The 112,279-nt window shown below is 60.0% G+C and carries 95 protein-coding genes, 2 tRNA genes and 1 pseudogene (1 of these 98 only partly in view); 40 read left to right on the top strand and 58 right to left on the bottom strand.

The window, feature by feature from the left end; translation table 11 throughout:
• Positions 1 to 185: 185 nt before the first annotated feature.
• Positions 186 to 1,679 (bottom strand): CoA-acylating methylmalonate-semialdehyde dehydrogenase, encoded by a 1,494-nt coding sequence (locus N5D61_RS17270; RefSeq protein ID WP_279893645.1) that lies wholly within the window; start codon positions 1,677 to 1,679, stop codon positions 186 to 188.
• Between the two features lie 68 nt (positions 1,680 to 1,747).
• Entirely contained in the window at positions 1,748 to 3,094 is a 1,347-nt protein-coding gene (locus tag N5D61_RS17265; protein ID WP_108240271.1) for an aspartate aminotransferase family protein, read from the bottom strand.
• Positions 3,095 to 3,234: 140 nt separating this feature from the next.
• Here N5D61_RS17265 and N5D61_RS17260 point away from each other — a divergent pair, with 140 nt between their 5' ends.
• The 9 genes from N5D61_RS17260 (at position 3,235) to N5D61_RS17220 (ending at position 13,629) form a co-directional block, all read left to right on the top strand.
• Complete coding sequence (locus N5D61_RS17260; protein ID WP_279893644.1) at positions 3,235 to 4,155, top strand: LysR family transcriptional regulator; 921 nt, start codon at positions 3,235 to 3,237, stop codon at positions 4,153 to 4,155.
• Positions 4,156 to 4,425: 270 nt separating this feature from the next.
• Complete coding sequence (locus N5D61_RS17255) at positions 4,426 to 5,811, top strand: nucleobase:cation symporter-2 family protein (RefSeq protein ID WP_279893643.1); 1,386 nt, start codon at positions 4,426 to 4,428, stop codon at positions 5,809 to 5,811.
• 83 nt (positions 5,812 to 5,894) lie between these two features.
• Positions 5,895 to 6,554, top strand: coding sequence for a TetR/AcrR family transcriptional regulator (locus N5D61_RS17250; protein WP_108240274.1), 660 nt, complete (start codon positions 5,895 to 5,897; stop codon positions 6,552 to 6,554).
• A 35-nt stretch (positions 6,555 to 6,589) separates the two neighbouring features.
• Positions 6,590 to 7,183, top strand: coding sequence for a YigZ family protein (locus tag N5D61_RS17245; protein ID WP_108240275.1), 594 nt, complete (start codon positions 6,590 to 6,592; stop codon positions 7,181 to 7,183).
• Between the two features lie 560 nt (positions 7,184 to 7,743).
• The gene (locus N5D61_RS17240) at positions 7,744 to 9,282 is read left to right on the top strand and encodes an ABC transporter ATP-binding protein (protein WP_279893642.1); all 1,539 of its coding nucleotides are present in this window, start codon (positions 7,744 to 7,746) and stop codon (positions 9,280 to 9,282) included.
• A gap of 11 nt (positions 9,283 to 9,293) precedes the next feature.
• Entirely contained in the window at positions 9,294 to 10,394 is a 1,101-nt protein-coding gene (locus N5D61_RS17235) for an ABC transporter permease (RefSeq protein ID WP_279893641.1), read from the top strand.
• Positions 10,394 to 11,320, top strand: a complete 927-nt coding sequence (locus N5D61_RS17230; RefSeq protein WP_108240278.1) for an ABC transporter permease — start codon at positions 10,394 to 10,396, stop codon at positions 11,318 to 11,320. Before N5D61_RS17235 ends, N5D61_RS17230 begins: the two co-directional genes overlap by 1 nt.
• Positions 11,321 to 11,424: 104 nt before the next feature.
• Positions 11,425 to 12,111, top strand: coding sequence for an SDR family oxidoreductase (locus N5D61_RS17225; RefSeq protein ID WP_108240279.1), 687 nt, complete (start codon positions 11,425 to 11,427; stop codon positions 12,109 to 12,111).
• Between the two features lie 162 nt (positions 12,112 to 12,273).
• Positions 12,274 to 13,629: an 8-oxoguanine deaminase gene (locus N5D61_RS17220; protein WP_279893640.1), complete on the top strand. Its 1,356-nt coding sequence runs from the start codon at positions 12,274 to 12,276 to the stop codon at positions 13,627 to 13,629.
• 86 nt (positions 13,630 to 13,715) lie between these two features.
• On the opposite strand, the gene N5D61_RS17215 is transcribed toward N5D61_RS17220, so the two are convergent.
• Complete coding sequence (locus N5D61_RS17215; RefSeq protein WP_108240281.1) at positions 13,716 to 14,807, bottom strand: calcium:proton antiporter; 1,092 nt, start codon at positions 14,805 to 14,807, stop codon at positions 13,716 to 13,718.
• A gap of 381 nt (positions 14,808 to 15,188) precedes the next feature.
• Here N5D61_RS17215 and N5D61_RS17210 point away from each other — a divergent pair, with 381 nt between their 5' ends.
• The 3 genes from N5D61_RS17210 (at position 15,189) to N5D61_RS17200 (ending at position 18,365) form a co-directional block, all read left to right on the top strand.
• Entirely contained in the window at positions 15,189 to 16,286 is a 1,098-nt protein-coding gene (locus N5D61_RS17210) for a BMP family ABC transporter substrate-binding protein (protein ID WP_279893639.1), read from the top strand.
• Positions 16,287 to 16,363: 77 nt separating this feature from the next.
• Positions 16,364 to 17,332: a 2-oxoglutarate and iron-dependent oxygenase domain-containing protein gene (locus N5D61_RS17205; protein ID WP_279893638.1), complete on the top strand. Its 969-nt coding sequence runs from the start codon at positions 16,364 to 16,366 to the stop codon at positions 17,330 to 17,332.
• A 79-nt stretch (positions 17,333 to 17,411) separates the two neighbouring features.
• Positions 17,412 to 18,365: an adenosine deaminase gene (locus N5D61_RS17200; protein ID WP_108240284.1), complete on the top strand. Its 954-nt coding sequence runs from the start codon at positions 17,412 to 17,414 to the stop codon at positions 18,363 to 18,365.
• Positions 18,366 to 18,462: 97 nt separating this feature from the next.
• Here the strand turns inward: N5D61_RS17200 and N5D61_RS17195 are convergent, their stop codons facing one another.
• Together N5D61_RS17195 and N5D61_RS17190 are read right to left on the bottom strand one after the other, a co-directional pair.
• Positions 18,463 to 19,155 carry a helix-turn-helix transcriptional regulator gene (locus N5D61_RS17195; protein WP_108240285.1) on the bottom strand — a complete coding sequence of 231 codons (693 nt, stop codon included), beginning with the start codon at positions 19,153 to 19,155 and terminating at the stop codon, positions 18,463 to 18,465.
• Between the two features lie 642 nt (positions 19,156 to 19,797).
• On the bottom strand, positions 19,798 to 21,006 hold the full coding sequence (locus N5D61_RS17190; RefSeq protein ID WP_108240286.1) for a multidrug effflux MFS transporter: 1,209 nt from the start codon (positions 21,004 to 21,006) through the stop codon (positions 19,798 to 19,800).
• A gap of 228 nt (positions 21,007 to 21,234) precedes the next feature.
• Between N5D61_RS17190 and N5D61_RS17185 the strand changes: the two genes are divergently transcribed.
• Positions 21,235 to 21,594 (top strand): hypothetical protein, encoded by a 360-nt coding sequence (locus N5D61_RS17185; RefSeq protein WP_279893637.1) that lies wholly within the window; start codon positions 21,235 to 21,237, stop codon positions 21,592 to 21,594.
• An 81-nt stretch (positions 21,595 to 21,675) separates the two neighbouring features.
• The gene (locus N5D61_RS17180; protein ID WP_279893636.1) at positions 21,676 to 22,173 is read left to right on the top strand and encodes a GreA/GreB family elongation factor; all 498 of its coding nucleotides are present in this window, start codon (positions 21,676 to 21,678) and stop codon (positions 22,171 to 22,173) included.
• An 80-nt stretch (positions 22,174 to 22,253) separates the two neighbouring features.
• On the opposite strand, the gene ettA is transcribed toward N5D61_RS17180, so the two are convergent.
• Positions 22,254 to 23,918 (bottom strand): energy-dependent translational throttle protein EttA, encoded by a 1,665-nt coding sequence (ettA, locus tag N5D61_RS17175; RefSeq protein ID WP_108240289.1) that lies wholly within the window; start codon positions 23,916 to 23,918, stop codon positions 22,254 to 22,256.
• 498 nt (positions 23,919 to 24,416) lie between these two features.
• On the opposite strand from ettA, the gene N5D61_RS17170 reads away from it, so the two are divergent.
• Both N5D61_RS17170 and glyA read left to right on the top strand, forming a co-directional pair.
• Positions 24,417 to 28,151: an EAL domain-containing protein gene (locus N5D61_RS17170; protein WP_279893652.1), complete on the top strand. Its 3,735-nt coding sequence runs from the start codon at positions 24,417 to 24,419 to the stop codon at positions 28,149 to 28,151.
• Positions 28,152 to 28,513: 362 nt separating this feature from the next.
• Entirely contained in the window at positions 28,514 to 29,767 is a 1,254-nt protein-coding gene (gene glyA / locus N5D61_RS17165) for a serine hydroxymethyltransferase (protein ID WP_279893635.1), read from the top strand.
• Between the two features lie 164 nt (positions 29,768 to 29,931).
• Here glyA and yjiA read toward each other — a convergent pair whose 3' ends face one another.
• The 3 genes from yjiA to N5D61_RS17150 all read right to left on the bottom strand — a co-directional run bounded on the left by yjiA (position 29,932) and on the right by N5D61_RS17150 (position 33,334).
• A complete protein-coding gene (yjiA, locus tag N5D61_RS17160) occupies positions 29,932 to 30,924 on the bottom strand; it encodes a GTPase (RefSeq protein ID WP_279893634.1) in 993 nt (330 codons plus the stop codon).
• Between the two features lie 116 nt (positions 30,925 to 31,040).
• Positions 31,041 to 31,238, bottom strand: a complete 198-nt coding sequence (locus N5D61_RS17155) for a YbdD/YjiX family protein (RefSeq protein ID WP_274135730.1) — start codon at positions 31,236 to 31,238, stop codon at positions 31,041 to 31,043.
• A gap of 26 nt (positions 31,239 to 31,264) precedes the next feature.
• Entirely contained in the window at positions 31,265 to 33,334 is a 2,070-nt protein-coding gene (locus N5D61_RS17150) for a carbon starvation CstA family protein (protein ID WP_279893633.1), read from the bottom strand.
• 149 nt (positions 33,335 to 33,483) lie between these two features.
• Here N5D61_RS17150 and N5D61_RS17145 point away from each other — a divergent pair, with 149 nt between their 5' ends.
• Positions 33,484 to 33,852 (top strand): PilZ domain-containing protein, encoded by a 369-nt coding sequence (locus tag N5D61_RS17145; protein WP_279893632.1) that lies wholly within the window; start codon positions 33,484 to 33,486, stop codon positions 33,850 to 33,852.
• 80 nt (positions 33,853 to 33,932) lie between these two features.
• Here N5D61_RS17145 and radA read toward each other — a convergent pair whose 3' ends face one another.
• Positions 33,933 to 35,303: a DNA repair protein RadA gene (gene radA, locus N5D61_RS17140; protein ID WP_108240312.1), complete on the bottom strand. Its 1,371-nt coding sequence runs from the start codon at positions 35,301 to 35,303 to the stop codon at positions 33,933 to 33,935.
• A gap of 196 nt (positions 35,304 to 35,499) precedes the next feature.
• On the opposite strand from radA, the gene mscL reads away from it, so the two are divergent.
• On the top strand, positions 35,500 to 35,949 hold the full coding sequence (gene mscL, locus N5D61_RS17135; RefSeq protein ID WP_108240297.1) for a large-conductance mechanosensitive channel protein MscL: 450 nt from the start codon (positions 35,500 to 35,502) through the stop codon (positions 35,947 to 35,949).
• A gap of 130 nt (positions 35,950 to 36,079) precedes the next feature.
• Here the strand turns inward: mscL and N5D61_RS17130 are convergent, their stop codons facing one another.
• Entirely contained in the window at positions 36,080 to 36,856 is a 777-nt protein-coding gene (locus N5D61_RS17130; protein WP_108240298.1) for a ferredoxin--NADP reductase, read from the bottom strand.
• A 365-nt stretch (positions 36,857 to 37,221) separates the two neighbouring features.
• On the opposite strand from N5D61_RS17130, the pseudogene N5D61_RS17125 reads away from it, so the two are divergent.
• Positions 37,222 to 37,434: pseudogene (locus N5D61_RS17125) on the top strand (helix-turn-helix transcriptional regulator); the annotation flags it as partial.
• Positions 37,435 to 37,602: 168 nt separating this feature from the next.
• The gene (locus tag N5D61_RS17120; protein ID WP_279893631.1) at positions 37,603 to 38,727 is read left to right on the top strand and encodes a class I SAM-dependent methyltransferase; all 1,125 of its coding nucleotides are present in this window, start codon (positions 37,603 to 37,605) and stop codon (positions 38,725 to 38,727) included.
• A 49-nt stretch (positions 38,728 to 38,776) separates the two neighbouring features.
• Here the strand turns inward: N5D61_RS17120 and N5D61_RS17115 are convergent, their stop codons facing one another.
• The 6 genes from N5D61_RS17115 to N5D61_RS17090 form a co-directional block, all read right to left on the bottom strand.
• A complete protein-coding gene (locus N5D61_RS17115) occupies positions 38,777 to 38,944 on the bottom strand; it encodes a DUF2474 domain-containing protein (protein WP_108240300.1) in 168 nt (55 codons plus the stop codon).
• 12 nt (positions 38,945 to 38,956) lie between these two features.
• Positions 38,957 to 39,964 (bottom strand): cytochrome d ubiquinol oxidase subunit II, encoded by a 1,008-nt coding sequence (gene cydB / locus N5D61_RS17110; RefSeq protein WP_108240301.1) that lies wholly within the window; start codon positions 39,962 to 39,964, stop codon positions 38,957 to 38,959.
• A 3-nt stretch (positions 39,965 to 39,967) separates the two neighbouring features.
• Positions 39,968 to 41,407, bottom strand: a complete 1,440-nt coding sequence (locus N5D61_RS17105; protein WP_279893630.1) for a cytochrome ubiquinol oxidase subunit I — start codon at positions 41,405 to 41,407, stop codon at positions 39,968 to 39,970.
• 348 nt (positions 41,408 to 41,755) lie between these two features.
• On the bottom strand, positions 41,756 to 42,685 hold the full coding sequence (locus N5D61_RS17100) for an alpha/beta hydrolase (RefSeq protein ID WP_279893629.1): 930 nt from the start codon (positions 42,683 to 42,685) through the stop codon (positions 41,756 to 41,758).
• A gap of 116 nt (positions 42,686 to 42,801) precedes the next feature.
• A complete protein-coding gene (gene choX / locus N5D61_RS17095) occupies positions 42,802 to 43,743 on the bottom strand; it encodes a choline ABC transporter substrate-binding protein (RefSeq protein WP_108240303.1) in 942 nt (313 codons plus the stop codon).
• A 102-nt stretch (positions 43,744 to 43,845) separates the two neighbouring features.
• A complete protein-coding gene (locus tag N5D61_RS17090; RefSeq protein WP_279893628.1) occupies positions 43,846 to 44,034 on the bottom strand; it encodes a hypothetical protein in 189 nt (62 codons plus the stop codon).
• 32 nt (positions 44,035 to 44,066) lie between these two features.
• Between N5D61_RS17090 and N5D61_RS17085 the strand changes: the two genes are divergently transcribed.
• The 6 genes from N5D61_RS17085 (at position 44,067) to N5D61_RS17060 (ending at position 51,491) form a co-directional block, all read left to right on the top strand.
• Positions 44,067 to 45,359: an NCS2 family permease gene (locus N5D61_RS17085; protein ID WP_279893627.1), complete on the top strand. Its 1,293-nt coding sequence runs from the start codon at positions 44,067 to 44,069 to the stop codon at positions 45,357 to 45,359.
• Positions 45,356 to 46,441, top strand: coding sequence for a tRNA (uridine(54)-C5)-methyltransferase TrmA (gene trmA, locus N5D61_RS17080; protein ID WP_279893626.1), 1,086 nt, complete (start codon positions 45,356 to 45,358; stop codon positions 46,439 to 46,441). Before N5D61_RS17085 ends, trmA begins: the two co-directional genes overlap by 4 nt.
• A gap of 258 nt (positions 46,442 to 46,699) precedes the next feature.
• Complete coding sequence (locus N5D61_RS17075) at positions 46,700 to 47,884, top strand: MFS transporter (protein WP_279893651.1); 1,185 nt, start codon at positions 46,700 to 46,702, stop codon at positions 47,882 to 47,884.
• 150 nt (positions 47,885 to 48,034) lie between these two features.
• The gene (locus tag N5D61_RS17070; protein ID WP_279893625.1) at positions 48,035 to 49,384 is read left to right on the top strand and encodes a chloride channel protein; all 1,350 of its coding nucleotides are present in this window, start codon (positions 48,035 to 48,037) and stop codon (positions 49,382 to 49,384) included.
• A gap of 224 nt (positions 49,385 to 49,608) precedes the next feature.
• Entirely contained in the window at positions 49,609 to 50,496 is an 888-nt protein-coding gene (locus N5D61_RS17065) for a neutral zinc metallopeptidase (protein ID WP_279893624.1), read from the top strand.
• Between the two features lie 5 nt (positions 50,497 to 50,501).
• Positions 50,502 to 51,491 (top strand): alpha/beta hydrolase, encoded by a 990-nt coding sequence (locus tag N5D61_RS17060; protein ID WP_279893623.1) that lies wholly within the window; start codon positions 50,502 to 50,504, stop codon positions 51,489 to 51,491.
• An 81-nt stretch (positions 51,492 to 51,572) separates the two neighbouring features.
• On the opposite strand, the gene N5D61_RS17055 is transcribed toward N5D61_RS17060, so the two are convergent.
• The 3 genes from N5D61_RS17055 to N5D61_RS17045 all read right to left on the bottom strand — a co-directional run bounded on the left by N5D61_RS17055 (position 51,573) and on the right by N5D61_RS17045 (position 53,707).
• Positions 51,573 to 52,163 carry an HAD family hydrolase gene (locus tag N5D61_RS17055; protein ID WP_279893622.1) on the bottom strand — a complete coding sequence of 197 codons (591 nt, stop codon included), beginning with the start codon at positions 52,161 to 52,163 and terminating at the stop codon, positions 51,573 to 51,575.
• Positions 52,160 to 53,029: an acyl-CoA thioesterase II gene (tesB, locus tag N5D61_RS17050; protein WP_108240646.1), complete on the bottom strand. Its 870-nt coding sequence runs from the start codon at positions 53,027 to 53,029 to the stop codon at positions 52,160 to 52,162. Before tesB ends, N5D61_RS17055 begins: the two co-directional genes overlap by 4 nt.
• Before the next feature lie 114 nt (positions 53,030 to 53,143).
• Positions 53,144 to 53,707, bottom strand: coding sequence for a GNAT family N-acetyltransferase (locus N5D61_RS17045; protein WP_279893621.1), 564 nt, complete (start codon positions 53,705 to 53,707; stop codon positions 53,144 to 53,146).
• 125 nt (positions 53,708 to 53,832) lie between these two features.
• On the opposite strand from N5D61_RS17045, the gene N5D61_RS17040 reads away from it, so the two are divergent.
• Both N5D61_RS17040 and N5D61_RS17035 read left to right on the top strand, forming a co-directional pair.
• A complete protein-coding gene (locus tag N5D61_RS17040; protein WP_279893620.1) occupies positions 53,833 to 54,750 on the top strand; it encodes a histone deacetylase in 918 nt (305 codons plus the stop codon).
• 218 nt (positions 54,751 to 54,968) lie between these two features.
• Positions 54,969 to 56,210: a TIGR03862 family flavoprotein gene (locus tag N5D61_RS17035; RefSeq protein WP_279893619.1), complete on the top strand. Its 1,242-nt coding sequence runs from the start codon at positions 54,969 to 54,971 to the stop codon at positions 56,208 to 56,210.
• 23 nt (positions 56,211 to 56,233) lie between these two features.
• On the opposite strand, the gene N5D61_RS17030 is transcribed toward N5D61_RS17035, so the two are convergent.
• Positions 56,234 to 57,415 (bottom strand): acyltransferase, encoded by a 1,182-nt coding sequence (locus tag N5D61_RS17030; protein ID WP_108240642.1) that lies wholly within the window; start codon positions 57,413 to 57,415, stop codon positions 56,234 to 56,236.
• Positions 57,416 to 57,797: 382 nt separating this feature from the next.
• On the opposite strand from N5D61_RS17030, the gene N5D61_RS17025 reads away from it, so the two are divergent.
• Positions 57,798 to 58,052 carry a hypothetical protein gene (locus tag N5D61_RS17025; protein ID WP_279893618.1) on the top strand — a complete coding sequence of 85 codons (255 nt, stop codon included), beginning with the start codon at positions 57,798 to 57,800 and terminating at the stop codon, positions 58,050 to 58,052.
• 262 nt (positions 58,053 to 58,314) lie between these two features.
• Positions 58,315 to 60,237 carry a methyl-accepting chemotaxis protein gene (locus tag N5D61_RS17020; protein ID WP_279893617.1) on the top strand — a complete coding sequence of 641 codons (1,923 nt, stop codon included), beginning with the start codon at positions 58,315 to 58,317 and terminating at the stop codon, positions 60,235 to 60,237.
• A gap of 149 nt (positions 60,238 to 60,386) precedes the next feature.
• On the opposite strand, the gene N5D61_RS17015 is transcribed toward N5D61_RS17020, so the two are convergent.
• Positions 60,387 to 61,703, bottom strand: a complete 1,317-nt coding sequence (locus N5D61_RS17015) for a PAS domain-containing methyl-accepting chemotaxis protein (protein WP_279893616.1) — start codon at positions 61,701 to 61,703, stop codon at positions 60,387 to 60,389.
• Between the two features lie 250 nt (positions 61,704 to 61,953).
• Between N5D61_RS17015 and N5D61_RS17010 the strand changes: the two genes are divergently transcribed.
• Positions 61,954 to 62,745, top strand: a complete 792-nt coding sequence (locus N5D61_RS17010) for a substrate-binding domain-containing protein (protein ID WP_279893615.1) — start codon at positions 61,954 to 61,956, stop codon at positions 62,743 to 62,745.
• 51 nt (positions 62,746 to 62,796) lie between these two features.
• Here the strand turns inward: N5D61_RS17010 and N5D61_RS17005 are convergent, their stop codons facing one another.
• Positions 62,797 to 63,258, bottom strand: a complete 462-nt coding sequence (locus N5D61_RS17005; protein WP_279893650.1) for a metallophosphoesterase family protein — start codon at positions 63,256 to 63,258, stop codon at positions 62,797 to 62,799.
• A 9-nt stretch (positions 63,259 to 63,267) separates the two neighbouring features.
• The gene (locus N5D61_RS17000) at positions 63,268 to 64,473 is read right to left on the bottom strand and encodes an MFS transporter (RefSeq protein ID WP_279893614.1); all 1,206 of its coding nucleotides are present in this window, start codon (positions 64,471 to 64,473) and stop codon (positions 63,268 to 63,270) included.
• A gap of 271 nt (positions 64,474 to 64,744) precedes the next feature.
• Here N5D61_RS17000 and N5D61_RS16995 point away from each other — a divergent pair, with 271 nt between their 5' ends.
• Entirely contained in the window at positions 64,745 to 65,761 is a 1,017-nt protein-coding gene (locus N5D61_RS16995) for a LacI family DNA-binding transcriptional regulator (protein ID WP_108237970.1), read from the top strand.
• A gap of 99 nt (positions 65,762 to 65,860) precedes the next feature.
• Here N5D61_RS16995 and N5D61_RS16990 read toward each other — a convergent pair whose 3' ends face one another.
• The 6 genes from N5D61_RS16990 to N5D61_RS16965 form a co-directional block, all read right to left on the bottom strand.
• On the bottom strand, positions 65,861 to 66,598 hold the full coding sequence (locus tag N5D61_RS16990) for an SDR family oxidoreductase (RefSeq protein ID WP_279893613.1): 738 nt from the start codon (positions 66,596 to 66,598) through the stop codon (positions 65,861 to 65,863).
• Between the two features lie 2 nt (positions 66,599 to 66,600).
• On the bottom strand, positions 66,601 to 68,133 hold the full coding sequence (locus N5D61_RS16985) for an FGGY-family carbohydrate kinase (protein ID WP_279893649.1): 1,533 nt from the start codon (positions 68,131 to 68,133) through the stop codon (positions 66,601 to 66,603).
• A 50-nt stretch (positions 68,134 to 68,183) separates the two neighbouring features.
• The gene (locus tag N5D61_RS16980) at positions 68,184 to 69,275 is read right to left on the bottom strand and encodes an alcohol dehydrogenase catalytic domain-containing protein (protein WP_108237967.1); all 1,092 of its coding nucleotides are present in this window, start codon (positions 69,273 to 69,275) and stop codon (positions 68,184 to 68,186) included.
• A gap of 136 nt (positions 69,276 to 69,411) precedes the next feature.
• Positions 69,412 to 70,383: a ribose ABC transporter permease gene (locus N5D61_RS16975; RefSeq protein WP_108237966.1), complete on the bottom strand. Its 972-nt coding sequence runs from the start codon at positions 70,381 to 70,383 to the stop codon at positions 69,412 to 69,414.
• 4 nt (positions 70,384 to 70,387) lie between these two features.
• The gene (locus N5D61_RS16970; RefSeq protein WP_108237965.1) at positions 70,388 to 71,899 is read right to left on the bottom strand and encodes a sugar ABC transporter ATP-binding protein; all 1,512 of its coding nucleotides are present in this window, start codon (positions 71,897 to 71,899) and stop codon (positions 70,388 to 70,390) included.
• A gap of 72 nt (positions 71,900 to 71,971) precedes the next feature.
• On the bottom strand, positions 71,972 to 72,916 hold the full coding sequence (locus N5D61_RS16965; protein ID WP_108237964.1) for a substrate-binding domain-containing protein: 945 nt from the start codon (positions 72,914 to 72,916) through the stop codon (positions 71,972 to 71,974).
• A gap of 280 nt (positions 72,917 to 73,196) precedes the next feature.
• On the opposite strand from N5D61_RS16965, the gene N5D61_RS16960 reads away from it, so the two are divergent.
• The 7 genes from N5D61_RS16960 (at position 73,197) to N5D61_RS16930 (ending at position 79,826) form a co-directional block, all read left to right on the top strand.
• The gene (locus tag N5D61_RS16960; protein WP_108237963.1) at positions 73,197 to 74,021 is read left to right on the top strand and encodes an NAD(P)-dependent oxidoreductase; all 825 of its coding nucleotides are present in this window, start codon (positions 73,197 to 73,199) and stop codon (positions 74,019 to 74,021) included.
• 43 nt (positions 74,022 to 74,064) lie between these two features.
• Positions 74,065 to 74,952: an SMP-30/gluconolactonase/LRE family protein gene (locus tag N5D61_RS16955; protein WP_279893612.1), complete on the top strand. Its 888-nt coding sequence runs from the start codon at positions 74,065 to 74,067 to the stop codon at positions 74,950 to 74,952.
• Between the two features lie 291 nt (positions 74,953 to 75,243).
• A complete protein-coding gene (locus N5D61_RS16950) occupies positions 75,244 to 76,155 on the top strand; it encodes a TauD/TfdA family dioxygenase (RefSeq protein ID WP_279893611.1) in 912 nt (303 codons plus the stop codon).
• Positions 76,156 to 76,188: 33 nt separating this feature from the next.
• Positions 76,189 to 77,307 (top strand): ABC transporter substrate-binding protein, encoded by a 1,119-nt coding sequence (locus N5D61_RS16945; protein ID WP_279893610.1) that lies wholly within the window; start codon positions 76,189 to 76,191, stop codon positions 77,305 to 77,307.
• 154 nt (positions 77,308 to 77,461) lie between these two features.
• On the top strand, positions 77,462 to 78,223 hold the full coding sequence (locus N5D61_RS16940; RefSeq protein WP_279893609.1) for an ABC transporter permease: 762 nt from the start codon (positions 77,462 to 77,464) through the stop codon (positions 78,221 to 78,223).
• Positions 78,220 to 79,008, top strand: coding sequence for an ABC transporter permease (locus N5D61_RS16935; protein WP_279893608.1), 789 nt, complete (start codon positions 78,220 to 78,222; stop codon positions 79,006 to 79,008). The genes N5D61_RS16940 and N5D61_RS16935 overlap by 4 nt, the downstream gene beginning before the upstream one ends.
• Positions 79,009 to 79,031: 23 nt before the next feature.
• A complete protein-coding gene (locus N5D61_RS16930; RefSeq protein WP_279893607.1) occupies positions 79,032 to 79,826 on the top strand; it encodes an ABC transporter ATP-binding protein in 795 nt (264 codons plus the stop codon).
• A gap of 26 nt (positions 79,827 to 79,852) precedes the next feature.
• Here N5D61_RS16930 and N5D61_RS16925 read toward each other — a convergent pair whose 3' ends face one another.
• The 22 genes from N5D61_RS16925 to rlmE form a co-directional block, all read right to left on the bottom strand.
• Entirely contained in the window at positions 79,853 to 80,812 is a 960-nt protein-coding gene (locus N5D61_RS16925; protein ID WP_108237956.1) for a sensor domain-containing diguanylate cyclase, read from the bottom strand.
• Between the two features lie 3 nt (positions 80,813 to 80,815).
• Positions 80,816 to 81,814, bottom strand: a complete 999-nt coding sequence (locus N5D61_RS16920; protein WP_279893606.1) for a response regulator — start codon at positions 81,812 to 81,814, stop codon at positions 80,816 to 80,818.
• Between the two features lie 497 nt (positions 81,815 to 82,311).
• Positions 82,312 to 82,677: a response regulator gene (locus N5D61_RS16915; protein WP_108237954.1), complete on the bottom strand. Its 366-nt coding sequence runs from the start codon at positions 82,675 to 82,677 to the stop codon at positions 82,312 to 82,314.
• Between the two features lie 155 nt (positions 82,678 to 82,832).
• A complete protein-coding gene (locus N5D61_RS16910; RefSeq protein WP_279893605.1) occupies positions 82,833 to 84,842 on the bottom strand; it encodes an EAL domain-containing protein in 2,010 nt (669 codons plus the stop codon).
• Positions 84,843 to 84,971: 129 nt separating this feature from the next.
• Positions 84,972 to 85,592 (bottom strand): response regulator, encoded by a 621-nt coding sequence (locus tag N5D61_RS16905; protein WP_108237952.1) that lies wholly within the window; start codon positions 85,590 to 85,592, stop codon positions 84,972 to 84,974.
• On the bottom strand, positions 85,589 to 87,082 hold the full coding sequence (locus N5D61_RS16900; protein WP_279893604.1) for an ATP-binding protein: 1,494 nt from the start codon (positions 87,080 to 87,082) through the stop codon (positions 85,589 to 85,591). Before N5D61_RS16900 ends, N5D61_RS16905 begins: the two co-directional genes overlap by 4 nt.
• A gap of 421 nt (positions 87,083 to 87,503) precedes the next feature.
• Positions 87,504 to 87,854, bottom strand: coding sequence for a BON domain-containing protein (locus tag N5D61_RS16895; RefSeq protein WP_279893603.1), 351 nt, complete (start codon positions 87,852 to 87,854; stop codon positions 87,504 to 87,506).
• A 296-nt stretch (positions 87,855 to 88,150) separates the two neighbouring features.
• Positions 88,151 to 90,256, bottom strand: coding sequence for a polyribonucleotide nucleotidyltransferase (gene pnp / locus N5D61_RS16890; protein ID WP_108237950.1), 2,106 nt, complete (start codon positions 90,254 to 90,256; stop codon positions 88,151 to 88,153).
• A 177-nt stretch (positions 90,257 to 90,433) separates the two neighbouring features.
• Positions 90,434 to 90,703 carry a 30S ribosomal protein S15 gene (rpsO, locus tag N5D61_RS16885; RefSeq protein WP_027900329.1) on the bottom strand — a complete coding sequence of 90 codons (270 nt, stop codon included), beginning with the start codon at positions 90,701 to 90,703 and terminating at the stop codon, positions 90,434 to 90,436.
• Positions 90,704 to 90,852: 149 nt separating this feature from the next.
• A complete protein-coding gene (truB, locus tag N5D61_RS16880) occupies positions 90,853 to 91,770 on the bottom strand; it encodes a tRNA pseudouridine(55) synthase TruB (RefSeq protein WP_108237949.1) in 918 nt (305 codons plus the stop codon).
• 4 nt (positions 91,771 to 91,774) lie between these two features.
• On the bottom strand, positions 91,775 to 92,176 hold the full coding sequence (gene rbfA / locus N5D61_RS16875; protein WP_108237948.1) for a 30S ribosome-binding factor RbfA: 402 nt from the start codon (positions 92,174 to 92,176) through the stop codon (positions 91,775 to 91,777).
• A 157-nt stretch (positions 92,177 to 92,333) separates the two neighbouring features.
• Positions 92,334 to 94,865, bottom strand: a complete 2,532-nt coding sequence (gene infB / locus N5D61_RS16870) for a translation initiation factor IF-2 (RefSeq protein WP_108237947.1) — start codon at positions 94,863 to 94,865, stop codon at positions 92,334 to 92,336.
• A 27-nt stretch (positions 94,866 to 94,892) separates the two neighbouring features.
• A complete protein-coding gene (nusA, locus tag N5D61_RS16865) occupies positions 94,893 to 96,374 on the bottom strand; it encodes a transcription termination factor NusA (protein WP_108237946.1) in 1,482 nt (493 codons plus the stop codon).
• 59 nt (positions 96,375 to 96,433) lie between these two features.
• A complete protein-coding gene (gene rimP, locus N5D61_RS16860) occupies positions 96,434 to 96,892 on the bottom strand; it encodes a ribosome maturation factor RimP (RefSeq protein WP_158541429.1) in 459 nt (152 codons plus the stop codon).
• Positions 96,893 to 97,021: 129 nt separating this feature from the next.
• Positions 97,022 to 97,098 (bottom strand) — tRNA-Met (locus N5D61_RS16855).
• A 97-nt stretch (positions 97,099 to 97,195) separates the two neighbouring features.
• Positions 97,196 to 97,281, bottom strand: a tRNA-Leu gene (locus N5D61_RS16850).
• Positions 97,282 to 97,326: 45 nt separating this feature from the next.
• Complete coding sequence (secG, locus tag N5D61_RS16845) at positions 97,327 to 97,710, bottom strand: preprotein translocase subunit SecG (protein WP_108237945.1); 384 nt, start codon at positions 97,708 to 97,710, stop codon at positions 97,327 to 97,329.
• 4 nt (positions 97,711 to 97,714) lie between these two features.
• Entirely contained in the window at positions 97,715 to 98,470 is a 756-nt protein-coding gene (gene tpiA / locus N5D61_RS16840; RefSeq protein WP_279893602.1) for a triose-phosphate isomerase, read from the bottom strand.
• Between the two features lie 66 nt (positions 98,471 to 98,536).
• The gene (gene glmM, locus N5D61_RS16835; RefSeq protein WP_108237943.1) at positions 98,537 to 99,880 is read right to left on the bottom strand and encodes a phosphoglucosamine mutase; all 1,344 of its coding nucleotides are present in this window, start codon (positions 99,878 to 99,880) and stop codon (positions 98,537 to 98,539) included.
• 16 nt (positions 99,881 to 99,896) lie between these two features.
• On the bottom strand, positions 99,897 to 100,748 hold the full coding sequence (gene folP / locus N5D61_RS16830; RefSeq protein ID WP_108237942.1) for a dihydropteroate synthase: 852 nt from the start codon (positions 100,746 to 100,748) through the stop codon (positions 99,897 to 99,899).
• An 8-nt stretch (positions 100,749 to 100,756) separates the two neighbouring features.
• Complete coding sequence (gene ftsH, locus N5D61_RS16825; RefSeq protein WP_108237941.1) at positions 100,757 to 102,667, bottom strand: ATP-dependent zinc metalloprotease FtsH; 1,911 nt, start codon at positions 102,665 to 102,667, stop codon at positions 100,757 to 100,759.
• Between the two features lie 187 nt (positions 102,668 to 102,854).
• Positions 102,855 to 103,505 carry a 23S rRNA (uridine(2552)-2'-O)-methyltransferase RlmE gene (gene rlmE, locus N5D61_RS16820; RefSeq protein WP_279893601.1) on the bottom strand — a complete coding sequence of 217 codons (651 nt, stop codon included), beginning with the start codon at positions 103,503 to 103,505 and terminating at the stop codon, positions 102,855 to 102,857.
• Between the two features lie 102 nt (positions 103,506 to 103,607).
• Between rlmE and N5D61_RS16815 the strand changes: the two genes are divergently transcribed.
• Positions 103,608 to 103,916 carry a YhbY family RNA-binding protein gene (locus N5D61_RS16815; RefSeq protein WP_108237939.1) on the top strand — a complete coding sequence of 103 codons (309 nt, stop codon included), beginning with the start codon at positions 103,608 to 103,610 and terminating at the stop codon, positions 103,914 to 103,916.
• Positions 103,917 to 104,006: 90 nt separating this feature from the next.
• Here N5D61_RS16815 and greA read toward each other — a convergent pair whose 3' ends face one another.
• The 6 genes from greA to dnaK form a co-directional block, all read right to left on the bottom strand.
• Positions 104,007 to 104,483 carry a transcription elongation factor GreA gene (gene greA / locus N5D61_RS16810; protein WP_108237980.1) on the bottom strand — a complete coding sequence of 159 codons (477 nt, stop codon included), beginning with the start codon at positions 104,481 to 104,483 and terminating at the stop codon, positions 104,007 to 104,009.
• A 2-nt stretch (positions 104,484 to 104,485) separates the two neighbouring features.
• Positions 104,486 to 107,707 carry a carbamoyl-phosphate synthase large subunit gene (carB, locus tag N5D61_RS16805; protein WP_108237938.1) on the bottom strand — a complete coding sequence of 1,074 codons (3,222 nt, stop codon included), beginning with the start codon at positions 107,705 to 107,707 and terminating at the stop codon, positions 104,486 to 104,488.
• Positions 107,708 to 107,834: 127 nt separating this feature from the next.
• The gene (gene carA / locus N5D61_RS16800; protein WP_279893600.1) at positions 107,835 to 108,971 is read right to left on the bottom strand and encodes a glutamine-hydrolyzing carbamoyl-phosphate synthase small subunit; all 1,137 of its coding nucleotides are present in this window, start codon (positions 108,969 to 108,971) and stop codon (positions 107,835 to 107,837) included.
• 293 nt (positions 108,972 to 109,264) lie between these two features.
• Positions 109,265 to 110,071 (bottom strand): 4-hydroxy-tetrahydrodipicolinate reductase, encoded by an 807-nt coding sequence (gene dapB, locus N5D61_RS16795; protein ID WP_279893599.1) that lies wholly within the window; start codon positions 110,069 to 110,071, stop codon positions 109,265 to 109,267.
• A gap of 10 nt (positions 110,072 to 110,081) precedes the next feature.
• Entirely contained in the window at positions 110,082 to 111,209 is a 1,128-nt protein-coding gene (gene dnaJ / locus N5D61_RS16790; RefSeq protein ID WP_108237935.1) for a molecular chaperone DnaJ, read from the bottom strand.
• Positions 111,210 to 111,557: 348 nt separating this feature from the next.
• Positions 111,558 to 112,279, bottom strand: partial view of a molecular chaperone DnaK gene (dnaK, locus tag N5D61_RS16785; protein WP_108237934.1) — the final stretch only. Its footprint extends 1,195 nt past the window's final position; only the last 722 of its 1,917 coding nucleotides appear in the window; the start codon falls outside the window, past its right edge — the gene reads right to left on this strand; the stop codon is at positions 111,558 to 111,560.

Raw genomic sequence — 112,279 nt, 5'->3', positions numbered from 1 at the left:
TTAACTCATTGATCTTCAAGGAGTTTTAGGTTCGGACTGCGCCGGAAGTGGGGCGAATTATAGAGACATCTGAAGGCCCGTCAAGCACTTATTTCGGAAAAGAAGAAAGTTTCTAATTTAAAGCTGCAGGAGCGCGAGGTGGAAACTCGCGCTTGCAGCTTATAGCTTCAGGCTGATGGCGACACTTAAAGGCTAGGGAAGGCGAACTGGGACGCCTCGTGACTCGCACGCTGTGGCCAGCGCTGAGTAATCGCCTTGCGGCGGGTATAAAAGCGCACGCCATCGGGGCCATAAGCATGGAGGTCGCCAAACAACGAGCGCTTCCAGCCACCGAAGCTGTGATAAGCCACAGGAACCGGCAGCGGTACGTTGACACCCACCATCCCCACTTCGATCTCATCACAAAACAGCCGCGCCGCTTCACCGTCACGGGTGAAAATGCAAGTACCGTTACCGTACTCGTGGTCATTGATCAATTGCATCGCCTGCTCAAGGCTGTTCACCCGCACGATGCATAAGACCGGCCCAAAGATCTCTTCTTTATAGATGCGCATGTCCGGGGTGACCTGATCGAATAGACAGCCTCCCAGGAAGAAACCTTCTTCGTGCCCCGAAACGGTCAGTCCGCGTCCGTCGACCACCAATCTGGCACCTGCCGCCACGCCGTCCTCTATATAACCGCTGACTTTGTCGCGATGCTGACCGGTGACCAACGGCCCCATGTCCAACCCACACGTGGTGCCCGCCCCGATCTTCAACGCTTGAATTTGAGGCACCAACTTGGCCACGAGTGCATCGGCCACCTGATCGCCCACGCAAACGGCCACCGAGATTGCCATACAGCGTTCGCCGCACGAACCATAGGCCGCTCCCATCAATGCACTGACGGCATTGTCGAGATCGGCGTCGGGCATCAGCACGGCGTGGTTCTTGGCGCCACCTAACGCCTGAACGCGCTTGCCTCGTGCGGTCGCTTCCTTATAGATGTACTCAGCGATAGGGGTGGATCCGACGAAACTCAAAGCCTTGACCTCCGGCGCCTCGATCAACGCGTCGACGGCGACCTTGTCACCGTGGACCACGTTCAGTACGCCCTTCGGCAAACCGGCTTCGTGCAGCAATTGTGCGATCAGCAGCGTCGAACTCGGGTCGCGCTCGGAGGGTTTGAGGATGAAGCAGTTACCGCAGGCGATGGCCAGGGGGTACATCCATAGGGGAACCATGGCCGGGAAGTTGAAGGGTGTGATGCCAGCCACCACGCCCAGTGGCTGGAAGTCAGACCAGGCATCGATATTCGGCCCAACGTTGCGACTGTATTCACCCTTGAGGATTTCCGGCGCGGCACTGGCGTACTCGACGTTCTCAATGCCACGTTTCAGTTCGCCCGCTGCATCTTCCAGTGTTTTGCCGTGTTCTTCGCTGATGAGCTGGGCGATGCGCGCCTCGTTCTGCTCCAGCAGTTGTTTGAAGCGAAACATGACTTGCGCGCGTTTGGCAGGCGGCGTATTGCGCCACCCTGGAAACGCCGCCTTTGCCGAATCGATTGCCTTCTGAACGGTTTCACGACTGCCCAGCGCCACTTTGTGAACTGGCTGGCCGGTCGAAGGATTGAACACATCAGCGGTGCGGCCATTTTCATTGACCAATTCACCATGAATCAGGTGTTGAATGATGCTCATGTTTGACTCCAAAGGACTGTCCCGCTGGCGCAACCGAAGCTGCGCGCGGACTGGAAATAGGGGATGGATCAGTCGATCTGATTGAGTGCGTCGCCCACCGCGTCGAACATGCGGTCCAGGTCTTGGGGCAGGCTGTTGAACGTCGGGCCGAATTGCAGGGTGTCGCCACCAAAGCGGACGTAGAACCCAGCCTTCCACAGTTTCATCGCAGCTTCGAACGGGCGCACGATGGCATCGCCGTCACGGGCTGCAACCTGAATGGCGCCCGCCAGGCCGAAGTTGCGAATATCGATCACGTTTTTGCTGCCTTTGAGGCCGTGCAACGAGCGTTCGAAATGAGGTGCGGTTTCTGCCACCTGCTGAACCAGGTTTTCGCGCTTGAGAATGTCCAGTGCTGCCAGCCCCGCTGCACAGGCCACCGGATGCGCGGAATAGGTATAGCCGTGCGGGAATTCCACGGCGTACTCCGGCGTAGGCTGATTCATGAAGGTCTGGTAGATCTCGGAACTCGCGATGACTGCGCCCATCGGGATTGCGCCGTTGGTGACCTGTTTGGCGATGCACATCAGGTCAGGCGTCACGCCGAAGCTATCCGCGCCGAACATGGCACCCGTACGCCCGAAGCCGGTGATGACCTCATCGAAGATCAGCAGGATATTGTGCTGATCACAGATTTCGCGCAGGCGTTTGAGATAGCCCTGCGGCGGCACGATCACCCCCGCAGAACCCGCCATCGGCTCGACGATGACGGCCGCGATGTTCGAGGCGTCGTGCAGCTCGATCAACTTGAGCAGCTCGTCCGCCAGTGCAATACCGCCCTGTTCCGGCATGCCGCGGGAAAATGCGTTGCTTGCCAGCAGGGTATGGGGCAAATGGTCGACGTCCATCAACTGACCGAACATTTTGCGGTTGCCGTTCACGCCGCCGAGACTGGTGCCAGCGATATTCACACCGTGATAGCCACGGGCACGACCAATGAGTTTGGTCTTGGTCGCCTGCCCTTTCAGGCGCCAGTAGGCACGGACCATTTTTACCGCGGTGTCTGCGCACTCGGAACCCGAGTCGGTGTAGAACACATGATTCAGTTTGCCGGGCGTCAACTCGGTAATCTTTTCAGCCAGTTGAAACGACAGCGGATGACCGAATTGGAAACCAGGCGAGTAGTCCAACGTGCTCAATTGCTTAGCGACGGCTTCCTGGATTTCTTTGCGAGTATGCCCTGCCCCGCACGTCCACAACCCTGAAAGGCCATCGTAGATCTTGCGACCCTTGTCGTCTGTCAGATAACTACCCTGAGCTGCCACGATCAACCGAGGATCTCGCTGGAAATTGCGGTTCGCGGTATAGGGCATCCAGTGAGCGTCGAGCTTGAGCTGACTGGCCAGGGACATATCGGACGTTTCGGGCATGTTCATTGGAATGACCTCACAAGGGCGTGGGTGGCCTGGCTACCGACTGCAAGGACGGAAACGGGGCCGGTTGCGGCTACGTTGCCATGGGCATAAAGTCACTAAAATCCTGCTTTTTCGATCTTCAGTTGACGGAATACTAAACAATGAGCACTCGCCGTTCTGAAGCGCTGGCCCAGGTCAGCGACTTCGACATTCGTTTGCTGCGCATCTTTCGAAGCGTAGTCGAGTCGGGAGGATTTTCTGCGGCCGAAAGTGCGCTGGGGATTGGCCGTTCGGCGATCAGTCAGCAGATGGGCGACCTCGAGCAACGTCTCGGCTTGCGCCTGTGCCAGCGCGGGAGGGCAGGCTTTTCGCTGACTGAAGAAGGTCGGGAGGTCTATCAGTCATCGCTTCAGCTATTAAGCGCGCTCGAGAGTTTTCGTACGGAAGTGAACGGCCTGCACCAGCATTTACGCGGAGAACTCAACATTGGCCTGACCGATAATCTGGTGACCCTGCCCCACATGCGCATCACTCACGCACTGTCGCAACTGAAAGAACGCGGCCCAGACGTGCACATCAATATCCGCATGATTGCGCCCAATGAAGTAGAGCAGGGCGTGCTGGACGGCAGCCTCCATGTGGGCGTCGTGCCACAAGCCAACGCCTTGTCAGGCCTTGAATACCAGTCGCTCTACAGCGAGCGCTCGCTGCTGTACTGCGCCGTAGGCCATCCGCTGTTCTATGCCGAGGATGCGCAACTGAGCGACGAACGTCTCGCTGGCCAAGAAGCGATCGCCCCTACGTTCCGCCTGCCTGCGGACATTCAGGCTCATTACCAGGCCCTCAACTGCACCGCCAGCGCATCCGACCGGGAAGGCATGGCGTTCCTCATTCTGACGGGCCGATATATCGGCTACCTGCCGGACCATTACGCCACCTTCTGGGTGCAGCAAGGTCGGCTGCGGGCTTTGAAACCTCAGGCACGCTTTTACGATTTGAGCTTGGTCACGGTCACCCGCAAAGGACGCCGCCCTCATTTGGTGCTGGAAAGCTTCCTTGAGAGCCTCGCTGCGACGCGATGATGCTCGCAGAGGTAAAACCGCGTACCTCTGGTTGTTGAAGGAAAATCGCCAACTCATTGTTTCAAAAGAAAATAAAAAAATATCAACATCAACGACCTGATCACTTGGACAGGTTTTTGCAGACGTTCTCGGCAAACACGCTGTCTCAGCAGCGCCCCGCACGCGGCGGGAGGCCTGAACACCCGGACCGCGAGCAAACTCCGCATGAACTGCGGGGATCTCGCAGGGCGGTCACCCCTGCCACGCCGCACATAATACCGAGAGTCCAGCATGCAGCCCCAAATGCCAGATACCCAAGACCTGATCTACGGCCTCAATGACCGGCCTCGCCCTGCCCCAGCTCTCCTGGCGGCTGTGCAGCACGTACTCGCCGCCTTCGTGGGCATCATCACACCACCGCTCATCATCGGCTCAGCCCTGGGACTGGGAGCCTACCTGCCCTACCTCATCAGCATGGCTTTGATGGTCTCCGGCGTAGGAACCTTCATTCAAGCGCGTCGCCCCTTGGGTATCGGCGCGGGAATGATCTGCTTGCAAGGCACCAGTTTTGCGTTTCTCGGTGCCGTTCTTTCCGCCGGTTTTATGGTGAAACAGCGTGGTGGGACGCCCGAGGACATCATGGCCATGGTGTTCGGTGTGTGCTTTTTCGGCGCGCTGGTGCAGATCATATTGAGCCGTTTCATCGGTCAGTTACGTCGCGTCATTACGCCACTGGTAACAGGCATCGTCATCACGCTGATCGGCGTCAGTTTGATCAAGGTCGGGGTGACCGATCTGGGCGGCGGCTTCAACGCCCCCGACTTCGGCGAGCCGACAAATCTGGCGCTCGGCGCCTTCGTGTTACTGGTCATTATTCTGCTCAACCGCTCAAGGACTCCATGGCTGCGACTGTCGGCGATCATCATCGGCTTGGCCGTAGGGAGCATTGCGGCCTGGTTCAGTGGCAAGCTCACGCCTCATTCGATTCATGATGTGGCATTGATCAGCGCGCCTATGCCTTTCCGGTTCGGCTTTCAATTCGATTGGGCGGCTTTCCTGCCTGTCGCGCTGATTTATCTGATCAGCAGCATTGAAACTGTTGGCGATCTGACCGCTAATTGCATGCTCTCCCGCGAGCCCATTCAGGGGCCGAGCTACATCGCTCGCCTTAAAGGCGGCGTACTGGGCGATGGCGTGAGCTGCATGATTGCCGCCACCTTTAGCGCCTTCCCGAACACTACGTTCGCACAGAACAATGGCGTGATTCAGCTAACCGGCGTGGCCAGCCGCTACGTCGGCCTGTATATCGGGGCGCTGCTGTTTCTGCTCGGACTTTTCCCTGTGATTGGTGCGATTCTTCAACAGATTCCCAAGCCAGTACTGGGCGGCGCGACGTTGGTGATGTTTGGCAGCGTCGCGGCAGCGGGCGTGAGGATCCTCGCGCAGTCAACCCTGGACCGTCGCAGCATGCTGATCATCGCGACTTCATTTGGCGTCGGCCTCGGCATCGCCGCGCAACCCACATTGCTGCACCATTTGCCGCAATGGGTGCAGAACCTGTTCGACTCCGCCATCACCAGCGGCGGCCTGACGGCCATCCTGATGTGCCTGTTGCTGCCCGAGAGCACGGTAAGTGCTGCCGAAAAAAAGCCTGAAATCGAAGCCCTCGACCACTGATTTCACTGTCAACGCTTGTCGGATCGTCCTGGGTGCGTTATCTGTTCACACCGTCGCACCCAATGATCCGTCTGGAACCGCTCATGACCCTCGAAGTCCCTGCTCACAGCGTCAGCGCCACCAAACCGGCGAGCCGCATTCGCCAGAAAAACGAAGAAGCGATCATGAAGGCTGCCGAAGACGAGTTCGCGCGTCATGGCTTCAAAGGCACCAGCATGAACACCATCGCTCAAAAAGCTGGGCTGCCCAAGGCCAACTTGCATTACTACTTCACCAACAAGCTGGGGCTTTACATCGCGGTATTGAGCAACATCATTCAGTTGTGGGACAGCACTTTCAACCACTTGAAGGCCGAGGACGATCCCGCCCAGGCACTGACTCAATACATCCGCGCAAAAATGGAATTTTCGCGCCGCCAGCCACAAGCCTCACGCATTTTCGCAATGGAGATCATCAGCGGCGGGGAATGCTTGAACGAATATTTCAGCCAGGACTACCGAACCTGGTTCCAGGGACGGGCATCGGTGTTCCAGGCCTGGATCGATGCCGGAAAAATGGACCCCGTCGATCCGGTGCATCTGATTTTCCTGTTATGGGGCAGCACGCAGCATTACGCCGATTTCGCGACGCAAATCTGCCAGGTCACCGGGCGTGCGCGCTTGACCAAGCAGGATATGGAAGAGGCAGGCAATAACCTGATTCGCATCATCTTGAAGGGTTGTGGGCTGACGCCTCCGCTCTGAACGTGCGACATTTCTGATTTTCGGCTGGAACCGTTATGCCCTTCACCCTCGTCGGCCCTTGCGAATTCCGCGAAGAGATTCGCAAGAGCCGGTTCATCACCCTCGCGGCCCCCATCGTCAAACCGAGTGACGCCCAGTCGTTCATCGAACGGAACAGCGACCCCAACGCCACCCACAATTGCTGGGCCTGGAAACTGGGGCCTCAGTACCGAAGCACCGATGACGGCGAGCCGGGTGGCACGGCAGGACGCCCGATTCTCGCCGCCATCGAAGCGCAGGACTTCGATCAAGTCGTGGTGCTGGTCATTCGCTGGTATGGCGGCATTCAGCTGGGTACGGGCGGACTGGCGAGGGCCTACGGTGGCGGAGCCAACAAGTGTCTGCAACAGGCCGCTCGCTCGCCGCTCGTGAACCGGGTGCCGCTCAGCTTCGAGTGCACGTTCAGCGAGCTGGCTCTAGTCAAGTTGCGGCTGAGTGAGTTGAATGGATTGGTAGAAGAAGAACACTTCACCGCTGTGGGCGTTGAGCTGTCGATCGCGATCGGGCCTGAGCAGATCACGACTTATCAACGTCAGCTTTCAGACATCAGCCGTGGGCGCATTGTTATGCACACTCCAGGGGATGCCTGACATCTGGTTTCACAAATATTGTCCAGCGAAGGTTTCCCACATCTACTGTGCACCTGCCTGTGGACAAGCTGCGCACACAGCGCCGCACACCTTGAATTACAAGGCCTACAGCCATCTGATCGTTTTTTGATCAGCTTATCGGAAAACGAGGCAAACCACCTAAAAAACAGGCGGTTAGCGGCGCTTATCACCCTCCGCTCCTAAGCTCGGCTGCTTTATGCCCCTCGTTTACGCTTGCGCACAATTACTGTGGAGCAACCTGTGGATAAGAGGTGCACGCCTTGACGCAACGCCGAGGCTACCTTGCCCGTCGTCATTTGGTCATTTTTTAAACAAAATATTTGAACCATTTTGACTCCGTAACACACGTTGGCGCCCCGCGATGGTGCCGACAGTTCGGGCTCCGAGCATTCCGACCACGTAGCCGCTCGCCGGCCCACTCGACATTCAATTGCCAAAGCCGCGCTGCAAGCGGGATCGGGCGTGAGCAAACAAAAAAGCTGACCGGCTGGCCAAGAAATTGCTAAGTGCAGGAGCGATCCACTTTCACCGAGTCCGATATGTCCCATTCAGCGAGCCCTGCGCGGTTGCAATTGCGCCACATCACTAAGCGGTATCCCGGCTGCCTTGCCAATGACGCCATTGATCTGAGCATTGAGCCGGGTGAGATACATGCGTTGCTCGGAGAAAACGGCGCAGGCAAAAGCACCTTGATGAAAATCATCTATGGCGTGGTCCAGCCTGATACCGGCGACATTCTTTGGGAGGGGCAGCCGCTGACCATGCGCAATCCTGCGCAGGCCCGCGAACTGGGCATCGGCATGGTGTTCCAGCATTTCTCCCTGTTCGAAACCCTGACCGTGGCGCAGAACATTGCGTTGGCGATGGGACCGGCGGCGGGCACGCCCAGGCAACTGGAACCGAAGATCCGGGAAGTCTCGCAACGCTATGGCATGGCGCTGGAACCTCAACGGCTGGTGCATAGTTTATCGATCGGAGAACGGCAGAAGGTCGAGATCATCCGCTGCCTGATGCAGGACATCCGCCTGCTGATTCTCGACGAACCGACCTCGGTGCTGACGCCTCAGGAGGCGGAAGATCTGTTCGTCACGCTGCGTCGCCTCGCCAGCGAGGGCTGCAGCATTTTGTTCATCAGCCACAAACTGGGGGAAGTCCGCGCGCTGTGCCACAACGCAACCGTGCTGCGAGCAGGCAGGGTGTCCGGGCACTGCGTGCCAAGGACGTGCAGTGACCTGGAGCTCGCGCGGCTGATGGTGGGGGACGCCGATGGGCTGGTGGCACAGTACCCGAAAACGATCGGCACGGCCCCCTTCCTCCGTGTGGATAAGTTGTCATGGCACAACCCGGACCCGTTCGGCTGCTCGCTGGTCGACGTCGACCTGGAGGTGCGCAGTGGCGAGATCGTCGGTATCGCCGGCGTCGCCGGTAATGGCCAGGACGAGTTGCTCGCCCTTCTCAGCGGTGAGCAAACGCTGAGCAAGCATCGAACCCAGCCCATCCGCTTCGTCGACCGGCCCGTCGCTCATCTGCGCCCGGATGCGCGACGCAAACTCGGGCTGGCCTTCGTACCCGCCGAACGTCTCGGTCATGGTGCGGTGCCGGACATGAGCCTGGCTGACAACGCCCTGCTCACGGCTTTTCAACAGGGGCTGGTCAGCAATGGGTTGGTACAGCGACAGAAGGTTCAGGCACTGGCCGAACGCATCATCCAGCAGTTTGCCGTAAAAACCCCTGATGCCGAGACACGGGCTCGCAGCCTGTCCGGCGGCAACCTTCAGAAATTCATTCTGGGCCGCGAGATCCTACAGAACCCAAAACTGCTGGTGGCGGCTCACCCCACATGGGGGGTGGACGTCGGCGCCGCCGCCGCAATCCATCGCGCCTTGATCGCCCTGCGCGATGCGGGCGCCGCCATTCTGGTGATTTCCGAAGACCTCGACGAACTGTTCCAGATCAGCGATCGCGTGGCCGCGCTGTCAGCAGGTCGCCTTTCCACCCTTGCGCCCACCGCGCACACCAGCCCCGTGCAAGTCGGCGGCTGGATGGCGGGTCAATTCGACGCTGCCCCGCTCATTTAACGGAGACACTCATGCTGCTTTCACTGGAACCGCGCGGCCAGGAATCCCGCGCCATGTTGTGGTTTTCCCCTTTACTCGCAGCGGTGCTGACGCTGGTATCAGGGGCATTACTGTTTTTGGCACTCGGCCTTGACCCGTTGCTGACGCTGCACACGTTGCTGATCGCACCGGTCAGCGATCTGTACGGTGTGTCTGAATTGATGGTCAAGGCACTGCCGATTCTGCTGTGCGCACTGGGCTTGGCCGTGGCTTATCAAGCACGGATCTGGAACATCGGCGCCGAGGGCCAATTGTTGATGGGCGCGCTCGCAGGCAGTGCCGTCGCGGTCAACGTGATCGAGGTCGACAGCCGCTGGGTATTGATGCTCATCCTGAGCGCTGGCGTGCTGGCGGGCGCCGCCTGGGCGGGGCTGACCGCCTGGTTGCGCACGCATTTCAATGCCAATGAAATCCTGACCAGCATCATGCTCAATTACATTGCGCTGAACCTGCTGCTGTTTTTCGTGCACGGCCCGTTGAAGGATCCAGCCGGCATGAACTTCCCGGAGTCCGCGATGTTCGGCGACGCCAGCCGATTGCCTCTGCTGAGCGAAGAGGGGCGCGTCCACGCTGGGGTGTATTTCGCGCTGCTGGCGCTGGTGGCCGTGTGGGTCCTGCTGCAGCGCAGCTTCACAGGCTTTCAGGTCAAGGTGCTGGGCCTGGATAAACGAGCCGCTGGTTTCGTCGGTTTCCGGGAGAAACGCCTGATATGGCTGTCGCTTCTGATCAGCGGCGGTTTGGCGGGGCTGGCTGGCGTGTGCGAAGTCACCGGGCCCATTGGCCAACTCGTGCCTCAGGTGTCGCCAGGTTATGGCTACGCGGCGATCACCGTGGCGTTTCTGGGCCGCCTCAATCCGCTGGGCATTCTGTTTTCCAGCCTGCTGATGGCGTTGTTGTATCTGGGCGGCGAGAGCGCGCAGATGACGCTGAACCTGCCTCAAGCCATCACGCAGTTGTTTCAGGGGATGATGCTGTTCTTCCTGCTGGCGTGCGATGTGTTGATTCTCTACCGCCCGCGCTTGAAATGGCGCTGGGCCCGACGCCAGATGGCCGTTGTGCCGGGAGCCGTGTGATGGATATCGATCTGTTGAGTAATATCTTGTTCGCGACTGTACGCTGCGGCACGCCCCTGCTGCTGGTGGCACTGGGTGAATTGGTCTGCGAAAAAACCGGCGTCCTGAACCTGGGCCAGGAGGGCATGATGCTTTTCGGGGCCGTGATCGGCTTCATCGTCGCCCTCAGCACCGGCAGCCTCTGGCTGGGTGTGCTGCTGGCCATTCTGGCGGGAATGTTGCTGTCGTCCCTCTTCGCGCTAGTGGCCTTGGTGTTCAACGCGAATCAGGTCGCGACAGGCCTGGCGTTGACCATCTTCGGGGTCGGCCTGTCGAGCTTCGTGGGAGCAGCCTGGGTAGGCAAGCCGCTGATCGGCTTCGAGCCCACGGTGATCCCAGGGCTCAGCGATATTCCACTGATCGGCCGCATGCTGTTTGCCCAAGACGTGCTGGTCTACCTTTCCTTCGGCCTGTTCGCCATCGTGGCGTGGACGCTTCTGAAAAGTCGCGTCGGCCTGGTCATCCAGGCCGTAGGCGAAAACCCCAATGCGGCCAGTGCGATGGGCTTGCCGGTCCTGCGGGTTCGAACGTTGGCGGTGTTGTTCGGTGGTGCCATGGCGGGGCTTGCCGGGGCGTACCTGTCGTTGGCGTATACCCCGATGTGGGCTGAGAACATGAGCGCGGGCCGCGGCTGGATCGCCTTGGCCCTGGTGGTATTTGCCAGTTGGCGCGTTTGGCGCCTGCTGTTGGGTGCGTACCTCTTCGGCTTCGCCAGCATTCTGTATCTGGTGGCTCAGGGTGTGGGGTTGGCGATCCCTTCCAATCTCCTGGCCATGCTGCCTTACGTGGCAACCATCCTGGTGCTGGTGTTACTGTCGCGCAACGCTTTGCGTACCCGACTGTATGCGCCGGTGTCGCTAGGGCAACCCTGGCAATCGGGACACTGAAGTGCCAGGCGGCATGACCGTTGCGCGAAAAGATCAAATTCCTCGCAAGACGCGCGGTCAACCCACCTGCACTGCATCGTTTCGTTCTTCAAGGAGTGACCTTCATGTCTGCCAACAAAACTGCGTTGATCATTGGCGCCTCTCGCGGCCTGGGGCTAGGGCTGGTCAAACACCTGACCGAACAAGGTTGGGAGGTCACGGCAACCGTCCGTGACATGCACAAGGCCGATGCCTTGAAAGCCGTCCCCGGTGTGCATATCCAAACCCTGGACATGGATGAACAATCGTCGCTGGAAGTCCTCACCCATAACCTGAAGGGCCAGGTCTATGACCTGCTTTTCGTCAATGCAGGCGTTGCCGGTCCGCAGCATCCCAATCCCACCGACGCCACGGCAGGGGAGCTGGGTCAGTTATTTCTGACCAACGCTGTTGCGCCGGTTCGCCTGGCAAAACGGTTCGTCGAGCAGATCCGGCCAAACACCGGGATCATCGCGTTCATGAGCTCCGTGCTCGGCAGTGTGACCATGCCCGACGCCCCCGAAATGGCGTTGTACAAGGCCAGCAAAGCGGCCCTTAACTCGATGACTCACACCTTCTTCACGCAATTGGGCGAGAACCGGCCGACCGTCATTTCGATGCATCCCGGCTGGGTGCGCACCGACATGGGCGGCGAAGGCGCGGACATCGACGTTGAAACCAGCGTACGCGGCATGGTGGAACAGCTTGAACGGTTCGCCGGCGAAGGCGGGCATCATTTCGTGAACTACAAAGGCGAAACCATTCCCTGGTGACCCTTCCCGCTCCTCGGCACGCCCTGCCCGTCAGGGCGCTGTGCCTTGCACCCCGTCCTGGGATCCCCCTACACTTGCGCCTTCGCCCGAGGGCGACCCTGGATCAGCAGACAGGGCAACACTGAGCTGGCGACCTGAACCCATCTTCAGAGGAGCCGGCTCATGCCTGCGATCCGTATCTGGTTGAAAAACCCCCTTGCCGTATTCACTGCCAACGACTGCGACGCCCGTGGCGGGCTGGTGGTGGAAAACGGGGTCATTGTCGAAATGCTCGCCGCCGGTCACAGTCCGGCGACGCCTTGCGACGAAACGTTCGATGCCCGAGACCATGTGCTTCTCCCCGGGCTGATCAACACCCATCACCATTTCTATCAAACCCTGACCCGCGCCTGGGCGCCGGTGGTAAACCAGCCGCTGTTTCCGTGGCTGAAAACCCTTTATCCCGTGTGGGCGCGGCTGACACCTGCGCAATTGGCTCTGGCCAGCAAAGTCGCGCTGACTGAACTGTTGCTTTCCGGCTGCACGACCGCCGCCGACCACCATTACCTGTTCCCCAACGGGCTCGAAAACGCAATCGATGTCCAAGTCGAGAGCGTTCGCGAGTTGGGCATGCGGGCGATGTTGACCCGCGGCTCGATGAGCCTGGGCGAAGCCGATGGCGGCCTGCCGCCGCAGCAGACCGTACAACAGGGGCAGGTGATTCTGGACGACAGCCAGCGCCTGATCGAGCGCTATCACGAGCGGGGCGCGGGTGCGCAGATCCAGATTGCCCTCGCTCCCTGCTCGCCGTTTTCAGTGACCACCGAGATCATGTCCGAGAGCGCGGCGCTGGCCCGTCAGCTCGACGTCCGGCTACACACTCACCTGGCGGAAACCTTGGATGAAGAGGCGTTCTGCCTGCAGCGTTTCGGCCTGCGCACGGTGGATTATCTGGACAGCGTTGGCTGGCTGGGACCTCGTACCTGGCTGGCCCACGGCATCCACTTCAATGCCGAGGAGATCGCCCGACTGGGCGCTGCGGGCACCGGCATCTGCCACTGCCCGAGCTCCAATATGCGGCTGGCGTCGGGCATCTGTCCGACGCTTGATCTGATGGAAGCTGGCGCGCCGGTCGGGTTGGGTGTCGACGGCTCGGCCTCCAATGATGGATCGAACATGATCCTCGAGGCCCGGCAGGCCCTTTACCTGCAACGGCTGCGCTACGGCGCAGAGAGAATCACCCCGCAGGTCGCACTCGGCTGGGCGACCAAGGGGTCGGCGAAGCTGCTGGGCCGCACCGACATCGGCGAACTGGCCATCGGCAAACAAGCCGATCTGGCACTGTTCAAACTCGACGAACTGCGCTTTTCCGGCAGCCACGACCCCTTGTCAGCATTGCTGCTGTGTGGGGCGGATCGCGCCGATCGGGTAATGATTGGGGGCCAATGGCGGGTGGTCGACGGCCAGGTCCAAGGGCTGGATCTGAAAGGGCTGATCGCCGATCACCGGCAGGCGGCCGCGGCACTGATCCGCGGTTGACCGACCGCTCACCCGACCAGGCCGGTGGGTCAGCTGCAGGACACTCGTTCTCGCCGCGGCCTGCCGGACCGCCTTCGCAGAACGCTTCAAAGTCCCAGCAACGACAGCATGATGAACGTTGCGAACAGCACAAAGTGAGTCATGCCCTCGATGGCGTTCGTCTCGCCATCATTGAGGTTGATGGCGCAGACCAGCAAGGTCACGAAAATCATCACGGTCTGCACGGGCGTCATCGCCATCTGAAAGGGCTGGCCGGTATAAAGCGCCATCGCTTCCATCACCGGAACCGTCAAGATGACGGTCGACAGAGAAGCACCCAATGCGATGTTGACCACTGACTGCATGCGGTTGGCCAGTGCAGCACGCAAGGCCGTGAGGATCTCGGGCGCAGCCGAAATGGCCGCCACCAGAATCGCCGTGATGACCGGGGGCGCACCACTGCCTTCCAGACCCAGGTCCATGGCTTTGGACATGACCTCGGCCAACGCGCCGATGATCACCACCCCGAACACCAGAACGCCGATGGAGAACGCCAGGCTGACTTCCTCAGTGGCATGCTCGGGCTGCTCCTTGCGGCGCTTCTTGTCCGGATAGCTGTAGCTGAAGAAATAGCTGTGCGGGCCGACTTGCATGCGTAGAAACAAGCCATACAGAAGGATCATCGCGCCTATGGTGAACGCTGAGTACATTTTCCAGTTGGATTCCGGGATGAACTCGGGCACCACCATCGACACAGCCATAGCCGTCAGGATCATCACGCTGTAGGAGCGAGCGGAGTCGTCGTTGTAGGGCTGTTCGCCGTGCTTGAGCCCGCCCATCAACGCTGCCAGGCCGAGAATTCCGTTGATGTCGAGCATCACTGCGGAATAGATGGTGTCCCGCACCAGCGTCGGAGAAGGCTCGTTGCTCATCATGATCGCCAGAATGACCACCTCTACCAAGACCGCGGAGAGGGTCAAAATCATGGTGCCGTAGGGGTCTCCGACCTTTTCCGCGAGCAACTCGGCGTGATGAGCCACTCGCATGGAGGCGCAGACGATGAACGCCACCAGCGCCAGGCCTGCGAGCAATGCGACCACGTTGCCGTGGCTCAGCAGCTGATGTTCGAAGGGGTAAGCGAAGCACGTTGCAATCACCGCCAACAGGAGAAACTTTTCTTGCTTGAGAATCGTGCCCATCGTTGCCTTTATCCCTGCGACCAACGCCGCACGTCCATAAAATTTCACTGCTTAGGGGGTTGAGAGTGCTGGTTGTAAACAAAGGTTTCAAGGCATCCTCGCACGGACGAACTTAGCGCTCCATGGCCGTCCCCGCTCCGATAGGCTGGGGATCGAGAACGGGCGTGTGCCCCATCTCAGGACGGCGCCGATAAAGCGAACGGCTGCACCAGTACGCGGCGCGCGTGATCATTTCGGCACCGTCTGTGACCAATGTTTGCCTGGTACCCCTGTTGAACAGCGGGTAAACCGGAAGACCTGTCTTATTGGTCAGCTTTTTGCATCGAGTGGAGCGCCCAGCCCTGACGGCCCGGCCTATAAGACCAAAGGAGCTAGATCTGCATGTTTTCCACCCTTCACTCACGTCGTCCGCTGAAAAAACTGATGTGCGCCATGGCCGCTGTCGTAGGGCTGAGCTCGAGTCTGATGGCTGCAGCGGCCGATCCGCTGAAAGTCGGTTTCGTCTACATCGGCCCGATCGGTGACCACGGCTGGACCTATCAGCACGAACAGGGCCGCCTGGCGATGGCCAAGGCGCTGGGCGACAAGGTCACCACCAGTTACGTCGAAAACGTGCCCGAGGGAGCGGACGCCGAGCGGGTGATCCGCAACATGGCCAAGAGCGGCTATGACTTGGTGTTCACCACCTCGTTCGGCTACATGAACCCGACCTTGAAGGTCGCCAAGCAATTTCCGAAGGTCATCTTCGAACATGCGACCGGCTATAAGCAGGACAAAAACCTGGGCACCTACCTGGCCCGCACTTACGAAGGACGCTACGTCGGCGGTTTCCTTGCGGCGAAGATGACCAAGACCAAGAAAGTCGGCTACGTGGCGTCGTTCCCGATTCCTGAAGTCTTGCGTGACATCAACGCCATTCAACTGGCACTGAACAAATACAACCCTGGCACTGAGATCAAGGTGGTGTGGGTCAACTCCTGGTTCGATCCAGGCAAGGAAGCCGACGCCGCCAACGCGCTGATCGATCAAGGCGTGGATGTAATCTTCCAGCACACCGACAGCCCGGCGCCGATCCAGGCTGCCGAGCGCCGAGGCGTCTATGCCGTTGGCTATGCGTCGGACATGGCGCACTTCGGGCCTAAGGCAGTGCTGACCTCTATCGTCAACAACTGGGGGCCGCATTACATCCAGGCCACGGAGGCGGTCATCAACGGCAGCTGGAAATCCCAGGATTATTGGGGCGGTTTGAAAGAAGGCACTGTTGAGTTGCCGATGAGCGACCTCGTACCTGCCGACGTGAAGGCCGAAGCGCAGAAGATCATTGCAGACATTGAAAGCGGCGCGTTCCATCCGTTCACCGGACCGATCAAAGACCAAACCGGCGCGGTGAAAATTCCTGAAGGCAGCATCGCCACCAATGCCGAATTGGCGTCGATGAACTACTACGTAGAAGGTGTGAAAGCCGAGTTGCCAAAGTAGGTTGAGCGCCTGAACAGCGGTAGCAGCGCGGCGCAGTCGGGCTGCTACGTTTTCTTATACGTGCATCAGGAATCAGTATGAACCGGCTTCCCCTCATCGACATTGCCCCGCTCTATGCCAGCGACGAACAGGCCTGGCACGAGGTTGCCCGTCAGATCGACTCAGCATGCCGCGAATGGGGCTTCTTCTATATCAAGGGCCATCCCATCAGCGCCGAGCGCATCGAGCAGGTCATGGGCCACGCCCATCGCTTCTTCGCTCGGCCACTGGAAGAAAAGCTCAAGATCGACATCACCCAAAGCCTGCATCATCGCGGTTACGGCGCCATCGCCACCGAGCAACTGGACCCCAGCCTGCCGAGCGACTTGAAGGAAACCTTCGACATGGGGCTGCACTTGCCTGCCGATCACCCCGACGTGATCGCTGGAAAGCCACTGCGCGGTCCCAATCGCCACCCTGACCTTCCCGGCTGGCAAGCGTTGATGGAGCAACATTACCAAGACATGCAGGCGCTGGCCCAAACACTGCTGCGCGCGATGACACCCGCGCTGGGCATCGAGCGCGACTTTTTCGACCAGCGCTTCGCGCAGCCGGTCAGCGTCCTGCGGATGATCCACTACCCGCCTCGCCACACCGCCAGCAGCGAAGAGCAACAGGGCGCAGGGGCGCATACCGATTATGGCTGCGTGACCCTGCTCTATCAGGATGTCGCCGGGGGGCTGCAGGTGCGCGATGTGCGGGGTCAGTGGATCGACGCGCCGCCCATCGACGGCACGTTCGTGGTGAATCTGGGCGACATGATGGCGCGCTGGAGCAACGACCGTTATGTCTCCACACCGCACCGGGTGATCAGCCCGTTGGGCGTGGACCGTTATTCGATGCCCTTCTTCGCCGAGCCGCATCCGGACACCCGCGTCGAATGCCTGCCCGGGTGCACGGACGCCGAGCACCCGCCATTGTACCCACCGACCACGTGTGCGGAGTTCCTGCTGTCACGCTTCGCTGATACCTATGCCTACAGACGGGAACCCGAAACCGAGGTCTGAACCTTTCGGTCAGGTTTTTAACCAGCCGATGCGCTCGACTCTGTAGAATGACCGCCATTGCACCTGATGAGAAAAGCACATGTACGATTGGTTGAACGCCCTGCCCAAGGCTGAATTACACCTGCACCTGGAGGGTTCCCTGGAGCCTGAGCTGCTGTTCGCCTTGGCCGAGCGCAACAAGATTGCCCTGCCGTGGGCGGACGTCGAGACCTTGCGCAAGGCCTATGCCTTCAACAACCTGCAGGAGTTCCTCGATCTCTATTACCAAGGCGCGGACGTGCTGCGTACCGAACAGGACTTCTACGACCTGACCTGGGCTTACCTGCAACGCTGCAAGGCGCAGAACGTCGTCCACACCGAACCGTTCTTCGACCCCCAGACCCATACCGATCGAGGCGTTCCGTTCGAGGTCGTCCTCAATGGCATTTCCCGGGCGCTCGATGATGGCAAACGTCAACTGGGCATCGGCAGCGGTTTGATCCTGAGCTTCCTGCGGCACTTGAGTGAAGAGCAAGCACACCAGACACTGGACATGGCCTTGCCCTACCGCGACACCTTTGTAGCGGTAGGGCTGGACAGCTCGGAAATGGGCCATCCGCCCAGCAAGTTCCAGCGAGTGTTCGATCGTGCCCGCAGCGAAGGCTTCGCCACGGTCGCTCACGCCGGGGAGGAAGGGCCGCCCGAATACATCTGGGAAGCATTGGACCTGTTGAAGATCACCCGCATCGACCATGGCGTGCGCGCCATCGAGGACGAGCGTTTGATGCAACGCATCATCGATGAGCAGATTCCATTGACCGTCTGCCCGCTGTCCAACACCAAATTGTGTGTGTTCGACCACATGAGCCAGCACAACATCCTCGACATGCTCGAGCGTGGCGTGAAGGTGACGGTGAACTCCGATGACCCGGCATACTTTGGCGGCTATGTGACCGAAAACTTCCACGCGTTGCACGAACACCTGGGAATGACCCAGGATCAGGCCAGGCGTCTGGCTCAGAACAGCCTCGATGCACGACTGGTAAAATCCTGAACCTTGCGCATGGCTGGCTGACCTGCTGACCGTGGCGAACATGCGTCGCCGCTGTCAGCCAGCTGGAAGCGCCGAACCCTGAGCAACGCGCCTGTTGTCAGGCTGCGGCGGCGATCTTGTTGATCTCTCTCTGCCCATTGGAAGAAACCTGCAAGGTGCTGGCCTCCTCCGTAGTGCGCAGCCATCCCAACTGCATGAACAATTGCAACAGCCCCGCGCCCAGCGCCCCGCCCAAGTGGGGTGCGGCTCCCTTGCACTCGGTACAAACGCAAACGGTTTCCCGTTGCCGATGCGCCAGCGCCGGAACGAAGATGCCCCGCTCGGCGAAACGCGATATGCCCACACTGGTCACTTCTAGCCGCTGATCGGACTGCTCGATCCACCCGGCGCCGAGCATCCGCTGATAGAGCGCCGTCCCCAACTCCCCGCCGAGGTGATCCGAGCAGATGCTGGCCCTGAGCAGCGGCAACGGCGGAAGCGGCTGTGCAACGCTCCGGCTGACCAATTCGGCGCTGACCATCGAAGCACTGGCCAGCGCCTGGACCGCCATCCCGACTTCCGGCGCCGCTATCCGGAAAAAGCGCTTCTTGCCGCGCGCTTCCTGCCTGAGTAATCCACCCGCGGCCAGACGCCCCAAGTGTGCGCCCGCCGATGAAGTCGACAGCCCCACCAACAATCCAAGCTCATCTGCCGCTCGGGACGCCCCATCCATCATCGCCCACATCATCGCGCTGCGTTTGGGATCAGCCAGCAGTGCCGCAATCTGACTGATGCACGGTGCCTGTTCCATGTCCTCACTCCCTGTTGAAACTTTTCCAATACGGTAGCCAAGTCGCTTGAACGACTACATTGTTGTCTTGAACGAATGATGGCCTTGATCCATATCACTTCATGGAAATTCCAGGTAACCAAAATTGCGGAAGTTACAGATCTGGCGATTCACCCACGACAGTTTGAAGACCGGAACGTTGTCCGGACTTAACGTGGCGACAATAGTATAAGCGCTGCACCTGGTAACCAAGACAACTCCCAGGCTAGGCGAGTAAGCACCACTCTATCGGGAAGGCAGAACATTCCGCAGGATGTGCCACATACACCTTGGAACAAGGTGATGCGATATGTAGCGGGCAGGCTTGATGCAGCGGGGCCGCTTTTGGAGTTTCGGCCATTTGTACGGATCTACATGAGGCAATTGCCTACACGAAAAACTCCAGAAACTCTCAAGAAAAAAATCTACATTCCCTTTGGAGCGCCAGCCGCTCAAAGCCCCCCCGTCAACACTAACGGCACCCGCCGAGGAAAATTCTTATGTGGAAGTGTCCGTGCCAGAGATAACAACCGCCGCGGCTCAATCCGGTAGTCAGGTGATTGCTTCAGTGTGTGTACGGCAACTCGTAACAGCCGCCGTACAGGGGATAAACGCTGAGCGACGTCAGATACGAACGTCCGCGTGTAAGGCCGAGGCTTCACGCTTTTTCTGAGCATGCCGGGTGATGGTCGCCAGCCCTGCGGTCAACACGCCGCACAGGGTAATGACAGTTGCCATCGGCACCGCCGTGCCGTCATGCAGGACACCCACCAACGCCGCTGCACCCGCCGCGACGCTAAATTGCAGGCACCCCAACAACGCTGACGCGCTGCCTGCACGTTTGCCCTGGCCAGCCATGGCGCACGCCGAGGCGTTGGGGATGATGCAGCCCAGGCTGGCGATGTAAATGAACAGCGGCACCAACAACGGCCAAAGCTGACGGGTGTGCAGCGAAGCAATGCCCAACAGCACCAAGGCGCCGCTCAGATACAGCCAGACCGCCCGTGACAGCAACCCGCCCGGCCCGAAGCGCCCGACCAGTCGAGCGTTGATTTGCGCCACCAGAATGAAGCCCGCTGCGTTGGTCCCGAACAACCAACCGTAGTGCTCGGCGGGTACGCCATACAGTTTGATGAATACGAAGGGCGACCCTGCAATGTAGGAAAACATTCCAGCCATGGCGATGCCACCGGTAAGCGCATGACCCAGAAAGATCCTGTCCCTGAACAAACGCAAGTAGGCACCCAGCGCACCGGACAAGGGGGGTCGAGGATGCCCCGCCGGCATGCTCTCCGGCAGACCGATCGCTACCGCAGCGGCAGTGAAGGCGCTGAACAGCGTCAGTGTCATGAAAATGGTCTGCCACCCGTAAACGTTAACCAACACGCCTCCGAGCATGGGGGCGAGAATCGGCGCCAAGCCCATGACCAGCATCAATTGAGAAAACACTTTCGCCGACTCGACCGGGGAGCATTTGTCGCTGACGATGGCCCGCGACAGCACCATGCCGGCGCAACCGCCGAGGGCCTGAACGAAGCGCGCAGCAATCAACCACTCCAGGCTTGGAGCGAACGCGCAGGCCAAGGACGCAAGCGTGAACAGCCCTACGCCAAACAGCAAGGGCACCCGACGTCCGAAGCGATCCGCGATCGGGCCATAAACAAGTTGGCCAATACTCAAGCCGAGAAAATACGATGCCAGCGTCAACTGGACATGCTTTTCATCGGTGCCGAATGCCGCAGCGATGGCAGGAAATCCCGGCAGGTAGAAATCAATGGCCAAGGGCCCGAAGGCGCTAAGAGCGCCCAATATTAGGATCGTTCGCAAATTCATTTATTTTTCCAGGCAAGTGCGCGCAACGGTGCAGTTTAACAACCCTGCACCTTGAGCGGCGGTTGAGCAGCCATTGATTCATCGATTTTTTCCGTCGCGTGCCGCTCGGCGCAACAGGGGAACTAATGGAACATGACCGGGCATCGGTTAATGGATTTCTCACAGCGCTTTTACAAATAACTCACGGATCCGCTTCTAGACTTTTTACATAAGTCGAGGAAAACGAAGATGAACACGCGTTGGGTTGTGCTGTGGTGCTGCTTGGTAGTTGCCGGTTGTCAGTCTACCCACGACCAATTGTTGGCCGAAGGTTATCCACCGGCGTTCGCAGACGGGTTTCAGGATGGCTGTGGCAGTGGCCGGCAATCCATCGACCCCATGAAAGGTCAGTACAAGAAGGATGTTCCGCGTTACTTGCGCGACACGATTTACGCGCAAGGTTGGGGCGATGGCTTCCAGCAATGCCAAGCGCAATTGGTCAACCGCAATGCGCAGGACCAAGGCCGTGACAGTATCTGGAACGACCGGGACCGCGCGTGGGAGCAGCAGAAAACCCAGGATGCCGCCAAAGCGTATCGTTCTCGCTGAACCTAAAGCCGTTTGGGGACGTCTTCTCTGTCATCTCAGCCAAGATGCCTGCCCCTTCAGGCTTCAACAAAGGAGCACACAATGAGTCGGGCCTTCGTCAACGAAGACCATGCTGCAGCGCAGACCAGCCAACCGGTCGAACGCCAGATCAGCGAACAGCCCAATTACGTCACCGCCCAAGGTCTGGCCCAACTGCAGGCCCACGTCGCGTCGCTGCAGGCCCAGCACAGCGACCAGGCAGGGCGTGGCGAAATGGCCGACCAGCAGCGGCTGGCCGATATCGAACGGGATTTGCGGTATTTCACGCAACGGGTCAATAGCGCGCAGGTGGTGGTGCCAGCGACCTCGGTCGATAAGGTGCAAATCGGCAGTTGGGTCACCTTCGCTGATGAAGAGAATCGCGAGCAGCGTGTCCAACTCGTGGGCGAGGATCAAGCGGATGCCGCCAGTCAGTTGATCAACTGGGCCTCTCCCTTGGGGGTCGCTTTGTTGGGCGCTCGCGTGGGCGATGAGGCGATCTGGAAACGTCCCGCGGGGGATCAAGTGATCGAAGTGGTACGGATCGAGGGCGAGGCCTGAGGATCCCGAACTCGAGTCAACCCTCATCTGCCCATAAAAAACGGAGCCCGAAGGCTCCGTTCTTGTGACGCCATCCAGTATCAGGCGAGCTTCTTGTGACGCACGCGGTGGGGCTGAGCCGCGGCTTCACCCAGGCGTTTCTTGCGATCGGCCTCATACTCGGTGTAGTTGCCTTCGAAGAAGACGGCTTGCGAGTCGTCCTCATAGGCCAGGATGTGAGTTGCCACGCGGTCCAGGAACCAGCGATCGTGGGAAATCACGATGGCTGCGCCGGGGAAGTCCAGCAACGCTTCTTCCAGAGAGCGAAGGGTTTCAACGTCCAGGTCGTTAGACGGTTCGTCGAGCAGCAGGACGTTTCCGCCCTCCTTCAAGGTCAATGCCAGGTGCAGGCGTCCGCGCTCACCGCCGGACAGGTCCTTGACGAACTTCTGCTGATCGCCGCCCTTGAAGTTGAAGCGTCCGACGTAGGTGCGCGAGGGGATTTCGTAGTTGCCAATCTTGATCAGGTCGGAGCCGTCGGAAATCTGCGCGAAAACGGTCTTACTGCCGTCCAGGTCTTCGCGGCTTTGGTCGACGCAGGCCAGTTGAACGGTTTCACCGATTTCGATCGTGCCCGAATCCGGTTGCTCCTTGCCCATCAGCATCCGGAACAAGGTCGACTTACCGGCACCGTTACCGCCGATCACGCCAACGATGGCGCCTTTTGGCATCGAGAACGACAGGTTGTCGATCAACACGCGATCGCCATAACCCTTGGTGACATTCTTGAACTCGATGACCTTGTCGCCCAGGCGCGGACCGGCCGGGATATAGATCTCGTTGGTTTCGCTGCGCTTCTGGAATTCCTGAGACTGCATCTCTTCGAAGCGTTGCAGACGGGCCTTGGATTTGGACTGGCGGGCCTTGGCGCCTTTGCGCACCCACTCCAGCTCCTCTTTCATGGCCTTCTCATGAGCCGATTGCTGCTTGGACTCCTGGGCCAGACGGTCGGACTTGGCTTCCAGCCAGCCCGAATAGTTGCCCTCATAGGGAATACCCGCGCCGCGGTCGAGTTCCAGGATCCAGCCCGCAACGTTGTCGAGGAAATAACGGTCGTGGGTAATCGCGACCACGGTACCTGGGAAGTCGTGCAGGAAATGCTCGAGCCAGGCAACGGAGTCGGCATCCAGGTGGTTGGTCGGCTCGTCGAGCAGCAGCATGTCAGGCGCCGACAGCAACAGGCGGCACAGGGCGACACGGCGCTTTTCACCACCGGACAGGTGTTCCACCTTGGCGTCCCATGGCGGCAGACGCAACGCATCGGCGGCGACTTCCAGTTGGCGCTCCAGGTTGTGACCGTCGCTCGCCTGAAGAATGGCCTCCAGCTTGGCCTGCTCGGCGGCCAGCTTGTCGAAATCGGCATCCGGCTCGGCGTAAGCGGCATAGACTTCATCCAGACGCGCCTGAGCGTCCTTGATCACGCTCACCGCTTCCTCGACCACTTCGCGCACGGTTTTGCTCGGGTCCAACTGAGGTTCTTGCGGCAGGTAGCCGACATTCAGCTCCGGCATCGGACGCGCCTCACCATCGAACTCAGTGTCGACGCCCGCCATGATTTTCAGCAAGGTGGATTTGCCCGAGCCGTTGAGGCCGAGAACACCGATCTTGGCGCCCGGGAAAAACGACAGGGAGATGTTTTTCAGGATTTCCCGCTTCGGCGGAACAACTTTGCTCAGCCGATGCATGGTGAAGACGTATTGGGCCATGGAATGAAAACCTGGAATGTGACAGTGAATGTTCAAAGACGCGAGCTTACTGCCCCGCTGCAAAAATCGCTGTTATTTATCGTCGAAACTTGCCGCCAGCCGATTCAGCGCCTTGAATGGATTGAGACTTGAACCGTAAAACCGCGACGCCGGGAGCTTCCGAGCATCGGTCATGAAGCTGGAGCAATGTTTGCAAGCCATGCGCACGTCTTGCAGAAAACGGGCACCTCGCGCGTGGCGCCAAACTACCCGAATGCAGTCGACAGGGCAAACCGTCCGGCCCAATAAGGCTGGCACTTAGCCACAAGTCAAGGCATGCTAGCCGCCCTTTGGGCGTCGAGCTTATAGTGCGCTTCGCACACGCTGATTCAGTCCAGCAGTCAGGATCACAGTTTGTCCACACCAGGCCCCCTTTCTCCTTTGCGCTCAACTCACAGCGCGACGTCTGTGCCTTCCCGAGGCTCGCTCAAGGGCGCGCTGGCGGTGCTGGTGCTGCTGATGCTCGTGTTGCTGTTATGGCAACTGTTCGAACAGTTCCAGCAGACGCAGGAGCGGCAACATCAGCGCAGTGTCGATTACAGCATTCAACTGGCCGACCGGTTGAGTTTGAACATGGCGCTCAATGCCCAAGTGGCCCTCAACGTGCTGGATGACGCAAAAAACCGCGTACAGGGCTCGGTCCTGACCCCCTCCACACTCGACCGCCTGCGCCAGGCGATGCCAGGCTTGCTCAGCGTAGCGTGGCTGGACGAAAACGCTCAGGTGTTGGCCGACAGCGCGTCCGGCAGTCCGGATGCCGGCTTTTTGGCTCAACAGCATGAGCGGATCGGTGGGCGTACCTACTATTACGCCGACGCGCCTGACGGTTCGCTGTTCTATCTCTTCGTCCGCCAGTCCGGCAGCGACGCCGAGCGCTACTGGGCCATCCGCTTGAGCCCTCAGGCGCTGAAGTCCCTGACGCGGGAAAGCGATCAGGACTATAAAGCCGTCTGGCAGTTGGAAAACCGCACGACTCAGCAGGTGGTGTACCGGGGCAATGCCGATGACGAAGCGTCGGCCAGCGGCGACATTCAGACCCTGTTGCTCGAACCGCTGACCAACAGTGAATGGCAACTGCGCGGGCTGTTCGACAGTACGAAGGTGCGCCAGGCGCTGATCGCCCCGTTGATCGGCAAATGCCTGATCGCGCTGGTGTGCTCCATTCTGCCTTTGCTCGCATTGCGCAGCCTGCACCGTCGGCAGTTGCAATTGCATGAAAGCCGTCGGCGCTACAAGGACATTTTCGAAGGCACCGGCGTGGCGCTGTGTGTGCTCGACCTGTCCGGCCTGACGGCCTACCTCAGGCACCTGCAACTGAACAGCAGCGCAGACCTGCACCGGCGCTTGCTCAATCACCCGGACCAGCTCAAACCGCTGCTGCATCAATTGCGCATCACGGAGGTGAACCAGGTGGCCGCCGGCCTGCTGCGGGCCGAATCCGCCGAGCAGGTCTGGCAACAGCTGATCGAGGGCTGCCCGCGTGCTCGCCAGGGCATCGGCGTGCAGTTGATCGGCGCGGTGCTCGATGGCCTGCCGCAACTCGAGCTGGAAATCGTGCTACCCGACGCTCAGGGCAATGATCAGCATCTCTGGCTGGTGGTACGTCTGCCCGAGCAACCGGAAGACTTCAATGCCGTCATTCTCAACATCAATGATGTGACCAACCGCAAGCAGACCGAACTGGCATTACAAGAGCGCGAGAGCTTCTGGTCGGAAGTGGTACAAACGGTACCCGACCACTTGTACGTTCAGGACGTCGCCACGCGGCGCATGCTTTACAGCAACCATCATCTGGGTCATTCGCTGGGCTACAGCAAGCAAGACGTCGAGCAGATGGGCGAATACTTCTGGGAGATCCTGCTGCACCCGGATGACGCCGAAGCGTACGAACGCCTGCGCCTGATGCGCAGCGAAGACAACCGCAGCGACCTGATCGAGCAACAATTGCGGTTTCGTGATCGCGGTGGTCGCTGGCGGCGTCTGGACATCCGCGAGCAAGCGTTGGCCCGCGATGAAGATGGCCGGATCACCCGGATTGTGGGTGTGGCCAAGGACATAACCGAACAAGTGGAGGCAAGCCAGTCCCTGCGTGACAGCGAACAGCGCTACCGCATGCTGGCAGAAAGCATCAGCGACGTGATTTTTTCCACCGATGCCCGGCTGCGCCCCAACTACGTCAGCCCGTCGGTCAACACCGTATTGGGTTACAGCGCCGAGTGGATTCTGGAGAACGGCTGGAACTCGATCATCGCCAACCCGCACCAGTTGGGAAACCTGCAAACCCTGCTGCATCGGGTCGGCAAAGCGCTGAACAAGCCCGAAACGCTGGCGCAATTGCGCAGCGAGGTGCCCACTCAACTCTTCCTCTTCGACTGCCTGCGCGCGGATGGGCGCAAGATCCCCGTCGAGCTACGGCTGGTGCTGGTGTGGGACGACTCGGGCGCCTTCGAGGGCATTCTGGGCGTGGGTCGTGACATCAGTCAGCAACGCCGTGCAGAAAAAGACCTGCGCATGGCGGCCACGGTCTTCGAGCACTCGACGTCGGCCATTCTGATCACAGACCCCGCCGGCTACATCGTGCAGGCCAACGACGCCTTCAGCCGGGTCAGCGGCTATGCGGTTTCCCAAGTCCTCGATCAGTTGCCGATGATGTTGACGGTCGAGAACCAGCAGGAAGCCCACATGGGTTACATCCTCAAGCAACTGCATCAGCGCGGCAGTTGGGAGGGCGAACTGTGGTTGAAGCGCCGGGACGGCGAGCATTACCCAGCGTGGGTCGGTATTACTGCCGTATTCGACGATGAGGGCGACCTGGCCAGTTACGTGTGTTTCTTCAGTGACATCAGCGAACGCAAAGCCAGCGAGCAGCGCATTCATCGCCTCGCCTATTACGACGCCTTGACGCATCTGCCCAACCGCACCTTGTTCCAGGACCGTCTGCACACCGCCCTGCAACACGCCGAGCGGCAGAACGCTTGGGTTGTGCTGATGTTTCTCGATCTGGACCGTTTCAAACCGATCAACGACTCGCTGGGCCACGCCGCCGGCGACCGCATGCTCAAGGAAATGGCCTCGCGGCTGCTGGAGTGCGTCACCGAAGACGATACCGTGGCGCGCATGGGCGGCGATGAGTTCACCCTCCTCCTGCAACCCGGCGCCACGCAGCAAGCGGCGCTGACCCGTGCCATCCATGTCGCCGAGCAGATCCTGGCCAGCCTGGTGAAGCCGTTCGTACTCGAAGGTCGGGAATTCTTCGTCACTGCCAGCATTGGCATCGCACTCAGTCCTCAGGATGGCCATGAACTGAGTCAGTTGATGAAGAACGCCGACACCGCCATGTACCACGCCAAAGAGCGCGGCAAGAACAACTTCCAGTTCTACCAGGCGGACATGAACGCCAGCGCCCTGGAGCGCCTGGAACTGGAGAGCGATTTGCGTCATGCACTTGAGCAAAAAGAATTCACCCTGTTCTACCAGCCGCAGTTCAGCGGCGACGGCAAGCGGCTGACCGGCACCGAGGCCCTGTTGCGCTGGCGTCATCCTCGCCGCGGGCTGGTCCCCCCTGGGGATTTCATTCCCGTCCTGGAAGAGCTGGGCCTGGTGGTGGAAGTCGGCGAATGGGTGCTCAAGGAAGCGTGCCGTCAGTTGCGCGAATGGCATCAGGCCAAGGTGCGGGTGCCGAAAGTGTCGGTCAACATTTCCGCTCGGCAGTTCTCCGATGGGCAGTTGGGTACGCGCATTGCCAATATCCTCCAGGAGACTGGCCTGCCCCCTGCCTGCCTGGAGCTGGAATTGACCGAAAGTATTCTGATGCGCGAGGTCAGCGAAGCGATGCAGATCCTCGATGGCCTCAAACGCCTGGGGTTGAGCATTGCCGTAGACGACTTCGGCACCGGCTATTCGTCGCTCAACTACCTCAAGCAATTCCCTATCGATGTCTTGAAGATCGACCGCACCTTCGTCGACGGCCTGCCGTCCGGCGAGCAGGATGCCCAGATCGCCCGAGCCATTATCGCAATGGCCCATAGCCTTAACCTGGCCGTGATCGCCGAAGGGGTGGAAACCCACGAGCAACTGGACTTCCTGCGCGAACACGGATGCGACGAAGTGCAGGGCTACCTGTTCGGCCGCCCGATGCCCGCGACACGGTTCGAAGCGCAGTTCAGCAATGACACGCTCTTCATGATTGATTGATACGGCAGGGGCGCCGCCAAACCCGCTGACTCACCGCATTGCGTCGTAGGAGCGCGCTTGCCCGCGAAGACTTTTGTACAACCGACACGGGTGCCGGGTGCAAAAACGTATCGCGGGCAAGCGCGCTCCTACAGGTGTCGGGTCAGGCTGGATGAAGACAGCTCGTCTGCGGCATGACCGCCTTTCAACTGATTGATGCGGCAGGGGCGCCGCCAAACCCGCTGACTCACCGCATTGCGTTGTAGGAGCGTCAGGCTGGATGAAGACAGCTCGTCTGCGGCATGACCGCCTTTCATATGCCATCTAAAAGCCGATGAGTTAGAATGCCCCCCTTTTCAACTGCCCGATCCCCGAGGACCGCCATGTTCAGCCGTCATTTGACTATCGCCAAGTACGACTCCGACCTGTTTGCCGCTATGGAGCAAGAAGCCAAGCGCCAGGAAGAGCACATCGAGCTGATCGCCTCGGAAAACTACACCAGCCCGGCCGTGATGGAAGCGCAGGGCTCGGTCTTGACCAACAAGTACGCCGAAGGCTACCCAGGCAAGCGTTACTACGGTGGTTGCGAATACGTCGACATCGTCGAACAACTGGCCATCGACCGCGCCAAGGAGCTGTTCGGCGCCGATTACGCCAACGTACAGCCGCACGCAGGTTCCCAGGCCAACAGCGCCGTCTATCTGGCGCTGCTGAACGCAGGTGACACCATTCTGGGCATGAGCCTGGCCCACGGTGGCCACCTGACCCACGGCGCCAGCGTTTCCTCGTCCGGCAAGCTGTACAACGCGGTGCAGTATGGTATCGATGGCAATGGCCTGATCGACTACGACGAAGTCGAGCGCCTGGCCGTCGAGCACAAGCCCAAGATGATCGTGGCCGGTTTCTCGGCGTATTCGCAGGTTCTGGATTTCGCCCGCTTCCGCGCCATCGCTGACAAAGTCGGCGCTTACCTGTTCGTCGACATGGCTCACGTTGCCGGCCTGGTTGCTGCGGGTGTCTACCCCAACCCGGTGCCGTTCGCCGACGTCGTCACCACCACCACTCACAAGACCCTGCGTGGTCCACGTGGCGGCTTGATCCTGGCGCGCGCCAACGCCGACATCGAGAAAAAACTGAACTCTGCCGTCTTCCCTGGCGGTCAAGGCGGCCCGCTGGAGCACGTCATCGCTGCCAAGGCGATCTGCTTCAAGGAAGCGCTGCAGCCTGAGTTCAAGGCTTACCAGCAACAAGTGGTTAAGAACGCCAAGGCCATGGCTGCCGTCTTCATCGAGCGTGGCTTCGACGTCGTCTCGGGCGGCACCGAAAACCACTTGTTCCTGCTGTCCCTGATCAAACAGGACATCTCCGGTAAAGACGCCGACGCCGCGCTGGGTCGCGCTTTCATCACCGTGAACAAGAACTCCGTGCCAAACGACCCACGCTCCCCGTTCGTCACCTCCGGCCTGCGCTTCGGCACCCCGGCTGTGACCACTCGCGGCTTCAAGGAAGCAGAGTGCAAGGAACTGGCGGGCTGGATCTGCGACATCCTGGCTGACCTGAACAACGAAGCGGTGATCGACGCCGTCCGTGAGAAGGTCAAGGCCATCTGCGCCAAGCTGCCGGTTTACGGCACCTGATAGCGGTTCATCGATGTCAGAAAGCCCGGCTCTTGAGCCGGGCTTTTTTGTCTGGAAACTCCGCACCGCAGGAGCGCGCTTGCCCGCGCGACGTTTTGGTCCCCGGCCCTTCGTATCGGATGTACGAAAGTCTTCGCGGGCAAGCGCGCTCCTACAGTTAGTAGTTACTCTGCTGAAACGCCGGCAAAGCCTTCCCGGATCTTTTGCTCCGGCAATTCGTCGGCGATGAACACGATGACGCTCTCGCGCTTCTCGGCCGGCCCCCACTCCACATCGAAATCGAAGCCGTATAACTTCAGCACGCCCTGAAACACCAACTTGCGGTCCTCGCCAGCAATGTTCAGCACGCCTTTATAACGCAGCAACTGCTTGCCATGGGCTTCCAGCAGCTCGTTCATGAATTCGCTGAGTTTGTCGATATCAAGCGCCTTGTCGCTGCGCAGGACCACGCTGCTGATGCGGTCGATGGAACGCCCTGCCGGGGCTGCTGGGCGCAGCACCATACCGCCCACGTCTGCATTCAAGTTGAAGCCACGGACATCGAGCAACTCGGCGAGGTCAATGCGGCCGTGCTCGACCAGGCGGATCGGTGCTCGGCGGTTGATTCGGGTCAGGCGCTCGCTCAGGGCGTCGAAGGCAGAACGATCCACCAGATCGGTCTTGCTCACCAGCAGCCGGTCAGCGAAACCGATCTGGGCCTGGGCAATGGTCTGCTCCAAGTGGGTTTGCGCGTGAGCCGCATCCACCAGGGTGATGATCCCGTCGAGGATGTAACGCTCGCGCAACTCTTCGTCGATGAAGAATGTCTGGGCCACTGGCGCAGGGTCAGCCAGCCCGGTGCACTCGATCACCAGCCGATCGAAGGCGATTTCACCACTGTCCAGCCGTTCCAGCAGCAGGTACAGCGCGCGGGTCAGGTCGGTGTGGATGGTGCAGCACACGCAGCCGTTGGACAGCGTCATGACCTGCACGGGTTCGCCACCCAACAACTGGGTATCGATCCCGGCATCGCTGAATTCGTTTTCGATCACGGCGATTTTCAGGCCGTGCTCCTCCTTGAGCAGGTGACGCAGCAACGTGGTCTTGCCCGCGCCGAGAAAGCCACTCAGGACGGTGACGGGGATGGGATTGAGCAAACAGAAATCTCCAGCACACATGAATACCTGCAGGAACGCGCTTGCCCGCGCCCTACGATGCGTCACCGACATTCGTCGTTTGACACTACGCAAATCGCGGGCAAGCGCGCTCCTACAAACGAAAACGCATCAGCCGATCAACAACACTTAGGCCCGCCCTTGCCGCCGTAACGCGCATCCTGGCGTTCCCGAAAGAACGCCTCGTACGACATCACCGGCTTGTCCGGGTGCTTGGTCTGCATATGTTCGACGTAGGTGTCGTAATCCGGCATGCCGACCATCAGGCGCGCTGCCTGCCCCAGATACTTACCCAGACGGCTCAGGTCATTGAACATACACAGCTCCTCGCTTCAGGGCGAACTCAATGGGTTTTCGGGAACGCTTGGAAAGGCGCTTCCTTGTCGCTGCGTTCTTTCTTGACCCAGGCGGCACGACCGACCTTGATCGCGTAGAACAGGATGCTCAATACCACGAACAAGAACAGGACGGTCAGCGCCGCGTTGGTGTACGCGTTGAAAATCACGTGCTGCATCTGCTCCATGGATTTGGCCGGAGCCAATACCTGCCCCGCTTCGGCCGCCGTGCTGTATTTCTTGGCCAGGGCGAGGAAGCCAACGGCGGGGCTTGGATCGAACAGTTTGATCAAGCCTGCGGTCACGGTGCAGATCAACAGCCAGGAAGCAGGCAGGATGGTGACCCACGCGTACTGCTGACGCTTCATCTTGATCAGCACGACCGTCGCCAGCATCAACGCGATCCCGGCCAGCATCTGGTTGGAGATTCCGAACAGCGGCCAGAGGGTGTTGATGCCGCCCAGTGGATCGATCACGCCTTGATACAGCAGGTAACCCCACAGCGCCACGCACCCACCCGTGCCGATGGCGTTGGCAGCCCAGGACTCGGTCCGTTTAAGCGCGGGCACGAAGCTGCCCAGCAAGTCTTGCAGCATGAAACGACCGGCGCGAGTACCGGCGTCGACCGCCGTCAGGATGAACAAGGCTTCAAACAGGATCGCGAAGTGGTACCAGAACGCCATGGTGTTCTGGCCAGGGAATGCCTGATGAAGGATCTGTGCGATGCCGACAGCGAGGGTCGGCGCACCACCGGCACGCGCCAGGATGGTGTTTTCACCGATGTCTTTGGCAGTCGCCACCAGTTGATCCGGCGTGATGACGAAGCCCCAACTGCTGACCATCTGCGCGACTGCATTGACATCGGTGCCGACGATCGCTGCGGGGCTGTTCATGGCGAAGTACACGCCAGGTTCGATGACCGACGCGGCGACCATGGCCATGATGGCCACGAAGGATTCCATCAGCATGCCGCCGTAACCGATGTAACGGGCGTTGACTTCGTTATCCAGCAGCTTGGGCGTGGTGCCCGAAGAGATCAGCGCATGGAAGCCCGAAACGGCGCCGCAGGCGATGGTGATGAACAGGAACGGAAACAGGGTGCCTTTCCAGACAGGGCCGGAACCGTCAGTGAACTGGGTCAGCGCTGGCATTTTCAGTTCGGGCGCCAGGATCAGGATACCGATGGCCAGCGCGACGATGGTGCCGATTTTGAGGAAGGTCGACAGGTAATCCCGCGGGGCGAGTACCAGCCAGACCGGCAACATGGCCGCGACGAAGCCATAGCCCACCAGCATCCAGGTGATCTGCACGCCCGTGAAGGTAAACAGCGGCGCCCATTCCGGACTGGCTGCCACCTGGCCGCCGATCCAGATGGACACGAGCAACAGCACCACACCGATGATGGAAATTTCACCAATGCGGCCCGGGCGAACGAAGCGCATGTAAATGCCCATGAACATCGCGATCGGGATCGTCGCCATGACCGTGAACATGCCCCATGGGCTTTCGGCCAGGGCCTTGACCACGATCAGCGCCAGCACCGCGAGGATGATGATCATGATCAGGAAACAGCCGAACAGGGCAATGGTGCCGGGAATGCGGCCCATTTCCTCGCGCACCATGTCGCCCAGCGACCGGCCATTACGACGGGTGGAAAGGAACAGGATCATGAAGTCCTGCACGGCCCCAGCGAGCACCACCCCGGCGATCAACCAGAGCGTGCCGGGCAGATAGCCCATCTGCGCCGCCAGCACCGGACCGACCAGCGGGCCTGCCCCAGCGATCGCTGCGAAATGGTGGCCGAAGAGAATGTGTTTGTTGGTCGGCACATAGTCCAGACCGTCATTGTTCAGCACCGCCGGGGTAGCCCGAGTCGGGTCGAGTTGCATGACACGATTGGCGATGAACAGGCTGTAGTAGCGATAAGCGACCAGATAAATGGCAACCGCGGCGACCACGATCCAGAGTGCGTTGATTGCTTCTCCCCGACGCAATGCAACTACCCCCAGGGCGCAGGCCCCAAGAATCGCAACAATCAGCCAGGGCACATGGCGCAGCAGACTATTATTGTTTTTCATTTTTTATTTCCAGCTGAGTGGACTTGTTATTGAGCAGCGTATGGAGTTTAGCGCTGCTGAAGCGAAAGGCCACCCCCGACCATGGTCTCGCGCGGGATTTGACCTATAGTCAAAGCAGTTGCCGTACACGGCTCAGGAGAAGTCGAGTCATGACAGATTCCCGCGAAGACCGCCGCCGTTTCAAACGCATTTCCTTTGATGCCAGGACCGAATTGAGCCAGGACGGTAAAAGCTGGCCGGTTCACCTGATTGACCTGTCACTCAAAGGCTTGCTGATCGAACGCCCCTCGCCTTGGCTGGGCGACCCGGACAAACCTTTTCTCGTCGACATCCACTTGAATGTCGATATCGACGTGCAAATGGAAGTCAGGTTGACCCACGACGACCACAACCACCTTGGGTTTGTCTGCGAGCACATCGGGCTGGAGTCCGTGACCCACCTGCGCCGACTGGTGGAGTGGAACCTGGGCGATCCCGAGGAACTGGAGCGCGAGCTGGCCGCATTGATCGAGGTGTGAGGCGTACCGCCGAATCGGTAGCGGCGAATGCTGGGGTTCTGTCTGACTGCACGAGCCGACGACATACCGCCCAGGCAGTCTCATTCTTCAAACAACGCATCCAATGCTTGGTCAAGTCGGGTCACGGCCACCACCGTAAGCCCCGGCGGCGCTTCCTTCGGGGCGTTGCCCTTGGGCACGATGGCGCGTTTGAAACCGTGTTTGGCCGCTTCTTTCAAACGTTCTTGACCACTGGGCACCGGACGCACTTCCCCTGACAACCCCACTTCGCCGAACACCAGCAAATCGCCCGGCAGGGCGCGATTGCGCAGGCTCGACATGACCGCCGCCATCAATGCCAAGTCAGATGCCGTTTCCAGCACCTTGACCCCACCCACCACGTTAAGGAAAACGTCTTGGTCGTGAGTGGGAATTCCGCCATGGCGGTGCAGGACGGCGAGTAACATGGATAACCGGTTCTGATCCAGCCCAAGCGTGACGCGCCGCGGGTTGGAGAGGTGGCTGTCATCGACCAATGCCTGAACCTCGACCAGCATGGGCCGCGTGCCCTCCCACGTCGCCATGACCACGCTGCCAGCAACCGCTTCCTGCGCACGGGTCAGAAAAATCGCCGAGGGATTGGAGACTTCTTTCAGGCCTTTGTCGGTCATGCCGAACACGCCCAGTTCATTGACTGCACCAAAGCGGTTCTTCACCGCCCGCAACAAACGCAGGCGGCCATCGGACTCCCCTTCGAAATACAAAACGGTGTCGACCATGTGTTCGAGAACGCGAGGCCCAGCCAGCGCGCCCTCCTTGGTCACATGGCCGACCAGAAAAATGGCCGTGCCGCTTTGCTTGGCGTAACGGACCAACAGCGCTGCACTCTCTCGCACCTGGGCTACGCCACCAGGAGCCGATTGCAGTTGTTCGGTGAAGATGGTCTGGATTGAGTCGATCACCATGACCTTGGGCTGCTCGACCCTGGCCGTGGCGATGATGGTCTCGATGCTGGTTTCGGTCATGACCCGCAGTTTTTGCTGGGGCAGGCTCAGGCGGCGGGCGCGCATGGCCACTTGTTGTTGCGACTCTTCGCCAGTGACGTAGAGCGCAGGCATGTGCTCGGCGATCGCACAGAGGGTCTGCAACAGGATCGTCGACTTGCCGATGCCCGGGTCGCCCCCTATCAGCACCACCGACCCATCGACCAGGCCGCCACCAAGCACGCGGTCCAACTCGGCGGAGTGGGTGGAAAAACGCGGGATCTCCTCGACGCTCACCTCAGCCAGCGTCTTGATCTGGGCTTGCTGCCCAGCCCAACCGCCGCGGCCCGCCGGCGCCGACGCGCCGCCGCTTTCGATCATGGTTTCTGTAAGCGTGTTCCAGGCGCCACATTCACCGCACTGGCCGGCCCACTTGGGAAAGGTCGCGCCGCATTCGGTGCAGCCATACATGCGTTTGGCCTTGGCCATGAAACCCCCGCCGAAAAAAAGACCCATGATACCCCAAGGCCCACATTCGGGCGCGAGTCGGCGGTCAGCGGCGGTGGGGCTGGTCATTCGATAAAACTATCGCGCCCCAGTCCGGTCGATTGAATGGATTACGCGGGATGCACGTAGCTGACTTACACTGCATTCACCACCCTCATCTGTAACAAAGGAATACACCATGAGCGTACTGAGCGAATTCAAAGCCTTTGCCGTTAAAGGAAACGTCGTCGACATGGCCGTCGGGATCATCATTGGCGCGGCATTCGGCAAAATCGTTTCGTCGTTCGTCGGCGATGTAATCATGCCGCCCTTGGGGCTGCTGATTGGCGGCGTGGACTTCAGTGATCTGGCCATCACCCTGAGAGCCGCAGAGGGCAATGCCCCGGCGGTGGTATTGGCCTACGGAAAATTCATTCAAACGGTCGTCGATTTCGTGATCGTGGCGTTCGCCATTTTCATGGGTGTCAAAGCGATCAACCGCCTGAAACGCGAAGAAGCCAAAGCGCCCTCCGTTCCACCGGCGCCTTCGCCGCAGGAAACCCTGCTGACCGAAATCCGCGATTTGCTCAAGGAGCAGAACAGTAAGCCGGCCGCGCCGCTGCCAGTGAATCCTGATCGGTTGGTCTGAGCCTCGTCTTGCAAAGCCAAGGGGGCGAGCCAGCGGTCTCACTCGCTCCCATTTCACCATTTCCAAAGCGTGTCGCGAAAATCGTCCCCATGGATGGGTGAGCCGGCCTCACTTCGCTGTCGCAGCGTCACTACCAGTAGTTTTCCACTGCCACCTGGCCAGGCTTGCGGGTCAGCGCCAAGCGCATGTCCCGGGTTTTGAGCAGCGCCCGGGTGTCCTCGATCATTTGCGGGTTACCACAGATCATCACCCGCGAATGCTCAGGGGACAGCGCCACGCCAGCGGCGTTCTCCAGCGAACCATCCTCGATCAACGTCGTAATGCGCCCGCGCAGGGCTCCCGGGTGCGCTTCGCGAGTGACGGTCGCGATGAATTGAAACTTGTGGGCATGCTCGGCCAGATATTCGCGCTGTGTCAGCTCGTTGATCAACGTCTGGTAGGCCAACTCCTTCGCCTCGCGCACGCTGTACACCAGAATGATGCGCTCGAATTTTTCCCAGACTTCGAAATCCTGCAGGATCGACAGAAACGGTGCGACGCCGGTGCCGGTTGACAGCATCCACAGATCTCGCCCGTCGGTGAACCGATCGAGCGTCAGAAACCCCGTGGCCTGCTTTTCCACCATCAAGGTGTCGCCAATGCGCAGACGGCTGAGCTCACTGGTGAACTCGCCGCCCGGCACCACGATGGAGAAGAACTCGAGAAACTCGTCGAACGGCGACGACACCACCGAATAGGCCCGCCAGACAGTGCTACCGTCGGCTTTGGTGACCCCCAGACGCACGAACTGCCCCGCCGTGAAGCGAAACCCAGGATCGCGGGTCGTGCGCAGGGTGAAAAGGCTGGGCGTCAACGAAGTGACCTCCAGCAGGGTCTGGCGGGTGAATTTCTCTGCGCTGGCGGTCATGGGCGTGTAGGGCTCTCGCACGTGATGGTGTAACGCACAGTTTCCCGCAATCGGCCGCCGATAAACACCGCAGGTTTGTAATGGTATCGACGGTCCTATGGTTGAAATCGGCCTTTTTTAGAGCATTTCGCAATTGCGCTTATTGCGACACGGAAAAAAGGATTTCCCGACGGCTGCCAATCCACTGAAACTCCTGCACTTTTTCGCCCGCTCTCCACGGAACTGGTCTTTCCGTCTGTCAGCCGTCAACCGGTGCGATGCGCCCGCCTGCGTATTCCTTTCCTAGACTTCAATCAACGGAGTCGTTCAGCGAGCGATGAACTTGGAGATATGTAATGGATTACATGAGATTGGATCTGCTGCGCATGGCCACCGCCGGCCCATTGATCCACAGCGGTCTGACACTGCGGGAGATTGAAGTCCTCAAATGGTCCGCCGAAGGGAAAACGGCGGCCGAGGTGGCGCTGATTCTGGATGTGAAGATCAGAACGGTTAATTTTCACGTCAGCAGCGCGATTCGAAAAATGGGCGTGACCAACAAGATGTCGGCGGTGGTGCAGGCAGCGCTGCATGGCATGCTGCCCCTCGCCGATGCTGCCGACACGAGCGTGAGCGGCCCTACGAAGACGGAGATGCGCGAGCGCGAAAAACACGTAAAATCGCTGGTTTCGTGAGCCGGTTGCCGTGGTGCTTCGTTCGCCATCGGTCGCCCGACCACGTCGTCAACGAACGGACTTTTCCCGCACATGCCCCTGCTTACCACGCCTTTCGCCGAGCTCGATCTGCTTCGCCAACCGGAGCAATCGGATGACCCCCTGCAGGCGTTCGACGCCGCCGACGAGTACTTGCTCCAGCATGTCGCCGAACAGGGTCTGACCCTGCAGACACGCGTGCTGGTTCTCAACGACAGCTTTGGCGCGCTGGCGGCAAGCCTCTCACCCCACGCCACCGTGTTCAGCAGCACCGACTCGTTCCTGGCGGCACAGGCTCTGGAAAAGAACCTCGCGCGCAACGGCCAGGCCTGGAACGCGGTGCCTGTCATCCCGGCCAGCGAACCGCTGACCGGCCCCTTCGACTGGGTGCTCATTCGCGTACCCAAGACACTGGCGCTGCTGGAGGAACAACTCATTCGGCTACAGGGCCAGTTGGCACCGGGCGCGAAGGTCGTGGCAGCCGGCATGATCAAGCATCTGCCACGCTCGGCAGGCGAACTGATGGAAGAATACCTCGGCCCCGTTCAAGCCTCGCTGGCAGTCAAGAAGGCCAGGCTGCTGTTCTGCACGCCTGAACCGAAAGACTTCCAGCCGTCGCCGTTCCCGACCCGCTACAGGCTGGATGACCCGAACATCGAGTTGGTCAACCACGCCAACGTCTTCTGTCGTGACGGGTTGGATATCGGTACCCGAGCGTTTCTACCGCACTTGCCGATGCACCTGGGCTCAGCCCGGGTCGCAGACCTGGGTTGCGGCAACGGGGTGCTGGGCATCGCCAGCGCACTGGCCAACCCCCAGGCGCACTACACCCTGGTGGACGAGTCCTTCATGGCGGTGCAATCCGCACGGGAGAACTGGCAACTGGCATTGGGTGGTCGCGAGGCGGCGATTCACGCTGCCGACGGGCTGGCTGGGCAAGCACCGGATTCGCTGGATGTGGTGCTGTGCAATCCGCCGTTCCATCAACAGCAGGTGGTCGGGGACTTCCTGGCATGGCGCATGTTTCAGCAGGCGCGCTCGGCGCTGGTGACAGGCGGCGCGCTGTACATCGTCGGCAACCGCCATCTGGGCTATCACGCCAAGCTGGCGAGGCTGTTTCGTGGCGTGGAGCAAGTGGCGGCGACGCCGAAGTTCGTGATCCTCAAGGCCCGTAAGTAAACCCACGGCAAACATGCAGAACCCGGCCTTCGCCGGGTTCCAGTCACTCTCAGTGGGTCTTCATCCCCGCTGCCGTCATGAACATCCTCAGCAGGCTGGCCACCACGAACAGCGCCAGCACGCTGCCCGACCAGATGACCACCAGCCAGCCAAGGCGCTGCCAGAGCGGCTTTTTGGCCGAGCCATCGTCTTCCCTCACCACGTGTTTGCCCGTCATCGCCCTGCCCTCTTAGTGGTAGCCATGCTCGTGGGTGACCTTGCCGCGGAATACGTAATAGCTCCAGAAGGTGTATCCCAGGATGAACGGGATGATGAACAGCGTCCCCACCAGCATGAAGCCTTGGCTCTGCGGAGGCGAAGCGGCATCCCAGATCGACACCGATGGCGGAATGATGTTCGGCCACAGACTGATCCCCAGGCCGCTGTATCCCAGGAAGATCAGCACCAGCGTCAGCAGGAACGGTGTGTAGTGCGCATTGCGCTCTACCGCCTTGAACAAGCCGTACATCGTCACCAGCACCAAGGCCGGTACGGGCATGAACCAGAACAGGTTCGGCACGCTGAACCAGCGATCGGCAATGTCCTGATGCGCCAGTGGCGTCCACAGGCTGACGATTCCCATGACCACCAGCGTGGCAATGGCGAGCGGACGGGCCAGATCGTGCATCGCCTTCTGCAAGCCGCCTTCGGTCTTCATGATCAGCCATGTGCAGCCGAGCAACGCGTACGCAACGATCAGCGCCAGACCGCAAAACAGCGAGAACGGTGTCAGCCAATCCAGGCCGCCCCCGGCGTAGGCACGGTTGACCACGGGAATCCCGTCGATGAACGCACCGAGCGCCACGCCTTGAAAGAACGTCGCTACCAATGAACCGCCGATGAAGGCTTTGTCCCACAAGTGGCGCTTGGCATCGGTGGCCTTGAAACGGAACTCGAATGCCACGCCACGAAAGATCAAGCCGAACAGCATGAAAATCAGCGGCAGGTACAAGGCTTCCAGCACCACCGAATAGGCGAGGGGAAAGGCGCCGAACAGCCCTGCCCCGCCCAATACCAGCCAGGTCTCATTGCCATCCCACACCGGTGCGACAGTGTTCATCATCACGTCGCGGTCGGTCTTGCCCTTGATGAACGGGAAAAGGATGCCAATCCCAAGGTCGAAGCCGTCCATGACGACGTACATCATGATGCCGAAGATAATTATCACGGCCCAGATCAGCGGAAGATCGATGCCCATGATTCAGTTCCCCTCGCGCAGGCTGTCTTTGAGGCCTTCTTCGGTGCCTTCGTCGGCAGCGGAGAGAGGACGTGCTGGTGTGCGTTTCTGACCCGGCCCACCGTGCGGCAGGTCGTCACCCTCGTGGGTTTTCGGCCCTTTGCGCACTAACCGCATCATGTAGCCGAAGCCCGCGCCGAACAGCGCAAAGTAAACGATGACGAACAACACCAACGTCAGGGTCATTTGCTCCACGCTGTGGTTGGAGGAGGCGTCGGCCGTGCGCAGCAGCCCGTAGACCACCCACGGCTGACGGCCGATTTCCGTGGTGAACCAACCAGCCAGCAGCGCGATCAGGCCCGACGGCCCCATGACCATGACCAGCCTGAGGAACCAGCGATTGCTGTACAGCCCGCCGCGCCAGCGCAGCCAGGCGCTCCAGAGCCCGACGGCAATCATCAGCATGCCCAGGCCGACCATGATGCGGAATGACCAGAACACCACGGTGGCATTCGGGCGATCCTCGGGTGGGAAGGACTTGAGGGCCGGAATCTGTTTATCGAGGCTGTGGGTGAGAATAAGGCTGCCCAGGTACGGCACTTCGAGCGCGTATTTGGTCCTCTCTTCCTTCATGTCGGGCCAGCCGAACAGGATCAGCGGCGTGGGCTCATCGCCAACGTTTTCCCAGTGCCCCTCGATGGCCGCGATCTTCGCCGGTTGGTGCTCCAGGGTGTTCAAGCCGTGGGCGTCGCCCACCATGGCCTGAATCGGAGCCACCACCAGCGCCATCCACATGGCCATCGAGAGCATGCGGCGGATGGCCGGGTTGTCGCGTCCGCGCAGCAGGTGCCATGCCGCCGACGCGCCGACGAAGAATGCCGTAGCGACAAACGCGGCAATGGCCATGTGCGTCAGACGGAAGGGGAATGAGGGGTTGAAGATCACTGCCAGCCAATCGACGGGAATCACGCGGCCCTCGACGATCTCATAGCCCTGTGGCGTGTGCATCCAGCTATTGGACGCCAGGATCCAGAAGGTGGAGATCAATGTGCCGATGGCGACCATGACCGTCGAAAAGAAATGCAGACCTCGACCGACCCGGTCCCAGCCGAACAGCATGACGCCCAGGAAACCGGCCTCGAGGAAAAATGCGGTCAACACCTCATAGGTCAGCAAGGGCCCAGTAATGGCACCGGCAAAGTCGGAGAAACGGCTCCAGTTAGTGCCGAACTCGTAGGCCATCACCAGGCCCGACACGACACCCATACCGAAGTTGACGGCGAATATCTTCGACCAGAAGTGGTAAAGGTCGCGGTAGGTGTTGTCGTGGGTCTTGAGCCAGAGGCCTTCGAGCACCGCGAGGAAACTCGCCATGCCGATGGTGATGGCAGGGAACAGAATGTGAAATGAAACGGTGAACGCGAACTGCATTCGGGCGAGATCGAGCGCCTCTAAACCGAACATGGGTTTTCCTCTATCAGGTGATACCGGCTAAAGAGCGACTGCCCCACACGAAGTATTGAGCGCTCCGTGGTGTGTTTGTTCTTTTGAATTGCGTGACCGGATTCGGCTCGCAGGGGCCGTGTCAAGCCAACCCGTCAAGCAAAGGGCTTCGCGCCCTTGATGCAAGTCAACCGACAATAAAAGAGTAGTCCGATTTCGGCACATGGCCCGCGTGGTGTTTTGTCGCGTGACGAGTTGCCTCACCTTTTGCAGCGGAGCAGGGAGCGAAAAACGAATCAGATGAAGGCAACGAAGAGGCGCCGAGCCGCTCGGCCGTGCGGCTGAATCGACTGGCGCGTCAGACGAGGGTCAATTCGAGGGGCGCAAAAAAACCAGCAAGGCAGCGATCAGTCGCTGGTACATCGCATCGACTTCCGGTACCTGTCCCTTTCCGCGCAGGCAGCCGTGCACCAGGCCCAGCCCTGGATCAAACACGGTCGTCACGCCCGCCTCACGCAGCGCCCGCTCGTAGCAGACGCCGTCGTCGCGCAGCGGATCGAACTGCGCAACACCGATGAATGCCGGTGCCACACCGCGAAAGTCGGCAGCACTGAGTGGCGCGGCATAGGGCGAGCGTTCGCCGTCCTTGAGGTACAACTGCTGATAGAACCCGATGTCTGCAGTGCTGAGCAGCGGCGCATCGAAGCATTCCCTGCGCGAAGGCAAGTCCTCAGCCCCGCCGAGCCCAGGGTATATCAACGCCTGGACCACGGGCTGACGTTCGCCGGCGTCACGCAGGGCAAGGCAAACTGCCGCCGCAAGGTTGCCGCCTGCGCTGTCGCCGGCGATGGCGATCCTGTGTGGGTCGATATCCAAACGAGGGCCCTGAATCTGCAAGGCGTGCCAGACCGCCAGGCAATCGCCAAAGCCCGCCGGGAACGGATGCTCGGGCGCCAGCCGGTAGTCCACCGCGATGACCACGGCATTCAGGTCGACCGCCAGGGCGCCGGTGAGAAAGTCATGGGAATCCAGATCCCCCTCCACCCAGCCACCGCCGTGCAGATACAGCACACAGGGCGCAGGTTGTTCGGGGGGCAACGCGTGCGGTCGATAGTGACGCACCGGCACGCCTGCCAGCTTCAGATCATTGACATCCAGCGCGCCGGGACGCGGAGGATTCAACGCTTGGCACATGCGCGAGTAGGCGCAACGCTGGGCACTGATCTCCAGTGAATCGACGCTGAAGCTCAAACTGTCGCTGATGAAATCGGCCATTTCTGGCGACACCGGATAACCCATGACATTCTCACCCCATCAGTGCGCCAGAAGCTGTAGCGGCCTGCGGGGGAAGTGGCAGCGAGATCACTGCCACTTGAGCCAGCCCACTGCAGCATGGACAGCCATCGGCTTTCCGATTACTTGTTAACCGCCACCTGCACCGCTGAGGCCGCATCCTTGCCATCGAACGTCGTCACGCCGTCCAACCAACGCTTCATGTCTTCCGGATGCTCTTTGAGCCACTGCTTGGCGACATCGGTCGGCGCCTTGCGGTCCATGATCGGCACCATCATTTCGCTTTCCTGAGCCGCCGTGAATTTCAGGTTGCTCATCAGCTTGTTGACATTGGGGCAACGGGTCGCATAGTCCGGGGCGGTGACCACCGAGACGGTTGCTGCACCCTCGTTAGGACCGAATACGTCTTCGCTGCCGTTCAGGTAAGCGATCTTCATGTTGATGTTCATCGGGTGCGGAGTCCAGCCAACGAACACCACCCATTCGTTGCGCTTGGTCGCACGTTGCACGGCGGCCAGCATGCCCGCTTCGCCCGACTCGACCAATTGGAAGCCGCCGAGACCGAACTGGTTCTTCTCGATCATGCCCTTGATGTTGGCGTTAGCACCCGTACCCGGCTCGATGCCGTAGATCTTGCCGCCGAGTTTGTCCTTGAATTTGGCGATGTCGGCGAAGGTTTTCAGCCCGCCGTCATACACGTACTGCGGCACCGCCAGAGTCGCCTGGGCATCGTTCATGCTCGGCGTGTCGAATACCTTGACCTGCTTGGCTTCGACGAACGGGGCAATGTTCTTGTCCATCGCAGGCTTCCAGTAGCCCAGGAACACATCCAGACGGTCGTCGCGCAGGCCGCCGAACACGATCTGCTGAGCGGCACTGGTCTGCTTGACCTCATAACCCATGTTTTGCAGCAGCACTTCAGCCACTGCACTGGTGGCGATCACGTCGGTCCAGTTGACCACACCCATCCGCACGTTCTGGCATTTGGCCGGTTCGGCCGCCATCAAGGCGGTACTGCTCAGCATCAACACACCGCAACTGATCTGACGAATAAATCTCTTCATGCGTGCTCCTCGGGTCGGCTCGTTATTCTTAATCAGCTCTTTTCGGCAGTTTTCTAAGGCTTCAAGACCCACGACAATGCATTGCTGCCGCGTTGATGCAAATTACGCAGCCGCCTTGCCGACAAAACGCACCAGCGCGACCTGTGTTTGCACTGGAGCGACATTGACAAATGACTTGATCGCAACCCCCATCGCCCAATGCTGCTGGTATGATGCGCGGCTTTTTGCGACTGGCAGAATTTGTGCAGGTTGTTTCAGACTGCTGTGCTTTGCTGTTTTAGTCGAATTCATTCATGGCGCGATGCGTCACCGGGGAGCCACTCATGCTGGAACGGCTGTTTCAACTCAGAGCACATAACACCACTGTGCGCACCGAAATCCTGGCCGGGGTCACGACATTCCTCGCCATGGCCTACATCCTGTTCGTCAACCCGAGCATTCTGGGTGCGACCGGCATGGACAAGGGCGCCATCTTCGTCGCGACCTGCCTGGCAGCCGCCATTGGCTCCACGGTCATGGGCCTGATCGCCAACTACCCGATTGCGCTGGCGCCGGGCATGGGCCTCAACGCTTTCTTCACTTACACCGTGGTGTTGCACATGGGCCACACCTGGCAGGTGGCGCTGGGCGCGGTGTTCATTTCCGCGGTGATGTTCTTCCTGCTATCGATCTTTCGCATTCGCGAATGGATCATCAACAGCATTCCGCTGCCGCTGCGCTCGGCCATCGCCGCGGGTATCGGCCTGTTCCTGGCGCTGATCGCCCTGCACAACGCCGAGATCGTGGTCAGTAATCCGGCCACCATGGTCGGGCTGGGCGATCTGGCCAAACCTGCACCCATCCTTGCGACACTGGGCTTTGCACTGATCGTCGGCCTGGAAGCGCTGAAAGTACGCGGCGCAGTGCTGATCGGTATTCTCGCCGTGACGATCGTGTCGATCCTGCTGGGCTTCTCGCCCTTCGGTGGCGTGGTTTCGATGCCGCCGTCGCTGGCCCCGACCTTCCTGCAACTGGACATCCCAGGGGCGTTGAACATTGGCCTGGTGAGCGTGATTTTCTCGTTTCTCTTCGTTGACCTCTTCGACAACTCAGGCACGCTGATCGGGGTCGCCAAGCGCGCTGGCCTGATGTGTAAGGACGGCCACATGCCGAAAATGGGCCGTGCGCTGATCGCCGACAGCACCGCAGCCATGGCCGGTTCGCTGCTCGGGACCTCGACCACCACCAGTTACATCGAGTCGGCCGCCGGCGTGAGCGCCGGTGGTCGCACCGGTCTGACGGCCATCGTCGTCGCTGTGCTATTCCTGCTGGCCCTGTTTTTCGCCCCGCTGGCGGGCAGTGTCCCGGCCTTCGCCACCGCGCCCGCGTTGCTGTTCGTGGCCGTTCTGATGACCTCGGGATTGGCGGAAATCAATTGGGAAGACATCACCGAGGCCGCGCCTGTGGTGCTGACCGCACTGGCCATGCCTTTCACGTACTCCATCGCCAATGGCATCGCCTTCGGCTTCATCTCCTGGACGGTGATCAAGCTGCTGTCGGGCCGCGGCCGTGAGCTGAATTCGGCGCTGGTGGTGTTGTCGATCCTGTTCGTGATCAAGCTGGGCTTCTATCCATGAGTGCACCGTTCGACCCCGCCAACTACACCCGGCAGCTCGACGAAAAGGCCCAACGCCTTCGCGAGTTGCTTGCGCCTTTCGATGCCCCCGAACCGCAGGTCTTCGATTCGCCCCGCGACCACTATCGCCTGCGCGCCGAATTCCGCCTGTGGCGCGAAGACGGCAAGCGGCACTACGCGATGTTCGCACCGGGCGATAAGCACACGCCCATCCTGATCAATGAATTCCCCATCGCCAGTCGGCAGATCAATGCCTTGATGCCGGTGCTGCGCGATTGCTGGGAAGCTAGTCAGGTACTCAACCACAAGCTGTTTCAGGTGGACTTTCTGACCACGCTGACGGGTGACGGGATGGTCACACTGTGCTATCACCGGCCACTGGACGACGCCTGGAAACTGGAGGCCGAGCGCCTGGCGGCCGACCTCAACGTCAGCATCATCGGGCGCTCCAAGGGTCAGCGTCTCGTAATCGGTCGCGACTATGTCACCGAGACCCTGGACGTAGCGGGGCGCAGCTTCCGTTATCGCCAGCCGGAAGGCGCATTCACCCAGCCCAACGGTACCGTGAACCAGAAAATGCTGAGCTGGGCCTATGAAGCACTCGGCGACCGCCAGGATGACCTGTTGGAGCTCTATTGCGGCAACGGCAACTTCACGCTGCCCCTGGCGACCCGGGTGCGCAAGGTGTTGGCCACCGAAATCAGCAAGACCTCGGTCAATGCGGCCTTGAGCAACCTGGCGGACAACGCGGTGGACAACGTCTCGCTGGTGCGACTTTCAGCGGAGGAGCTGACCGAGGCGCTGAACGATGTGCGCCCGTTTCGCCGACTGGCCGGTGTCGACCTCAAAAGCTACGACTTCGGCTGCGTGTTCGTCGACCCACCCCGCGCGGGCATGGACCCGGACACGTGCGAACTGACTCGCCGCTTCGATCGCATTCTGTACATTTCCTGCAACCCGGAGACCCTGGCGGCCAACATCGCCCAGTTGCACGACACCCATCGGATCGAGCGCTGCGCGCTGTTCGACCAATTTCCGTATACCCATCATATGGAGTCGGGCGTACTGCTCGTCCGCCGCTGACCGGCATCGAGCAGACCCGCGGTCGACGCGGGTCTGCTCGGGCGTCATCTCCTCGAACACACCGCACCACCCATCATTAATTTTCGGACAGTCAGCGGCATATGCCTGCTTATCGGTGTATAACAGTCGGCCGTCTTTCGCTTCGATGGATGCCCTGCCTTGAGTTCCGAATCATCTGCTGCCCCTTCTTCTGAAAGCGCTCTCAAACTGCCTGGCTTTTTCGCTTTCCTGACCGCCCGCCTCGCCGCCGTCTTCGCCATGCAGATTCAGGCCGTTGTGGTGGCCTGGCAAGTCTACGACCTGACCCGCGATCCGATTTCCCTGGCCTATGTGGGGCTGGCACAGTTCATTCCCATGCTGTTGCTGTTGATGCCGGCGGGTGACCTGATCGACCGTTACGACCGCAAGCTGATCCTGACCATCAGTTGGACGGTACAGGCCGTATGCAGCCTGATGTTGATGCTGTTTTCCGTCACCCATCATCAGGATACGCGGCTGATCTACGCCACCCTCGCCTTGTTCGGGTGCGCCCGCGCCTTCACTGGGCCCTCACTGCAAAGCCTGCTGCCGCAAGTGGTGCCCCGAGAAAAGCTCGCTTCGGCGATTGCCACCAACAGCATGATCATGCGCATCGCCACCATTGCCGGGCCCTTGGTCGGCGGTGGGCTCTACGCGGTGGGAGGGGGTGGGTTGACCTACTCCGTGTGCATGGTCAGCTTCATCGCCGGGGTGCTATTACTGACGCGCGTCCCGGTGCTGTTCGCCGGTAAGAAACAGATCCTCGAATCCACCGCCTGGAAACGCTTCACCGCCGGTATTGCATTCATCCGCTCGCGCCCGATCATCCTGGGCACCATTTCGCTGGACTTGTTCGCCGTGTTGCTGGGTGGCGTGGTCGCCCTGCTGCCGATCTATGCGCACGAGGTGCTGCACCTGGGGCCGCAGGGGCTCGGCGCTCTGCGCAGCGCAATGAGCCTGGGCGAAGTCGCCACGGGCCTGTACCTGGCCGCCCGCCCGTTCGATCGGCATGTGGGGATGGTGATGTTCATCGCCGTGGCGGTGTTCGGTCTGGCGAACCTGGTGTTCGCCTTGTCGACGCTGTTCTGGCTTTCGCTGCTGGCGCTGATGGTCGCTGGTGCAGCGGACATGGTCAGCGTCTATATCCGCTCGACGCTGGTGCAGTTCTCGACACCCGACGACATGCGCGGCCGGGTCAATGCGGTGAACATGTTGTTCATCGGCTCCTCCAACGAACTGGGTGAGTTCCGCGCCGGCAGCAGCGCAGCCTTGTTCGGTGCGGTGCCTGCGGCGGTCATTGGCGGGTTGTGCACCTTGGGTGTAGTCGGCACCTGGATGTGGGGCTTCAAGCCGCTGCGGCAGGTCAACCATTTTGCTGATGCATCGCCCGGCGAAGTCACGGAAAAGCAAACGGCGCGCGTTTGACCTGCCCAAACGGCAGGATCGCGGTGCCCTGCTGAATGACCGACCAAGTCACCGAAGTGGATAGAAGGGGCCTACCCGCCCCTCGATGTTTCGAGATGTGACAAATGTGCCCATAATCGGACCCTCCGATCCGATACCAGCGTTGTCCCGATGTCAGAACCGATCGCACCGTCCAGCGCACCCGAGCAGCCCTCCCCAAGCGAATTGCCCAAGCGCCGATTCAAACGCCCGCGCTGGCGGCAATGGCGACAGCGCCTGGCGTTCTGGGTGGGTGCACTGCTGGCAGGGCTGGTGGCGCTGGCCTTTGCCTGGCTGGCCGATCAAGCCTTCATCCTGTTCCAACGCCTGCTTGGCATGGCCAGTTGGCTACCGCTGCTGATCACCCCGCTGGGTTTCGGTGTGCTCGCCTGGATCACTCATCGCTGGTTCGGCAACGCCCGAGGCAGCGGCATTCCGCAGGTAATCGCCGCCTTGGAATCACCTTCGCGGCGCTTCCGTGCCCAGGTGCTTGCCGTGCCGGTCGCGGCGGTGCGCATGCTCTTCACCCTCGGCGCGCTAGTGGTGGGTGGCTCTGTCGGACGCGAGGGTCCCACGGTGCACGTCGGCGCAGCGGTTATCTACGCATTTGGTCGACAGCTGGGCCTGCATGGGCGAAACACGACGGCAGGGTTGATCCTCGCCGGTGGCGCCGCCGGCATCGCTGCTGCATTCAACACTCCCCTGGCGGGGATCGTGTTCGCCATTGAAGAACTCAGCCGCACCTTCGAACAGCGCTTCAGTGGTCTGGTGCTGACCGCCGTGCTCATCGGCGGCGCCGTCACGCTGGGCCTGATGGGGCACTACGCCTACTTCGGGGATATCGGCGGCAGCCTGCCCACCGGGTGGGGCTGGAGCGAAATACCGGCCTGCGCGCTGCTAGGCGGCGTCCTCGGCGGCCTCTACGTCAAGTTGGTGTTGCCCATACAGTCCGGCTGGCTGGGGCGCATGGGCCAATGGCGAGCACGGTTCCCGGCACGCTTTGCTGCGGTCTGCGGCCTGCTGCTGGCGGTGTTGGGGCTGATATCGGGAAATCACGTCTATGGCACGGGATACGAAGAAACTCGCGCCTTGCTCGAAGGGCACCCGGTGACTGACAGCACCTTTTTGCTGTGGAAGTTTCTGGCGAACGTGGTCTCCTATCTGGCCGGCATCCCAGGCGGTTTGTTCTCCCCGTCCCTGAGCGTGGGCGCTGCGTTCGCGCCGCTCCTCGCTCTTCTGCCGGATGTGAACCCACAGACCTGCGCGCTGCTCGGGATGGGCGGCTACCTCGCGGGCGTGACACGCTCCCCCTTGACCGCCTCGGTCATTGTCCTGGAGTTGTCTCACAGCCCCGACCTGGTCATCCCCATGCTCGCCGTCAGCGTCCTGGCCTCGGCCGTATCCGGTTGGATAGCCCCGGTCTCGCTCTACCATGCACTGGCCCGGCAAGTGTTGGATAAGGTTGCTCCTGCGAAGGCGTGAGCGCGCACTGACGGACCGACGTTGAGCGCGTTAGCCGGAAGGTTCGATGTGTTCGAGGTGACCGACGCGTCGGGCACCTCATGACTTCAGGTTGCGCCACGGCATCTAAACAACGCTCTGCAACCGAACTATCCCCACCCACCACCCTCTTAAATCCCGATGGCCGGACGCCCCGTTTCTCGCGCCGTCTACACTTTCCACACGATTTAAAAGAGGGTTCGGCCATGCTCTGGAAAAAAGGACGTCGCAGTGACAACGTCGTCGACGCGCGCGACGACACGGGGGGAGGGGGCGGGCTGCGCATTGGCGGCAAGGGGCTGGGGCTTGGCGGGATCGTGATCATCGTCGCCATCGGCCTGCTCACCGGCCAGGACCCGATGCAGATCCTCGGGCAGATCGCGGGCCAGATGGGCACGCAACAGACCAGCGCGGTCGATCCGCAAACCCGTCAGGCGCCGCCGGCCAACGACGAACAGGCTGATTTCGTGCGGGCGATACTGGGTGACACCGAGGACACCTGGCGTCAGGTCTTCCAGCAAGGCGGCCGTCAGTACAAGGATCCGACGCTGATCCTCTTCCGAGGCCAGGTGCAATCGGCTTGTGGCTTTGCTTCATCGGCCAGCGGGCCTTTCTATTGCCCGGCGGATCAGCGGGTCTACCTGGACATGGATTTCTTCCGCGAAATGGCCCAGCGCTTCAAGGCCGCCGGTGATTTCGCCCAGGCGTATGTGATCGCACATGAAGTTGGCCATCATGTGCAGACCTTGCTTGGGGTTTCAGCTAAAGTTGACGCCGCCCGTCAGCGCGGCGCCCGCATGGAAGGTGATAACGGTTTGCTGGTGCGCCAGGAACTACAGGCGGACTGCCTGGCCGGTGTTTGGGCCTACAACGCTCAAAAGCGTTTGAACTGGCTTGAGCCCGGTGATATTGAAGAGGCTTTGAATGCGGCCAACGCCATTGGCGACGACCGTTTGCAACAACAAAGCCAAGGGCGGGTAGTGCCCGACTCGTTCACCCATGGGACGTCTGCCCAGCGCGTCCGCTGGTTCAAGACAGGTTTCGCCCAGGGACAAATCAACCAATGCGACACGTTCGCCGCCAAGAGCCTCTGAATCCTATGATGAAACCGCTTTCGATCCTGTTGTTGGGCACCCTGATGAGCGTCACTGCTCATGCTGCGGATCAGGCGGTCAAATCCATCAGCCCCGACCGGCTGCTGATAAACGGAACCTCCCAGGCGACGCTGGGCCTGAGCCAGAACTGGGTCCATCCCAGCCCCAACATCCAGCGGGTGGTGATCGTGTTTCACGGTCGCCTGCGTAACGCCCAGACTTACCTGCGCAGTGTCGAGCGTGCCGCCAACCAATCGCGGCAGCGCTCGAAAACCTTGCTGATTGCACCGCAATTTCTGGACGAGAAAGACATCACCGCCCATCGCCTGCCCGACAGCATCCTGCGCTGGCACGGCAACGACTGGATGGCAGGCGAAAAATCGCTGGGAGCCAAACCGGTCAGCTCATTCGTGGTCATCGACCACATCCTCAAGCGCCTGAGCGACAGCAAGCTGTTTCCGAACCTGAAAGAAATCGTGATTGCCGGCCACTCCGGCGGTGCCCAAGTGGTGCAGCGTTACGCTGTGATCGGCGGCAAGGAAGACGCGCTGTTGAAGAAGGAAGGGATCAAATTGCGTTACGTGATCGCCAACCCGTCTTCATATGCCTATTTCGATGCCACCCGCCCCCTGCCGGTCAATGCGGCCACCTGCCCGGCGTTCGATACCTGGAAATACGGCATGAACAAACTGCCGCCGTATGCGGGTAAGGACACTCCAGCCGAGCTGGAAGCGGCGTACGCGAAGCGTGATGTCACTTACCTGCTGGGCGATCAGGACACCGATCCCAACCACCCCGCGTTGGACAAGGATTGCGGCGCGGAAGCCCAGGGGCCGTTTCGTCTGGCACGCGGGCACAATTACTTCGACTACCTCACCCGGCGTCATCCGGAAGGCATTAACCAGCGGTTGATCGAAGTCAAAGGGGTGGGTCACAACGGCAGCGCAATGTTCACCTCGCCAGAGGGGCAGGCGGCGTTGTTCAAAGGGAACTGACCGGCGTCGCTCGCGACACCCCGCCCTGTGGAATGAGCCTGCTCACACCCACGGGGCGAGGTGTGCGGCGCGATCAAAACGTTAACGCAGCCATTCACGCACTGCGCCGCAATCCTGCGCGTGCCAGTCCGTCAGCTCCGGCCAAGGGTTATCCGGCAGGTTGACCAGGACCGTGTGCGTTCCCGCCGCTTTGCCACAGCGCAGGTCGAACTGATAGTCCCCCACCATGACCATCTGCGAAGGCGCGACGTCCCAAGCCCGCGCCAGCTTCAACAGCCCATCCGGATCAGGCTTGGGTGCAGCTTCATCGCGCCCGAGCACATCATCCACGTGAAAACAGTCCGCGATGCCGATGGCCTCCAGGGTCACATGCGCCAATTCGCGGGCATTGCGGGTCAGTACGCCCAGGCGGCAGCCCCGCTGCGCCAGTTCACGCACCAGCTCGACAGCGCCTGGCGCAGGTTTGGAGGCGATGGCCAGTTCACGTTCGTGTTCGAGCAACCAGGCGTGCTTGGCTGCGGCCTCCTCAGAGGGCAGTGCGGCAAGGTGGCTGAGAATGTCGTCTTCCTGCGGGATGCCCAGCGCCCGCTTGATTGCCGGGAAATCATGCACGGCAATCGTCAGGGTGCCGTCCATGTCGAACACCCAATGGCGCAGTTGCGCGAGGCTCATGACCAATCCTTGCGATGGCGAATGAGGCCTTCCTGACTGACCGACGCGACGAGGTTGCCCGCACGGTTGTAAACACTGCCTCGGGAAAAGCCACGAGAATTGCCGGCCCAGGGGCTGTCCATGGCGTAGAGTAGCCAATCATCCGCGCGCAGCTCGCCATGGAACCACAACGAGTGATCGAGGCTGGCGATCTGCATGTCCTTCTGCCAGACAGTCTTGCCGTGAGGCAACAGCGACGTGGTCAGCAGGTTGAAATCCGACGCGTAGGCGAGCATGTATTTATGCAGCGCGGGAATATCCGGCAACGTGCCATCGGCGCGGAACCACACGTACTTCACCGGATCGGTCGGCTTCGGGTTATAGGGGTCCGATTGGGTGACCGGCCGGAATTCGATCGGTTTCGGGCACAGTAATTTGTCTTTCAGGTGCTCGGGAATCAGGTGCTCGCGCTGGCGCATCAACTCCAGTTCGGAAGCCAGGTTCTCCGGCCCGACCACTTGCGGCATCTGGCTCTGGTGCTCGAAGCCTTGCTCGTCGTATTGAAACGAGGCGCTGCAGGTGAAGATGGGGTTGCCCTTTTGAATGGCTGTCACACGGCGCGTGCTGAAACTGCCGCCATCGCGCACGCGGTCGACCTGGTACACCACCGGCAGATGCGCATCGCCGGGGCGTAGAAAGTAACCATGCAACGAATGGACATGGCGCTCGTCTTCAACGGTCTGGCTCGCCGCCGACAGCGACTGACCCAGCACCTGCCCGCCAAATAGCTGACGAAAGCCCAGATCCTGGCTACGTCCACGGAAGAGGTTTTCTTCGATGGGCTCCAGGCTCAACAGCGACACCAGATCATCCAGCACATGGCTCATTGGGGGTTCCTCGCACACAGTCATCACAAGCAGATCCAGCCACGGGCACCGTTGCGCGCCGGATGTGGCAATCGCGCGAGATGATACAGATGTTTACCGCGCGATTCGCGCCTCTTACAAGGTCGCGAGCCATTGCTGACGATTGATGCGATACAGCACATGCGCACGCAGCGGGTGGCCTTCGGGAAGGTTGGGGTGGTCGAAATCGTCGTCGGGGCGGTTCTGCATGCCGATGGCCTGCATCACCTTTTGCGAAGGCAGGTTGCTGACAGAGGTGAATGAAACGATCTCGTCCAGCTCGACGTGTTCGAACCCACAGCCCAGCACGGTCCAGGCCGCTTCACTGGCATAACCCAACCCCCAGTGTTCACGTGCCAGCCGCCAGCCGATTTCAACCGCAGGGGTGAACGGCGCGTCGAACCCGACCACATTCAGCCCGGTGAAACCGATGAATTCACCTGTGTCCCTGCGCTCGAGCGCCCAGAGCCCGAAGCCGTACTCCGCAAAATGACCGCGAATGCGGCCAATCATCTTTGCGCTTTCGAGGCGCGTCAACGGCTGCGGGAAATAACGCATGACCTGAGGATCGGCGCACAGGTGCGCGAAGGCTGGCAAATCGTCATCGCGCCATTGACGCATCAACAAGCGCGGGCTGTTGAGCTCCAGTATCGGCTCCATCGAACATCTCCCCTGATTCACTGCTCAAATCCCTCACCGATGAATCAGCAACCGGCTTGCCATGTGGCTGTGCGCTGACGGCCATAACTGGCAAGATCCCCTTTCGCATTCGACACGTAGCCGCCATGCCTCTGCCGCTTATCTACCACGAAGATTACAGCCCGGCGTTTCCGCCCGACCACCGTTTCCCGATGGACAAGTTCCGTCTGCTTCACGACCACCTTATCGACAGCGGCTTGACCACGGATGCTCAACTATTCCGCCCACAGGTCTGCCCTGACGATATTCTCGCGTTGGCTCATGATCCGTCCTACATCCGTCGGTACATGGATGGCGATCTTTCCCGCGAGGATCAGCGTCGTTTGGGGCTGCCTTGGAGTGAAGACCTGGCTCGCCGTACCGTACGCGCCGTCGGCGGTTCGTTGCTCACGGCCGAGAAGGCGCTGCAGCATGGGCTGGCCTGCCACTTGGCGGGCGGAACCCACCATGCGCATTACGATTACCCCGCCGGTTTTTGCATCTTCAACGACTTGGCCATCATCAGCCACTACTTGCTGCAGAGCGGCCGCGTGGACCGCGTCTTGATCTTTGACTGCGATGTGCATCAGGGCGACGGCACCGCGCGAATTCTCGAACACACCGACGACGCCATCACCGTTTCCCTGCATTGCGAGAAAAACTTCCCCGCGCGCAAGGCCCGTAGCGACTGGGACATTCCCCTGCCGATGGGCATGGGAGACAGCGATTACCTGAAAGTAGTCGACGACACGCTCAATTACCTCTTGCCGCTTTACCGTCCCGACCTGGTGCTCTATGACGCCGGGGTGGATGTGCACAAGGATGATGCGCTGGGGTACCTGAAGCTCACGGATGATGGTGTTGCGCAACGGGATGAAGCGGTCATGCGTCACTGCCTCGGGCGGGACATTCCGGTGATGGGCGTGATTGGCGGCGGCTACAGCAAGGACCGAGAGGCCCTGGCCCGGCGGCACGGGATTTTGCACCACAGCGCCAATAAGGTCTGGATGTCGGAAGGGTTGTAAGCTCGCCTTGGACAGACGGAGGCCTGACGAGTCAAAGACTTACCCACATCGGCTGTGGAGCGGCCTGTGGATAAGCTGAGCGCAAGCATAGAGGCTCCTGTAAACACGGGCGCGACAGCCCGCTGTACGTTTTTTGCTCAATAGTTTTCCACAGGGCGCTCGTTCACCCCAGCGCTCGGGTAGAATGCGCGGCCCACTTCTCGATTCGCACCTCGCTTATGACATCAGCCACCCTCACTTCCCTCCCATCCGTGGCCATTATCGGGGGAGGCCCCGCAGGGTTGATGGCCGCTGAGGTGGTCAGCCGGGCAGGTTATCCTGTCGACCTCTACGACGGCATGCCCTCCGTTGGGCGCAAGTTTCTGCTGGCGGGCGTCGGCGGCATGAACATCACTCACTCGGAGGCCTACCCCGCGTTTGTTTCCCGCTACGCCGAACGCGCCGCGACGATCGCCCCCTTGCTGCGCGGTTTTGATGCCCCTGCGCTGCGCGACTGGATTCACGGGCTCGGCATTCAGACCTTCGTCGGCAGTTCGGGTCGCGTGTTCCCCACCGACATGAAAGCCGCGCCACTGCTGCGTGCTTGGCTCAAACGCCTACGGGAGCACGGAGTGGCGATTCACACTCGCCATCGCTGGCTGGGCTGGAATGCCGACGGCAGTCTGCGCATCGCCAGCCCCGAGGGCGAATTGGCCGTTGCTCCAGCCGCCACCCTGCTTGCATTGGGCGGTGCCAGTTGGCCACGTCTGGGGTCAGACGGCGCGTGGCTTCGGCTGCTGGAGGAGCGCGGCGTCAGCATCGCCCCCCTTCAGGCATCCAATTGTGGCTTCGAGGTGGCCGCTTGGAGCGAGGTGCTGCAGAGCAAATTCGCCGGCGCGCCATTGAAGAACGTCGCCATCGGCTTGCAGGGGCAATCGTTGCGCTTGGGCGAATGTGTGATCACGCAGTCCGGAATCGAGGGCAGCCTGATCTACGCCCTTTCGGCGCAGATTCGCCAACAGATCGTTGATCAGGGTGCGGCGACGGTGGAAATCGATCTGCTGCCCGGCAGACGACGGGTGGATGTGGAGAAGGCACTCGCCAGACCCCGCGGCTCTCGCTCGATGGCCAAGCACCTGCACAGTCAGGTCGGCATCGATGGGGTCAAGGCCGCCCTGCTGCGGGAACTGGCCTCTGCAGAAACCTTCAACGACACCCGCCAGTTGGCGCAGGCCATCAAGGGGCTGCCGCTGACGCTGGTTCGGCCTCGCCCGCTGGAAGAAGCGATCAGCACAGCAGGGGGTGTTCCTTTCGAGGCGCTGGACGATAACCTCATGTTCAAGTCGCTGCCCGGCGTTTTCTGCGCAGGTGAGATGCTCGACTGGGAAGCGCCCACGGGTGGCTACTTGCTGACCGCCTGTTTCGCCAGTGGGCGTGCCGCCGGGTTGGGGCTGGTGGCGCACCTGCGCGGCAGTTCCTGACTCGAGCACCGCCGCGCCCACGCTCACGCCACTCGATCGACCTGCGGCTTCAGCGGCTGCACCGCCTCCGGCTTGTCGGCAGCGGGCCTGGCCTTGCCCGCCCCGCCCAACACCCGTTTGCCCAGTTCGTAGCCTTTCATCTCGATGTATTTATGGGCAAACGCGGCGAGGATCACGCAGGCGCCTGCCACGGCGATGACGAAGAGGTTGTTCGCCCACACCGATCCCGTGTCCATGAACCGCTGACCACCGATCATCGGCGCCAGAGCGAGCCCTGTGACCTTCTGCGCGACGATGAAAATCGTCGACAGTGAGAAGAGCAGCGCGGCATGGGTCATGTAGATCGAGTAAGACAACTTGCCCAGCAAAACGAACGGGCCAGTCTTGAGCAGCGTCGACACCAGGCCACCCTCGAAGGCGAACAAAAGCACCAGCGCACAGAACGTCAGGCTGCCGACCGGCGAGCGAAAGTTGAAGTCGTTCATCACGATCCACCAGGTGGCATACATCATGGCGCATTCGAGCACCGTGACCAGCCACGGCTTGAACGTCCACTTATCGCGGATCATCAGGTAGACCAGATAGGTGATATTACCGGCGAAGAAGCAGGACAGGCCGAGCATGGCCCGCTCCACCAGTGGCTCGTTTTCCGAAAAGATCAGCATGAAGGCGACCAGCGAAATGGCAGCGAACATCAGAAAGCGGTTCTTCATCGACAACAGGCACAGCGCGCCGAACAGCAGGTAAATGTAAAACTCGATGCTGATGGTCCAGGAAGGGTAATTGAACGACATGGTTTCGGTGAGCGAAGTCCATGCCTGCACGAGAAACAGGTTGGGCAGGATCTCGCGCGGGGCAAACAGGCCGGTAAACGGCACGTTGTTTAGATCAAAGCCCTTCTTGTAGGCCGTCCAACGGACCGTTTCAAACAGAATGAATACCGCCAGCATCGTCAGGTGCAGCGGGTACAGGCGAAAGACCCGGGAGATGAAAAACGCTTTGAATGAGAGGTTGGGCTTCATGCCGTAGGTATGCGCCAGAACGAAGCCACTGAGCACGAAGAAGAAGTTGAGCAGAACTTCGTCGCGACGAAAGAATGGCAGCGTGATGAAACTGTCAACGACATGCAAATGGAAAAACACAACCAACAAGGCGCAAATGCCTCTGAAACTGTCGAGGGTGGTAAAGCGCTGAACAGGCTTCATAACGCAACTTCCGTACTGGTTGATGAAATCGCCACCCTGCCGAAGCTGGCGCCAGTACACGGTATTGGGTTCCCCTGTGCCTCAACAGTTGAAATATTTCATCCCGCCGGTTCCCGGGTGCGCAAAAGTTGACGCCATCGATCGTGATCAATGACTTTACAGTCACCGAAAAATGTATCGCCCACGCAACGTCGGGAAATTGGCTTCGTGAACGCCGCATCCAGACGTGCTTCTCAGGTAACCCAGCCCCACGAACGCGCTTCGCTCAACTATCAATGGCAACGATGATCGCTACCACTCGTATTGACTTCTTAATCATTCGGCGCGGCGTAACATCACCTCCATACCGAGTCACCCACTACCGACTTCTGGAGCTACCGACATGAACACTCAAAAACTGATCCTGGGCCTGGCCTTCTCTGTACTGGCAACCGGCGCGTTTGCACTGCCCACTGTCCACGGCACCAGCGCCGTAGCGGAAAACGGTTCATCCCATACCCACATCGAGCGCGTGGCCGCCGATGGCGCGGACCGTGTAGGTGCCAATCGCGTGGCTGAAAACGGTTCCGATCGCACCGCTCTGGGCCGCATTGCAGCCGATGGCGCGGATCGCGTAGGTGCCAACCGCCTGAGCTGATCTTTCCGCCCCCAGCCCCTCCCAGCCCGGCCTTTGCCGGGCTTGATTTTTCCCCAATCAATCCGCGTCACCCCATGCACTTCTTCGCCCTGGCGTCTGATCCTCAGCCATGCTTTCAAGAAGCCCCGAGAGGCGTCCTGACATTTCTTTCAGTTTTTCCGAGACTGGCCGATGCATTCGTAAGACTCACTGTTTCGCTGGCCCTGATAACAATAACTCTCCAGCTGACGACTTCGAAAAAACGGACATTCTGGAGATTGACATGAAAAGCTGGTTCGCAAACATCAGCGTCAACACGAAACTGGCCCTTGGGTTCGGCATCGTTCTCGTTTTCACTGCCTTGCTGGCTCTCATCGGCTGGAACAGCCTGGGCAACATGACCTACCGCAGCGAGCGGGTGGCTGACATCACCAAGCTGGGTCAAAAACTCACCGACCTTCGCGTGACCCGCCTGCAATACATGCTCAGCAGTGGCGACGAAACCGCCGCGCAAAGCGTCCAGACGGCGTTGGATAACTACAAAGCCCAGCAGCAATTCCTGCTCACCACCTTCAGCAACCCGCTGAACGTGCCGGTGATCAAGGCGCTGAGCGATCAGATCAGCGCCTATCAAAATTCACTCAACAAAATGCGTGACGGCTATAGGCTCAGCGCCAAGGTCCGTGCCGACATGGGTGTGGACGCGGTGAAGGCGGCCGATCTGATCGCCGCAATCACCGATGACGTGATGAAGCTCGACCCGAGCGACGAACGACGATTCGCGCAGTACCAGACCATCATCAAGGCCAAGGAAGACGTTATGCTGGTGCGCTACGAAGTGCGCGGCTACACCGGTAATGTCACGGCCAAGACCGAGGAAGCGGCTCAGCGTCAACTGGCAGCGGCCATCAGCGGGCTGGATCATCTGAAGGCGACCTTCAGTGGCACCCAGGCCGATCGTCTCAAGCAACTGGAAGCGTCGCTGATCGGCTACCGCAACTCGGTACAAGGCTTCAAGGACGCTACGGACAGCATCAATGCCGCCCGCGCCGAGATGACGGAAGAGCAGACGAACATCGTCAAGCTCAGCCAGCAATTGGTCGATATTCAGAACTCGCTGGGCGAGTCGGATACGCGCCAGGCACGTATGCTCCAGATTGGCGGCACCCTGCTGGCGCTGATCTTCGGCGCGCTGGCGGCGGTACTCATTACTCGCCAGATCACCCGCCCCCTGCAAGAAACCCTGGCGGTGGTCGACCGAATTGCATCTGGGGACCTGACGCAGAACCTGGTTGTGACGCGCAAGGACGAGTTGGGTGTGTTGCAGCAAGGCATTCAGCGAATGGGCGCGACCCTGCGCGACCTGATCGGCGGCATTCGTGACAGCGTGACGCAGATCGCCAGCGCTGCTGAAGAACTGTCAGCGGTCACCGAACAGACCAGCGCTGGCGTGAACAGCCAGAAAGTCGAGACCGACCAGGTGGCCACCGCCATGCACGAAATGTCGGCCACCGTGCACGAGGTTGCGCGCAATGCCGAACAGGCCTCTGTCGCCGCATCGGCCGCCGACACGGAAGCGCGCGCGGGTGACAAGGTGGTTGGCGAGGCGATCGCGCAGATCGAGAAACTGGCCACTGAAGTGATTCGCTCGACAGACGCCATGAGCGTGCTGGAAAACGAAAGCGACAAGATCGGCAAAGTCATGGACGTGATCAAGGCCGTGGCCGAGCAGACCAACCTGCTGGCTTTGAATGCCGCCATCGAGGCGGCCCGAGCGGGCGAAGCCGGACGTGGATTTGCCGTGGTGGCAGACGAAGTGCGCGGTCTGGCGCAACGCACCCAACAATCGACGGAAGAAATCGAAGGCCTGGTTGCGGCGCTGCAGAACGGCACACGTCAGGTGTCGGACATGATGCTCAGCAGCCGTAACCTGACCGACAGCAGCGTGGCGCTGACCCGCAAGGCGGGCACCTCGCTGGAAAGCATTACCCGGACGGTGTCGAACATCCAGGCGATGAACCAGCAGATCGCAGCCGCAGCCGAGCAGCAGAGCTCGGTGGCTGAAGAAATCAGCCGCAGCATTGTCAACGTCCGCGACGTGTCCGAACAGACCGCCGCCGCCAGCGAGGAAACCGCCGCGTCCAGCGTCGAGCTGGCCCGCCTGGGCAACCAGCTGCAGATGCTGGTCAGCCACTTCAAGGTCTGATACGCAAAAGCCGCGTTCCGGGAGCTACCCGGACGCGGCTTTTTTGCAACTTCACCTTCTTGCAGCAGCCCGGTCAGTCACCCTTCACGGATTAGAACCGAAGAAGAGGGTGGACTGGATGCCCACTCCCCCTTCACATCGCACAGGCCTCAGCCCGAAAGCTGATTGGCAAATTGCCCCACCGCGCTCACCACTTTGCGCGCGCCGTCCTGGATCTCCACGATCACCGAGCCCGCCTCACTGGCCAGTTCCAGTCCCTGCTGGGCCTGTTGCTTGCCATTGATGATCACGTTGACGGCCTGTTCGGCCAGTTGCTGGTTCTGTTGAACCACGCCCACGATTTCTTCAGTGGCTTTGCTGGTGCGCGAGGCCAACTGCCGGACTTCATCGGCAACCACCGCAAAGCCGCGCCCTTGCTCGCCGGCGCGCGCTGCTTCGATGGCCGCGTTGAGTGCCAGCAGGTTGGTCTGATCGGCAATGCTGCTGATGCTTTGAATGATCGAACCGATCAACTGCGACTGTTTGTCCAACGCTGCAATACGTTCGGCGGCCTGCTCCATGTGCCCGGCCAGCTCACGCAGCGCGTCGACGGTCTGACTGACCACGGCGGCCCCTTTCTGCGCGCTGCCGTCGGTTTGCTGAGAGGTACTGAAGGCGATGCTCGCCGCATCCGCGACTGCCATCTCGCGGTTGACCTGATCGGTGATGACGGTGGCGAATTTCACCACCTTGTACAACCGGTCGTGAGCATCGGTGATCGGATTGTAGGACGCTTCGAGCCAGACCTCACGGCCACGGCTGTCGACGCGTTTGAAACGTCCGGTCACGAACTCGCCACGGCGTAACGTGTCCCAGAACGCTTCATACGCCGGCGAATTGGACTCCACCGCGTCGCAGAACATGCGGTGGTGCTGACCTTGAATCTGCGCCAGCGAGTAGCCCATGGAGCCGAGAAAACGCTCGTTGGCCGTCAGCACTTCGCCGTCGAGATTGAACTCGATCACCGCGGTAGAACGCTGCAAGGCTTCGATCAGATTTTCATGTTCGCGGGAGTTTTCGATGGTGCGTGTGAGGTCACTGGAGTGGACGGTGAAATGCTTCACCACCCCGGCACTGTCACGCACGGGCTGAACGATCGAGCGCAACCAGGCTTCCTGGCCGTTGCCTCGCATCAATCGCAGCGCGCCGCTGAGGTGCTCTCCCCGGCTGATTGCCGTTCTTACCCGATCGTGGAAATCCAGGTTCTTCACATGCGCAGGAACCAGTTCCTCGATGGAGCGCCCGACGAGGTCGGCGTTTCGATAATGCATTTCGTTTTCGAAATTACCGTTGACCGACTCGATACGACCTTGCGCGTCCAGGCGCATGCACAGCATCTCGCTGTCCAGACTGCTCCTCACCTGCTCTACGGACGAAAGTTCTTCGCGCAGGGCAGCCAACTCTTGTTTTAGACGTTTATTGAACATGAACGACGAGCTTCCGAAGAGGTGACGGGAATCGCCCTTAGCATCGGCCCCGCAGTGGCTTTCTTGAGGTGCGCCCCAGGCCAGCCGTCGTATTTCCCGGCACGCAAACCGAGGGAAACCTCACCACGCCCTCGTGCTCATGATCGTGCCGATTGTGCATAAAGGGATTTACACCTCCGACAATTGCCACATACTTGCCCGCGCCTTTTTTATTTCGTCAGCATCATTTTCAAAAGCCAAGGTCATCTTCATGAAGAAAATTCTCCCCTACCTTCTGAGCGCCGCCATCACCTTCATCCCGTCGGCCTTCACGCAGGCCGCAACCCCGGTCGCGCCCGTTCAACTGATCGTCCTCAGCTCCGGTGGCATCATGGGTGCGTTCAAGGCGGTCACGCCGGATTACGAACAACGCGTGGGCGTCAAACTTCAGGGCGAAGTCGCGCCGTCCATGGGCGCCACGCCGCAGGCCATCCCCAATCGCCTTGCCCGTAACGAACCTGCCGATGTGGTGCTGATGGTCGGGGCGGCGCTGGACAAGCTGATCAAGGACGGGCAGGTCGATCCGAAGACCCGCGTCGACCTGGGCAAATCCTACATCGCGATGGCCGTCAAGCACGGCGCGCCGCATCCGGACATCAGCACCATGGAAGCTTTCAAGCAGACCCTGCTCGACGCCAAGAGCATCGCGTATTCCGACAGCGCCAGCGGCGTGTACCTGTCACGGGTGCTGTTCAACCAGATGCACATTGCCGAACGCATTCAAGGCAAGAGCCGGATGATCCCAGCCACGCCGGTCGGTGAAGTGGTTGCCCGGGGTGACGCGGAAATCGGCTTTCAGCAATTGAGCGAACTCAAACCGGTGGAAGGTATCGACATCATTGGCCTGATCCCCGATCAGGCGCAGCAGATGACGCTGTATTCGGCCGGCGTGGTCGCCCGCAGCAAGCACCCGGAACAGGCCCGGCAATTTCTGGAATTTCTGAGTTCGTCTGCTGCGGCGCCCGCGATCAAGGCCAGCGGATTGGACCCGATCGCGAAGTAAGTCGGCGGCTGAGGCCGTTGGCGCGGTCTCTCCCTGGCGGCGCAGGCCGCCTCAGGTCAGATCCAGCTCGACCAATTCGCCCCGCACCGCGAGGCCATCGATGTGCAGGATTCCCACGGTGATCGGCAGTTTGAATCGTCGCGGCCCGGCACTGCCGGGGTTGATGAACAACACGCCGTGCCGTAACGCTTGCAGCGGCTTGTGGGAATGCCCCGTGACCACCACGCCAATGTCGGGCGGCAATGTCTCAGGGACATCGGCCAAAATGTGGGTCACGTAGATCCCGACCGACCCGACACGCACGGTGGCCGCGAAGGGCACGCTTGCCGCCCAGGCATCGTCGGTGTCGTTGTTACCGCGCACCACGGTCAGCGGGGCGATGTTCCTGAGCGCATCAAGGATCTCAGGCTTGCCGATGTCACCGCCATGAATCAGGTGATCGCAGCCCCGCAATGCGTCGACCGCCTGGGGGCGAAGCAAGCCGTGGGTGTCCGAAATCAGGCCAACCTTCACTGCCATCGCTCAACTCCCACTCGCCGCCAGTGCCGCCTGGCGAGACTGCACGCGCTTCATGCTGATCATCGCCAGCAATGCGACCAGTGCCACCAGCGTCGCAAAGAACTCGCCAACGTGGGGCAAGCCGAATGATCGGACGCTAAAGCCGACCGCCACCACAGGCACCGAGATGGAGATATACAACACCACGAAAAACGCCGACGTCACGGCCGCCTTCTGATGCGCAGGGCTGCAGGCGGTGACCGCGCCCATGCCCGCGCGCAGGATCATGCCTTGCCCGAGGCCCGCCAGCAGCCCCGCTCCCACCAACAGCAGCAACTGCGCCGTAGCAATGCTCAACCCCAGGCAGACCATGCCTGCGATCAACCCTGCGCAGCCCAGCGTCATATGCACGCCTTTGGGCAGCCATTGCAGCAACGCCTGCCCGAGGATCGACGCCACGAAAAACAAGCCGATCACTGCACCGATCAGGACCCCGCCCCGAACCTGCATGATATGCATCATCACCGAGGGCACCATGCTGGTAAACAATCCCGCTACGCTGAACCCGGCCAGCCCCGCAATCGACGCCGAGATGAACACGCCACGCACCGAGGCGGGCACCGAAGGTTTCTGTATGGCCAGCTTGAACCGTGGCGGGCGCTTTACCGTCTCGCGGATCACGGCAACGCCTAGCGCGGCCAGCAGGAGCAGCGCGAGATGAACGTAGAAAATCAGATGCAGCGGGTCTTGCAGATATTGGGAGGTGAACCCTGCCAACAATGGGCCGACGCCCAGGCCCAGCATGTTCGCTGCGGTGGCCACCAGCGTGGCGTTCTTCCAGGCCTTAGGCGCCAGTTCGATCACGGCGACAGTGGCGGTCCCCGTCATGATGCCAGCGGAAAAACCGGAAAACAGACGCCCCAGCAGCAGGCCCCCGATCGAATCGGACAGTAGAAAAATCACCGCACTGAGCGCCCCCATGAACAACCCGGCGAGCAGCATGGGGCGCCGCCCCACCTGATCCGACCAACTGCCGACCGCCAACAAGGCGGCGATCACGCCTGCCGCGTAGATCGAAAAGATGATCGTCAGCCAACTCGCATCAAACCCCAGCCGCTGTTGATAAATCGCGTAAAGCGGGGTGGGCAGCGTCGTGCCCACCATGGCAATCAGCAGGGCAGCCGCCGCGATGAGGAAATCGCGTGAGGACGTTGAATCGGGCGAGGTCATGAACCCTCCATGAACGGCAAAAAGGACACACAGTATTGGTCAATTCGATACCGGGCGCCCTGAAAGTTCTGCGAAGGTTGACCTGCTGCGCTTGAAACGGTGACCGAGCCCGGCAGACCAAGGCGTGTGAGCGCCCGAAAAACCGACAATGAAAACGTTAACATTTGCAGCGTTCTACTGAGCCGTTCAACCTGTCATCGTGCTAGCCTTAGCCCTTTAAGCGTCCATGCGGCCCTGCCGATGACGTCTCGTTCCAAGGCGCCCGGAATTCATGAGTAAAAAGACGCCCGTCACCATTTCCGACATTGCACGGCGAGTCAACATGACGCCGGTCACAGTGTCTCGTGCACTCAACAAACCTGACTTGGTCAAGCCTGCAACCCTGGCGCGGATTCTGGAAGTGGCGCAGGAGTTGGACTATGTGCCCAACGCTTTCGCCCGCAGCCTGAAGCGCAGCGAAAGTCTGATCATCGGTGTGATTACCGCGTCGGTGGATAACCCGTTCTACAGCGAAATGATCAAAGCCATCTCCCGTGAGGCGAAGAAGCACGGCTACACCATCATGCTGGTGGACACCGATGGCTCCGAGGAGTTGGAGCGCAAGGCAGTCGACACCCTGCTCAGCTATCGCGTGGCGGGCATCGTGTTGTCGCCGGTCTCGGACGAACCGGAATACCAGCCCAATTACCTTCATCGCTTGAGCAACGGCGACGTGCCCGTCGTGCAACTCGACCGCGCGCTGCATGGCAGCCCCTTCAGTCACGTGGTGCTCGACAACTATCACAGCGGGCTCAAGGGTGCCCGCTATCTGCTGGCGCAAAGTCCAGACATGCGTCGACTGCTGGTGCTGACGGGGCCGGCCCACTCACGGATTTCCGAAGAGCGCCTCAAAGGCGTGAAAGCGGCGCTGGCCGAAAGTGGCAAAGCGGTGCAGTTGGACATTCGAGTCGGGGATTACACCCTCGAACCCTCTTACCAGAGCACACTGGACTACCTGCGCGACAACACCGCACCGGACGCGATCTTTGGCTTCAACCAGTTGATCACACTCGGTGCGATGCGGGCATTGCGAGACCGCGGCATCGCCCACGACAGCCTGCCCATCTGCGGTATCGATCGCCTGCCCTTCGCGGATATTTTCGGCATCCCCATCGCATGTATCGCCCACGATGCCTCCCGGGCGGGAAGCAGTGCAGTCACGTTATTGCTCGAGCGTATTCAGGATCGCTACTTGCCCAAGGCGAAGGTGGTGATCGCAGGGGAGTTGGAGAACGGCACGGTCGGGTGAGGTCACCGCGGAGTCAACGAGGGCACGATCATGCCCGCCTGCTGATCTGCCCCACAGAGGTTATGGCCCCTCCCGGGTTTGAGAGGCAGCTCCACAGGGTTATCGACTGGTGTAACCCCCATCGATGGGCAGCGTGACCCCACTGATCATCGAGGCCGCCTCGCTCAGCAGAAACAGAATCGGTGCCGCCACTTCCGCTGTTTCAGCGAAACGGCCCAATGGAATGGCCGCCAGCGCCGGGTCGCGCTTGCTCGGCTCGCTCCAGGCCATCTGCGCCATGGGGGTGAGGGTAACCGTGGGATTGACGCTGTTGACACGGATCCCGTACCGGCCCCACTCGCCGCATTGCACGCGTGTCATGGCATCCATCGCGCCTTTCGACGCGCAGTAGCTCAGATGGTCGTCCAGTGCCACCAGAGAGGCCTGACTCGAAACGTTGACGATGCTGCCTTTCACCCCGTCCCTGATCATGGCTTTCGCCACCTGCGCGGCAACCAGCGCCGAGGCACGGACGTTGACCGCCATGACCTGGTCGAACGCCAGTGCGCTGACCTCGGTGGCAGCTTCCAGAATGGAAATGCCGGCGCAATTGACCAACCCGTGCATCGTGGGCAGATCATCGAGCGAAGCGCTCAGTTGCGCCTCATCCGCCATGTCCACCCGCAGGACACGGCAACCCTGCCCTTCCAGTTTCTGCAAGGCGGCCGGGTCACGGCCCATCCCGTACACCTCCGCGCCGCCGGCCAACAACTGCTGAACGACCTCCCAGCCGATGCCACTGCTGGCGCCGGTGACCAGCAACCGCTGGCCGCTGAAGTCAAAACGGACGTTACTCACATTCACGCTCCCTGCAGACGATGCATGATGGGTTTGAGCGCCGGGTAAAGCGCCACGTAATCGGCGAACAACCGCGAGTAGACGGCAACGTTGTCGGCTCGAGGTTCGGCTCGGCGCTCCAGTTGCACCCAGCCTTTGTGCACTTGGGCTTCGTCGACCAGCCCTACCGCGTGGGCCGCGAGAAGCGCCGCACCGAGTGCTGCCTCGACCTCCTGAACGATGGTGTACACGGGAAATTGGGTAACGTCGGCGATGATCTGCATCCACAGGTCCGAGTGACTCGCGCCGCCGACGACGATCAAACGGGGATCCAGCGACCGCGCGCCTTTGGTGCCCGCTTCGATGTTGTGGCGCAGCGCGTAGGTGACGCCTTCGAGCACCGCACGGTAGAGATGAGTCCGGGTGTGATACAGGTTGAGGCCGACAAAACTGCCACTGGCTTTCGCGTCCCAGACCGGACTGCGTTCACCCATCAGGTATGGCTGGAACAACACCCCGTCGCTGCCCGCCGGAATCTTCGTGGCGGCACGTTCCAGAATGGCGTGGCTGTCTTCGCCCGTCTCGCGGCTTTGGTTTTCTTCAGCCTGGCAGAACTGCTCGCGAAACCAACTGACGGACGCCCCGGCGGTGATTGCACCGCCAAAAATGTAAAGATCGCTCGCGCCATTGAAGACGTGGGGAAAACTCACCAGCCCGTGACGCGCATCGACCTGCTGATTGAGGTAGCCCCAACACATGCTGGTGCCGATCATTGCGACATGGTTACCCGCCTCTGTGACACCTGCGGCGAAGGTCGCCATGGCCGCATCGACCCCACCGCCGAGCAAAGGGGTTCCGGCCTTCAGTCCAAGGCGCTCGGCCCATTCCGGCAGCAAGCCAGCGACGACATCACCGGAATGCACCAGGCGCTCGGGCATCATCGCCCGGGGAATGCCCAGCGCATCCAGCATCTCGACCGACCAACGCCTGGCCTCGATATCGTAGACACCGCCGATATTGCCCGCCGAACTGTGGTCCACCGCCAACTCACCGGTGAGGCAATAGTTGATGTAGCTGTTGGGTGGCAATAGGTAGCGGGTATCCGCCCAAACGTTCGGCTGTTGTTCCTTGAGCCAGAGCATCTTGGTGAAGCCGTAATAACTGTCCACCCCGTTCCCGGTAATCGCGTACAGGCGCTCAAGATCCACGTGAGCCCGAACCCACTCCACCTGCGCTTCGGCGCGCCGATCCATCCAGATCAGGCAGGGGTAGAGCGGCGTGATCTGCGCATCCACCGCAATGCCGGAACCGCCGTACAGGCTGCTGACACAGAGCGATTTGACACGGTCCTTCGGCACCTGGCTTTTAGCCATGCAAGCCGCGACGCACACCTCCACCGCATCGAGCCAGACTTGCGGCCACTGCTCGGCCCAACGCGGCTTGGGCGTATCGACCTTATACGCGTGGCTGTGCTGCGCGACGATTCGCCCCTCGGCATCGACCAGCAATGCCTTGGTGCTCTGGGTGCCGATGTCGACCCCGATGACGTATTCCATCTTCACCCGCTCTCTTGTTAGGGGATCAGCCACAGGCGCCGGGCTGTCCGTCAGGCCCCAGTGACCGGCTTGAGCAGCACCTTGATCGACCGAGTCGAATTCGCCAGCTCGAACGCTTCGGCGAAGTCATCCAGGCCAAAGTCATGGGTGACGATACCCTTGGAGGTCACCAAGCCGCGCTCGAACAGGTCGATAGCGATCGGATAGCAATACGGCCCCAGGTGAGCGCCGCGCACATCCAGCTCCTTGCGGTCGCCGATGATGGACCAGTCGGCGCTGGTTTCGGCACCGAACACGCTGAACTCGACGAAACGGCCCAACTTGCGAATCAAGTCCAGGCCCTGTGTCACGCCCACCGGCACCCCGGTGGTTTCGATGTAGACGTCGCAGCCATAACCGTCGGTGAGGCCGTTGATGATTTCTTTGGCGTTGTCACGGCTAGGGTTGATCACCACGTCAGCGCCGAACTTCTTCGCCAGTTCAAGACGCTCATCGACCATGTCGATGACCACAAGCTTTTTCGGCGTTTTGAGGGCGGCTACCTGCACCATGCACAGGCCCAGCGTCCCTGCACCAGCGATCACCAGCACATCGTCGAGTTGCACGTCGCCGCGGTTGACCGTGTGAATCGAGCAGGCCATGGGCTCGATCAGCGCCGAGTCCTCCAGCGACACGGATTCCGGGATCTTGTGCACGATGGCAGTTTTCGGAATACGCATGTACTGAGCCATCCCGCCTTCGGCGACGTCCTTCTGGAAACCGAAGATGTTGTGCACCTCACACATCCAGTACTTCCCGGACTTGCAGAATTTGCACTTTTCGCAGGGGACGATCTGCTCGGCGATCACCTTGTCGCCGACCTTTACGCCGAAGTGCTCTTCGGCGCCCTCGCCGATGGAGTCCACATAACCGAAGAATTCGTGGCCCGGCACCACCGGTGCCTTGACCCAGGGGCTTTCGCCGCCCCAGAACATGGCCGCGCCGGAGTGACATTTGCAGTCGCTGGCACAGATGCCACACGCGCCGATGCGAATCACCAGTTCATTTGCACGGGCCACCGGCTTGCCGATGCGCTCCAGACGGTAGTCTTTCGGCGCGTGGCAGACGACAGCTTGCATGGTGTTCGTTGTGTTTTGTTCCATGTCGGTTCACCTGTTGAGGATGTTTGATAACCCGTAGGAGCGCGCTTGCCCGCGAAATGGACACGAATGATTATCCGAATCACCGCGTTATCATTCATCGCGGGCAAGCGCGCTCCTACATACGTTGTTGTTTCATCTATTTGTGCCGCTGCCGACTGATGAAAATCGCCAGCAGGATGATTCCGCCCTTGATGACGCTCTGTACGTAGGGCGACACGCCCAGCATGTTCAGGCCGTTGTTGAGCACGCCCAGCAACATGGCTCCCACAAGCGTGCCGATGATCACGCCGCGCCCACCGGCGATGGACGCGCCACCGAGCACCACCGCGGCGATAGCGTCCAGCTCGAAGCCAACCCCGGCGTTGGGCTGGCCACTCATCAACCGCGAGGACAGCACCAGCCCGGCAATCGCGGCAGTGAGGCCGCTGATCGAGTAGACCAGCAACTTGAAACGCGACGCACGCACCCCTGAAAGGCGCACCGCCTCTTCATTGCCGCCAATGGCGTAGACGTAGCGCCCGATACGGGTGTGTTGAAGCAGCACCCAGGCGAAGAGATAGGTCAGCAGCATGATCAGGATCGGCACCTGAATGCCGAACAACGTGCCGCGACCGAACCAGGCGAACCAGTCCGGCATGCCGGAAATCGGATAGCCATCGGTGTACATCAGGCCCAGGCCGCGAGCGATGCCCATGGTGGCCAGGGTGACAATGATCGGGGGCATTTTCAGGTAGGCGACGAATACCCCGTTCCCCACACCGAACCCTACGCCGATGAGCAACCCGATGAGTATCGCGATCGGCGCCGGTACGCCCGCCACCATCAGGCCGGTGGTCAAGGTGCCGGACAAGGCCATCACCGGCCCCACCGACAGGTCGATACCGCCCGTGAGAATCACACACGTCATGCCCACGGCGATGATCGCGTTGATCGAAACCTGCCGGGCAATGTTTTCCAGATTCGCGCCGGTGAGGAATTTGTCGCTGGCGAAGATCATGAAGATCGTCACCACCACCAGCCCGACGAAGGGGTAAAACGCCGGTGAGCGAAGCAACTGGGCGACATTGAATTTCGCGCTGGCCTTGGGGCGATCGGTTTGTGCGGTCATGGATTTAATGGACGTGTTCACTGTTCAGACTCCCGGTGGCATGGCGCATCACTTCTTGCGGGTTGATGGCCGATGACTCCAGCACGTTGACGATGGCGCCTTTGTTGAACACCGCCACGCGATCGCACATGCCGATGATTTCCGGCAACTCCGAGGAGATCATGATGATCGCGAAGCCTTGTTCGGTGAGTTTGCGCATCAGGTTGTAAATCTCCGCCTTGGCGCCGACGTCGATGCCACGGGTCGGTTCGTCGAAGATCAGAATGTCGCAGTGGTGATTGATCCAGCGCGCGATCACCACCTTCTGCTGATTGCCACCGCTGAGGTTGATGACGCGGCTTTCACAGGTCGGCGCCTTGATCGACAGCTGCTTCATCAGCGCCGCCGTGGTGGCGTCTTCCTTGTTCCGGTCGAGCAGGTGCGCAGCGCCTTCGTATTTGCCCAGGTTGTTCAGCGAGATGTTCTCGCGAATACTGAAATCGACGATCAACCCTTCGCTCTTGCGGCTTTCCGGCAACAGGCCGATGCCATTGGCGAGCGAATGCGCAGGGTCGCTGAGGTTGACCGGCTGGCCACGCAACACCACGTCCTTGGTGACAACCGGCAAGGCGCCAATCACCCCGAGGGCCAATTCCGTCCGGCCTGAGCCGACCAGGCCGGCAAACCCGAGAATTTCGCCCTTGTGCAAATCAAAGCGGTTGTGCGGGCCATTACGCGTCAGTTGAATGTCACGGACTTGCAGCACCACATCGCCCAGCGGCTTATTGGGCTTGGGTGGGAAACTGGCCTCGAGGCGTCGCCCGACCATCATCTCCACCAGCGTGTCGATGTCGCTGTCGGCCACGGTCAACGCCCCGACGTTGGCACCGTCACGTAGCACGCTGATGCGGTCGCACACTTGGAAGATTTCCTCCAGATGGTGCGAAATGAAGATCACCGCCACACCTTGGCTTTTCAGCTCACGCATGATGTCGAACAGCAGATCGGCTTCGGACGGTGTCAGCGTGGCGGTCGGCTCATCGAGAATCAGCAAGCGCGCATCCAGGGCAAGGGCCTTGGCGATTTCGACGAATTGCTGCTCGGCGACGCTCAGGTGCTCAACGGAACAGTCGAGGTTGATCTTCACCCCCAGCCGATCGAACAGCGCGATGGCTTTTTCGCGCATGTCCTTTTTGCGCAACAAGCCCAGCCCATTGACCCACTCATGGCCAAGAAAGATGTTCTCTACGGCCGTGAGGTAAGGGATCAGGCTGAACTCCTGGAACACGATGCCGATCCCGGCCGCGATGGCTTCGTTGTACGTTGCGAAATGCTGCTCGGCCCCATCGATGAGAATGCTGCCTTTGTCCTGATGTTCGACACCGGCGAGGATCTTCATCAGGGTGGATTTGCCCGCGCCGTTCTCGCCCAACAGCGCGTGGATCTCGCCGCGCTCGACCTGCAGATTGATCGACTTGAGCGCATGCACGCCAGGGTAGCTTTTACAGATGTTTTCCAGTTGCAGAAGGCAGCTCATGGGCACCTCGTCAGACCGCAGCTCGGCTGAAGCCGCACCGCTCGCCTTACCGGACGAGCAGCGACGTTTCGTTTACCAGGAAAAGGTTTTGGCCTTGGCCTGATCCACCAGCAGGATGTTGACCGGAAGGGTCGCCGGGACTTGCGCGCCCCATTTTTTGGCCAACGCCACGCCAAGGGCCAGACGCACCTGATCGCGTGGGTACTGGGCGGAGGTGGCGATGAACTTGCTGTTCGGCTTCTGGATTTCCTTCACCGCCTCAGGCGAGCCATCGACGCTGGTCAGCTTCACGTCCATGCCGCTGGATTCGATGGCGGCCAACGCACCAAGCGAACCGTTGTCGTTGACGCTGAACAGCCCCTTGAGGTTTGGCTGCGCCTGCAGCATGTTTTCGGTCACGCTGAGGGCCTGGTCGCGTTCCTGTTTGCCGTTCTGAATGCTGACAATCTTGATGTCGGGATGCTTGGCCAGTGCGTCCTTGCAACCGCGGACACGCTCCAGGATCGGCACCACGGCAATACCGTCGAGGATCGCAACGTCGCCTTTGCCACCGATGTTCTTGGCCAGGTACTCACAGGCCTCGACGCCCGCATCATAGTTCTTGGACCCCACGAAGGAGTCCAGCGGGCCGTCGGCCTGAGCGTCGACCGCCACGACGACCACGCCCTTGTCGTGGGCCTGCTTGACGGCGGACTGCACGCCAACCGAGTCGGTGGGGTTGATGATCAGGATATCGATGCCCTTCTGCAGCATGTCTTCGATATCGCTGATCTGTTTGGAAACGTCATGCCGCGCGTCGGTGACCAGCAGCGTCGCACCAATGCTGCCGGTCGCGTCCTGCAGGGCGTTTTTCATGGTGACGAAATAGGGGTTGTTGATCTCTTGGAACGACGCACCGATCTTCAGCGGCCCGGTCTTGGCGTCAGCGGCGTGCACGGAGAAAGACCCGGCGCACGCGACGGCTACGGCGAGAGAACACAAAACAGAGGAAAAGCCTTTTCTGAGGCGAGTTGTCATAGCGAAAAATCCCGTTGTTTTTATTGTTAAAGCGGAAATGTCATCGTTAACATTTTTGAAATTAGCAGAGAATATTAGGGTTCGCAACAGGCCGTCCCTGACCACATATCGGTTGACTCGGGCAAGGAGGTATCTCCTTCGATAGTTGCCGGGTTTCGGGGCGGGCCCTGGCTGTAGCCATCTGCGTTGACAAATTTCGTAACCGCTGCCGATAATCCAGCCCATGTCATACGACAACCGATAACACCCTTACAAGAACGTCAATATCAGGGCCCCTTACATGACTGAATCCGTCGCCCATTCCCCTTTCAACTGCATTCTGCTGACCGGTGCGGCAGGCGGGCTCGGTAAGGTACTGCGCGAGAGCCTGCGCCCTTACGCGCGTACCCTTCGCTTATCCGACATTGCCGAGATGGCCCCTTCGGATGGCCCTCATGAGGAGGTCAGGGTCTGCGACCTGGCCGACAAAAACGCGGTCGATCAACTCGTAGAGGGCGTCGACGCCATCGTTCATTTCGGAGGGGTGTCCACGGAGCACGCGTTCGAGGACATTCTCGGCCCGAACATCTGCGGCGTTTACCACATCTACGAAGCCGCTAGACGTCATGGCGTCAAGCGCGTCATCTTCGCCAGCTCTAACCATGTCATCGGCTTCTATCGCCAGGATCAGACACTCGACGCCGCTGCGGTGAAGCGGCCCGACAGCTATTACGGGCTGTCCAAGTCGTATGGCGAGGACATGGCCAGTTTCTACTTCGACCGGTATGGCATCGAGACCGTCAGCATCCGTATCGGCTCGTCATTCCCTGAAGCGCAAAACCGTCGCATGCTCAGCAGTTGGTTGAGTTACGACGACCTCACCCAACTGATCGAACGCGGCCTGTTCACGCCCAATGTCGGGCATACCGTGGTGTATGGCGCTTCGAACAATCGGACAGTGTGGTGGGACAATCGCCTGGCCAGCCATCTGGATTACCAGCCCAAAGACAGCTCCGAACAGTTTCGCGCAAAGGTCGAAGCGCAACCTGCACCTGCCGCCGATGATCCGGCAATGGTGTACCAAGGGGGCGCATTCGTTGCGGCGGGGCCGTTTGGCGACGACTGAGTGCCTGTGCCGCAGGCACTCTTTCCTCTACGGATGAACCCTCATGCAGGCTGAGCTGATTCTCGACGCGCGTAACGCAACAGGTGAAAGCCCGGTGTGGCATGTCCAGGAACAGGCACTTTACTGGGTCGACATTCCTGCCGGGCGTTTGCACCGCTGGCGAATCAGCGATGGGCGCGCCGACACCTGGACAGCCCCGAACATGCTCGCCTGCATTGCGAGCCAAGGCGATGGCAGTTGGCTGGCAGGCATGGAAGATGGGCTGTACCGCATTCACCCCAACGACGATGGCACGCTTGCGTCAGACTGTTTGACCCGCGTTGCGCATCCGCAAGCAAACATGCGCTTCAACGACGGACGTTGTGACCGTCAAGGCAGATTCTGGGCGGGCACCATGGCGATGGACATGGCTGCGGCCAGCGCCGTCGGCTCGCTCTACCGCTACACCGAGGATCAGCCAGAGCCGCTTCGCCCTGCCCTCTGCGACATGCTGGTGCCCAACGGACTGGGCTTCAGCCCCGATGGGCGCGTGATGTACCTCTCCGACTCCCACCCCTCCGTGCAGCGCATTTGGGCGTTCGATTACGACATCGATAGCGGCACCCCTCACAATCGCCGCCTGTTCGTGGACATGAATCACTACCCGGGCCGCCCGGACGGCGCTGCGGTGGACGCTGATGGCTGCTACTGGATCTGCGGCAATGACGCCGGCCTGATCCATCGCTTCACCCCTGGCGGCAAACTGGATCGTTCATTGTCCGTGCCCGTGAAAAAGCCCGCGATGTGCGCCTTCGGGGGGCGCGATCTGAGCACATTGTTCGTGACGTCCATCCGGCCGGGAGGGGACATCAGCGACCAGCCACTGGCCGGCGGTGTATTTGCGCTGAGACCTGGCGTCGGAGGCATGGCGGAGCCCCATTTCGGTGGGTGACGGGCCACTAGGATGGGGATTGCGCTCGCCTAAGGGGCGTTTTAAACAACACTTGGCGGATCCAGACATGCCGGAATGGTCGAGCTCAATCACGGTATCTGTCCCGCGCAAGCACTCTCCAGTCCGCTGAAAAGTACAAAATATATTTGTGAATAAACTTATGTAATTTTGTTATTTTCATAAATTTCCTGCATAAACTCCTCTTCTATATTTATGACAAATCGTGATTAGCGTTCAGCGGATTTATATCTTTATGATCTGAGCCACACCAACCTAAACAGGGGTTCAGGCATGGCCATTCAGATCAAACCCGTGGCAGGGAAAATAGGTGCCGAGTTGAGCGGCATCAAACTCTCCGGCGACATTTCCGAGCAAGACTTCGACTTCATTCACCAGGCACTGCTGAAACACAAGGTGCTGTTTTTCCGCGATCAATTCCTCACCGACGAACAGCACGAAAACTTCTCCCGCCGCTTCGGCGAGCAAGTGCCTCACCCGACAGTTCCCTCAGCCGAACAAAGTGCTGCCATCCTGAACCTCGACTCCCGGGAAACCCGCGCCAATTCCTGGCACACCGACGTCACCTTCGTCGCCAATTACCCGAAAATCTCCATCCTGCGCGGCGTGGTCATCCCGCCTTATGGCGGCGACACGGTATGGGCCAACACCGCCGCTGCTTATGCTGACCTTCCCGCCCCGTTGAAAACCCTGGCCGACAGCCTGCGTGCATTGCACACCAACCTCTACGACTACGCAGCGCCAAAGGACACCGGCGAGGCTGGCCTGAAGCGCTACCGCGAGCAGTTCACCGCGCAGGTGTACGAAACCGAGCATCCATTGGTGCGCGTGCACCCGGAAACCGGCGAGCGCAGCCTGATTCTCGGCCACTTCGTGAAGCACATCCTGGGCGTCAGCAGTAACGACTCCAAGCAACTGATCCGCCTGTTCCACGATCGCATCACCCAAATCGACAATACCGTGCGCTGGCGCTGGAGCGAGGGGGATGTCGCCATCTGGGATAACCGGGCGACCCAACACATCGCCATCAACGATTACGGCCAAGCGCAACGCATCGTACGCCGCACCACCGTTGCAGGTGACATTCCAGTGGGCGTCGATGGGCGTTCCAGCCAGGCAATCAAGCCCACACCTGAAACCCTCTCCCCACGAACAGAAGCCGATAAAAAACACTTGGCTGCCTGATTCCCTAACCCCCTCGTTCAAGGAAGCACCGTCATGGCAAAGGCCAAGCGAACATCTGTATTCAGCAAAACAAGCGTAGCTACCGCACTGGCGGCGCTGCTGATGATGCCCTTGGCTCAAGCCGACGTACTGCGCATCGGCGTGGCCAGCGCAGGCGGCGGCGACCCCGTGACCTTCAGTGGCTCACCGCTGGGCATCGTGCGCAATCAACAATTACTGGAAAAAGCCTTTGAGGGCACGGGGACCGAAATCCAGTGGTTCTTCTTCAAGGGTGCTGGCCCTGCCGTCAACGAGGCGCTGTCGAACAAGCAGCTGGATTTCGCCTACGAGGGTGACCTGCCGCAAGTGGTGGGCCGCGCCAACGGCCTGGACACCAAGCTGCTGGCCGCCATTGGCGTGCGCTCGAACGTTTACCTGGCCGTGCCGAAAGGTTCCGATATCAAAACCATCGAAGATCTCAAGGGCAAGAAAGTCGCTGTGTTCCGGGGCACCAACGGGCATCTGGTTTCGATCAACTTGCTGGCGGACCACGGCCTGACCGAGCGCGACCTGAAAGTGATCAACCTCGACAGTGGCAGCAGCCAGGCGGCGCTGGTTTCCAAGGGTGTGGACGCCGCGTTCGGCGGCCGCGAACTGTTCAAACTGCGCGACCAAGGGCTGGCCGACATCATTTTCGACAATCCGACCAACGATGTCCGGTACACCCGGCAGTGCGCCCTGTTGGTTCGTGGCGAATACGAAAAAGAGCATTCCGCCAACGTGCAGAAAGTCGTCGATACACTGGTGGAAGCCGCCAAGTGGGAATCAGAGGAAAGCAACCGGGACGCTGTGCTCAATGAATGGGCCAAAACCAACGAGCCGGTTGCCTCGCTCAAGGCCGATTTCAGCCACATCGCTCTGCGCGACAGTGCCTCGCCGCTTGTGGATGACTTCCTGCGCGCGCGTTACCAGGCGGTGGCCGATCAAGCCCGGGATGAAAAGATGATTCGCCGCCCAGTGAGCATCGATGGCTGGTTCGAGACCAAATACCTGGACAACGCATTGAAGTCCAAAGGCTTGCAGCATTACTGGACGGCCTACGGCGCGGATGGCAAATCCACCGGTACCACCGCCACGGCGTCGTCGGACAAAGCCGTCAATAACGGAGGCTGACGCCATGCCCAGAGCAAACGCCACCGCACTTGATCGACGAGAGCCCCCGACCAAAGCGCTCGCGCCGGTGGAGCGACTGCCCAACTTTCCCTCCCGTGCGCCCCGACGACTCGCGGTCCGAAAGGGTCCTCGATCACCTTGGCGGTACACTGCGTTGAACGCCGCCTTGCCGTGGCTGCTGCCGGTCACGTTGCTCGGGCTTTGGTACCTGGGCGCCGAGAGGGGCTGGCTGTCGGAGCAGGTGCTGCCGCCGCCCGCTTATGTCTACCAGACGCTGGTCGACCTGGTGACCACTGGCGACCTGTGGCTGAACGCTTCAGCCAGCCTGCAACGGGTGCTGGTGGGCTTCCTGATCGGCTCGGGGCTTGGCGTGCTTCTGGGTTTGGTCATGGGGCTGTCGAAGACGGTCGAGGATTATGTGCTGCCGACGTTCAACGCCTTGGTGCAAATCCCGGTCCTGGGCTGGATGCCATTCGCGCTGCTGCTGTTCGGCATCGGCGAACCGTTGAAATATGTGCTCATCGCCCACGCAGCGCTGGTGCCTGTCACGCTCTGCACCTTGCAAGCCTTCCATCAGGTGCCCAAGCGCCTGCTGGAAGTCGGTCGCGCCTACGGTTTCAGTCAGCGTCAGATCGTCACCGACATCGTTTTACCGTCAGCGGTGGCCCCGATCTTCACAGGCCTGCGGCTCGGTTTCACCAAGGCCTGGCTCTCACTGGTGGTGGTCGAGTTGCTCGCGTCCAGTGAAGGCCTGGGTTACCTGATCGCGTATGGGCGTCAGTTGTTCCAGCTGGATTTGGTGATGGCGGCCGTGGTGGTGGTCGGAACCGTCGGGCTGCTGATCGACCGCGGCTTCGAAGCCATGGAACGTCGTCTCAACAAAGGGCGACCCATCACGTCGGGGAGGCTCATATGACCAGCGCAACACTCATACAGGTCTCTCGCCCGCATCGTTATCGTGGCTGGGTACTGCCCGTCGTCGGCGTCGCAGTGTGGTGGCTCGCGGCAAGCCAGGGCTGGAGCGATTCGGGCCTGCTGGTGTCCCCGCAGAAGGTTGTCCTCACCGCTTGGGACCAAGTGATCTCGGGGCAATTCTGGCGGGCCATCTCGTCGAGCCTGGCGCGCAACCTCAGCGGCTTTTTCATTGGCACTGTGCTTGGTCTCATCCTTGGCTGTCTGCTGGGTATCTCGCGGCGTTTCGAGCGGCTCGTCGGCGCGAGCTTCAACACCTTCAAACAGATATCCCTTTTTGCGTGGATTCCACTGATCTCGGTGTGGTTCGGCTTGGGGGATGTGGCGAAGGTCGTCTTTCTGTCGCTGGCCGCGCTGGTGCCCGTGGTGGTGAACACCTGCGACGGCTTGCGCAATGTCCCCAATGCCTTTCTGGAGGTGGCGAGGGTGTATGGCTTCAGCCGTTGGCAAACCATCGTCGGCGTCATGCTGCCCGCCGCATTGCCGTCGATTTTCACCGGCATCTACCTGGCGCTGGTGTATTCCTGGCTGGCCACCATCGGCGCGGAATACCTGCTGGTATCCGGCGACGGGATCGGTAACACACTGATCGATGGCAGCGAACATTTCATGATGGACTTGGTGCTGTTCGGCATGGTGATCATCGGGCTGGTGGGCTGGGCGCTGAATGTGCTGGCACGCCGACTGGAGCGACGCCTGCAACGGCTGTATGGCATCACACCTCGTTAACGATTTTGCACAAGGGAATTACCATGACGGCCACCCCACAGCTTTCTCTTCCTGCGCAGCACGGCAATGGCCTGCGCCTGGAGCACGTCAGCAAACGCTTCGTCAACGCGGGCGGGGACACTCAGTTGCACGTGCTCGACAACATTCAACTGGACATCGCCCCGGGAGAATTCATCACCATCGTCGGTGCCAGCGGCTGCGGCAAGTCAACGTTGCTGCGGCTGATTCTGGGCCTGGAGGAAACGAACGAAGGGCGGATTCTGCTGGACGATAAACCGATCAAAGGCACCGGGCTTGAGCGTGGCATCGTGTTTCAGGACCACCGCCTGTTCCCTTGGCTGACCGTTGAACAGAACGTCGCCGTGGGCCTGAAAAATGCGCCACTGTCCCCTGCGCAAAAGCGCGACACGGTTCGGGAACACATTCACTTGGTCGGCCTTCAGGACTTTACGGCGTCCTACCCGCACCAGATCTCCGGCGGCATGGCGCAACGCGTGGCCATTGCGCGCGGGCTGGTCAATCGCCCGAGCGTCCTGCTGCTCGACGAACCCTTCGGCGCGCTCGATGCGCTGACGCGCACGCGACTCCAGCGGGAACTGCAGAACATCTGGCAGCAGGAAAGGATCACGATGGTCCATGTCACCCATGATGTGGACGAAGCGGTTTATCTGGGCGATCGCGTCGTGGTCATGCAACCCCATCCCGGGCGTATCCGGCGTATCGTCGACATTGACCTTCCCCGCCCGCGCAATCGCAGTGACGCGCGGTTCATTGCCCTGAGGGACGACGTCCTGAGCGACTTTGCGGAAGTTTCATAGGCGCGCTTGTCGCGTTGCCCCTGGCCTCAAGCAGCGCCGTGCAGCGATACCCGATTCCGTCCATTTTTCTTGGAGGCGTATAACGCCTGATCCGCCCATTCGATGAGGGTCTTGTGCTCCGAGAGTGGGGAGGTCATGTCGGCGACACCCAGGCTGATGGTGATCCGGATGGTTTCGCCTTCATGCTGGATTTCCTGAGCCTCGACCGCCACCCGCAGGCGCTCGGCGAACATCCCGCCACCGTATTTGTCGGTGTCCGGCAGCAACACGGCGTACTCCTCTCCCCCGTATCGCCCGGCGATGTCGGAATCGCGAACGTGCTCACGGATCACGTCGGCCACGCGCTGAATCACCTTGTCACCGCCTTGATGACCAAAGGTGTCGTTGACGCGTTTGAAGTGGTCGATGTCGAACATCACTAGGGCCGCCGAAGTGCCGTACCGCACGTGCCGCGCATATTCCAGGCGCAGCGCCTCCTCCCAGTGGCCGCGGTTGTAGAGTCCCGTCAACCGATCGGTGCTGGACAGCTTCTGCAGTTCCTGGTTGGCGGCCTGCAGTTGCAGCCGGTTGGTCGCCACGTCGGTCACGTCATAGATGACCAGGCACACGTGCGTCACTTCACCGCTGGTGGCCCGTAGCGGAAACATCGTGGTGTTCTGGTACATGAAGTCCTGTTGCCCGGTGATCGGCTGGTAGCTCTTGAAACGCACCAGGTAAGGACGCTGTTCCCAGATCGTGAACGCCGGGGTGCCGAGGGTGACCACACTGTCGATCTTCTTTTTCAGCCACTCCTGATGGACCTCGGGAAACAGCTCGAAGAACGAACGGTTCGCCGCTTCATACGGCAGCACGCCCGAGCGGTTTTCCATGAAGGTGTTCCACACCTGTACGCGGTATTCCTGATCCAGCACCACCACACCGACGTCGATGCTTTGGGTGATGGTCAGCAGCCAGTGCAGCTCTTTGATGTCGATACGATCGTTCATGAATCAACTCATCAGGTAGGCGAGTTTGCCTGACAGCCGCTCTACCGAGTCCTCGGTGAACAACATCAACAAATCGAAATGAATGTTGTGCCCTTCCAGGCTGTAGCTGATCTCGACAGCGAGGGTCTTCTTCCAGCGCTGCTGATTGATGCGGATCAGTTCCTCGATACCACTGTGGGCGCCGAGTACCTGAGGATGACCTTGGGAGAATGCGATGTCGATCTGCTCGGCGATACCACTGAGACACGCGCCGATGAGGATCGACGACAGGTCCAGCAGCATTTCCATGTCCGAGTAATCCTCGTCGCGGATCTTCATCAACTGCGCCATGTCGGCGATCTCGGAATCGTGGAACAGGAGCAACGCCTCGCCTGCAATCCCACCGCCGATGTAGCCCTGGCATACCGCGGTCAGGCGCTCGCTGCCCTGTGCATCGGCCAAGGCCATGTGCAGCTCGCCCACCTCCAGAATGTTGACGTTGGGCACCGGCAGTTGCACGAACACGCCCAGTACCCTCGCCAGGAGAGCAGCGGCCCGCCCCATGGCGACGTTGACCGTCTCACGGAATGCGTCCTGGAAGCTGATGGCGGTCGGCTCGGCCTTCGGTGTCAGCACCTTGGGCGCACTCGGCTCGCCCATGAGGCCCAGCCGTTGCAACGTGAGATGAAGTTCGAGAGGGTCTGCCGGCTTTTTCAGGAATGCCAAGGCACCGAGCTCGCGCGTCCGACGCACCGCTTCGTCTTGAACGTCACCGGAAACCACGATCACCTTGGCCTGCAGGTTTTCCTCGCGAATGGCTGCGAGTGCCTGATACCCATCCATGTCCGGCATGGTCAGGTCCAGTAACACCACCTGCCCCAACCCAAGCCGAATGGCCTCCAAGCCTTCGTGCCCATTGGTCGCGGTTGTAACCGACACACCCCAGTCAGGGGGCAAGGCGCGCATGAGCTGTTTGCGCGCCATGTTGGAGTCATCGCAAATCAGCAGGGGAATCGTGGGCATTGCTTTCGATCTCACGGCAAAAGAGTTTCAGGCGGTGCCCGGATAATCTGTGCAATCAATTGTTTGGCAGTACGCTCTGCGCTTTCAATCCAAACCTATTGATAACGAGTAGCAGAGAAAGTGAGTCGAATCTTCACTCATTCAGCAACAAGCTGCACCCTATGCAATATTTATGCTCATAAAGACTTCAAACAGCAAACTTCAACAACATAAAGAAACGCTGGAATGTTGACGTCAACCGGCCAGCGAAATCACACGCCTGGCTTAATAAAAACAGCGAAATGTTTCGAAAAGGAGTGGCAAGGTCGGGTTTAGAGCGGGGGTAGATGACGAGAGTGGGTAGCCTCATCACGAGGTGCCGGTACTAAAGGATGAGTCATGAAAGTATCGCTGAAGCGTAACAACAATGCCGATGCGATAAACACGTGCAGTGGGATCCTATTGATCGCCCACGCCTGAACCAAGTCAGTGCGCGGCTGCAACGCGATAAACATTCTTCAACTCAAGGTTGATTCAAGACAATCAATCAATGTTTGAGTGTGAAAAGGTTTGGCAAGAAAACAAATCGCACTCCCGGTCATCGCACGCCGGCGAATCGATTCTTCCGCAAAGGCGGTAATGAAGATGGTCGGAATGTGTATGCCTTGCGCAGCGAGGTGTTCGTGCAATTCCACGCCGCTCATGTTCGGCATCTGCACATCCGTGATCAGGCAATCGGTCCGCCCTATATCCTCCGAGCCAAGAAAGGCTTCGGCCGAGGAAAAGACGCAAACGAGAAAACCCAGCGAACGAACGAGGCTATCGATACTGGCGCGGACCGCTTCATCGTCATCGACGACAGCGATCAGGGGAGAGCTGGACAAACAGATTACCTTCGATAGCAGACGGGTATGAATGCACGGTACCGTGCTCGACAACGGGTCACACGTTACCGGCCTCGCTTACCGCCGAGAATTATACGGTTGTATGAAAATGACGAGAGGAAGATTTCTGACTGCTCAGACAATTTTCCTTACGCTCATACCCACCGCTCAGTGGTGAACGCGAACTCGATACGCTCTTGAAGGAATGTCTCGAAAGCATGGGCTTCCAATGCCTTGGCGTAGTAGTAGCCCTGCGCTTCGTCGCAACCGCGCACTCTCAACGCGTCGAGAACGGAAAAGTCTTCCACCCCTTCGGCAATCACCTTCATATCGAAACTGTGGCCGAGTGTGATGACTGCTTGCACGATGGCCGCATCCTGCGCATTGCTGAGCATGCCCCGCACGAAGGACTGGTCGATTTTCAACTTATCCACTGCGAAGCGCTTCAGGTAAGCCATGCTGGAATAACCCGTGCCGAAATCATCGATGGACATCCGCACCCCCAGCGCCTTCAACCCGCGAACCGTGTCCAGCACCCGTTCGGAGTGCTCGATCAGAATCGATTCGGTCAACTCCAGCTCCAGCAGATGCGGCTTCAGGCCGCTTTCGTAGAGTGCCCGCCTCACGTCCTGGACCAGATTGCCTTGGCGGAACTGCACCGCCGAGCAATTCATCGCCACGCTCAGCTCACCCAACCCCGCCGCTTGCCACGCGACGGCCTGATGGCACACCTGGTGTAACAGCCAGCGGCTGATCGGGATGATCAAACCGCTGGACTCCGCAACTGGAATGAATTCGCCGGGAGCGATCGGACCCTGCCCCGGATGGCTCCAGCGCAGCAACGCCTCGGCACCGATGACGGCCCCCGTACCCAGGTCGATCTGCGGCTGGTAGTGCACTTGCAATTCGCGTTGTTCGAATGCCAGCCGCAATTCGCTCTGGACATGCAGAAAGCGCAGCTCGCGCGCGCCCATGGCCGCTTCGTAAAGCACCCATGTGTTTCGTCCATTGCGCTTGGCCTGGGCCATGGCCGTGTCGGCGGCTTTCAAGAGCGAGCCGAAATCATGCCCGTGGGCAGGGTACGCCGCGATACCGACAGAAGCTGAAACGGACAACGTGTAGCCCGCCAATTCGAGAGGTTGCTGCATGACATACAGCACGTCTTTGATTATCTGCGCGATGCGCGAAAAATCGTCATCGTTCACCAGCACGAGAAACTCGTCGCCGCTCAACCGGGCCACCGTATCGACTGTTGGCCTGAGCGCGAGCAAGCGCTGCGCCAGACGCGTCAGCACCGTATCCCCTGCGACGTGTCCCAGCGAATCATTGATGGTCTTGAAGTTATCGACGTCAATGTAAAACAACGACAGACGCGACACCCCACCACCTTCGTTGATGGCCTGGTTGACCCGCTCCAGCAGGTAGCGCCGGTTGGGCAAGCCGGTCATCTCATCATGGAATGCACTGTCCCGGAGCTCGTCCAGGATCTGCTGCCGACGAAGGCGATTGGCCTGTAGGCGCAACGTCAGGCCGACAACCAGCAAGTACAGCCCACCGCACACGATCGATGACGCGATGACGGTGTATTTCCAGCCCAGCAGGTAATCTTCCGCCGCGAGCCCGATGACCAGCGCCAGCGGCAACTCATCGATGCGCCGGAAGCTGTACAGGCGCTTGACGCCGTCCACCGGAGAAAACGTAATCAGGGTCCCTTCCTTGGCATTCTCAGTCAGCATGCGACCTATGGGGTCGGCGGCGGACGGTGCCGGAGTGCCGAGAGGCGCGGGTGGCATCCGGAGCAGGTTTTGCGCAACGTCAGTACGGCGCAAGGTGATGACGCCGTGAGCGCCGACGTCGACGTCTCGTAGCACCTCACGCACTTTTTCCAGCGAGACGTTTTGAACGTCGTACGGGATGTCGTGAAAGGTATTGCTCAGCCGCGCCTCCAGGATGCGGCTCAAATTGCCCACATCGGAAATCGCCTGCCGCTGCGCTTGCTGATGCAGCCATCCAAGGAGCGAACCCAGCAGCAATGCGATTGCCAGCGCCAACCCGCCCCAGTGCCAAACGCGAAATTCCGGCGCGGCTCCCTTTGTGTGGTCGGTGATCGACGCCGGCAGGAAAGCGGTCAGCGCGCCGCCAGCGGGTGCGGTGTACTCAGTCATCGATAGCGCTCAGGAGGATGGGGTGCAGGCCTGAAAGAACTCTCAGGCTCGTGGAAAGAAATTATCACTATCATCCACTGATGCCGATTAGCTATCAGGCTGACCTGCTCATACTCAGGTATGAGCGCCCTACACCCCCTCGAGCACCTGCGACATCTTCACCAGATCGGCGAAGGTGCGGGCCTGCATCTTTTTCATGGCGTGGCCCCGGTGAATCTTGACGGTGATTTCGCTCAGTCCCATTTCCGCCGCGATCTGTTTGTTCATGAGGCCTCTCACTGCGTAGGCCATCACCTCCTGCTCGCGGGCGGTGAGGGTCTGGTAGCGCGTCAACAGTTCCGCTGAAGCCTTGCCACTTTCGCGGCGCCGGGCATCCTGCTGCAACGCCAATGAAACGGCATCCAGCAAGTCCTGCTCGCGGTATGGTTTGACCAGGAAATCCAGCGCACCGGCCTTCATGGCCCTCACCGACATGGCAATGTCGCCGTGTCCGCTCACGAACACGATTGGCATCGCCACTTTCATGTCCGCCAGACGCACTTGAAAATCCAGACCGCTCTCCCCCTGAAGGCGCACGTCGAGAATCAGGCAAGCGGGAACGTCCTCGAAGGGGTGCCGCAAAAACTCCGCCCCCGATGCATAGGTGTGCACCCTCATCCCCACCGATCGCAACAGGCTATCGAGCCCTGTGCGGATCGCCGGATCGTCATCGACGACGAACACCACTGGACTCAGCTCAGGGCCGCTCATGACGCAACCGGCTCACAGAGTGGAAGCGAGAAATTCAGGCTCGCCCCATGCCCCAACTCACTTTCCGCCCAGATCCGCCCACCATGAGCATCGATGATCGAGCGACAGATCGACAGGCCCATGCCCATCCCCTCCGGTTTGGTGGTGAAAAAAGGATTGAACAGATTCGGTAGGTTCTGCGCTGAAATGCCTGGCCCGTTATCCCGAAGGCAAAGCGTTGCGTCGCCGTCCTCACTGTTGCCCAGCGACACACTCAAGGTGCGCGCCCGGCCATGCATGCCTGACATGGCCTGCACCGCGTTGATCAGCAGGTTGATGATGACCTGCTGTAACTGTACGCGATCGCCCCTGACCCAAACGGGCTCATCGGCCGCCTGCAGCACCAGGCTCACTCGATGCCGCGACACTTCCCGGCGGACCAGATCCGCAGCCTCATGCAGCACGTCATGAAGGTCAAGCAGGACATGTTGAGGATCGGTCTTGCGCGACAGCGTGCGAATGCGACGGATCACCTCACTGGCCCTATGCGCTTCGCTTTTGATGCGTTCGATGGCGCTGCGCACTTCGTCCAGATTCGGGACTTCCCGGTTCAACCAGCGCAACCCCGCTTCGGCATTGGTGGTCACCGCTGACAGGGGCTGGTTGACTTCGTGCGCAATGGAGGCTGCCATTTCCCCCAGTGTGGTCACGCGGGTGACGTGCGCCAATTGGCTTTGGGAGCGATGAAGCGCCTCCTCTGCCTCTTTGGTCGCCGTCACGTCCATCAACGCACCGATGTACTCACAGCCGCCAGAACCATCCTCCACCTGCTGCGCGAGCATACGCACCGATTTGCAGGATCCGTCCGGCATTAACAGGCGAAACTCCGCTTCCATGTTGGCGTGCCGGGCATAGGCCTGCTCGATCAGCGATTTGAGGTCGTCGATGTCGTCGGGGTGGGTACGGCTCATCATGTATTCGAGCGTTGGTTGCAGCGACTCATCGAACTGGAAAATACGCCGCGCCTCGTCGGACCAATACATCCGGGCGCTGGGCATCTTCAGCCCGATGCTGCCCGTCAGGCTCAAGCGCTGGGCACCGGCCAAGAAAGCCTCGCTGCGATGCAACAAATGGATCTGCGCCTGGAGGGCGTCCCGAGATGCCATGTGCTTCATCGCAAGGAACGCCGTGATGGCGATGGCGCACAGACTGACCAGGCAACGTGCGAAGGGAGGCACCATCCATTCGGCGCCGTGGGACAGCAAAAAGGCAGCGAGCGTAAGCACTCCGCAACCGATCGACACCGCCATGACGCTCTTGCGCGAGAACACGTCGGCGCACATCAGGATGACCGTGACGTACAAGACCGCGATGGCCACGTCCAACGAGCTGAGCCAGTCGATCAGGAAGATGATCATCGCCAGCATCACCGCCCCTGCTCGCAACAGCCAGATGCTGGGTGACACCTCCGTATGAGGAGCGGCCGATGGTCCGGTGGAAAACCTTTTCATTGCGACAGTCTTGCCTTGTTATGAGTCGTTGGTGAGGCAGCGCAAATCTTTTCGCGGGCGACGCACGCCTGCGGCTAACTCTACGTCAGGGCGCAGGGGACGATAATAAGGTGCAGCATCGACACGCTTCCATCGCACTCAGGTATAGATAGCCGGGAAGAGCCTCCCCGGATAGGGCCTCAGGAAGCGCACAGCGAACCAGCGTAATGCTGAAACGAGAAGAAGACTTGAGCGAATGTGCTCAATTGAGGAAATCGAACCAGCTCCGAACAGAGGATGGCTGGAAATAGAACAAGCCCCGGCGCGGGCGCCAGGGCTTGTAATGGCCACATCCTTATGGCCTTCGCATGAACCTTGAATCGATAGATCCGCGGCCTCCCTGGCCGTAAATCATCGGGTTCCCCGGTTCCTGAGAATTGGCTTACTCAGCTTTCAGGCCGTCAGCCGATACGGCTTTGACGCCTTTGATCTTTTTGGTGATGTCAACAGCCATCTTCTTCTGTGCATCGGTGACCGCGACATCCGAAGACAGGGAAACCACGCCTTTGTTGGTTTCTACCTTGATGTCGGAGCCAGGGATGCCTTTCTCGGTCAGCAGGTCGGATTTGACCTTGGTGGTGATCCAAGTGTCAGAAGTGGCTTCTTTAGCTTTGGTAACTTCACCTGCGGCTAGCTGCATAGGCGCCTGATTAGAGGTTTCGGCCATGGCTACGTTAGCCATGGTCAGGGTCAGAGCGGTGGCAGTGGCAGCAGCGATAGCGAACTTCTTCATACGAGTAACTCCTGTTTTTCTCAGAATCTGCAACCAACCTCATTGGCTGCAGGGTTACCCTACTATCGCAAGCGGTGTGCCAAACTTCTTTCAAGCTATAAACACTGTTAAATCAATGAGTTATAAATTCTCGGATCCAGCCTGATCGTGCAGATTGCCCGTTTCCAAAAAGTTCCGCTTGCAAGATGCATGTTGCCACCGTGCGTCGATTGCTTTGAGGGTGTCGTAACCTGTTATTTATGTTCAAAAAAAAAGGGCCCCGAAGGGCCCTTCCATTCATCCGTCACGACGTGCGATCAAACGCCCGACGCTTTGGCTGCCGCAACGTCTTTGATCGACAGCTTGATGCGGCCGCGGTTGTCCACGTCCAACACCAGCACTTCGACTTCCTGACCTTCTTTCAGTACGTCGGTGACTTTCTCGACGCGAGCATCGCTCAGCATGGAGATGTGCACCAGACCGTCCTTGCCAGGCAGGATGTTGACAAAGGCGCCGAAGTCGACGATGCGCTCGACCTTACCGAGGTAGATCTTGCCGATTTCGGCTTCTGCAGTAATGCCCAGAACACGCTGGCGCGCGGCTTCGGCAGCTTCTTTAGTCTCGCCGAAGATCTTGATCGAGCCGTCGTCTTCGATGTCGATGGAAGCCTTGGTTTCTTCGCAGATGGCACGAATGGTCGCGCCGCCCTTACCGATGACGTCACGGATCTTGTCGGTGTCGATCTTCATCGAAATCATCGTTGGAGCATTTTCCGACAGCTCGGAACGCGATTGGCCGATGACGTTGTTCATCTGACCCAGAATGTTCAGACGAGCTTCCAAGGCCTGACCCAAAGCGATCTCCATGATCTCTTCGGTGATGCCCTTGATCTTGATGTCCATCTGCAGCGCCGTGACACCGTTCGCGGTACCGGCCACTTTGAAGTCCATGTCGCCGAGGTGGTCTTCGTCACCCAGGATGTCGGTCAGAACAGCGAATTTCTCGCCTTCCTTGACCAGGCCCATGGCGATACCGGCCACAGGTGCCTTCATCGGTACACCCGCGTCCATCAAAGCCAGCGAAGCGCCGCAGACGGAGGCCATGGAGCTGGAACCGTTGGATTCGGTGATTTCCGAAACGACACGAACGGTGTACGGGAACTCGTCAGCCGGAGGCAGCATGGCTTGAACGCCACGACGTGCCAAACGACCGTGGCCGATTTCACGACGACCGGCACCGCCCATGCGGCCGCACTCGCCCACCGAGAACGGTGGGAAGTTGTAGTGCAGCATGAAGGAATCTTTCTTTTCGCCTTCCAGAGTGTCCAGCAACTGAGCGTCACGCGCGGTGCCCAAGGTAGCCACGACCAGCGCCTGAGTTTCGCCACGGGTGAAAAGGGCCGAGCCGTGGGTCTTCGGCAGAACGCCGACTTCAATGTTCAGCGGACGCACGGTGCGGTTGTCACGGCCATCGATACGCGGTTTGCCGTTGACGATGTTCTCGCGAACGGTACGGTATTCGATCTCGCCGAAAGCGGCTTTGACTTCCGAAGCCGACGGGCTCCCTTCTTCGACGGCCAGTTTGGCAACGACCTGATCCTTCAACTCGCCCAGGCGTGCGTAGCGGTCAGCCTTGACGGTGATGGTGTACGCCTCGGAGATGGCCGCACCGAATTCGGCGCGGATCGCGTTCAGCAGCGCCGTGGCCTCAGGCTGAGGAGCCCATGCCCAAGTCGGCTTGCCCGCTTCGGCGGCCAGTTCCTTGACGGCCTTGATCACGGCCTGGAATTCGTCGTGGGCAAACAGCACAGCGCCCAGCATCTGGTCTTCGGTCAACTCCTTGGCTTCCGATTCAACCATCAGTACCGCTTCTTCGGTACCGGCGACCACCATGTCCAGGCTCGACGCCTTCAGTTGCTCGTACGTCGGGTTCAGCAGATAGCCGGTGCTTTCGTGGAAAGCCACGCGTGCAGCGCCGATCGGGCCATCGAAAGGGATGCCGGAAATGGCCAGTGCAGCGGAGGTGCCGATCATGGCAGCGATGTCCGGATCGGTCTTTTTGCTGGTGGACACGACGGTGCAGACAACCTGCACTTCATTCATGAAGCCTTCAGGAAACAATGGGCGGATCGGACGGTCGATCAGACGCGAAGTCAGTGTTTCCTTCTCGGAAGGACGCCCTTCACGCTTGAAGAAACCGCCAGGAATTTTACCGGCGGCGTAGGTTTTTTCCTGGTAGTGAACGGACAGCGGGAAGAAGCCTTTGCTTGCGTCCGCTTGCTTGGCGCCGACTACGGTCACGAGCACGGTGACGTCGTTGTCAACGGTGACCAATACCGCACCAGAAGCCTGACGGGCGATGCGGCCTGTCTCCAGCGTGACGGTCGACTGACCGAATTGAAACTTCTTGATTACCGGGTTCACGGTTTCCTACCTTCTTTGTGGCTCTTGGGGGAACTGGTTTCTTGCGAATTCTTGGGTATCGGCGGGAATCGGACCCAGCCGTTACACCAGATAAAACTAGAGGCTGGGAGCTCGCCAGCCCACAGGCATGATGGCCTGCGGGACGTGACGAACAACCAACCTCTAACTGCGGCGTTATTAGCGACGCAGACCCAGACGACCGATCAGGGCGCTGTAACGGCTAACGTCCTTACCTTTCAGGTAATCCAGCAGCTTGCGGCGCTGGTTTACCATGCGGATCAGACCACGACGGGAGTGGTGGTCCTTACCGTTGGCCTTGAAGTGGCCTTGCAGCTTGTTGATGTTGGCGGTCAGCAGTGCAACTTGCACTTCTGGCGAACCAGTATCACCGGCAGCTTGCTGGTAGTCGGTTACGATCTGAGCTTTTTCTTCAACGCTGAGTGCCATGTGGGCATTCCTTATTTCGGGAAACCGCTCGCGAGAAGCGGTTTCAACAGGCCGGGAGCAATTCCCGTATTAAAAAAGGAGGAGTGACCATGCCTGTTGACAGCCACCCTCGTACCGCCGCGTCAGGATATCCGACACAACGGCTTCGGTCACTCTGACCGAATCAGTCGACGCGGCGCAATACGCCCGTCTTCACTCACTTCACCGATCCCGATGAAACGACCTTCATGATCCTGCACCCGCACCATGCCGAATTTCGGCGCATCCGGCGCGCGAACGGGTTGCCCGTGCAACCAGTAAAACGAGCTGTGCTCGGAAAACTTCAGCAGTGGCCAGTCTTGCAGACCGCTGTCGGAGGGCATCAGGAAACGGTCGACCGCCTCGTTGCCACCTTCGGCGTGCACGGCTTCCAGCTCTTCGAGGGTGACCGTTTGTGCCAGCGTGAACGGTCCGGCTTGGGTACGACGCAACTCTGCGACATAGGCACCACAGCCGAGCTCTTCACCGATATCCTCTACCAGCGTGCGAATGTAGGTGCCTTTGCTGCAACCGACCGATAGCCGGGCAGTCTCGCCCTCGCACGCCAGTAATTCCAGGCGCGCAATAGTAACAGAACGCGCTTCACGCTCCACCACTTCCCCTGCGCGGGCCAGCTTGTACAACGGTTGACCATCACGCTTGAGAGCCGAGTACATGGGCGGTATCTGACTGATTTCTCCACGAAAAGCAGGCAAGACCGCCTCGATATCGGCGCGACCAACGGTCACGGGACGGGTTTGCAACACCTCGCCTTCCGCGTCGGCGGTGGTGGTGGTCTTGCCCAATTGCATCAACGTCTCGTAGCCCTTGTCGGAATCGAGCAGATACTGGGAAAACTTGGTCGCCTCGCCGAAGCACAACGGCAGGACGCCGGTCGCCAGAGGGTCGAGACTGCCGGTGTGCCCGGCCTTTTCCGCATTGAGCAACCAGCGCACTTTCTGCAACGCAGCGTTGGAGGTAAACCCCAGCGGCTTGTCCAGCAGGATGATGCCACTGACGTTACGGCGGATACGCTTGACCTGAGCCACGCCGTCAGTCCTCCGAACCGTCTTGCTTCGCGGCCGGCTCGTGCTGGCTGTCCTCGGCCACAGCGCGCTCGATCAGCGCCGACAGGTGGGCGCCACGGGAGACGCTCTCGTCGTAGTGGAAGTGCAATTGCGGGACGCTGCGCAGCTTCATCTCGCGGCCCAGTTGCATACGCAGGAAGCCTGCCGCAGCGTTCAACACCTTGAGGGTTTGAGCGATGTCTTGCGCGCCATCCTGCCCCATCACGGTGATGTAGATTTTGGCGTGACCGACGTCACGGCTCACGTCCACGGCTGTAATGGTGACCAGACCTACGCGAGGGTCCTTGACTTCACGACGGATCAACTGTGCCAGCTCGCGCTGCATCTGATCGCCGATACGTTGGGTGCGGCTGTATTCTTTTGCCATGTCTTGTTACCTGTACTGACCCACGGCATGAGCCGTACGGTCTGAAAGCGGCAAACGCCCGGCCAGGCTGAAGCCGGACCGGGCGTTGCGTTGAGAGTTCATAACACTCGGCGGGCACAGGCCTGCGACGAGTATCGCGACTCTTGAGGCTCGCGATTCAGAGGCTGCGAGCCACTTCGACCTTCTCGAACACTTCGATCTTGTCGCCGACCTTGACGTCGTTGTAGCTCTTGACGCCGATACCGCACTCCATGCCGGCACGCACTTCAGAAGCGTCATCCTTGAAGCGACGCAGGGACTCCAGTTCGCCTTCGAAGATAACGATGTCTTCACGGAGTACGCGAATCGGACGGTTCCGGTACACGACACCTTCGGTGACCATGCAACCTGCGATCGCACCGAATTTCGGCGAGCGGAACACGTCACGCACTTCGGCGATACCCAGGATGTTTTCCCGGACGTCGCTGCCAAGCATGCCGGTGAGGGCCTTCTTGACGTCTTCGATGATGTCGTAGATGACGTTGTAATAACGCATGTCCAGACCTTCCTGCTCGACGATCTTGCGCGCACCGGCATCGGCACGCACGTTGAAGCCGAACAGAACAGCGTTGGAAGCCAGCGCCAGGTTGGCGTCGCTTTCGGTGATACCACCGACGCCGCCACCCACGACACGCACCTGCACTTCATCGTTGCCCAGGCCGTTCAGAGCACCTTGCAGCGCTTCAAGAGAGCCACGAACATCGGATTTGAGGACGATGTTGAGCGTCTTCTTCTCTTCCTGCCCCATGCTCTCGAAGATGTTTTCCAGCTTGCCTGCGTGAGCACGGGCCAGCTTGACTTCGCGGAACTTGCCTTGACGGAACAGCGCCACTTCGCGAGCTTTCTTCTCGTCAGCGACCACACTCATCTCGTCGCCCGCATCCGGCGTACCGTCCAGGCCGAGAATCTCGACCGGGATGGCCGGGCCAGCTTCCTTGATAGGCTTGCCATTCTCATCGAGCATGGCGCGGACGCGACCGTAGTTGGAGCCGACCAGAACCATATCGCCTTGACGCAGCGTACCGTCCTGAACCAGGACGGTGGCCACAGGACCACGCCCCTTGTCCAGACGCGATTCAACTACCACACCGCGACCCGGCGCGGAAGGCGTGGCCTTGAGCTCCAGAACTTCGGCCTGGAGCAGGACAGCTTCCAGCAACTCGTCGACGCCCGTACCCATTTTCGCCGAAACCGGTACGAATGGGCTGTCGCCACCCCACTCTTCCGGGTTCACGCCGTGGGCCGCCAATTCACTCTTGATGCGGTCCAAGTCAGCGCCCGGTTTGTCGATCTTGTTCACGGCGACCACCAGCGGCACACCGGCAGCCTGTGCGTGCTGCACGGCTTCGATGGTCTGCGGCATCACGCCGTCGTCTGCGGCGACGACCAGAATCACGATGTCGGTGGCCTTGGCACCACGAGCACGCATCGCGGTAAACGCAGCGTGGCCCGGGGTGTCCAGGAAGGTCACCATGCCACGCTCGGTTTCCACGTGGTAAGCACCGATGTGCTGAGTGATACCACCGGCCTCGCCAGCAGCGACCTTGGCACGACGGATGTAGTCGAGCAGCGAGGTCTTACCGTGGTCGACGTGGCCCATGACGGTCACGACCGGCGCACGAGGTACGGTCTCACCTTCGAACTTCAGCGACTCGGCGAGGGAATCTTCCAGCGCGGTGTCACTGATCAGGGTCACTTTGTGGCCCAGTTCTTCAGCAACCAGTTGGGCAGTTTCCTGATCCAGTACCTGGTTGATGGTGGCCGGGGTACCCAGCTTGAACATGAACTTGATGATTTCAGCGGCCTTGACCGACATCTGCTGGGCGAGGTCGCCCACAGTGATGGTCTCGCCGATCTTCACTTCACGGATCACAGGACCGGTTGGGTTCTGGAAGCCATGCGCGTTACGCTTCTTCAGTTTGGCCTTGCCACCGCGACCGCCACGACGGAAACCATCGCTTTCTTCGTCCGTGGTGCGCGGAGCAACGCGCGGCGCGGGCGCCTTCTCCTTGACGGTGGCACGATGCGGGGCGTTCTTGCGTTCACCATCACCACCGCCGCGACGGTTGCTATCGTCGTTACGGGTGCGATCAGGTCGGCGCGGCTCGTCCTTCTTCCGGGCATCGGCAGCGGGAGCGGCCACTGGAGCCGCTTCGACAGGCGCGTCCACGGCCTGTGGAGCGGGCTCTGGCTCTGGCGCAGGAGCAACGGCCTCGGCAGCTTCCGGAGCTGGAGCAGGCTGACGGCGCGCTTCTTCCTCGGCACGCAGACGGGCTTCTTCTTCAGCCTTTTGACGGGCGGCATTTTCTACCGCACGACGTTCTTCCTGCTCACGCTTGCGCTCGGCTTCGATTTCTTCCGGGCTGCGCTGTACAAAGACTTTCTTCTTGCGCACTTCCACGCTGATGCTTTTGCTACCGGCAACGCGCAGGGTACTGGTGGTCTTACGCTGCAAAGTGATCTTGCGCGGTTCTTCCACTTTTGCCTTGTGGCCGCTTTTCAGGTGCGTCAACAGGGCTTGCTTTTCGTTATCGGTCACAACTTGCTCGGCGGCGGTGTGCGGCAGACCTGCCTCACGCATCTGCTGTAGCAGGCGCTCTACCGGTGTGTCGACCGTTTTGGCCAGTTCTTTCACCGTGACTTGCGTCATGCACTTCTCTCCTCAGGCCGCATTTACTTACTCGAACCAATGGGCTCGGGCGGCCATGATCAACTTGCCGGCACGATCATCGTCAATGCCGTCGATGTCGAGCAGGTCGTCAATAGACTGCTCGGCCAGGTCTTCGCGGGTAATCACGCCGCGCACCGCCAGTTCCATCGCCAAATCCTTGTCCATGCCCTCAAGCGAGAGCAGGTCTTCGGCCGGATGGGCGTCTGCCAGCTTTTCCTCAGTAGCGATGGCTTTGGTCAACAAACGATCCTTGGCACGAGCACGAAGCTCGTTGACGATGTCTTCGTCGAAGCCGTCGATGTTGAGCATTTCTTCCAACGGTACGTAGGCAATCTCTTCCAGGCTGGTGAAGCCTTCGTCGACCAGCACCTGAGCCAGTTCTTCGTCGACTTCCAGCTCGTCGATGAAGTTGCGCAGGATGTCGCCGGTTTCCGCTTGCTGCTTGGCCTGGATGTCCGATTCGGTCATCACGTTCAGGGTCCAGCCGGTCAACTGACTGGCAAGGCGAACGTTCTGGCCACCACGGCCAATCGCCTGGGCCAGGTTATCTGCACCTACAGCGATATCCATGGCGTGGGCGTCTTCATCAACGATGATCGCCGCCACTTCGGCAGGCGACATGGCGTTGATGACAAACTGTGCAGGGTTGTCGTCCCACAGCACGATATCCACACGCTCACCGCCCAGCTCACCGGAGACAGCCTGGACACGCGAACCGCGCATGCCGATGCAGGCGCCTTGCGGGTCAATGCGCTTGTCCTTGGAGCGAACTGCGATTTTTGCACGCGATCCAGGATCGCGAGAGGCAGCCATCACCTCGATCAGGCCTTCGGCGATTTCCGGAACTTCAATCCGGAAAAGCTCGATCAGCATTTCCGGCGCGGTACGCGACAGGATCAGCTGAGGGCCGCGGTTTTCGGTGCGGATCTCTTTGAGCAATGCACGGACGCGAACACCCACACGGAAAGTCTCCCGCGAGATGATGTCTTCACGCGCCAGCAACGCCTCGGCATTGTTACCCAGGTCGACGATGACATTGTCACGTGTCACCTTTTTAACAGTGCCGGAAATGATTTCGCCCAGACGCTCGCGATAAGCATCGACGACCTGAGCACGTTCGGCTTCGCGAACCTTCTGCACGATGACCTGCTTGGCAGTCTGCGCAGCGATGCGGCCGAATTCGATGGATTCGATTTTCTCTTCTACGACGTCACCGACCTTGGCGCCCGGGTGGGTCTGAGCCACCTTCGTTGGCCAGGTTTCGATCGCCGGATCGTCAAGATCGTCTTCTTCGACAACGGTCCAGCGACGGAACGTCTCATAGGAACCGGTGTGGCGATTGATCTCCACACGCAGGTCCACTTCGTCTTCGAAACGCTTTTTGGTGGCCGTGGCCAAAGCAATTTCAAGCGCTTCAAAAATCACGCCGGCCGGTACGCCTTTTTCATTGGATACCGACTCAACAACCAGCAGTACTTCTTTGCTCATCGTACGCCTCGCCTTTCGCAAGCCATTGGATCCGCGGGATCCGCAGTATCTGGCACGTCTCAGTCAAACGTGGGAATAATGTTGGCCTTGTCGATCAGATCGATCGGCAACAGGTACTCATGGGCATCCACTTGCACCACGACATCCTGCTCCTCCACCCCGCGGAGAAGACCTTGAAAGTTACGTCGCCCTTCGAAAGGCGAGCGCAGCTTTATTTTCACTTGTTCCCCGGCATGCGAGGCAAACTGTTCGAGCGTGAACAGCGGGCGATCCATGCCGGGAGAGGAAACTTCGAGGGTGTATTCAGAGCTGATCGGATCTTCGACATCCAGAACACCACTGACCTGGCGGCTGACGCCTTCACAGTCGTCCACCAGAATCCCGCCTTCCTTATCGATATAAATGCGCAGCAACGAGTGCCGACCCTGGGAGATGAATTCAATCCCCCAACATTGATAGCCAAGGCCCTCGACCACTGGGGCCAACAAGGCCTGCAACTGTTCTAGCTTGCTCGACACCTGAACCCCCTCGTGCATGCTGTGCAAATAAAAAATGGGCGAAGCGCCCATCATGAAAACGCCGTTGAATAGCGGCGTCATAAAGTGTCCAGCTAACAAAAAGCCCCTTAAAAGGGGCTCAGCGAAAACTGGTTGCGGGGGCTGGATTTGAACCAACGACCTTCGGGTTATGAGCCCGACGAGCTACCAGACTGCTCCACCCCGCGACAAAGCTGGGGCGGAAGTATACGACCGAACCCGATCTGGGTCAATCCGACACATCCACCTACAAGAAAGCCCGCTACTGCGGGCTGCCTTGTTAATTGGTACCGAGAAGGGGACTCGAACCCCTACACCCTATGGGCACAACCACCTCAAGGTTGCGTGTCTACCAATTCCACCACCTCGGCATTACAACTCTTTTTGCAGCCCCAATATCAGCTGCGAATTCCGTATTACTTCTGTTCCGGAGCAGCAGGAACATCGGCTGGTGTAGCGGCAGGCTTGGCCTGACCTTCCAGCACCGGCACATCATCTGTCGCCGGCTTTTGTTTCACTTCAAGTACCGCTGGATCTGGCAAACCTACCTGAGTCAGCTGATGAGACTTCTCTTTAGCAAAGTAACCTAACCCTAAGCTGGTCAAGAAGAAACAGGCGGCAAGTATAGCAGTAAACTTACTAAGAAAGGTAGAGGAACCTTGGCTTCCGAAGACAGTATTTGATGCACCTGCCCCGAACGACGCGCCAGCGTCCGCACCTTTACCCTGCTGCAGCAATACCAGAGCAACCACGCCCAGGGCAGCCAGCAGATGAAGAACGATTACGACTGTTTCCAGCATTTTTTCAGTTTCCCGCGGCGCGAATGATCGCACCGAACTCATCTGCATTCAGGGAAGCACCACCAATGAGGCCCCCATCGATATCCGGCATGCTGAACAGCTCGGCCGCATTGGCCGCCTTCACGCTGCCGCCATAGAGAAGCCGCACGCCTTGTGCAACTTCAGAATTCTCTTTCGCCAACTGCGCACGAATGGCTGCGTGCACTTCCTGCGCCTGCTCGGGCGAGGCTGTCAATCCGGTGCCAATGGCCCAGACCGGCTCGTAAGCGATTACCGCACTAACGAATGCATCGATTCCCAACTCTTCGATGATGCTGTCGAGCTGCTGCCCGACCACATCAAGGGTCTTGCCGGCCTGACGCTCTTCAAGGGTCTCACCCACGCACAGGACCGGAATGAGGCCACTTGCCTGGGCAGCTGCGAACTTCCGGTTCAGCACCTCGTTGCCTTCGCCCATGATATGGCGACGCTCTGAATGCCCAACCAGCACCAGCTTGCAACCCGCGTCCTGCAACTGAGTAGGCGAGATTTCACCGGTCAGTGCGCCCTGCCCCGCCTCATGCGCGCAGTTCTGCGCACCTACGGCGATCGAGTGCCCTTCGAAGCATTCAGCAACAAAGCCGATGTGCAGACTCGAAGGAAACACAGCGACCTCGACACCCTCAGGAATGGCGATGTTCGCCAACCCTTCGACCAGCTCAGCGACGCTGGCGCAGGTACCGTGCATTTTCCAGTTACCAGCTACCATAGGGCGACGCATGCTGTACCTCGTCGGTCAAAGTGGGCGCAGATGTTACCCAACAGTTTCAACACTGGCAAGCCGAAATCAGGCGCAAACTTCCGTGACCAGTTTCGCGAGCTCGTCAGCGTAACTTTTCACCTGGTTTTCTTCCTCGCCTTCGACCATCACCCGCACCAGGGGCTCTGTCCCGGACTTGCGCAACAGGACACGCCCGCGCCCACCCATAGCCGCAGTGACCCGCTCGCAGGCTTCCTTCACGGCAGGGTGCTGCACAGGGTCGACCTTGCTGCCTTCAAAGCGCACATTGACCAATACCTGCGGGCATTTCTTCACACCTTGGCGCGACTCGGCCAGACTCTGACCCGTGCGCTTCAAAGCCAGGAGCACTTGAAGCGCCGCGATAATGGCGTCGCCAGTCGTGGTGTGCTGGAAGCAAACGACATGGCCTGAGTTTTCGCCGCCCACTTGCCAGTCACGCTCCAACAGCTCAGCGATGACGTAGCGGTCGCCAACGTTGGCGCGAACGAACGGAATGTTGAGATCGGCCAGCGCCAGCTCCAGCCCCAGGTTGCTCATCAGCGTACCCACGACACCACCCTGAAGCCGTCCGCGCTCCAGCAGGTCCCTGGCGATGATGAATAACAGCTCGTCACCGTCGACTACCGTACCGGTGTGATCAACCATCAGCACCCGATCGCCGTCGCCATCGAAGCCAATGCCCAGGTCGGCCTTTTCGGCCACCACGGCAGCCTGGAGATTGCCCATGTGGGTCGAGCCGCAGTCGTCGTTGATGTTCAGCCCGTTAGGGGTAGCAGACAGCACCGAAACCTGAGCGCCCAACTCTCGGAAAACGTTGGGAGCGACCTTGTACGTGGCGCCGTGTGCGCAGTCGATCACAAGTTTCAGCCCCGCAAAACTGGTGCTCGTCGGCACGCTGCTTTTGCAGAATTCGATGTATCGACCCGCAGCGTCGTTGATACGCGATACCTTGCCGAGCTTCTCGGACTCGACAACCGTCATCGGCGCATCGAGCAACTCTTCGATCATCATCTCGATATCGTCCGGCAGCTTGGTGCCCTGCCCGGAGAAAAATTTGATGCCGTTGTCATAATGCGGGTTATGCGATGCACTGATCACGATGCCCGCTTGCGCCTGAAACGTGCGGGTCAAATAGGCAATTGCCGGGGTTGGCATCGGACCTAACAGCATGACATCGGCACCGGCCGCGGAGAGGCCGGCTTCGAGCGCGGATTCGAACATGTAGCCCGAGATACGCGTGTCCTTGCCCACCAGGATGCGGCACGCGCCCATCTTGCGGAACGCCATCCCCGCCGCCCAGCCAAGCTTGAGCATGAAATCCGGGGTGATCGGGAATTGACCGACACGACCGCGAATGCCGTCTGTTCCGAAATATTTCTTCTTGGTCATGGGTGCTCCAGCCTTTTTATTTTGCCGACTCGACAGCGGCAATCATCCGCACCACGTCGACAGTTTCCGCCACATCGTGGACACGTAAAATTTTTGCGCCCTGCATTACAGCCATCGCGGCCAGGGCAAGCGCGCCGTAGAGACGCTCGTCGACAGGCTTGTCCAGGACCTTCCCGATCATGCTCTTGCGCGAAACGCCGACCAAGAGAGGGCGCCCCAGCGCATGCAGCGCTGGCATGTGCTTGAACAGGCTGAGGTTGTGATCCAGGGTCTTGGCGAAGCCGTAGCCGGGGTCAAGGACAATGTTCTCAACCGGAATTCCCGCTGCGACACACGCCTCCATGCGCGCCTTGAGAAACGACGCCACCTCCCCGACGAGATCGTCGTAGTGTGGATCGTCCTGCATGTTCGTCGGCTCACCGCGCATGTGCATCAGACAAACCGGCAAACCTGTCGCGACAGCGGCATCCAAGGCGCCCTCTCGTTGAAGGGAGCGCACGTCGTTGATGAGACCCGCACCAAGGCGAGCCGTCTCCCGCATCACCGCCGGCGTGGAAGTGTCCACGGAAATGATGACATCGAGTTCGCGGGCGATGGCCTCGACAATCGGCGCAACGCGCTCCAACTCTTCGAGCGGAGCCACTGGCCGGGCGCCAGGACGCGTCGACTCCCCCCCGACATCGATGAGCGTGGCGCCCGCCGCGACCATGGACTGGGCATGCCTCAGCGCGAGATCACGCTGTGCGAAACGACCGCCATCCGAAAACGAGTCAGGCGTGATGTTGAGGATGCCCATGACATGGGGCCGCGATAAATCAAGAACCCGGTTGCCGCAAGGCAACCGGGTCGGGTACAGCGTGGAAGTCATGTCAGGCCTTAGTGATCAGCAGCGGGACCGCCGATGGGAGTTTCCGGCCGAGGGCCAACAGGCGCGGCAGGCGTACCGGAGTTACCGGTTCCACCGGACCAGTCACGGGGCTCGCGCGGCGTGCGCCCGGCCATGATGTCGTCAATCTGCTCGGCATCGATCGTCTCGTACTTCATCAGCGCATCCGCCATGGCATCGAGCTTGTCACGGTTGTCCGTGAGAATCTGCTTGGCCGTTCCGTAGCAGTGATCGATGATGCTACGCACCTCGGAGTCGATCATTCGCGCCGTATCGGCCGACAGGCTCGCGCTCTGTCCACCACCGCCACGCCCGAGATAGCCGCCGTCTTCCTCTTCGGAATACATCAATGGCCCCAGCTTCTCGGAAAGGCCCCACTTGGTCACCATGTTCCGTGCGATCTGGCTTGCACGCATGATGTCGTTCGACGCACCGGTGGTAACCCCATCGAAGCCCAGCGTCATTTCTTCTGCAATCCGCCCCCCGTACAGCGAGCAGATCTGACTGATCAGCGCGCGCTTGGACAGGCTGTAACGGTCTTCTTCAGGGAGAAACATCGTTACACCCAGTGCACGACCACGCGGAATGATCGACACCTTGTAGACAGGATCATGCTCAGGCACGACGCGCCCAACGATCGCGTGCCCCGCCTCGTGATAAGCAGTGTTCTGTTTTTCCTTCTCGGACATGACCATGGTCTTGCGCTCGGCGCCCATCATGATCTTGTCTTTCGCCAACTCGAACTCTTTCATTTCGACGACGCGTTTGCCAACGCGAGCGGCGAACAACGACGCTTCGTTGACCAGGTTCGCCAAATCGGCACCGGAAAAGCCTGGGGTGCCACGCGCAATGACAGCCGCGTTGACATCATCACCCATGGGCACCTTGCGCATGTGCACTTTCAAAATTTGCTCGCGACCTCTAATGTCCGGCAATCCAACGACGACCTGACGGTCGAAGCGGCCAGGCCTCAGCAACGCGGGGTCGAGAACATCAGGACGGTTGGTGGCGGCGATCACGATGATGCCATCGTTCATCTCGAAGCCGTCCATCTCCACCAGTAACTGGTTGAGGGTCTGTTCGCGCTCGTCGTGACCACCGCCCATGCCGGCACCGCGGTGGCGACCAACGGCGTCGATCTCGTCGATGAAGATGATGCAAGGCGCATGCTTCTTCGCCTGCTCGAACATATCGCGAACACGGCTAGCACCCACACCGACGAACATCTCGACGAAGTCAGAACCGGAAATCGTGAAGAACGGCACTTTGGCTTCGCCCGCGATGGCTTTGGCAAGCAAGGTCTTACCGGTGCCCGGTGGGCCGACCATCAACACGCCACGCGGAATACGGCCGCCGAGACGTTGGAATTTACCCGGGTCGCGGAGAAATTCGACGAGCTCGCCGACTTCTTCCTTGGCCTCATCGCAACCTGCGACATCCGCCAGCGTGGTCTTGACCTGATCTTCCGATAGCAAACGGGCCTTACTCTTGCCGAAACTCATCGGGCCGCCCTTGCCGCCCGCACCGCCCTGCATCTGGCGCATGAAGAACATGAAGACGGCGATGATCACCAGAATCGGGAAGCTGGCGACGAGGAGCTGGGTCCAAATGCTTTGCTGTTCAGGCTGCTTGCCTTCGATCACGACATTGTTGTCGACCAGATCACCGATCAAACCGTTGTCCTGAATAGCTGGACGGATGGTTTTGAAGGAATCGCCATCGGTGCGCTTGCCCGTGATCACGTAACCATCCACGGCAACTTTCTCGACCTTGCCATCCTTCACTTGCTGGATGAACTCGGAATAGTTGAGGGTCTGCGGCTCGTTCGGGCTGGAGAAGTTGTTCATCACCGTCACGAGGACTGCAGCGATGATCAACCACAGGATCAAATTCTTTGCCATATCGTTCAATTAGCTACCCTCTGAAGCAAGCGCCAGGCTGGAGCGTGCCTCGCATGATATTCACCGGCCTAACTTACTACAGAACCTACAGGCGTGGCAGGCGGCGTCTGTAACCCTTTGTGAAACTTTGACAACAAGATGTTCGTTACGCTTCGTAAATAAAGCCATTTGAAAAAAGCTATTGCCTTTACTCGAAACCGCCCGGCACTTCATAGCCGCCCTTGAAACCCCGTCCCAGCAGATATTGCTCACGGGAACGGTCGCGGGACGACGTGGGCTTGCGCATCTGCACCTTGTCGAACATTTTCCGGACTTCCTTGTGGTAGGCATCAAAACCTTCGCCCTGGAAGATCTTGATCAAAAAATCACCACCCGGACGCAATACTCGACCCGCCAGGTCGAGCGCCAGCTCACACAGGAACATGGCGCGTGGCATATCCACGGCGCTTACTCCACTCATATTGGGGGCCATATCCGAAATCACAAGGTCCACTTCGGTATTCCCTATAGCCGCGAGGATCTGTTTGAACACGTCGTCCTCGGTGAAATCCCCCTGGATAAAGGTCACATCAGGGATGCTGTCCATTTCCAGGATGTCAGAAGCGATCAAACGCCCCTGCCCACCAATCAGACGACTGGTCACCTGGGACCAGCCTCCTGGGGCGGCACCGAGATCGACTACCGTCATCCCTGGACGGATCAAGCGGTCCTTTTCCTGGATTTCCAGCAGTTTGTAGCTCGCACGCGAACGGTAGCCGTCCTTTTGCGCCTGTTTGACGAAGGGGTCGTTGAAATGCTCTCTGAGCCAGTTATGGCTACTTTTGGAACGCTGCGCCACGGGGCACCTCGATGATAAGGGTCGTGATTGACTGGGCGGAGCCACGGCCCCTCGGGTAAAATGCCCGCCAATTTTACAGAGTCAGACGAAAAGGGTCAGATTATGCCGCTCAATAACGAGCAGAAGAAACAATACAAATCCATCGGACATGACCTGAAGCCAGTCTTGATGGTGGCAGGCAATGGGTTGAGCGAGGGCGTACTGGCCGAGCTTGACCGCGCGCTCGTGGATCATGAACTGATCAAAGTCCAGATCAAGCTGGAAGACCGCGACGAACGTCGCGCGGTCATCGATGAACTGTGCAAGCTGGGCCGTGCGGAACTCGTGCAGACCATCGGCAAAATGGCGTTGATTTACCGCAAGAACCCGCAGCCAAACAAGCAACTCTCCAACATCCACCGTTACAAATAACGGCATCAACGCTCAGGCCGCGAGCTCGCGCCCCCGAGCGTAACCTGCTTGTCATCGGAAGCCGGAAATCCCGGCTTCCGAGGCAGCAGGTCAGATGTGCTTGACCTCCACGATTTCGTACTCGACCAGACCGCTTGGGGTCTTGATCGCAACGACATCGCCTTCTTCCTTGCCAATGATCGCCCGGGCAATCGGCGCACTCACCGAAATCTTGCCGAGTTTGATATTGGCTTCATCTTCGCCCACGATCTGGTAGGTCACCTGCTCGTCGGTATCGACGTTGGCCAGATCGACGGTCGTACCGAAGATAACCTTACCGGTGTGCGCGATGGTGGTGACGTCGATCACCACGGAGTTCTGCAAGCGCCCTTCGATATCCCGGATTCGCGCCTCGACCATGCCCTGCTCTTCGCGAGCGGCATGGTATTCGGCATTTTCCTTCAGGTCGCCCAACTCACGCGCCTCACCGATAGCCTGGCTCAAGCGCGGACGCTCGACCTTGCTCAGGTGATTCAGCTCTTCTTCCAGGGCGCGGGCGCCCTGAACGGTCATTGGATATTTGGTCATGCTCATGCGTTAAGTCCTGCGTGCAGATCCTGCAAGCGACGAACGGTTTTTTCCGGACCGAATTTCAACGCTTCGCAGATGGCTTCACCGGCCGCGATGGTGGTCGTGCAGTAAATCTTGTGCTGCAACGCATTGCGGCGGATCGAATAAGAGTCAGCAATGGACTGACGGCCTTCGGTCGTGTTGATGATCAGCGACACCTCGTCGTTCTTGATCATGTCGACCACGTGTGGACGGCCCTCGGTCACCTTGTTGACACGACGAACTTTCAGACCGGCCGCCTCGATGACGCGTGCAGTGCCTGCAGTGGCCACGACTTCGAAGCCCAGTTCGATCAAGTCGCGGGCAACGCCTGCAACCAATTGCTTGTCATCATCACGGACGCTGATGAACGCGGTGCCACCGGTCGGCAGCACTTCGCTTGCACCCATCTGCGCCTTGGCGAATGCCTCGCCAAATGTATCACCCACCCCCATGACTTCGCCGGTCGACTTCATTTCCGGGCCGAGGATCGGGTCGACGCCAGGGAATTTGGCGAAGGGGAATACTGCTTCCTTGACACTGTAGAAGTTCGGGATGATTTCCTGAGTGAAGCCCAACTCTTTCAGGGTCTTACCCGCCATGACGCGCGCAGCGATCATGGCCAACGAAGTGCCGATGCACTTGGAAACGAAAGGCACGGTACGCGAAGCCCGCGGGTTGACTTCGATCACGTAGATCTTGTCGCCCTGCAATGCCAGTTGTACGTTCATCAGGCCCACAACGCCCAACTCGAGCGCCATCTTGCGCACCTGCTCACGCACCTGATCCTGCACGTCCTTGCTGAGCGAATAAGGCGGCAGCGAGCACGCTGAGTCCCCCGAGTGAACACCCGCCTGCTCGATGTGCTGCATGATCGCGCCGATGACCACGTCGGTACCGTCACAAACCGCATCGACGTCCATCTCGATGGCGCAGTTGAGGAAGTGATCGAGCAACACCGGGCTGTCGTTGGAAACCTGCACCGCTTCGCGCAGGTAACGCTTCAATTCGTCCAGTTCATAGACGATCTCCATGGCGCGCCCACCCAGAACGTAGGACGGACGCACCACCAGTGGGTAGCCGATGCCGCCGGCAGCCTGAATGGCTTCGTCCTCGCTGCGCACGGTAGCGTTTGGCGGCTGCAGCAGGTTCAAGCGCTGAACCATCTGCTGGAAGCGTTCACGGTCTTCGGCACGGTCGATGGCATCAGGGCTGGTGCCGATGATCGGTACGCCCGCCTCTTCCAGGGCACGTGCCAGCTTCAAAGGCGTTTGGCCACCGTAGTGCACGATGACACCTTTAGGCTTCTCGACGCGGCAGATTTCCAGCACGTCTTCCAGCGTCAGCGGCTCGAAGTACAGACGGTCCGAGGTGTCATAGTCGGTGGACACGGTTTCCGGGTTGCAGTTGACCATGATGGTCTCGTAACCGTCTTCACGCAGGGCCAGCGCGGCATGCACACAGCAGTAGTCGAACTCGATACCTTGCCCGATACGGTTCGGGCCGCCACCCAGAATCATGATCTTGTCGCGAGTGGACGGATTGGCCTCGCACTCTTCCTCGTACGTGGAGTACAGGTAGGCAGTGTCGGTGGCGAACTCGGCTGCGCACGTGTCGACGCGCTTGTAAACCGGCAGCACCTCCAGCTTGTGGCGATGGCGACGCAGGTTCTTGTCGGTGATGCCCAGCAGCTTGGCCAGACGCTGATCGGAGAAGCCTTTGCGCTTCAGGCGCAGCATCAGGTCTTTGTCGATGGAGGACAGGGCCAGGGTCTTGACCTTCTCCTCTTCTTTGATCAGGTCTTCGATCTGGATCAGGAACCAGTGATCAATGTTGGTCAGGGCGAAAATTTCGTCGCGCGTCATGCCCGCCCGGAAAGCGTCGGCAACGTACCAGATACGCTCGGCACCCGGCACCGTCAGTTCGCGCTTGAGGATGCTGTTGGCTTCAGGCCCGGCCAGATCGACTTTAGGGTCCAGACCGCAAGCCCCCACTTCCAGACCGCGAAGAGCCTTCTGCAGCGACTCCTGGAACGTGCGACCGATGGCCATGACTTCACCCACGGATTTCATCTGGGTGGTCAGGCGAGCGTCGGCTTTCGGGAATTTCTCAAAGGCGAAGCGCGGCAGCTTGGTCACGACGTAGTCGATGGAAGGCTCGAAGGACGCTGGCGTGCGGCCGCCAGTGATGTCGTTCTGCAATTCGTCGAGGGTGTACCCGATGGCCAGCTTGGCAGCGATCTTGGCGATCGGGAAACCGGTGGCTTTGGAGGCCAGAGCCGATGAGCGGGAAACCCGCGGGTTCATCTCGATCACAACCATGCGGCCGGTGTCCGGGCAGATACCGAACTGGACGTTGGAACCCCCGGTTTCAACGCCGATCTCACGCAGCACCGCCAGCGAGGCGTTGCGCATGATCTGGTATTCCTTGTCGGTCAAGGTCTGTGCAGGCGCGACGGTGATCGAGTCACCGGTATGCACGCCCATCGGGTCGAAGTTCTCGATGGAGCAGACGATGATGCAGTTGTCCTTTTTGTCACGGACAACTTCCATTTCGTATTCTTTCCAGCCGATCAGCGATTCGTCGATCAGCAGTTCCTTGGTCGGCGACAGATCCAGACCGCGAGCGCAGATCTCTTCGAATTCTTCACGGTTGTAGGCGATGCCGCCGCCGGTGCCGCCCATGGTGAAGGACGGACGAATGATGCATGGGAAGCCCAGCTTCTCGAGGACCGCATTGGCCTCTTCCATGCTGTGGGCGATACCGGAACGCGGGCATTCCAGACCGATGGATTTCATGGCCTTGTCGAAACGGGACCGGTCTTCGGCCTTGTCGATGGTGTCGGCGTTAGCCCCGATCATTTCGACGCCGAACTTCTCCAGGACGCCTTCGCGTTCCAGATCCAGTGCGCAGTTCAACGCAGTCTGGCCGCCCATGGTTGGCAGCAGTGCGTCTGGACGCTCTTTCTCGATGATCTTGGCAACGGTCGCCCACTTGATCGGCTCGATATAAGTGGCGTCGGCCATGGCCGGGTCGGTCATGATGGTGGCCGGGTTGGAGTTCACCAGAATGACGCGGTAACCCTCCTCGCGCAGCGCCTTGCAGGCCTGAGCGCCGGAGTAGTCGAATTCACAGGCCTGGCCGATCACGATCGGGCCAGCGCCAAGAATCAGGATGCTTTTAATGTCTGTACGTTTTGGCATGGGTTGTCACTCGAATCCTGTGTCAGTCGGCAAGCCGTCTTGAACATTCTCTGAGGTGGCCGGGCAGGCTGTCGGATGAATCCGGCCTGCCGCAGCCACCTGCTCGCTACAGTCGCAAGTCAGCCGCTTAGCGGCGCTTGGCCATGGCTGTGATAAAGCGATCAAACAGCGGCGCGACGTCGTTAGGGCCCGGGCTCGCTTCAGGGTGACCCTGGAAGCTGAAGGCGTCCTTGTCGGTGCGCTCGATACCTTGCAGGGTGCCGTCGAACAGCGATTTGTGAATCGCGCGGACGTTGCCCGGCAAGGTGGCTTCGTCGACCGCAAAGCCGTGGTTCTGGCTGGTGATCATGACGACGCCAGTGTCCATATCCTGAACCGGGTGGTTGGCACCGTGGTGGCCGTGACCCATCTTGACGGTTTTCGCACCCGAGGCCAGGGCCAGCAGTTGGTGCCCCAGGCAGATGCCGAATACCGGAATGTCGGTTTCCAGAACATCCTTGATGGCTTGAATAGCGTAGTCGCAGGGCTCGGGATCGCCTGGGCCGTTGGACAGGAATACGCCGTCCGGGTTGAGGGCCAACACTTCACGAGCTGGGGTCTGGGCAGGCACCACGGTCACGCGGCAGCCGCGCTCGACCAGCATGCGCAGGATGTTGGTCTTGACGCCGTAGTCGTACGCCACGACGTTGTACGGCAGGTCAGCGGCAGCGATTTCAGGGTGGCTATCGGTCTGCAGACTCCAAACGCTGGAACGCCACTCGTAGCTTTCCTTGGTGCTGACGACCTTGGCCAGGTCCATGCCTTTCAGGCCGGGGAAGCCACGCGCTGCTGCGATGGCCGCTTCTTCGGAAATGTTGTCGCCGGCCATGATGCAGCCATCCTGGGCGCCTTTCTCGCGCAGGATGCGAGTGAGGCGGCGAGTATCGATGCCTGCGATGGCGACAACGTTGTTGGCTTTCAAGTAGTCAGCCAGCGACATTTTGTTGCGCCAGTTGCTCGCGACCAGAGGCAGATCGCGAATCACCAGACCGGCGGACCACACGCGGTCCGACTCGGCATCTTCCGGCGTGGTGCCAGTGTTGCCGATATGAGGGTAGGTCAAGGTAACGATTTGCTGGGCATAGGAAGGATCGGTAAGGATTTCCTGATAGCCGGTCATTGCGGTGTTGAACACCACCTCACCAACGGTCTGACCGTCGGCTCCAATGGCTTCGCCGCGAAAAATGCTGCCATCAGCAAGGGCGAGTATGGCTGGCTTAGTCAAGAAGACCTCCCGTAATAAAGCCTGAAAGGGCGATCGCAGGTTGTAAAAAAGCGGAATGACGTATTGACACGTCACCCCGCTTTTTTTCGTCGAATTATCTGCGCGCTTTTAGTGGACACACTAAAGCTGTAGCTTACAGAAAAAGGCTTTTTTAATCCACCGCTAAAACGCCTTGAAGGCAGAGGAATGCGACAAGCCATCGCCAAGCGGTGCACCACTGCAGGTGCAATACCAGGGAAAACCTGTTTCACACCTGCAGCGGAAGGGAGGTCAACCGATCAACAAAGGGCGATTCAATGCAGGTCCAGCACGTCCTGCATGTCGTACAGCCCCACGTCTTTGCCATCGAGCCACAGCGCAGCGCGCACGGCGCCCTTGGCGAACGTCATCCGGCTTGAAGCCTTGTGGGTAATCTCCAGCCGCTCGCCCTCGGCGGCGAACAGCACGGTGTGATCACCCACCACGTCACCACCCCGAACGGTCGCGAACCCGATCGTCTCGCGATCGCGGACGCCGGTGTGACCTTCGCGTCCATAAACGGCGACCTTGCTCAAGTCACGCCCCAACGCATTGGCCACCACCTCGCCCATGCTGACCGCCGTTCCCGACGGTGCATCGACCTTGTTGCGGTGGTGGGCCTCGATGATCTCAATGTCGGCGTCATCCCCCATCACCCTCGCCGCCAGATCCAGCAACTTGAACGACAGGTTCACGCCCACGCTGAAATTCGAGGCGAAGACGATGGGAATCTCGCGCCCCGCTTCGACCAACGTGTGTTTCTGCTCGGCGCTCAAGCCCGTCGTGCCGATGACCATGGCCTTGCCGACCTTGCGGCAGAAAGCCAGGTTTTTCAACATCACGTCCGGCAAGGTGAAATCGATCAGTACGTCGAACTCATCGACCACCTGCTCAAGGCTGCCGGTCAGTTGCACGCCAATCCGACCGAGCGACGCCAGTTCGCCGGCGTCGGCACCGATCATCGTACTGCCAGGCCGAACGATGGCAGCCGTCAAACCGGCCTGCGGTGCGCGCAACTGCACCGCCTCGACCAGATGTTTGCCCATGCGCCCGGCAGCGCCCATTACAGCAATACGTCGCATGCCTTGCTCCTCAGAGGTCGCCGAAGAAACGCTTCACGCCTTCGAACCAGCCACTGGCCTTCGGCGAGTGCGAACTGTCACCTTCGAGAGAAGAACGCAGCTCTTCAAGCAGCTCACGCTGGCGACGGCTCAAGTTGACCGGCGTTTCCACCGCCACACGGCACATCAAGTCGCCTGCACCACCACCCCGCACGGGCGCGACGCCCTTGCCACGCAGCCGGAACTGCTTGCCGGTTTGGGTGCCTTCCGGGATCTTCAGTTTGACCCGACCATCCAGCGTAGGCACTTCGAGTTCGCCTCCGAGGGCCGCATCCGTGAAGCTGATCGGCACTTCGCAATACAAATGCTTGCCATCGCGTTGGAAGATGTCGTGTTCACGGACGTTGATGACCACATACAAATCACCCGTCGGCCCGCCTTGAACACCCGCCTCGCCTTCGCCAGACAAGCGAATGCGGTCGCCGGTATCGACGCCCGGCGGAACCTTGACCGACAGGGTCTTGGACTCTTCCACTCGGCCCTGGCCGTGGCAGGAGTCGCAAGGGTCGGAAATGATTTTGCCGTTGCCGTGGCAACGTGGGCAGGTCTGCTGAACGGAGAAGAAACCCTGCTGCATCCGCACCTGACCAATACCGCCGCACGTTGGACAGGTGACAGGCGATGACCCTTTCTTCGCGCCACTGCCATCGCAGGGTTTGCAATTGACCAACGTCGGCACACGAATGCTGACCGTTGTGCCACGCACCGCTTCTTCGAGATTCAACTCCAGTGTATAACGCAGATCGCTGCCACGCTGAGCGCCACCGCGACCACCACCGCCACGGCCGCCGCCGAAGAAGTCACTGAATACATCCCCAAAGATGTCGGAGAAGTTCGCCCCGCCACCGAAGCCACCGCCGCCGCCCATGCCTTGTTCCATGGCCGCATGACCGTACTGGTCGTACGCTGCGCGCTTGCTGGCGTCGGACAGTACTTCATAAGCTTCGTTGGCTTCCTTGAACGCATCTTCCGCGGCCTTGTCGCCCGGATTGCGGTCAGGGTGATATTTCATGGCGAGACGGCGGTAAGCCTTTTTCAGGTCGGCCTCGCTGGAGCCTCGCTCCACCCCCAATACTTCGTAATAGTCACGCTTTGACATAAGTTTTCTGCACTCTTGAGGACGTCCGACACCACGCTCCTGAGCGTGTCGAACTCGTTGAGCCCCTTTCAGGCCCGGACCCAACTCACGTCAATTAACGATCCTGGTCTTGGTTCAACGGCCTTTGATCGACCGAGTAAAACGGCAGAACAAACCGGACTGCAGGAGCAAACCGGCCTAGCCACAAGGCGCACGACATGATTCGCGCCCCTTAGAATTTTGCGGATTCCAGACACGCCAACGCGGGAGCAAGCCCCCGCGCGGCGACATCCTACCAGCGACCACTCGAAAGTGGTCAACCGGCGATCAAGTGAGCCTGCGCTTTCTCAGGGCTTCTCACTTCACCCATTACTTCTGATCTTTCACTTCCTCGAACTCGGCATCGACGACGTCGTCAGCCTTGTGCTCTTCCTGAGCCGCCTGAGCACCGGCTTCAGGCTTCTCAGCCTGCTCGGCGTACATTTTCTGTGCGACCGGAGCGGAGACTTTCGACAACTCTTCGACCTTGGCATCGATAGCCGCCTTGTCGTCGCCCTTCACAGCGGTTTCCAGTGCGACCACAGCCGCTTCGATGGCAGTCTTCTCTTCGGCAGAGACCTTGTCACCCGCGTCGGCGACCATCTTGCGAGTCGAGTGAACCAGTGCGTCACCCTGGTTACGGGCTGCGGCCAGCTCTTCGAACTTGCGGTCTTCTTCCGAGTTCGCTTCAGCGTCGCGAATCATCTGCTGAATTTCGTCGTCCGACAGACCGGAGTTGGCCTTGATCACGATCGACTGAGTCTTGCCGGTGGCCTTGTCTTTCGCGCCGACGTGCAGGATGCCGTTGGCGTCGATGTCGAAAGTCACTTCGATCTGAGGCACACCGCGAGGCGCAGGTGGAATCTCGGACAGGTCAAATTTGCCCAGCGACTTGTTGGAAGACGCCTGCTTGCGCTCACCTTGCAGCACGTGAATGGTCACCGCGCTCTGGTTGTCGTCGGCAGTCGAGAACACTTGCGATTTCTTGGTCGGAATCGTGGTGTTTTTCTCGATCAGTGGGGTCATTACGCCGCCCATGGTTTCGATACCCA

Source organism: Pseudomonas sp. GD03842, from assembly GCF_029841165.1.
Taxonomy (GTDB): domain Bacteria; phylum Pseudomonadota; class Gammaproteobacteria; order Pseudomonadales; family Pseudomonadaceae; genus Aquipseudomonas.
Note: the sequence above shows the minus strand (reverse complement) of the source record. Positions and strands in the feature narration are given on the sequence as shown.

Bases quoted from the DNA above. Each gene is read 5' to 3' on its own strand.
- N5D61_RS17270 (WP_279893645.1), bottom strand. From the start codon at position 1,679: ATGAGCATCATTCAACACCTGATTCATGGTGAATTGGTCAATGAAAAT.
- N5D61_RS17265 (WP_108240271.1), bottom strand. From the start codon at position 3,094: ATGAACATGCCCGAAACGTCCGATATGTCCCTGGCCAGTCAGCTCAAG.
- N5D61_RS17260 (WP_279893644.1), top strand. From the start codon at position 3,235: ATGAGCACTCGCCGTTCTGAAGCGCTGGCCCAGGTCAGCGACTTCGAC.
- N5D61_RS17255 (WP_279893643.1), top strand. From the start codon at position 4,426: ATGCAGCCCCAAATGCCAGATACCCAAGACCTGATCTACGGCCTCAAT.
- N5D61_RS17250 (WP_108240274.1), top strand. From the start codon at position 5,895: ATGACCCTCGAAGTCCCTGCTCACAGCGTCAGCGCCACCAAACCGGCG.
- N5D61_RS17245 (WP_108240275.1), top strand. From the start codon at position 6,590: ATGCCCTTCACCCTCGTCGGCCCTTGCGAATTCCGCGAAGAGATTCGC.
- N5D61_RS17240 (WP_279893642.1), top strand. From the start codon at position 7,744: ATGTCCCATTCAGCGAGCCCTGCGCGGTTGCAATTGCGCCACATCACT.
- N5D61_RS17235 (WP_279893641.1), top strand. From the start codon at position 9,294: ATGCTGCTTTCACTGGAACCGCGCGGCCAGGAATCCCGCGCCATGTTG.
- N5D61_RS17230 (WP_108240278.1), top strand. From the start codon at position 10,394: ATGGATATCGATCTGTTGAGTAATATCTTGTTCGCGACTGTACGCTGC.
- N5D61_RS17225 (WP_108240279.1), top strand. From the start codon at position 11,425: ATGTCTGCCAACAAAACTGCGTTGATCATTGGCGCCTCTCGCGGCCTG.
- N5D61_RS17220 (WP_279893640.1), top strand. From the start codon at position 12,274: ATGCCTGCGATCCGTATCTGGTTGAAAAACCCCCTTGCCGTATTCACT.
- N5D61_RS17215 (WP_108240281.1), bottom strand. From the start codon at position 14,807: ATGGGCACGATTCTCAAGCAAGAAAAGTTTCTCCTGTTGGCGGTGATT.
- N5D61_RS17210 (WP_279893639.1), top strand. From the start codon at position 15,189: ATGTTTTCCACCCTTCACTCACGTCGTCCGCTGAAAAAACTGATGTGC.
- N5D61_RS17205 (WP_279893638.1), top strand. From the start codon at position 16,364: ATGAACCGGCTTCCCCTCATCGACATTGCCCCGCTCTATGCCAGCGAC.
- N5D61_RS17200 (WP_108240284.1), top strand. From the start codon at position 17,412: ATGTACGATTGGTTGAACGCCCTGCCCAAGGCTGAATTACACCTGCAC.
- N5D61_RS17195 (WP_108240285.1), bottom strand. From the start codon at position 19,155: ATGGAACAGGCACCGTGCATCAGTCAGATTGCGGCACTGCTGGCTGAT.
- N5D61_RS17190 (WP_108240286.1), bottom strand. From the start codon at position 21,006: ATGAATTTGCGAACGATCCTAATATTGGGCGCTCTTAGCGCCTTCGGG.
- N5D61_RS17185 (WP_279893637.1), top strand. From the start codon at position 21,235: ATGAACACGCGTTGGGTTGTGCTGTGGTGCTGCTTGGTAGTTGCCGGT.
- N5D61_RS17180 (WP_279893636.1), top strand. From the start codon at position 21,676: ATGAGTCGGGCCTTCGTCAACGAAGACCATGCTGCAGCGCAGACCAGC.
- ettA (WP_108240289.1), bottom strand. From the start codon at position 23,918: ATGGCCCAATACGTCTTCACCATGCATCGGCTGAGCAAAGTTGTTCCG.
- N5D61_RS17170 (WP_279893652.1), top strand. From the start codon at position 24,417: ATGCTCGTGTTGCTGTTATGGCAACTGTTCGAACAGTTCCAGCAGACG.
- glyA (WP_279893635.1), top strand. From the start codon at position 28,514: ATGTTCAGCCGTCATTTGACTATCGCCAAGTACGACTCCGACCTGTTT.
- yjiA (WP_279893634.1), bottom strand. From the start codon at position 30,924: ATGTGTGCTGGAGATTTCTGTTTGCTCAATCCCATCCCCGTCACCGTC.
- N5D61_RS17155 (WP_274135730.1), bottom strand. From the start codon at position 31,238: ATGTTCAATGACCTGAGCCGTCTGGGTAAGTATCTGGGGCAGGCAGCG.
- N5D61_RS17150 (WP_279893633.1), bottom strand. From the start codon at position 33,334: ATGAAAAACAATAATAGTCTGCTGCGCCATGTGCCCTGGCTGATTGTT.
- N5D61_RS17145 (WP_279893632.1), top strand. From the start codon at position 33,484: ATGACAGATTCCCGCGAAGACCGCCGCCGTTTCAAACGCATTTCCTTT.
- radA (WP_108240312.1), bottom strand. From the start codon at position 35,303: ATGGCCAAGGCCAAACGCATGTATGGCTGCACCGAATGCGGCGCGACC.
- mscL (WP_108240297.1), top strand. From the start codon at position 35,500: ATGAGCGTACTGAGCGAATTCAAAGCCTTTGCCGTTAAAGGAAACGTC.
- N5D61_RS17130 (WP_108240298.1), bottom strand. From the start codon at position 36,856: ATGACCGCCAGCGCAGAGAAATTCACCCGCCAGACCCTGCTGGAGGTC.
- N5D61_RS17120 (WP_279893631.1), top strand. From the start codon at position 37,603: ATGCCCCTGCTTACCACGCCTTTCGCCGAGCTCGATCTGCTTCGCCAA.
- N5D61_RS17115 (WP_108240300.1), bottom strand. From the start codon at position 38,944: ATGACGGGCAAACACGTGGTGAGGGAAGACGATGGCTCGGCCAAAAAG.
- cydB (WP_108240301.1), bottom strand. From the start codon at position 39,964: ATGGGCATCGATCTTCCGCTGATCTGGGCCGTGATAATTATCTTCGGC.
- N5D61_RS17105 (WP_279893630.1), bottom strand. From the start codon at position 41,407: ATGTTCGGTTTAGAGGCGCTCGATCTCGCCCGAATGCAGTTCGCGTTC.
- N5D61_RS17100 (WP_279893629.1), bottom strand. From the start codon at position 42,685: ATGGGTTATCCGGTGTCGCCAGAAATGGCCGATTTCATCAGCGACAGT.
- choX (WP_108240303.1), bottom strand. From the start codon at position 43,743: ATGAAGAGATTTATTCGTCAGATCAGTTGCGGTGTGTTGATGCTGAGC.
- N5D61_RS17090 (WP_279893628.1), bottom strand. From the start codon at position 44,034: ATGAATTCGACTAAAACAGCAAAGCACAGCAGTCTGAAACAACCTGCA.
- N5D61_RS17085 (WP_279893627.1), top strand. From the start codon at position 44,067: ATGCTGGAACGGCTGTTTCAACTCAGAGCACATAACACCACTGTGCGC.
- trmA (WP_279893626.1), top strand. From the start codon at position 45,356: ATGAGTGCACCGTTCGACCCCGCCAACTACACCCGGCAGCTCGACGAA.
- N5D61_RS17075 (WP_279893651.1), top strand. From the start codon at position 46,700: ATGCAGATTCAGGCCGTTGTGGTGGCCTGGCAAGTCTACGACCTGACC.
- N5D61_RS17070 (WP_279893625.1), top strand. From the start codon at position 48,035: ATGTCAGAACCGATCGCACCGTCCAGCGCACCCGAGCAGCCCTCCCCA.
- N5D61_RS17065 (WP_279893624.1), top strand. From the start codon at position 49,609: ATGCTCTGGAAAAAAGGACGTCGCAGTGACAACGTCGTCGACGCGCGC.
- N5D61_RS17060 (WP_279893623.1), top strand. From the start codon at position 50,502: ATGATGAAACCGCTTTCGATCCTGTTGTTGGGCACCCTGATGAGCGTC.
- N5D61_RS17055 (WP_279893622.1), bottom strand. From the start codon at position 52,163: ATGAGCCTCGCGCAACTGCGCCATTGGGTGTTCGACATGGACGGCACC.
- tesB (WP_108240646.1), bottom strand. From the start codon at position 53,029: ATGAGCCATGTGCTGGATGATCTGGTGTCGCTGTTGAGCCTGGAGCCC.
- N5D61_RS17045 (WP_279893621.1), bottom strand. From the start codon at position 53,707: ATGGAGCCGATACTGGAGCTCAACAGCCCGCGCTTGTTGATGCGTCAA.
- N5D61_RS17040 (WP_279893620.1), top strand. From the start codon at position 53,833: ATGCCTCTGCCGCTTATCTACCACGAAGATTACAGCCCGGCGTTTCCG.
- N5D61_RS17035 (WP_279893619.1), top strand. From the start codon at position 54,969: ATGACATCAGCCACCCTCACTTCCCTCCCATCCGTGGCCATTATCGGG.
- N5D61_RS17030 (WP_108240642.1), bottom strand. From the start codon at position 57,415: ATGAAGCCTGTTCAGCGCTTTACCACCCTCGACAGTTTCAGAGGCATT.
- N5D61_RS17025 (WP_279893618.1), top strand. From the start codon at position 57,798: ATGAACACTCAAAAACTGATCCTGGGCCTGGCCTTCTCTGTACTGGCA.
- N5D61_RS17020 (WP_279893617.1), top strand. From the start codon at position 58,315: ATGAAAAGCTGGTTCGCAAACATCAGCGTCAACACGAAACTGGCCCTT.
- N5D61_RS17015 (WP_279893616.1), bottom strand. From the start codon at position 61,703: ATGTTCAATAAACGTCTAAAACAAGAGTTGGCTGCCCTGCGCGAAGAA.
- N5D61_RS17010 (WP_279893615.1), top strand. From the start codon at position 61,954: ATGAAGAAAATTCTCCCCTACCTTCTGAGCGCCGCCATCACCTTCATC.
- N5D61_RS17000 (WP_279893614.1), bottom strand. From the start codon at position 64,473: ATGACCTCGCCCGATTCAACGTCCTCACGCGATTTCCTCATCGCGGCG.
- N5D61_RS16995 (WP_108237970.1), top strand. From the start codon at position 64,745: ATGAGTAAAAAGACGCCCGTCACCATTTCCGACATTGCACGGCGAGTC.
- N5D61_RS16985 (WP_279893649.1), bottom strand. From the start codon at position 68,133: ATGGAATACGTCATCGGGGTCGACATCGGCACCCAGAGCACCAAGGCA.
- N5D61_RS16980 (WP_108237967.1), bottom strand. From the start codon at position 69,275: ATGGAACAAAACACAACGAACACCATGCAAGCTGTCGTCTGCCACGCG.
- N5D61_RS16975 (WP_108237966.1), bottom strand. From the start codon at position 70,383: ATGACCGCACAAACCGATCGCCCCAAGGCCAGCGCGAAATTCAATGTC.
- N5D61_RS16970 (WP_108237965.1), bottom strand. From the start codon at position 71,899: ATGAGCTGCCTTCTGCAACTGGAAAACATCTGTAAAAGCTACCCTGGC.
- N5D61_RS16965 (WP_108237964.1), bottom strand. From the start codon at position 72,916: ATGACAACTCGCCTCAGAAAAGGCTTTTCCTCTGTTTTGTGTTCTCTC.
- N5D61_RS16960 (WP_108237963.1), top strand. From the start codon at position 73,197: ATGACTGAATCCGTCGCCCATTCCCCTTTCAACTGCATTCTGCTGACC.
- N5D61_RS16955 (WP_279893612.1), top strand. From the start codon at position 74,065: ATGCAGGCTGAGCTGATTCTCGACGCGCGTAACGCAACAGGTGAAAGC.
- N5D61_RS16950 (WP_279893611.1), top strand. From the start codon at position 75,244: ATGGCCATTCAGATCAAACCCGTGGCAGGGAAAATAGGTGCCGAGTTG.
- N5D61_RS16945 (WP_279893610.1), top strand. From the start codon at position 76,189: ATGGCAAAGGCCAAGCGAACATCTGTATTCAGCAAAACAAGCGTAGCT.
- N5D61_RS16935 (WP_279893608.1), top strand. From the start codon at position 78,220: ATGACCAGCGCAACACTCATACAGGTCTCTCGCCCGCATCGTTATCGT.
- N5D61_RS16930 (WP_279893607.1), top strand. From the start codon at position 79,032: ATGACGGCCACCCCACAGCTTTCTCTTCCTGCGCAGCACGGCAATGGC.
- N5D61_RS16925 (WP_108237956.1), bottom strand. From the start codon at position 80,812: ATGAACGATCGTATCGACATCAAAGAGCTGCACTGGCTGCTGACCATC.
- N5D61_RS16920 (WP_279893606.1), bottom strand. From the start codon at position 81,814: ATGCCCACGATTCCCCTGCTGATTTGCGATGACTCCAACATGGCGCGC.
- N5D61_RS16910 (WP_279893605.1), bottom strand. From the start codon at position 84,842: ATGACTGAGTACACCGCACCCGCTGGCGGCGCGCTGACCGCTTTCCTG.
- N5D61_RS16905 (WP_108237952.1), bottom strand. From the start codon at position 85,592: ATGAGCGGCCCTGAGCTGAGTCCAGTGGTGTTCGTCGTCGATGACGAT.
- N5D61_RS16900 (WP_279893604.1), bottom strand. From the start codon at position 87,082: ATGAAAAGGTTTTCCACCGGACCATCGGCCGCTCCTCATACGGAGGTG.
- N5D61_RS16895 (WP_279893603.1), bottom strand. From the start codon at position 87,854: ATGAAGAAGTTCGCTATCGCTGCTGCCACTGCCACCGCTCTGACCCTG.
- rpsO (WP_027900329.1), bottom strand. From the start codon at position 90,703: ATGGCACTCAGCGTTGAAGAAAAAGCTCAGATCGTAACCGACTACCAG.
- rbfA (WP_108237948.1), bottom strand. From the start codon at position 92,176: ATGGCAAAAGAATACAGCCGCACCCAACGTATCGGCGATCAGATGCAG.
- infB (WP_108237947.1), bottom strand. From the start codon at position 94,865: ATGACGCAAGTCACGGTGAAAGAACTGGCCAAAACGGTCGACACACCG.
- nusA (WP_108237946.1), bottom strand. From the start codon at position 96,374: ATGAGCAAAGAAGTACTGCTGGTTGTTGAGTCGGTATCCAATGAAAAA.
- secG (WP_108237945.1), bottom strand. From the start codon at position 97,710: ATGCTGGAAACAGTCGTAATCGTTCTTCATCTGCTGGCTGCCCTGGGC.
- tpiA (WP_279893602.1), bottom strand. From the start codon at position 98,470: ATGCGTCGCCCTATGGTAGCTGGTAACTGGAAAATGCACGGTACCTGC.
- glmM (WP_108237943.1), bottom strand. From the start codon at position 99,880: ATGACCAAGAAGAAATATTTCGGAACAGACGGCATTCGCGGTCGTGTC.
- folP (WP_108237942.1), bottom strand. From the start codon at position 100,748: ATGACTTCCACGCTGTACCCGACCCGGTTGCCTTGCGGCAACCGGGTT.
- ftsH (WP_108237941.1), bottom strand. From the start codon at position 102,667: ATGGCAAAGAATTTGATCCTGTGGTTGATCATCGCTGCAGTCCTCGTG.
- N5D61_RS16815 (WP_108237939.1), top strand. From the start codon at position 103,608: ATGCCGCTCAATAACGAGCAGAAGAAACAATACAAATCCATCGGACAT.
- greA (WP_108237980.1), bottom strand. From the start codon at position 104,483: ATGACCAAATATCCAATGACCGTTCAGGGCGCCCGCGCCCTGGAAGAA.
- carB (WP_108237938.1), bottom strand. From the start codon at position 107,707: ATGCCAAAACGTACAGACATTAAAAGCATCCTGATTCTTGGCGCTGGC.
- dapB (WP_279893599.1), bottom strand. From the start codon at position 110,071: ATGCGACGTATTGCTGTAATGGGCGCTGCCGGGCGCATGGGCAAACAT.
- dnaJ (WP_108237935.1), bottom strand. From the start codon at position 111,209: ATGTCAAAGCGTGACTATTACGAAGTATTGGGGGTGGAGCGAGGCTCC.